Source organism: Avibacterium sp. 21-595, from assembly GCF_023611905.1.
Lineage (GTDB): Bacteria > Pseudomonadota > Gammaproteobacteria > Enterobacterales > Pasteurellaceae > Avibacterium.
In genome coordinates, this window is the sequence record NZ_CP091455.1 from 1,897,501 (window position 1) to 2,012,843 (window position 115,343).

Below are 115,343 nucleotides of genomic sequence, written 5' to 3' on the forward strand. Positions count from 1 at the left end.
ATATTTAATTTGCCTTGCCAATCTTGCTCCCCCAGTGTATTAGCCTGTAAGGTTGCGCCTAGCTTTAATTGAGCAGCACTACTTACTTGATTAAACAAATTTTTCCACTGCCCGATCAATTCATTGTAAATCACCTCTCTTGTTGCAAGATTGCTTTGCTCAATAAATGCATTGAGCATTTCCAGCGCCTGTTTAGGGTTATCTAATTGAATAGAAAGTGTTTCTGGCTGTCCTTTAAGTGCGGTGGAAAATTTGACTGTTTTTACTAATTGCTCGAGTAATTCTTCATCATTTTGTGCATTTCCTGTTTCTCGTTGTTTATAGTAGGAACTTTGCAACCAAAATTGACGGATATTGTCATAAGCAGAAACCTGACGTTTAAATTCATCATACACGTTGTTCACTAACAAGGCTTCTGGCTCATTCTTACCTTGAATAAACTGATACATTGATGCCAAAGCATAATAATTACCTAATTGATTTACGGTTGGTTGAGAGATTTTCGCTTCCGCCTTCCACTGTAATTTCTGTAAAAAACTTGTGCCATACCCAGCCAAAGCAAAAATAATCGTAAACAACATAATGATAAAAGATTTTTTTGCTGTATTTTTTGATTGCATCGTTTTCTCCTTATTGTTTTGCTAGACGGCGATGGCGGCGTTTTAGGCGTCTTATCCAGCGAGTAATACGCCACGCTCTGGCGATAGAAAAGACATAAATGAAAAACAGAAGAATAAAGCCGAGAAACATTATCCATTCATTGATGTAATAAATTTCACCTAAAATCCCAAAACCTGCACAGAGTGCCGCGATAAAGGTGATAAATAAAAAGGCTTGACGTGAACTTAGCCCCGCACGCACCATTAAATGGTGAATATGCAAGCGATCAGGGCGAAATGGGCTTTTACCTTTACGCAAACGACGGTAAATAATCGCGATCATATCAATCACGGGAATGGCAATGATCCATAATGCCGTGATTGGATTCATTGGGTGACCTTTACCCTGTGTACTAAGCAGTAAGATCCAAATAATCGTAAAGCCAATCAGTGTGCTGCCAGCATCGCCCATAAAAACTTTAAATCTCGTACCAAAAGGAATGCCAAGATTAAGCATTAAATAAGGTAAAATAGCAATAATTAAGGCAAAACTCCAATAGGCGAGATCCATTTGATTATCCATAACGAGTAAAATGCCTATCGCCCCAAAAGCCACACTAGATAAGCCACCAAGTAAACCGTCTATACCATCTATCATATTGAAGGCATTGATCACAGCAATCGTTGCGAACACGGTGATCATCAACCCAATTGAACCGAGTGTTAGTTGGAATGGGCCTAAAATTTGCCCGAGATGATCGAGATAAATATTGCCCATATCAATCATTAAAATAGCTAAAAAGGCTTGAATTCCCGCACGAATGAAAGGGCTGATGTCGAAGCGATCATCTAAAATACCGATGGCTAACAACACAAATATACTGAAAAGATATAACGCTGGCAGCCGCATTTGCTCCCACTCAAGAAAATAGAAGACACAGTTACCGATAAATAGCGAAATGCCCCCAATCAGAGGGATTGCGCCTTTGTGGCGTTTGCGATAATTTGGTTTATCCACTAAACCGATTTTTTGCGCAATCGGACGCATTGCAAATAAAGAAAGCAATGCACCGAGAAATGTGAGCAGAAAACTCAACAACATAATGAATAATTTCAGTAAAAAATAAGTGGCAAAAGCATACCATAAAGGCAAACGCGTACATAAATATTTTTATAAATTTACTCAGTTTTACAGTACAATATTTCAGTTTTATGCAATTTCTCTTAGACAAGATAAAGGACAAATAGTAATGAACCATTCAGAAAGCCTCTTTTCCCAAGCGCAAAAAGTCATCCCCGGTGGGGTTAATTCGCCTGTCCGTGCCTTTAATGGCGTTGGTGGTACGCCGGTATTTATTGACCGTGCAGAGGGTGCCTATATTTTTGATACAGACGGCAAGCAATATATTGATTATGTGGGATCTTGGGGGCCGATGATTTTAGGGCATAACCACCCCGCAATTTTAAGTGCGGTGCTAAAAACTGCCGAAAAAGGCTTGAGTTTTGGGGCGCCTACCCCATTAGAAATTGATTTAGCCACCTTAGTTTGCCAGCTTGTGCCTTCTATTGAAATGATCAGAATGGTAAGTTCTGGTACCGAAGCCACAATGTCCGCCATTCGCTTAGCGCGAGGTTATACCAAACGAGATAAAATTATTAAGTTTGAAGGTTGTTACCACGGGCATTCTGATAGCTTACTGGTAAAAGCTGGCTCAGGTGCATTAACCCTTGGGCAACCTAGCTCACCGGGCGTGCCAGCGGATTTTGCAAAACAGACGTTAACTTGTGAATACAATAATATTGATTCTGTTAAGCAAGCCTTTGAACAATATCCCGATGAAATTGCCTGTGTCATTATTGAACCAGTTGCAGGAAATATGAACTGCATTCCACCTAAAGCAGGCTTTTTACAACAATTACGTGAACTCTGTGATCAGTATGGCGCATTATTAATCATTGACGAAGTGATGACCGGTTTTCGTGTTGCCTTAGGCGGTGCGCAACAATACTATGGCGTAACCCCTGACTTAACCACCCTTGGCAAGGTCATTGGCGGCGGAATGCCCGTAGGTGCATTTGGCGGAAAAAAAGAAATTATGCAATATATCGCACCAACAGGTCCAGTGTATCAAGCTGGCACGCTCTCTGGCAATCCAATTGCAATGGCAGCGGGACTAGCCTGTTTAACAGAATTGAAAAAAGCAGGTAACGAACAACGCCTTGCCACTTTAACGGAAAAACTCGCCGTTGGCTTAAAAGCCCTCGCGGACAAACATCACATTCCATTTGTGGTGAATTATGTAGGGGGAATGTTTGGTATTTTCTTCACTGATCAGCCTGAAGTCAGCACTTATCAGCAGGTGATGAAATGCGATGCGGAAAAATTCAAACAATTCTTCCATAAAATGCTAGAACAAGGGATTTATCTCGCCCCTTCCGCTTATGAAGCAGGTTTTATGTCCTTGGCACATACTGATGAAGATATTGAACGCACCTTGCAAGCAGCCGATAATACCTTTGCCACAATCAAAAATGCTTAAGGAAAAGTAGGAAGAAATGATAGAAAACGCCAACAAACACTATCAGCTTGCATTGCTAAAAGTACATAGTACCGCAGTGTTATTTGGTTTAACGGGCGTGCTGGGCGTGCTGATTCAAAGCAGTGCTGGCGTGTTAGTGCTTGGGCGTGTATTTATCGCTCTTATGGCACTCTCCCTCTTCTTCCTCTATAAGAAAATGCCTCTCAACAAGCTTTCTGCACAAGGCATTTTATTACAATTTGTGCTAGGTAGTTTACTCACTGCCCATTGGGTCACCTTTTATATTGCCGTTAAAGTTGGCGGTGTCGCAGTGGGAACACTGGGCTTTGCCAGTTTTCCCGCCTTTGTTTGCTTATTTGAAATGCTCATATTCAAAGTGCGGTTAAAATTAGGTGAATTTTTCTTATTGCTCGCCATTACATTTGGATTAATCCTTGTGACCCCTGCCTTTGAATTTGGCAACCAATCCACACAAGGTCTATTATGGGGCATTTTTTCAGGGGCGATTTATGGCTTACTTGCGGTGCTAAATCGCAAAAATCGAGGCCTCCTTTCAGGTAGCCAAGCCAGCTGGTGGCAATATTTGGTGGGCGTTATTGTGCTTTTACCATTTTACGCCAATGAATTGCCAAGTGTTTCTTTACAAGATTGGTTTTGGATCGCCTGCATTGGCTTGCTTTGCACCAGCCTTGCCTACACGCTCTTTGTTTCTAGCCTTGATGTGCTAAGTGCGAGAACGGCGGCGATGATTATTTCCCTTGAACCAGTTTATGCCATTCTTATTGCTTGGCTATGGCTTAATGAAGCCCCTACGCTCACAATGTTACTTGGCGGTGCAATTATCATCACCGCTGTCGCCTTAGAAAATTTACGCAAGTAACAAGAAAAAATTCACCAAAAAACACCGCTCTTTAAAAAAGCCGTGTTCAATTATATTTGATTATATCGAGGCTAAAATTCGCTGCTCTAACGCCTCTCTTTCCTGTTGCGACAATGCCTTCCCTTCGCGATTGGTTAAAATAAAGAAATCCTCCGCTTTTTCACCAATCGTGGTAATTTTGGCGTTTTGGATATTTAACTGAAGTGCGGTGAAAATTTGGCTGATTTCTGCTAACAACCCTGCTTTATCAAGGGCAAACAGTTCCATTTCTGTGTGCGTACTTTTCGCTAAATGCAAAAAGCGTACTTCGGTTTTTACACGAAATGGTTTAAGCTGATGGTTTTTCATTGTGCTGATTTTGGCGATTTTGTTCGCACTCAGTGCCTTTTGCAAGGCTTGCTCTAGTTCGCGGCGGCGATCAAATTTCGCGAGTGTTCCATCTAATTCAGTAACAATAAAACTGTCAAACACCTTGCCGTCTTCAGCCGTGAGAATTTGTGCGTCGTGGATACTAAAACATTTTGCACCGATGGTGCTGACAACTTTATGGAATAAATTGTCTTGATCTTCACAATGAATAAAGATTTCCGTCCCCCCTGCGGAAAAGCGGTTACTGATTTTTACCACATTTTGCACCGCACTTTGTTTTCGACTTTCCGCAATGAGTGCGCTATGCCAGCAAATTTGCTTTGGATTATTGCGTAAGAAATAATCTTGTGGGAACGTTTGCCACAAGCACTGAATGGCTTCTTGCAGAAGTTCGGGCTTCTCTTGTTGTAATAATGCCAGTGCCTGATTTTTATGCTGTGCGATTTTGTTCTGATTATCCAACAGGTTTGCCATTCCTAGGCTAAATTGCTCGGTAGTAGATTGATAAAGCTTTGTTAATAAAGAACGTTTCCAACTATTCCAAAGGGTTTCGTTAGTCGCACAAATATCTGCCACCGTTAAGCAAGTGAGTAAATCAAGGCGTTGTTGAGTCGTAACTTCCTCAGCAAATGCAAGGACGATATTAGGATCATCAATATCTCGCCGTTGTGCCGTTACCGACATCAATAAATGCTGAGCGACTAACCATTGCATTAATTCACTGTCTTGAGCAGAAAAACCGTGTAACGCGGCAAAATCCGCGATGTCTTTTGCACCAAGCTCGGCGTGATCACCTCCGCGACCTTTGGCGATATCGTGGAATAGCCCTGCAAGATAAAGCAAAGCACGCTGTGATAATTGAGTAAAAATGCCATAGCAGATAGGGTGCGCAGATCGGCTTTCTGGCTGGGTAAAACGTTCTAATTTTAGCATCACGCGCAAGGTATGCTCATCAACGGTATAACTATGGAATAAATCAAATTGCATTAATCCTTCAATGGCTTGCCATTGTGGTAAATAGATGCGTAACACGCCATATTGATGCATTGGCAAAAATGCTCGTTGCACGCAATTTGGTTGTTGAAATAAGCGGAGAAATTTTTCTCTCGCTTGTGAATTTTCACTTAAATAGCCTTGAAATGTTTCAATCGTGCGGATTAATTGGCGTAGCGTGCTGGAATGAATTTCTGCTGTTGGGTATTGAGTGAGATAGAAAAACAAATCTAAAATACTGTCTGGCTGTTGTTGAAAACAGTCTTTTTGCGTTAAGCAAATGGCATTATTCGCAACGTGAAAATGGCGATCCAACGGAAAACAGGTTTGCTGACTTGGCTTGTCTATAAAATGTTCACGATAATGTTTCGTTAAGCTATGCGTCAGAGTCGCAATCGTTTGTAAAGATTGAAAAAATGCTTTCATCATTTTTTCTACGGCTTCATTACCTTCCCCTTGATAGCCAAGCAATTGGCTCACTTTTACTTGGCGATCAAATAATAGTCGGTTATCGTAACGCTTTAAAATGAGGTGCAAAGCAAAGCGCATTTTAAACAAAAAATGTTGCTTTTCTTGCAATAACGCATACTCTTCGGGGTAAATAAAGCCTGTTTGTAAAATATCCTGCAAGTTTTTTGCCCCAGTATGCCGTAGGGCGAGCCAATAGAGCAAATGTAAATCACGCAAACCGCCCGGGCTGTATTTGATATCCGGTTCAAGGTTATAACTGGTGTTGTTATAACGTTGATAACGCACATTTTTTTCTTCCATCTTGGCCTGATAAAAATCCGCCAAACGCCAGAAATCGGATTGTTTTAAAAGTGCGGTGAGTTTTTCAAATAATTTTTCATTTCCGCATAAGTAGCGACTTTCGAGCAAATTAGTGGCGATAGAAATATCTTCTCGGCCAGCTTGTTCACATTCCGCCAAAGTACGAACAGAATGCCCGACTTCAAACCCACAGTCCCATAAAAACTGAACAAATTGACGGAGCCGTCGCTGAATTTCTTCACTAGGTTGCGATTGTGCCAAAATCAAAAAATCCAAATCAGACAGAGGAAACATTTCCCCTCGTCCATAGCCACCTACTGCAATTAGGCTCAGATCTGGTTGTTGATCAAGCTGAAAATGTTGCCAAAGGTGTTGCAATATATCGTCATAAAATGTTGTGCGATTTTCTAGTAATTGATAGATAGAAGCTTGTTGAAATTCAGCGAGTTCAAGGTTTTTGAGTTGATCTTTTTGCGCTTTGACTGATTGTATTGTGAACGGCGTTGCGCGACTGTAAGTAAACATTTTGGATCAGATTCCTTTTCGGCTATCAGCTTCAGGCAGACACATAGGTCTGCCCCTACATTATATTGATGACTTAATAAATCGTAGGGGTGAGCCGATCTGTTCGCCCATTTCTATTTTTCTGCTTGCTGTTCAGAAAACCTTATGCGGACAGACACACAGGTCTGTCCCTACATTACATTGATGATTTAACAAATCGTAGGGGTGAACCGATCTGTTCGTCCATTTCTATTTTTCTGCTTGCTGTTCAGAAAACCTTATGCGGGCAGACACATAGGTCTGTCCCTACATTACATTGATGGATTTAATAAATCGTAGGGGCGAACCGATCTGTTCACCCATTTCTATTTTTCTGCTTGCTGTTCAGAAAACCTTATGCGGGCAGATACATAGGTCTGCCCCTACATTACATTGATGATTTAATAAATCGTAGGGGCAAGCCGATCTGTTCGCCCATTTCTATTTTTCTGCTTGCTGTTCAGAAAACCTTATGCGGGCAGACACATAGGTCTGCCCCTACATTACATTGGTGATTGAATAAATCGTAGGGGCGAACCGATCTGTTCGCCCATTTCTATTTTTCTGCTTGCTGTTCAGAAAACCTTACGCAGGCAGACACATAGGTCAGCCCCTACATTACATTGATGATTTAACAAATCGTAGGGGCAAACCGATGTGTTCGCCCATTTCTATTTTTCTGCTTGCTGTTCAGAAAACCTTATGCGGGCAGACACATAGGTCTGTCCCTACATTACATTGATGGATTTAATAAATCGTAGGGGCGAACCGATCTGTTCGCCCGTAGATTATACATTCACCATAAACCGCTGAATGCGTCCTACTTTTTCTTCTTCCTCGCGAATTGTCATTACTTCACAACCCTTTGCGGTAACCACGATTTGATGCTCAAATTGCGCAGAATGGCTGCGATCTTTGGTTTTTACCGTCCATCCATCGCCCATTAAACGCACTTCACGCTTGCCTGCGTTGATCATCGGCTCAATGGTGAAAACCATTCCCTCTTTCAAGATCACCCCGCCATCATCTCCGTCATAATGTAACACTTGGGGATCATTATGAAATTCGGTACCAATGCCGTGTCCACAATATTCACGCACAACACTAAAGCCTTGCGACTCTGCATATTTTTGGATTGCTTTGCCAATTTCTCTTAAACGAATCCCCGGTTTTACCGTACGCAAACCGATATATAATGCTTCTTGTGTTACGTCCACCAATTTTTTGCTACGGATATTTGTCTCGCCAACGATAAACATTTTGGAATTATCGCCATAGTAGCCATCTTTAATCACTGTTACATCAATATTCACAATATCGCCATTTTTTAGTTGTTTTCCTTCACTGGGAATACCGTGACACACCACTTCGTTAATGGAAATACAGGTTGCTTTAGGAAAACCGTGATAACCTAAGCAAGCAGGGATCACCTTTTGTTGTTCCACCATATACTCGTGGCACAGGCGATCTAACTCGCCAGTGGTAACACCCGCTTTTACATAAGGTTCGATCATCACTAACACATCAGAGGCTAATTTACAGGCCTCACGCAGTTTTTCAATTTCTTGTTCTGTTCTAATTGGAATTGCCATAACTTCTCCTTGACAAAAATTTGTGCGGCATTTTACCACCTTTCCGTTGAAAAATCCTTGATAAATTCTTGAATGGTTTACTTGGTTATTAGATAATAGCCAACTTAAAATTGACAAGGATACAAGCGAGATAAATTATGACAGAGATGGCAATTCCTTTAACCTTTACCGATGCGGCGGCCAATAAAGTAAAAGCCTTGATTACCGAAGAAGAAAATAGCGAGCTTAAATTACGCGTTTATATCACAGGCGGTGGTTGTAGCGGTTTCCAATATGGTTTTACCTTTGATGAAAAAGTGAATGAAGGTGATCTCACTATTGAGAATTCAGGCGTGCAGTTAGTCATTGATCCAATGAGCTTGCAATATTTAATTGGTGGCACGGTGGATTACACGGAAGGGCTAGAAGGCTCTCGTTTCGTGGTAAATAACCCTAATGCGACAACGACTTGTGGTTGCGGTTCATCGTTCAGTATCTAACCTAATCACTCAAAATGGATTATCAATTTTTTGCCCAAGGCGGACAAATTTCAGCCAAATGTTCAATGGGACACGAGGCTTTAGCCAATTGGTTAAATACCGAAGTGCGGTCAAATTCTCAGCTAATTTCCACCGCACTTTCTCTTATCAATCAAGCTCGCCAAGCGCCAACACAGGATTTCAAATTACTTGGCGCTGAATATAGCCTATTTGTCAGTGCTGATGAAGTGATGATTCGTGCGAATAATCTTGCTATTGATGAACAACAAGAACTTGAGCCAGATTTTCATTACTATGATGAGGAAAGCCTCGCTTTCTGTGGCTTGGAAGATTTTGAACAGTTTTTACAATCTTATTTATCCTTTAAGCGCTAAAATTCGTGCCAGATCACTAGGTATAATGTGTAATGTCAGAAAGCAATCCTACACCAGAAACAAAAGAAACAGCCTCCCCTTCGCGAAAAAAGCGTTTTCGTCATTTTTTGCTTAAAATCGCGTTTGTGCTGGCTTGTTACGTTACTTTTTACGGAATTTATTTAGATGGGCAAATCCGCGCCAAAATGGATGGGCAAATCTGGCAGTTACCCGCGGAAGTTTATAGCAAAATAGATACCATTAAATTATCTGATGGACTAAGCCTTAATGATGTCAAACAACGCTTATTAGAAAACGATTATCGCCAAACCACGATGGTTGCTGCCCCGGGCGATTTCAAAATTGAAGACAATACCCTCGTTTTGTTGCGTGGTGCCTTTCCATTCCCTATTCACCCTGAAGCCCAGCGTGTTTTCCGTTTACGCTTTAAAGACAACAAATTAGCGGTAATAGAAGATTTAGTTAATGTAAAAGCCATTGATGAATTTTCTCTCGCCCCCAAATTAATTGCAATGTTGCAATCAGAAAATGAAGAACGCTTAACCCTTTCTTTACAAAATTATCCTAGATTATTGATTGATACCTTACTTTTAACCGAAGATCGCCGATTTTATGAACACGACGGGATAAGCCCTTTAGGTATTGCAAGAGCCACTGTGGCAAACCTACAAGCAGGCCATCGCGTGCAAGGGGGAAGTACCTTAACGCAGCAATTGGTTAAAAATCTTTTCCTTTCTAACGAACGTACATTCACAAGAAAAATCAATGAAGCACTAATGGCACTCATTTTAGATTGGCGTTACGACAAAAACCGTATTTTGGAAACCTATCTTAATGAAATTTATCTTGGACAAAACGGCAATACGCAAATCCACGGTTTTGAATTAGCAAGCCATTTTTATTTTGGCCGTTCAATTCGTGAGATCAATTTAGATCAAATTGCCTTATTAGTAGGAATGGTAAAAGGCCCTTCGCTATATAATCCTTGGCGCAATCCTGAAAATGCGCTTGAGCGCCGTAATGTGGTGTTACGTTTATTACTTGAACACAAAGTAATTGGGCAAGAGTTGTATGAGATGTTGAGTAAACGTCCGCTTGGTGTGCAAAAACGGGGACAAATTAACCGTAAATATCCTGCTTTTATTCAAACCTTGCAAGCCGAACTTCGCCAGCAATTAGGCGAAAATCGTGCAAGTAGTTTATCTGGCACACGCATTTTCTCTACGTTAGATATTAAACAGCAACATTATGCTGAACAAGCAGTGATTAATGCCGTTTCTGAATTACAGTTGAAATATAAAAATCCTTATTTAGAGTCTGCAATGATCGTGGCAGATTATCATTCAGGTGAAATCAAAGCCATTGTGGGTGGTTTGCAAACCAACTATGCGGGTTTTAACCGTGCATTAAATGCGAGACGTCAAATTGGCTCACTCGTAAAACCTTCTATTTATTTAACCGCACTTACTGAACCTAGCGAATTTCGTTTAAATACGCCGATTAAAAATCAGCCGATTACCATTCATACTAAAGGTAGCCCGCCTTGGCAACCGCGAAATTATGATCGTCGTTATAGTGGCTCTGTGATGTTAATGGATGCACTTGCACGATCGTTAAATATTCCTACAGTAAATATTGGAATGAAAGTAGGACTAAGCAAAGTGATTGAAACCCAAAAAGCGATGGGCTGGGATAAAGTAAAAATTCCTAAAGTCCCAGCAATGTTGTTGGGATCTTACTCAATCTCCCCCTATGAAGTGACGAAATTATTCCAAACAATTGCCAATCAAGGGGCAACCATTCCCCTTGCAACAGTAAATAGCATTACAAATCAAAAAGGGGAATTAATTTATCAGCGAAATACGCAACCAAACCAAGTTGTTCCGGCACAAGCGGCTTATGAAACGCTTTTTGCTATGCAACAAACAGTAGAACGCGGCACTGCCCGCAGTTTGCAAAACCAATTCGCCCATTTACATTTAGCAGGAAAAACGGGCACCACAAACTCTGCGCGTGATACTTGGTTTGTGGGGATTGACGGCGAAAATGTCGCCACAGTTTGGCTTGGACGTGATGACAATGGCGAAACAAGATTAACAGGAGCAACGGGGGCATTGCAGGTATATAAAAACTATCTACAACGCACGCAGGCGAAAACCTTACATCCATCCACGCCAGCAGGCATTAAATGGGTTGGTATTAATAGTTATGGAGGTTGGGATTGTGGCAATGCACGGCAAATTCCTGTATGGACAGATGGTAACCAATCTTTCTGTTCAGCCCCTCGCGAAGTTGCACCAGAACCGAAACAGCCGAGCTTGTGGGATGTGTTAACCCCCTCCGCTTTAGGCTCTCAGCCAGCCCCCGTGGAAGAAGCTGCACCTGCCAATTAATTTTTATCGAGGGATAAGATGAAATTGATTTTTATTGATTATGAAAATATCCAACCGACAACATTAGAGCATTTATCTCCAAATGATCATTTTATTGTGCTTTGTATTGGTGAAAATCAAAAATCCCTGCCTGTTACATTGGTAACCGCTTTGATAAGATTCGGAAAAAATTGCCGTATTATTGAATGTCCGAAATCAGGAAAAAATGCATTAGATTTTATTATTGTTGATGAGATGGCGCGTATCACAACAGAATATCAATTTAATTCCCTTTATATTATTTCTAAAGATAAAGGGTTCGATTCGATCATTCATTATTACCTCATAAAAGATCGGATCAAACAGGCTAAGCGATTAGACAGCATAAATGACATTCTAAGTAATCCGAATCCAAGAGATAATAGCCAAACTAAAAATATGGTTGAATTTGCCTCAACAATACAAAAGCACATTGATAAAATAAATGCGATTTCTCCCAGAAGCTTACCGAAAAAACCGCAAAGTCAATATAATTGTATCAATGCGTTATTAAAATCAGAAAATCTTGCTGAAAAAGAGATTAAAGCCCTGATCAAAATGGTAGATTTTTCCCCTGCCCAATCAACAGAATTAAAAATCTATATTGATCGTGCTAAAGCAAAATTAAATAGCCTAGAAAAAAGGCATCACCCGAATAAACTCGAAACGCAAACGAACTGGCTCAAGAGCTTTTTTAACGGTGATGGTTTAAATGCCTCGCAAATTAGCAAAATTAGGGAAATGATTTTTACAACGTGATTTTCACTTTCCTCTGATGTTAATACTCCTGCTTTAAATCCTTGCTATAAATCACATTGGTTGGATTTTGCCGATCAATACCTTGCAAATTAGGGCTAAGATAAATGGGAGTGGTATACTGAAACACGGGTAAAACCACATTATCTTGTTGTAATAATTGAGTTACTTGCTGATAAAGTGCGGTGCGTTTTTGCGTAGAAATAGGCTGTAAACTCTGTTTTAGTAACGCGTCCACTTTTTCGTTGTGATACGCGGATTTATTGTCTGGATTTTTAGAATAAAAATTCATTAAAAATGCCGAAGGATCGTTGTAATCCGCACACCAGCCCGAACGAATAATTTGGAAATCACCTTTTGCTCGTTTAGTCAATAACGTTTCAAAAGATACGGGGTCAGCTTCAATATGAATAAGATCCGATTGAGACCACATTTGCACTAAACGCTGCCCAATGGTGTGATTAATCCCTTCTTGGTCAAAGGTTAAACGCAACGCCAGAGGCGATTTTTCGGTAATCCCGTTTTGCTGTAAAAGCTGTTCCACTAACACGGGCGACCACGCATTATCTGGCTCACCTTGCATTGAAATGGGAAGAAAATGATTACTAACAATTCGCTCTCCCTGACTATCACGCACTAAGTTACGGGCTGAAGCTAAAAAAACAAGAGATTTTCGTACCGCACTTTTAGCCAGCCTTGGATCATTAAAATTAAATTCATAATAATAAGTGCAAAGCTTCGGAAAATACGTTACTTGTACATTGCGATGTGTTGGATTGGCAACAATATCAATCCCTGTCAGTTCTTGATTTGACGTGAGTTTTTTATAATCAACCAAAGAGAATGCCACATTCTCACCTTGCCAATAATAAGGATTTTGTGCCAGATGAATTTCATCCCCTTGCTGATTTTTCACATAATAAGCCCCATTGCTCACAAAGCCTTGCTGTTCGGCAAAAGATTGCGGTAATAGCACAGGGTGCGCCAACATTGCGGGTAAATAGGGGATCGCTTTTTCTAAAGTGATTTGTAATTGCTGTGAAGACAGGGCTTGCACGCCTAATTGAGCAATATCCGCTTCCCCTTGTATCACAGCGGTCGCGTGCTGAATATTGATAAAAGCTAAGTATTTTTTCAGTGGATTATTTGAAGTCGCTAATTTTCGCCAGCTTTGTACAAAATCTTCGGCGGTAACAGGTAAGCCATTTGACCATTTTGCCGATTCACGCAAAGTAAATATCCAAGTTTTATTATCTTTGGTTTGCCAGCTTTCAGCAACGGCAGGAATCACATTGCCGTGCCGATCGTAAATTACCAAGCCTTCTAGAATATCACGCAAAAAAGTGGCTTGTTCATCATTTTGTAGTTTGTCTGGTGAAATCACTAAATCACCATAAACGCCACGCACTAAGCGAGGAATACGCACTTCAGGCTCAGTTGATGTTGTCGTAGTTTGTGCAGGATGAGGCGTGGTAACCTGCTGTGGCTTATCGCAACCGGTTAATCCGAAAATAGCGCAAAAAAACACCGCACTTGGTAAAATTGTTGAAACGTTCAATGATGGCATTGGCTTAAAAACTCAGGTAAAAGTAGGGGCATTATACAAAAATGCCCCTTTATTACCAATCATTCTTTCTTTAATAACGGGTTATTCTTTCAGCGTTTTAATCCAAAAGAAAAACACCCAATAGTGAATGATCAAACCGAGTAAAATGGCGATTTTACCAAAAATGGTAGGGGTAAAATAAAACCCAATTGCCAGCATTGTGGTGGATAAAATAAGAATCCGAATTTTGGTTTTTAACGTTAATGCACGCTGTTCACTGAAAGACTGCAAATGCTTTTTATAAAGTTCCGTGTGAATAATCCAATTATGTAAACGTTCAGAACCTTGTGCAAAGCAAAATACCGTGAGTAATAAAAAAGGTGTCGTCGGTAGTAAGGGCAAAAATGCGCCAATAATGCCGAGTGCTAACGAAATAAATCCTAAAATGATGTAAATAGCTTTCATTTTTCTTTCCAAATAAAAATAATTCTCAATTATCCATATTTTTTTAGATTTCTCAACCTTGATATTATAAAATCGCCCCTTATTTGTTATGTAATGCAAAACACTATAAAAAAGCAAGGAGCTGTTATGCCAAATCCGCTATTAAGCGAAACGACCTTACCGCAATTTTCGCACATCAAACCTGAACATATTCAACCTGCAATTAGCCAATTAATTCAAGAAAATCGAGATACCGTCGCGCAAGTTTTAAAACAACCGCACTTAACGTGGCAGAATTTTATTGAGCCACTTACTGAAAGTGGTGATCGCCTAAGTAAAGCGTGGTCACCAGTCAGCCACTTAAATGCCGTAAAAAATAGCCCTGAATTGCGTGAAGCCTATCAAGCCTGCTTGCCATTGCTTTCCGAATATAGCACTTGGTTAGGGCAACACGAAGGTTTATATCAAGCCTATTTACAACTCAAAAACAGCCCAGAATATGCAACTTATACCGTGGCACAGAAAAAAGCCATTGATAATGCCTTACGTGATTTCAAACTCTCGGGCATTTCCCTTCCAGCAGAAAAACAAAAACGCTATGGGGAAATCGTGGCGCGTTTATCTGAATTAAGCTCGCAATTTAGCAATAATGTGCTAGATGCCACAATGGGCTGGGATAAAGTGATCACAGATAAAAATGAATTAGCTGGTTTGCCAGAAAGTGCTTTACAAGCTGCAAAACAATCCGCAGAAAGCAAAGGGCGAGAAGGCTATCGCTTTACCCTTGAGTTTCCAAGCTATTTGCCAGTGATGACGTATTGTGAAAATCGCCAATTGCGTGAAGAAATGTACCGAGCGTTCGTTACGCGCGCTTCAGAACAAGGCCCAAATGCAGGCAAATGGGATAACTCTGCCATTATGCAAGAGATCTTAACCTTGCGTGTGGAATTAGCAAAATTGCTTGATTTTGAGCATTACACCGAACTTTCCCTTGCTACCAAAATGGCTGAAAGCCCGCAACAAGTATTGGATTTCCTTGAGAATTTAGCAAGCCGTTCAAAAGAGCAAGGACAGCAAGAATTAGCCGAATTAAACGCATTTTGTAAAACGCACTTTAATATCACCGCACTTGAACCTTGGGATATTGCGTTTTATAGCGAAAAACAAAAACAACATTTATATGCGATTAATGATGAAGCACTTCGCCCTTATTTTCCTGAAGATCGCGTACTGACTGGCTTATTTGAGCTGATTAAACGTTTATTTAATATTCGTGCCGTTGAGCGTTTTGATGTGGAAACTTGGCATAATGATGTACGTTTCTTTGATCTGATTGATAGCCAAGATCAACTGCGTGGCAGCTTTTATTTAGATCTCTACGCTCGTGAAAATAAACGTGGCGGGGCTTGGATGGATGATTGCGTCGGTCGTCGCCGTAAATCAGACGGCACTATTCAGCATCCTGTGGCTTATCTTACTTGTAACTTTAATGCGCCTGTGGGTGATAAACCTGCTCTCTTTACCCACGATGAAGTAACCACATTATTCCACGAATTTGGACACGGTATTCATCATATGCTAACACAAATTGATGTAGCCGATGTGGCAGGGATCAATGGTGTACCTTGGGATGCCGTGGAATTACCAAGTCAATTCTTAGAAAACTGGTGCTGGGAAGAAAATGCCCTTGCCTTTATTTCAGGACATTATGAAACCGGTGAGCCTCTACCAAAAGAAAAATTGCAACAGCTACTCAAAGCGAAAAACTTCCAAGCAGCAATGTTTGTGTTACGCCAACTTGAATTTGGCTTATTTGATTTCCGTTTACATCATTATTTTGATGCTAACCAAGAGAATCAAATTTTAGAGATATTACAGCAAGTGAAAAAAGAAGTTGCGGTACTGAAAGGTGTTGAGTGGGCAAGAAACCCACATAGCTTTAGCCATATTTTTGCTGGAGGCTATGCCGCTGGTTATTACAGTTATTTATGGGCCGAAGTGCTATCAGCCGATGCATTTTCTCGTTTTGAAGAAGAAGGTATCTTTAACCCACAAACGGGGCAATCTTTCTTAGATGAAATTCTTACCCGTGGTGGTTCGGAAGAGCCAATGGCATTATTTAAACGCTTTAGAGGGCGTGAGCCTAAACTCGATGCTTTATTAAGGCATAAAGGGATTGCAACCTCATAATATTCATTTCCCTTTTTGGTGCATAGCTCTTTCGCTATGCACCTTACTACGCCACATCTTTCTTATTCCTGAAATTTAGTAATTATCTCTCATCTCCTTTATATTGAAACATCAAACAAACCATTATTGAAAAAGCATTTCAGAAAATTTTCTTTATTTGAAAAATAGTTTTTGATAATAATTATTATTTATAATAATATTAATGAGAACTATTACCAATAAGGAGTTATTTTATGGAAATAAAGAAAACCGTTCTATGTACTCTCACCTCATTATTCTGCATAAGCTGTGCTTCTGGTGGTGGAGGCTTTGACGTGGAGAATGCTAACCCACCCAATGTTGTCAAAGATAATCAACCCTCTAAGCCTAATTATGTTACCGAAAATAATGGCAAAAAATTAGAATCTCCTGCCCCAGAAGACTTGAGTGAAATGGGCTGGGTAGCTACAACCCCTTGGGGACCGGGTCGCGATGGTAGTGTAATGAATAGTGATTTTGAAGATGTAAAAAGCCAAAAACGAGTAATTACCGATGCACGTACCAACCTTAATCCTAAAGACTATGATGTCCTATTATTTAAAGGTGATTATCCTCTAACCCACGATCATCAGGCTCGTTCCGAATCTATTCAAGTTATTGATGAAAATGGTAAGAAAGTATGGAAAAGAGCGGTAAAAGATATCTCACAAGTCTTCCCTATAGAAGATCAAGAAAAAGGGAAAACCTTAGTTTTTTATTCCACAGAAGATCGTGTCAATTATATTTACCTCAAAATCACAGAATATGGTGATGTCAAAGTCGGTTTTATTGAATTAATTGAACAAGACCCGAAAACAGTACTTCCTAGAAGCCAAAGCTATAACAATATTTTTTATGCCATTCGTGAAAAAACGATGGATATGCCAATGAAAGGAAAGGCAACTTATAGTGGTGTTTGGGAATATGCAACCTATACGCCACAAAAAGGTAGCGGTAGTGGTTCATACTACGAAACAGGCAAACAAGCTGGTGGAACATTAAAACAAAATAAAGCGGTTTTCACCGTTGATTTCTCAAATAAAACGGTAACGGGAACATTAGATGCGGTTGATAGAAATGATAAAAAAATTGTTTATGACATTAACGCAACGATTACAGAAAACGGTTTCCGTGGTAATGCCACAAAAAATGGTCAAACCACGCTTTTTGCTAATGATGCAAATAATAACCCTCCGCTACCTGAAAATGCAAAGGTATTAGGCTCTTTTGCGGGTGAAAAAGCAAAACAATTAGCTGGGCGGGTATGGTCAGAAGATAATCATTTTGCAGGTGTTTTTGCTGCTAAGCAAAATTCAGAAGAAGAAGCCGTTGAAACTGACGGTAAACACCTAAATGCTCAAACTTTACCTTTTACCAATAAAGGTGATAGTAACACCTTTTCTGAAAATAAACCGCAATCACAAAATTTCTCTGGTGATATTAATAAGCTTCAAATTGACGGCATTTTGGTTAATTTAGATACTACTAATACAGATAATATATGCTGTGGAGATTTTAATTTTTTACGTTTTGGTGTTGAAAATCACGAAATAAAACAGGCAGATAATAAAACCGAGAAGCGAGGCAATCTGTTTGTTCAAGGCTATGTTACACCTATTTCTGAAATCCCTGTAACGGGTGAAGTAAAGTATCACGGACATTGGTATGGCTTTGGTAAAGGTCAAGCGGCTAATGTATCTAGACGTTATCAAGATGCAGAATTTACGGCAAATTTTGCGACTCGCCAAGTCTCTGGTGAATTAAAAAATAATGGCGGAACTTCAGCAGTAAAATTTGAGAATTTGTCTATTACTGAAAATGGCTTTAATGGAAAAGCAAATCTAGCTGTACACGATGGCAATATTACCGGCTCCGGTGCCGTTATTACAGGTGAGGCAGATGTATCAGGTCATTTTTACGGTACAAACGCTAATGAAATTGGCGGAACGGTAATTAAAGAAGACAAAACTTTTGGTGCCGTTTTTGGTGGAAAACAAATTCAACAATAAAAGGAAAGAATGATGTCAGCAAAGAATACCATTTCTCTCATAAATAAAATGAATCTCGTTTTTTGTCTTTTTTGTACCGCACTTTATGTTCAAGCAGAAAATCAGCAAGAGGCGTTAGAAAAGTCCGAGATTACAACACTAGAAACAATTCATATTAAAGAGAAATTTGAAAAACAGAAGCAAAATGTTTCTGGCTTAGGGGAAGTACGTAAAAATCAGGCTCAAATACAAAATGAACAAATAGAAAATATTCGTGATATCACACGCTACGATCCCGGTATTTCAATCACCGAAGCGGGAGGACGAGGAACCACTAGAGGGTTTTCTATACGTGGAGTTGATCAAGATCGAGTCGCTATTGATCTAGATGGATTAGGTGCTTCATCAACATTGAAAAGACATGATGCAAGCGGTACATTTTCAATGTTATCCGGTTCAGCAAAAAATGATGTGGAATATGAAGATCTTCGACTACTTGATCTAAGAAAAGGCGCATCATCTGCTGAATCTGGTAGTGGGGCATTAGGTGGTGCTGTATCAATGGAAACGAAGAATGTTGATGATTTCTTACAGCCCGATCAATCCATAGGCGGTCGTTTTAAAACAGACTATACCTCCAAAGATAAGCGAAAATTATATAGCGGTGGTTTAGCTTTCCGAGCGGGGAAGTTCGATGGGTTTGTGCAATATTCTCATCGTAATGGACATGAAATTCAAGCGCATAAAGATCTTTATAAAGGCACGCTTTTCATTGCGAATCACGCTGATCCTGTCGATCCTATTATGAATAAAAAAGGGCGTTGGGTCAGTATGGAAGAAGTAAGTGGCGTACGTCGTCGTATTCCTAATCCACTCGATTATGAAAGTCATTCATTACTGAGTAAATTTGGTTGGCATTTTACCCCTCAACACTACTTGGGCATTGTACTAAATCGAACTAAGCAACAATATAAAATGCGGGAAATGCAACGTCCAAATTATTATAATGGTCAAGAAAAGCATCTGATTAATGGTGTACTCTACCCTGAATCCCCTTTCTATGATGAAATCTCAACAAAACGGATTCAATATACCCCTTCGCAATTTTATTTTGATACTCATCAAAACAATAGAATTGGATTAGAGTACCGTTTTGATGCAAAAGATGAAGCAGCTTGGGTAAACTCTGCGGTGGTTCGTTTTGATAAACGTGATCTGATTATGAAATCAGAAGTGAAGCGGTTAAATTGTGCCAAATGGCCTTCCGTAGATGCGAATTGCTGGGCAACTGAAGAAGGGCAAAAATCTTGGCATCATATTGTTAATAGCAAACAAACAGACTATCGCTTCGATCTCAATTTGAATAAACTCTGGGAATGGGGAGAAACAGGGCACGATACCCGCGTGGTTCTCGGCACGATATTGAGTAAGCATCATTTTTATGATTATGATCGTTTTAGTGACATCATTTATAAACGTGTCGGCTCAGGACCTCGTGAATTTGCTGGTAAACACCATATTGATTTTCACCCAATTAGTCCAATAAAAAGTCGCCATTATTTTATAGGTATAAGCGACTCTATCACGCTAGGACAAAAATGGTTTATCTCTAGTGCATTACGTTATGATCACTATCAATTTAAAGGTAACCCTACCCTTGAGGAACAGCAACGCTCTATTCAATTCAAACAAAGTAAATACCAAAACCTCTCTTGGGATCTGGGTATAAAATATCAAATTATCGAACCATTAGCCCTTACTTATCGTAATAGTAGTGGATTTAGAATCCCTTCTGTTTATGAACAGCTAGGTCCTGATCTCAATGCCTATGGACATTCAATCCAAGGAAAATTAGACAAAGAGTACTCACGCAATCAAGAAATTGGTGCAGAATTTGAATACAAAGCATTACGCCTAAAAAGCAGTTATTTCTGGGCGACCTATAAAAATATGATTGCTCTTGCCTCTTTAAAAAAACCTACAGGGCAAGGACGAGGTGATCTATTCTATTACAATACGCAAGATATCAAAGTACGTGGCTATGATATTAGTGCCAATTTAGATCTATATAGTTTATGGGAACGCTTTCCTGAAGGAATTAATCTCTTTGCTAAAATTAGTAAAACGCAGCAAATTGGCGGACCAGCCAAAATGCCTGAAGGATATGAAGGAAGAGCATATTCCCTTGATTCTATTCAACCATTACGCGTGGTCTATGGAATCTCTTACCTCTCACCAGAAGAAAAATGGGGGCTTAACTTCGTTACAACCTATTCCAAAGGCAAAGATAGTGGAGAATTGGTTGCCCAAGATAGTTCACCTTTAGGTGTGATAGAAGAAAGCCGTTCTCACATTAAAACCAAATCTTGGATCATTGCCGATCTCACTGGGCATTATCGATTTAATAAATATATGACATTCCGAGCAGGGATCTATAATTTATTTAATTACCGCTATGTGACTTGGGAATCCGCTCGACAAACAGTATGGAATGGCAGTTTAGAAACGAATTTAGACACGCCAAACTATTCTGTCGTGGCCGCCCCAGGACGTAACTTCTTCGCAGGACTAGAAATTAAATTCTAATAGGTTATTAAATGCAGTATGACATTCAGGCATACTGCATTTTCTTGAGTAATAAGTAAAATGAAAAAAACAACATTTTTAATTCTTCCCCTTATTCTATCGAGTAAAATCTGTGCTTTACCACAAAACATAGATATAAAAGAAGCGCCAGAATTAAATTATGAGCCAATCCATATTAATTCTTCCTCCTCTTGGCAGGAAACCCCAAAAACCTCTTCAATGCCTCTTAAGATTAAGGCAGAACAATTACGCCATACGCCAGAATTATTACAAAAAGTGATAAATCTTGCGATTGCGCAGGAACATATTCCACTACTCAAAAAAATTCTTCCTGTCTATGAAACGAGTACTCATCCAAATCCAATTATCATCGCTTATGCAAAAGGACTCGTAGCAAAATCAGCACAACAATATCCCCTAGCTATAACAGAGTTTACAAAAGTAGAAACACTTTACCCTAATTCGGAAAAAGCCATTTTTCACCATATTGATAGTCTTCTACTAAATCAACAAATTTGGCAAGCTACTGAACTTGTTCAACAGCATTTAACAACGACATCCTCCCCGCAATTTATTACTCAACTAGAAAAAATCGATCAATACCTCCAATCGCGCAAAGCCTGGAAACACTATATTGCAATTGAATTTCTCAATGATAAAAATATTAATAATGCGCCAGATAAACAAAAAATCGGTGCCTTTTCATTTGAAAAAAAACTTGCGGATAAAGGATTAGGCTATCAATTTGGAAATCGAAAAACTTTTTTTATGCCAAATGGTTTTTATACACAATGGCAAAGCGATTTTATCGGAAAAATATACCGCACTTACCACCAATATAATGATTTTTATGGGCGAATAACAATACCATTCGGCTATGCAAATTATCATCATCAATTTACACTAGAACCTTATTCAGGATTACGCATTTTTTCAGGAAAGCCCTATACAAATCATTTTGGTATAACAACCAGTTGGCAATATCAATGGACCAACTATTTTCGCAGTAAAATTGCATTTAATTATGCCACTGAAAGGTATCGGCAGAAACAATATAAACATCTCACAAACTACACGCAAAATTTAGCGTTGAGCAATTCTTGGAACATTAACTCAAGATGGTATGCCGGCATTTCCGTTGATATAGGTAAAAAATATGCTACCGCTTATCCACAAGATCGGTATATAAAATATCGGGCGAATCTCAATATAGGCTATCAAAACAAAAATATTGGTGTCCGTTTACGCCTTGCTCGTGAACAAAAATACTACAAAGCGCCATTTTATTGGGGGTTAAGTGGTAATGCCAAACGGCAAGATCGAGAAACACAATTCTCAACATCCATCTGGTCACCCCGTATTCAATTCATGGGAATAGTGCCAACATTAAGCTATAACTATCAACGGGTGAACAGCAATAGCTTAAATATTCCTTATCACAAACATAGCATCACATTGGAAATACAAAAAATATTTTAATATAAGTTCTCCTTTAGTACCTATCATTCTTAGCTTGACTGGCTAAGATGCTAAAAATAAAAAGGAGAGCGTTCGATCTAGAAATCGAGACTATAGCTCTCCTGAATCAGTAAAATTTAGATTATATAAAAGTGCGGTGATTTTTTTCTAAATTTTAGGCTAACCAATCCAACCGACTTGATATGAAATAAATAACACAGTAAACAAAGATAAATAAATAAGCCCAATAAATGACAACCATAATAACCCCCCTTCAACCTTATGTTCACCTTTTAAGACGAGAGAAAGATTAAGATAGGCAAAAATAGGCGTTGAAACAAAAGAGCAAATCATAGCAAAGCGCAACATTGTTGCAACATCACTCATAAAGAAACTAATGATAATTATGCCTGCTAATGCGGCAAAGGTCATCCATAAAGCCAATTGTTTTGGTGACTGCTCTTTATGATTTAATAATAAACGTAGAGCCTCAGCATTCGCTCGGGAATAACCATCGATCACCGTGATTGTTGTTCCAAACATACACATTAATGCAACAAAGGCAATTAATAAGCGAGACCAATCTCCAATAGCATAAGCATACATTTTAATTAATTGCGCAATATATTTCACACCAGCTTGTTCCACGGCTTCTCCAGAACCATACTGAATGAGCGCCCCTAATGCTAAAAATACCATTGCTAGAATAGCGGTACCAATAAAGCCTACATTAAAATCAAACAGTCCATCTTTATAATTTATATGGGTAAAACGTCTTTTGGCCACAACCCACATTGAGTTAATTGCAGAAATTTCAATAGGTGCTGGCATCCAGCCCATTAAGGCAACAATAAAACCAAGCGAAAGCATATTCCAAGGGGATGGCTCAATAAAGTCTGGCGCAATGACTTTTTCCTTGAAAACGGCAATAATTACTGCTGTTACAGTTGCCGTAGTCAATGCAATCATAATCCATTTCGATAAACGATCTAAAAAGCGGTATTTACCAAGCAATAAAATACACCAAGTTAGGACAATAATAACCGTACTCACCTGAGAAATACTTAATCCCCATTCTTTAGGTAAAATAAAACTTAAAATCGCTGCAGTTACAATGCCTACTCCAGCTGTATTAATCGCTGTCGCAAAAACATTAAGCAAGAAAAAAATTAATAAATAAAAATATCCTTTTTCTTTATAACCCTCTAGCAAGGTTTTCCCTGTACTTAAAGTGTACTGAGTACCAAAACGGAAAAAAGGGTATTTAAATAAATTTGCAAGAAGAATAATAATCGCTAATTGCCAGCCATAAATCGCCCCAGCTTGCGTTGACGCAATAAGATGCGATCCCCCAACCGCAGCGGAAGCCATTAAAATACCGGGACCTAAAGCCGAAAATTTAGAACGCCACGTAGAAGCATTGAAATTTGAAGTCGTTGTCATTTGTTATATTCCTTTTTATTACATCATCCACAACAATGATGGATGCACACAATAACACAGCAAGGACGAAAGTAAAAGCCTCATTTTTAGTATAAAAAACTGAGGAAAAGATTAAAAAAGACAAATAGAATAAATCTCAGATATTTAACACTATAAAAATGATAAAAAACAGAATAAAACTCCAATACAATTTAATAGTAAGATATTTAATTCTTAAGCTTACATCAGAAAAGTATAGGTAAATCTGTTTCTATTAAAAACTAAAAATGGAATAGAAAATGAATAATGATGGCTGGGGTACTAGGATTCGAACCTAGGGATGCCGAGATCAAAACCCGGTGCCTTACCGCTTGGCGATACCCCATTAGGAATTCTATAATTAGAATTTTTGATAAGAAATCGGATAGTATGGCTGGGGTACTAGGATTCGAACCTAGGAATGCCGAGATCAAAACCCGGTGCCTTACCGCTTGGCGATACCCCACCTACTAAAGAACTGCAAGCTAATGAATGGTGCGGGACGAGGGACTTGAACCCACACACCTCGCGGCGCCAGAACCTAAATCTGGTGCGTCTACCAATTTCGCCAGTCCCGCAAATATGGTGGCTATGACGGGATTCGAACCTGTGACCCCAACATTATGAGTGTTGTGCTCTAACCAACTGAGCTACATAGCCAAACATTTTGCATTCACCTCATCGGCTTTGCGGGGCTAATTATGCTGATCTGACTCCCCTTCGTCAACTCTTTTTTTACGCTTTTTTCTAAATTCTTTCTCATTCGCATAGAGATTATACAAATCGGCGTAAAAGCAACCGCACTTTACTCTGCTAATAGATGTTGGAGCAATCTACCATCGAATAAGGCTTGTTTAATCAACGCAAATGCGCCGATAACATCTTCATTTTGTAGTTCAGAAGCCACCAGTGGTGTATTTTTCACAAAAGCAGGCAATGCCAAATTATCCAAGGTGCGGCGAATAGCGGAAAACAGTACATCCTTAGCTTGCGTAATTTCTCCTGAAATCACGATTTTTTCAGGGTTAAACATATTTACGCTCATTGCAAGTACACGTCCAATTTGGATACCTACGTGTTCGATCAACTCTACTGCGACGGTATCTTGTTTATTCACCGCCTTACAAATCGCTTCAATATCATGACTTTCTAAAGAAATCCATTTGCTTTGATAACCATCTTCAAGTAAACGTTGCATTTTTTCTTCAATTGCCGCATTACTGACCACGGTTTCCAAACAACCTACATTGCCACACAAACAGCGTTTACCTAAAGGATCAACCTGAATATGCCCAATTTCCCCCACATTATTTTTATAACCAAGGAATACTTCGTGATTAATCACAATGCCAGCACCAACACCACGATGAATACGTAGTAATAAAGAATCATAGCAATCTTTTGTTACACCGAAATAATGTTCTGCTAAAGCAAGGCTACGCACATCATGCCCAATAAAGGTCATCAATTGAAATTCCTGTGTTATTTTTTGCGCTAATAACCAAGGTTCATCTAACTTAAGATAAGATAAATGTTCAATCGCGTTTGTTTTGCTATCAACAAAGCCTGATACAGTAACACCAATTGCAATAAATTCACTACGGCGATGCTGATTGGCTTCAATGAATTGCTTCAAGTGAGTACATAAAAATGCTTCGATTTCAGCGGCACTATTCATCTCTGGCAAATCAATCACGGTTTTCTTTAATAATTTTGTAGAAAGATCCATTATTGCAAAGGTAATATACTCTTGTCCCAACCGAATTAGAATGGCTCGAAATGCCTTATATTCCGCAATAATCGACGTTGCTCGGCGTCCCCCTGTTGATTCTTGTTGCTCAACTTCTTTAATCAAACCGCGCGCGAGTAAATTTCGCGTAATTTTTGTCACACTGGCTGGTGCAAGCTGGCTTAATTCTGAAATTTGAATACGAGAAATTGGTCCTTGTTGATCAATTAATTTATAAACCACCGCACTATTCATTTGTTTAACAAAATCAACATTTGCAATTTGATGATGATCCCACATTCTCTTTTCCTACATCATAAAACCGATAATGGGGGTATTTTAAAATGAATTGAACAAAATGCCTAGCTGAGAAAACAGGCTAAATAAAAAGGTAGCCTGTGCTACCTTTTTCTTATCAATAAAGTGCGGTGTTTTTTCTCTTAGTTTTCATACCATTGCCATTGCCCATTGACTGCACTGCCTAGCACTTTAAAATCATTATTGAATAACGTCAGGTTAGCAATTTTCCCTTCGGCAATATCTCCTAGATAAGCATCCACACCAATGGCTTTTGCCGGGTAGTAATTGCACATTCTTAGGGTTTCATCAAGTGGAATCCCCACTTGTTTTACCGCATTTTCTACCGATTCAATCATTGTGATCGCAGAGCCGCCGAGCGTACCATTTTCGTCATAGCATTTACCATTGCGCACATACACGGTTTTCCCCACAAAATCGAAAGATGTGATATTCGCACCAGCGGCAGCAGTGGCGTCTGTCACGATACACAATTTATCGCCTTTGACTTTTTTATCAATTTTGATATTGCCGAATTCAACGTGCAAACCATCCACGATAATACCTGTGTAAATATCGCTATCTAACACCGCACCGACAACCCCCATTTCACGCCCTGAACTAATCGGTGACATTGCATTATGCAAGTGTGTAGCGAAAGTTGCACCATTGGCAATCGCCTGTTTTGCCACATCATAAGTGGCGTTGGAATGCCCAATGGAAACCACAATGCCACTTTGTACAAAATCACCAATGTATTTCGCGGTTGGGTTTTCAGGCGCCAGTGTAATCTTGCTAATCACCGAGGAATTTTGGCATAGAAAATCTTTCATTTCAGAACTAATGGCACGAATATATTCCGCCTGATGCACGCCTTTCTTTTCTACGCTTAAATAAGGACCTTCCAAATGCAAACCAAGTGCTTGGTTTTTATGCTTTTTAAGGTACTCGCCCATCACTGAAACAGCCTGCTTAATGCCTTCATCATCTGCCGTGATAAACGTGGGCAAATAACTTGTCGTGCCTGAACGCAAATTAGTTTGTTGCATAATTTCAAGGGTTTTCACTGAAGTATCGCCATTAAACATAACGCCACCACAGCCATTTAATTGTAGATCAATAAACCCTGCGGTTAGATTATTCCCTTTTAAATCAATTTGTTGCAATCCTTCAGGCAAGTTTTCTTGTGGCATAATCGCCACAATTCTCTCCCCATCGACGATCACGGCTTGCCCATACTGCACGCTTTGCGAGGTATAAACGACCCCGTTTACTAATGCATAACTCATTTTTTACCTTCTCTATAAGACACTATGAATTGCTTTAGCTTCTAACTCAGTAAAATATTTAACAGTTTTTACTTTTAGCTCTTGTGTAGCAGGTTCATCACAAACAAAAATCGCGTGGCGATGTAGTTGTAACGCACTAATCGTCCAAAAATGATTCACGCTCCCCTCCACGCCAGCTTGCAACGCAAGGGCTTTGTTATGTCCCGTAACTAAAAGCATCACTTCTGCCGCATCTAATAAGGTTGCAACCCCAATCGTTAGGGCGTATTTCGGTACTTTATTAACATCATTATCAAAAAAGCGCGAGTTTGCAATTAAGGTATCTTCTGTCAATGTTTTAATTCGAGTACGAGACGCTAAAGATGAGGCAGGTTCATTAAAGGCAATATGTCCATCCACGCCTACTCCGCCCATAAATAAATTCACTTTGCCATAAGATTTCATTTTTTCTTCGTAACGGCGGCATTCTTCATCCAGATCAGAGGCATTGCCATCTAGTAAATTAATATTTTTTTCTTGAATATCAACGTGATCGAAGAAGTTTTTATACATAAAAGTGCGGTAACTTTCAGGATGATCTTTAGGCAATCCTACATATTCATCCATATTAAAGGTAACCACATTTTTGAAGCTTACTTCCCCAGCCTGATACAGTTTAATTAATTCTTTATAAGTTGCTAAAGGGGTGCCACCTGTTGGCAGTCCAAGCACAAAAGGCCGCGCTTCTGTTGGATTAAATTCATTAATACGATCAACAATATGACGAGCTGCCCATTTGCTGACTTGTTCGGGAGTTTGTAAAGGAATTAAACGCATAGCTCTCTCCTATTTGCTATTTTGAAGTATCATTTCATAATTTTGATTATAAAATAAAATTAACTTCAAAGGAAAATAGAATTTTATTGAAAAGAAAAAATCGTGATCTACATCACAAAGAAAAATTCGCAAAAATAATACCGCTCTATTCAAAAGCGGTATTATTCTGGAATTAGGAATAAATGGTAGAAAATTAAGCCTTACCCCAAACTTCCTCAACAATTTCACGGATAAAATCCAGTTTATTCCATTGTTGCTCTTCCGTCAGAATATTGCCTTCCTCCGTTGAAGCAAACCCACATTGTGGGCTTAAACAGAGTTGGTTGATATCCACATATTGTGCGGCTTCTTGAATGCGTTTAATGATTTCATTCTTATCTTCAAGGTTACCATCTTTTGACGTAATTAAGCCAAGTACCACTTGCTGATCTTTAATAAAGCGCAATGGTTTGAAATCACCCGAGCGATCACTATCGTACTCAAGAAAGAAACCATCTACATTGCAATTGCCAAATAAGATTTCAGCTACAGGCTCATAGCCCCCTGATGAGAACCACGTTGAACGGAAATTGCCACGACAAATATGCATCGTTATTGTCATATCTTCAGGTTTAACAGCAATAATACGATTGACCATATACACATAATCTTTCGCCAGCTGTTCGAGATCAAAGCCACGCGCTTGATAAGCTTGGCGTTTTTCTTCAGAACATAGTTCGCCCCAGCTTGTGTCATCTAATTGCAAGTTGCGACAGCCCAACGCATAGAATTTTTGCATTGCACGAATATAAGCCTCAGCAATATCATCAAGTAGCTGTTGATTATTGTTTTTATAACGCTCAATGGGTTGATACGCCGTTTCACGCACCGTACAAATTAAATGTAGCATTGACGGTGATGGAATGGTGAATTTCACAGGATAATCCCCTGCAATTTGCTGTAAAGAACGGTAATGTTCAAGGAATGGATGATGATCGGAAAAACCAATTTTATCGACAATTTTCAACGTCTTAGGACGAACATTATGATGCTTAAATTGAACAGAAAATTTTTCTGCTTCAACTTCTTCCACGCCTTCTAAAGCACTTAAAAAATCCAAATGCCAAAAAGTACGACGAAATTCGCCATCAGTTACCGCAGGCAAGCCTACTGCTTTTTGTTTTGCCACCAAATTGGCAATTTCTTTGTCTTCCACTTCGCTCAGATCTGCACAAGAAATATCACCACAGCTACATTGTTGGCGTGCTTGTTTTAAGCTTTCAGGACGTAAAAAACTTCCCACAATATCAAAACGATAAGGGGCATTATCTCGAAGTTGTGCATTAGGAAATAGTTTGCTCATAATCACTCTCTTTTAGTTATAGTTAGATAGGAAGCAACGATTTTAACAAAAAATTCACACATATCCTAAAAAATGCGAAAAAAACCACCGCACTTATAAAACGAAAAAATTCTTACGATCGGGATCGCAAAACCGCGGTTAATTTTCCACGATGGCAGAAAAATCGATTAATATCCGAACAAGTTTTTATATGGGAGAAAATGATGTCTTATATTATGCGTAGTTTGTTCACCTTATTCACACTCTGGTCACTTTTTGCTTATGCCAATCCACCTGATTTAATGTTGCTTGGTACTTACCATAATCAAAACGTGCAAGGTTGGGTGATGAGCGAAAAATTAGACGGCATCAGAGGATATTGGGATGGTAAGCAGCTTTTTACAAGGCAGAATAAAATCCTCACACCGCCTGCTTATTTTATTAAAGATTTTCCTCCTTTTGCCATTGATGGTGAACTGTTTAGTCAGCGTAATGAATTTGAGCAAATTTCCTCCATTGTGCGTTCACAAAAAGATAAGGGCTGGGAAAAATTAAAGCTCTATGTATTTGATGTCCCCAATGCCAAAGGCAATCTATTTGAACGCTTAGCAGTGTTAGAAAATTATCTGGCACAGCATCCTAGCCAACATATTGAAATTATTAAACAAATTCCCATTAAGGATTATTCTCAAGTACAAGATTTTCTGCACCAAGTAGAACAAAATCAAGGAGAAGGTTTGGTGTTGCGTAATCCTAATGCCCCTTATGAAAAGAAACGTAGCAACCAAATATTGAAATTAAAGACCGCACTTGATGAAGAATGTGAAGTGATTGCACATCATAAAGGTAAGGGGCAATTTGTCGATAAGCTCGGTGCCATTACCTGTAAAAATCAGCGCGGCGAATTCCGTATCGGGTCAGGTTTTAAATTGACAGATAGAGAAAATCCTCCCCCCATCGGTTCAATCATTACCTATAAATATCGTGGTTTAACGCAAAAAGGATTGCCGAGATTTGCCACTTATTGGCGGAAGAAAGAATAAAAAAATCCCCTTAAAATCAAGGGGATTAATAAAGTGCGGTGGAAATTAAGCCAAAATTTTATCTAATTCTGCGCTCACTTCTTCCACTTTTTGTGTACCGTCTAAGCGGAAATAGTTCGTATTCCCCGCTTTAGCTTCCGCTTGGTAGTAATCCACCAGTGGCTTGGTGGTATTGTGATACACTTTCAAGCGATCTAATACCGTTTCAGGCTTATCATCAGCACGAATAATTAACGCTTCGCCTGTCACATCGTCTTTTCCTTCCACTTTTGGTGGGTTATACACAATATGGTAAGTACGCCCAGATGCTTGGTGAACACGGCGACCACTCATACGTTCTACGATGACTTCATCTGGCACATCAAATTCCAGCACATAATCAATGCTAATACCCGCACTTTTTAAGGCATCAGCTTGTGGAATGGTGCGTGGGAAGCCGTCTAATAAAAAGCCTTTTGCACAATCATCTTGCGCAACACGCTCTTTGACTAAAGAAATAATTAAATCATCTGGCACAAGTTGCCCTGCATCCATTAAGGTTTTCGCTTGTTTACCTAATTCTGTCCCCGCTTTAATCGCCGCACGCAGCATATCACCGGTTGAAATTTGCGGAATACCAAATTTGTTCATAATGAATTGTGCTTGCGTCCCCTTACCAGCACCGGGCGCACCTAAAAGAATAATTTTCATAGTAACCTCATTTTTAGAAAAATTTGCCTTACCATACCGTTAATAACGTTAAAACTCAATACTCAACAAATGATGAACATTAAATTTGTACTATTTAATGAAAAATTAAGCAAAAAATGACCGCACTTTTACTTTAGTTCACTTCATCAATGTTGATTTGTTTAATTTGTTCTAAATGTTGTGGCGATTTACGGTATTTATCTAGCCATAATAAAAAATTAGCATAGACGGTTCCTGCCACAGAATGCCACACGCAAGCAACGGCACAAACCACCGCAGATTCTGGAATAGTTGGGAAGAATTTCATACTTAAGCCCGTGGCTAAACCTGCATTTTGCACGCCAACTTCCAAGGAAATGGTTTTCTTTTTGGCTAAGCTCATACCAAATAATTTCCCTGCGGAATAACCTAGCGCATAGCCAATCACATTATGTAGCACAATACAAAGTAAGATCATTAAACCTGACTGTAAAAAATAATTGCCATAAACGGCCACAACGCCTCCCACAATAAAGGCAAAATTTATCACCGCAACGCCGGGCATTAAGGCTTTAATATCTTGGAACCATTGTTTACGATGTAAAGTAATATTTAAAATTGACCCCACTGCCACAGGTAATACCGTAACCAAAAGCATAAATTTGAACATTGCCCAAGCATTCATTTCTACGCTTTGCCCAACAAGGTAGTTAAGTAACAAGGGGGTCATTACTGGGGCAAGCAAGGTTGAGACCGTGGTCATTCCCACTGAAAATGCTACATCGCCTTTACATAAAAAAGTCATAATGTTAGATGCCACGCCACCAGGGCAAGATCCCACAAGCACTAAACCAAGCGTCAAGGCAGGCGAAAGGTCAAAACTTTTTGCAATGGCAATGGCGACAAAAGGCATAACGGTATATTGCACAAAGGTGCCAATTAAAATATCCAAAGGGCGTTGCGCAAGCACCTGATAATCTTGCTTACCCAAGGTCATTCCCATTGAAAGCATAATAATACTGATGATGAAAACTTGTGTATCGCCTTTAACCCAAGTAAATAAACTCGGTTGATAAAAGGTAATCAGTGATAGCACAATAATAAAAAGTGCGGTGAATTTTGCTAATAAAAAACTGAGCTTCTTCAAAAATTGCATTACTTTCTCCTACATTTCTCTCTCAATAAACGCGCTAGCTCCCCTCATTCCAAGGGGCAACTTTGACTAAGCATAACATACCGGGGATTGCCAGCCAGAAACAAAGCCAGAAATAATCATAGTAGCCTAGCCAATCGATCAATGCCCCTGCTTGGGTATTGAGCGTAGCCCTTGGTAATGCGGCAAGGCTGGTGAATAAGGCAAGCTGGGTGGCGGTGTAAAGTGGGTTGGTTTCCCTTGCCATAAAGGCAACAAAGGCAGCGGTACCTAAGCCGATGCCGATATATTCCGCCGCCACAACAAGGGAAAGCGACCACAAGGCACGGCTATCTACAAGCTCAAAAGGCCCTTGTTTAGCTAGCCACGCAAAGCCAAGAATGGTGATAATTTGCACTAAACCAAATAACCATAAGGCACGGTTAATACCAACTTTCAGCATTAAAATCCCACCTAAAATGCTCGCGATGACCATTGGCCATAAAGAAGCGTTTTTCACGACCAAGCCAATCTGCGTTTTGCTAAATCCCATATCTAAATAAAAAGGTGAAATTAACGCCGTTGCCATACTGTCGCCCAATTTATACAGAAAAATAAACGCTAAGATCCCTAAGGCAGACCAGACGCCTTTGCGTTGAAAAAATTCACTAAAAGGGTCAATCACACTTTCTTTTAAAGTGCGGTGCTTTTTGAGTGTGATTTTAGGTTCTGTACTTAAAAATAGACACATTAAAATCCCCGGCAACATAAACATCGCGGTGATAATAAATACCGTTTGCCACGGAAAATGATCAGCCAAAATTAGTGAAAGCGAACCAGGAACAAGCCCAGCTATACGGTAAGCATTAACGTGGATAGAATTACCTAAACCTAATTCCTTATCAGTTAAAATTTCTCGTCGATACGCATCTAGCACAATGTCTTGCGTAGCAGAAAAAAACGCACAAAGCACGCCCAAGGCTGCAATCAAACTCAACCCAGCCTGCTTGCTTGGATCTAAAAAGCCAAATAATGCAAGACTGATTAATAATAAAATTTGTGAAATAAACATCCAGCCACGACGACGTCCTAAGAAAGGCGGCACAAAACGATCGAGCAACGGCGCCCAAATAAATTTCCACGAGAACGGAAGCATCATCAGGGTGAAATAGCCTAAGGTTTTAAGATCCACATTTTCTGCACGCAACCAAATAGGTAATAAAGACACAAGAACATAAAGAGGCAAGCCTGAGCTAAATCCGGTAAATAGACAGATCAGCATATTACGGCTGAAAATTTGTGAAAATAAGTGAGTTTGTGTAGTCATAGCCATCGAGTGCGGGGTATTTTTCAAACAAATTGTGCTGTAAGTTTCCTTACAGCACAATGATATTAAGGATTAATCACGGTACCCTTGAGGGTTCTTTTTCTGCCAATTCCACGTATCCTGCATCATTTCCGTTAAGCCACGTTCTGCTTTCCAGCCTAATTCTTTTGCGGCAAGCGATGGATCGGAATAACAAGTCGCAATATCCCCCGGACGACGCGCCACTAACTGATAAGGAATGTGAATATTATTGGCTTGTTCAAAGGCATTCACCATATCTAACACAGAATAACCTGTGCCTGTGCCAAGGTTATAGATGTGTAATCCAGCATCGTTTTGGTGACGATCTAAGGCTTTCAAATGCCCAATAGCAAGATCCACGACGTGAATATAATCACGTACCCCTGTGCCATCGTGCGTGTCGTAATCGCTACCAAATACAGAAAGTTGCGGTAATTTACCAATTGCCACTTGGCTAATATAAGGCAATAAATTATTTGGAATACCTGTTGGATCTTCACCAATTAGCCCGCTGTGGTGCGCCCCTACTGGGTTGAAATAACGCAAAATAGTAAAACTAAATTTGTCTTCTGCTTTAGCAACATCCGCTAAAATTTGTTCCACCATTAATTTGGACGTGCCGTAAGGATTGGTTGTGCCACCTACTTTGCACTGTTCGGTGATTGGCACAATTTCAGGATCGCCATAGACGGTTGCCGATGAACTAAAGACCAAATTCCACACACCTGCCTTACGCATTTCATCGACTAAGACTAACGAGCCAGTGACATTATTCATATAATATTCAATTGGTTTACGAACGCTTTCGCCTACTGCTTTCAAACCAGCAAAATGAATCACGGCGTCAATGTGATTCTCCGCAAAGATTTGCTGCAACATTGCCCGATCTAACACATCGCCTTGATAGAATTTCACCGCTTTGCCCGTGATTTCCTCAACACGCTGCAAGGATTTCGCCGAAGAATTGGATAAATTATCCAGTACCACCACGTCTTTTCCCACATTTAATAATTCTACAACAGTATGAGAGCCAATATAGCCCGCACCGCCAGTCACTAAAATCGCCATTTTTTCCTCACTTAGGTTATTTGTATTATTTGACGGCATTATAAACCATTTGTAAAACAAGCCCAAAAACTTCCGCAAAAATCACCGCACTTTCTATCAAGCAAACGTTTACTATTCTTTTCTTTTCTGTAAAATAGCGCCATTTTTATTTCAACAAGGCTTTTTATTTTAACTTCATTAACGAAAGGAAATTTATGTTCGCAGAAAAACTTTTTGAGATCACCAAACGTGGCTCAACGGTACGCCAAGAAATTATTGCGGGTCTCACCACCTTCTTGGCAATGGTGTATTCCGTGATTGTGGTACCAAATATGTTGAGTGCCGCCGGCTTCCCACCAGAAAGCGTATTTATCGCCACTTGCTTGGTATCAGGCTTAGGCTCAATTCTGATTGGCTTATGGGCAAACGCACCAATGGCAATTGGTTGCGCCATTTCATTAACCGCCTTTACGGCATTCAGCCTTGTACTAGGGCAAGGCGTGAGCGTTCCTGTTGCACTGGGTGCAGTATTTTTTATGGGGCTTGTTTTTACCTTAATCTCTGCAACAGGCATTCGTGCGTGGATTTTACGCAACTTGCCTGCAAGCATTGCGCAAGGTGCGGGTATTGGGATTGGTTTATTTTTATTATTAATCTCAGCCAATGGCGTGGGGATTGTGGTTGGCAACCAAGCTGGTTTGCCGGTAAAACTCGGTGATTTCACCACATTCCCTGTGCTAATCTCTCTTGCGGGGTTAGCGGCAATCATCGGCTTAGAAAAAATGCAAATCAAAGGTGGCATTTTGTGGGTAATTATTGCCATCACGCTTATCGGTTTAGTGATTGATCCAAATGTAAAATTTAGTGGTGAATTATTCAAAATCCCCACTTTTGGTGAACAATCCTTATTCCTTGAGCTGGATTTAATGGGCGCATTACAACCTGCGATCTTGCCTGTTGTTTTTGCCTTAGTGATGACCGCCGTTTTTGATGCCACTGGCACAATCCGTGCCGTAGCAGGGCAAGCAAACTTGTTAGATAAAGATGGGCAAATCATCAATGGCGGCAAAGCCCTCACTTCAGATTCAGTGAGTAGCTTATTTTCAGGTTTATTTGGAACAGCGCCAGCAGCGGTATATATTGAATCCGCCGCTGGTACCGCAGCGGGCGGTAAAACAGGGATCAGCGCGATTGTTGTGGGTCTCTTATTCCTTTTAATGCTCTTTTTCCAACCCCTTGCCAGCCTTGTGCCTAGCTACGCCACGGCACCTGCGTTAATGTATGTCGGCTTGCTAATGTTAAGCAACGTAAACAAATTAGATTTTTCTGATTTTATTGGTGCGATGAGCGGCTTAGTTTGTGCGGTATTTATTGTACTAACTGCAAATATCGTAACAGGCATTATGCTAGGTTTTGCCACACTGGTGATCGGACGAATTATCAGCGGTGAAGTGAAAAAACTGAATATCGGTACGGTATTAATCGCCGTGGCATTATTAGCCTTCTATTTAGGCGGCTGGAATATTTAATTTCTTACTAAAAAGAAGTGCGGTGGAAATTTTTTGATTTTTTCACCGCACTTAAATTTGCACATCTTACCCGTTTAATTGACTTCCACCGGCTTTACAATCTCACTTGGATAGCAGCCAAGTATTTTAAGATAATTACTATATTCTCTTAACTCCTCTAGCGCTTGTTGTACGGCAGGATTATGGATATTCGCATCAATTTCCAAATAAAACATTTCATCCCAAGGCTGGCCATAAATCGGACGAGATTCTAACTTCGTCATATTAATATTGTGCTTTTTAAATACCAATAACGCGTCCACCAATGACCCCGCTTGTCGTTTATTGGTTGTCATCAGCAATAAGGTTTTTGCCTGAATTTGAGACGATACCGCAACAGGTGCTTTCGCTAATACAATAAACCTTGTAATGTTATTTTCTTGGTTGGCAATGTTATTTTTGAGTACACGCAAGCCGTACAGATGACCGCCATCTTCATTACCTAACGCAGCAATATTTGGCTTGTTCAGGCTCGCTACAAGCTGCATTGCGTGAGAGCTACTTTCGCAATATTCAATATGCACACGGTCAAGGCGACGAATAAATTGACTACATTGTTGGATAACTTGCGGGTGGCTGTATAACGTGTCAATTTGGCTTAATTCCCCCTGCTCTGTGGCTAATACACAATGTTTTATCGGATACGCTAATTCTCCGATTAAAGAAAGATCCGTATGTTGCAATAAATCGTAAACTTCATTAATTGAGCCTGATGTGGTGTTCTCTAGCGGTAAAATACCGTAATCCGCCTCGCCATTTTGCACTTTTTCAAAGACTTGCTCAAAAGAACTACAACTTAGTTCAATAAATGGTTTTTGATAGCGTGTTGCGTAACTACGCGCCGCAAGGTGAGAATAAGAACCGCGTTTACCTAAGAATGCAATATGGCTATTTTGCTCACGCTGTTCATTGAGTTTCTTTTGTAGATAAGCTTGTTGAGTGAGTACAGAATCTTCAATAATTTTTTGGAAAATTTGCGTAATATATTGCGGATCAAGCTGATAATTTTGTGTTTCTGCAAACTGAATCAGCTCTTGTAATAATTGCTGTTCACGTTCTACATCACGCAACGCTTTTTGTGTGATTTCCTTACTACGCACAACATCATAAGCTAAACGATGACGTTCCGAAAGCAGTTTTAATAAACTGCGGTCAATTTGAGTGATCTGTTGTCTGATTTCTGCTAAATCCAATGCCATTTTATTCTCTCAGTTATGGGGAATGGCGCTAGGATAAACAAGATTGTCAAGGAGATCAAATGAATATCGTATTAATCATAAGGAAATAATGAAGCTTTTTAATGAATAAGGGTTAACACTAATGAATTAATATTAAAAGTCAGAAAAAAGAAGTGCGGTGCTTTTTACACAAAAAAACCTAAATCATTTTCACCGCACTTTATTTTACAATTAAATAGTTTGCGTTTTATCAAATGCAAGCATTATCTTACCAATATGCGTTCCTTTATCCATTTCTTGGTGTGCCTGTTTAACCTCTTTAAAATCAAACACTTGATGAATAATGGGTTTGCCAATTTGCTCGTTTTCTAATTGATGCCACACATTCTCTTGTAACGATTGTGCGATTTCAGCTTTTTCTTCCTTGGTGCGACTACGCATTGTTGAACCTGTAATATGGACACGCTTTAACGCGATTTGCAATAAATCCACGTTTGATGCCACTGCTCCGCCCATAAAGCCGATCAAAAATAATCTGCCATTTTGTTTTAAGCAATCTAAATTGCGTTGGAAATAACTGGCCCCAACCACATCTAAAATGGCATCAACACCGCCTGCCTGCTTGATGACTTCTGCAAAATCTTGCGTTTTATAATTAATCGCAACCGCCCCATATTGTTCAACAATAGTACATTTTTCTGTATTACCTACGGTTGCGTAGGTTTTGATACCAAGACTTTTTGCAATCGCTAAGGCAGTTAGCCCAATACCACTTGTCCCACCGTGAACCAATAAGTGTTCTCCAGCTTTAACCTGTTGTTGCATAAATAAATTTACCCATACAGTAAACAATGTTTCAGGCAAAGCAGCCGCCTCTACTAAAGAATAATTTTTCGGAATAGGCAAGGCTTGACTGGCTGGTACGAGACAATATTCGGCATAAGCGCCTCCATCAGTTAAAGCACAAATCTTATCACCTAGCTGAAATCCACTTACGCCTTCGCCAATAGCAACGACAGTACCTGAAAGCTCTAACCCCATAATGGGGGTTACCCCTTTCGGCATTGGGTACAATCCTTGACGCTGCATAATATCAGGGCGATTTACCCCAGCGTAAGCCACTTTCACTAACAATTCACCCGCTCGTGGTGTTGGAATGGTAGCTTGTTGAATAAATAAAACGTCGGGTGCTCCCGCTTCTCGCATCGCGATTTGTTGCATTGTCATCTTTTATTCCTTAATTTAGAACTCCTGTACAGTGGGGCGAACAGTAATTTCATTCACCGCCACATTATCTGGCTGTTCCACTGCATAAGCAATGGCTCGAGCAATAGAACTAGCAGGAATTTCGTGAGCAGCATAAAATTTTTGTACACGCTCACGAGACTCAGGGTCGCTACTGCTGAATTTTAGCTCACTTTCAATCGCACCGGGGTAAAGGGTGGTAACGCGAATATTATGCCCTGCCATTTCAGCACGCAAACCTTCGCTAATGGCTTTCACCGCAAATTTTGTTGCACTATATACTGTGCCGCCACCTGATGATACTTTCAAGCCCGCGACTGAGGATAAATTGATAATATGCCCCGCATTCTGGCTTAACATTGTCGGTAACACAGCGGCAATACCATAGAGTACGCCTTTAATATTGACATCAATCATTCGATCCCATTCATCCACTTTTAACGCACTCATTACCGCTCCCGGCATAATACCTGCGTTGTTGATTAGCACATCAATACGACCAAACTCCTGTAATGCGGTTTGTGCTAGTTTTTCTACCTCTTCACGTTTTGATACATCCATTTGCACCACAACAGCTTGTCCACCTTGTTGTTTAATGTGCGCTGCTAACTTTTGTAAGCGTTCTAAGCGTCTTGCACCTAAAACGACTTTAGCACCTAAGGCGGCTAGATGGCGAGCCGTTTCCTCACCTAAGCCACTTGATGCGCCTGTAATTAATACGACTTTATCTTGAATGTTGTTGTTCATTATCGTTCCTTTGTTTGACTTAATTTATTGATAAAACAGAAATAGAAAAAGAGCGGTGAAAATTTCCTCAATTTTTACACCGCTCTTTTAGAAATTATTTCACTGCTTTCAATAATTCATCAGCAGCTAAAATCCCTAAATTATTTGATGCCAATGGGCTATCACCAGTAAGCAATTTACGATCTTTATGAACTTGTCCTGTGATGCCTTCATTCATAATTTTCACACCTAATTTAGCTAAATTTTCACCCACTAACCATTGTAATTTACCCGGCATATAACCAATTGCTTGGTTTGCACCTTCATCTAATGCATCAGGGAAAACACAAAGTTCATAGCCTTTAAATGGAAAATCTTCTGCTTTTTCGCCGACACCTGCTGCTAGCAAAGAAGCTGGTCCGTGACATAAAGTAATCACGTGTTTATCTTTCGCTAATGCCCAATCTAATACTTTTTTCACTTCTTTACTGTGTGGTACACCAGCTAATACACCGTGACCTCCCGGAATAAATACGGCGATATAAGGTGAATTTTCAGCCAATACCTCAGGTAAAATCTCTTCTAATTTTTTTGGATTTACTAATTTTGGCAAATATTGATTATATAAATCCATAACGGCTTTATCTTCTTCTGGCATTGCCCAAATTTCTAATTTCACAGGGTTACCTGATAACGTTGCCACATCAATTTCAAAACCAGCGTGATGCATATGCAACATCGGTAATAACATTTCAACGGGGTGGTTACCTGTTGAGAATAATTTGCCGTTTTGCATTTCAATATAGCGCTCATCAGTACCAATCATTAATACTTTGTGTTTACCGCCCGTATATGGTTTATCGAATTTGAAGCCATCGAAATCCGTTTTTTTGCTGGTATATTGGGTTAAAGAATATTCTGATGGGAAGAATGCATTGTGTTCAGCGCGATCTGCTACTGGATTTTTACTTAAATCTGTCATTATTTACTCTCCAAAAGTGTTTATATTGTATAAAGTTCACAATGAAAAACCGTTTTAGCGTTTTTTCTGGCGTGCATTTTACCCCTAGATAATTGGGTTGAAAAGGAATAAAATTGGAATAGACTATTCGCAAAAAAGGAATAATATGAATAAACTTGATGCGCTTCGTTATTTTAGTGTCGCGAGTGAAACCTTAAATTTTCGTGAAACGGCACAAAGGCTTGCCGTATCGCCACAAGTGGTAACACGCATAATAGCCGAGCTAGAAAATCTGCTAGGCGAACCCTTATTTCAACGTAATACACGTAGCATTAAACTGACAGAATTTGGCGAACAATTTCTCCCTCAAGCACAACAATTATTAGCAGATAGCGAACGATTGTTTTCTTCACAAAAAATTAATGATAAAGCAATGCAAGGCATTGTGAGAATTACCCTGCCACCAATGCCTTATAACGATCAACTTTTGTATGAATTATTGCTTGCCCTTGAGCCTTATCCTGATTTGGTGATTGATTGGCGTGTATCCTTAGATAAGCTAAAAACGATTGATGATCAAATTGATATTGGGTTGCGCGTATGCCTTGAACCAGAACAAGATTGGATTGCTCATCACATCTTTACTATACAAGAAAAAATTGTCGCTTCACCGAAATTATTACAGCGTTTGGGAACACCTGAAAATCTGCAAGATCTTGCATTAAACTACCCACTCAGCGGTTTGATCAACCCCAAACTTAAACGTATTTGGCACTGGCAAATTAACTCTCAACAACATTTTATTCCAACCCATCCAAAATTTTTGGCTTCTGATATGTATAGTGAATTACAATCCGCCTTAGTTGGACGCACTTGCTCGCAGTTAATTGATATTTTATGCCAACCTTATATTGAGCAAGGAAAATTAGTAGAGCTTTTCCCTGAAGTGGAAAAACAAAAATGGCAGCTTTATTTATATCGCCCTTATCAAAGTGTGGTAAGTGAGCGAGTATTATTTGTTTTTGAAAAATTAAGCAGTATTTTAAAAAGTATTGTCCATCAGATAGAAATGGCAAAAAGCAAATAAAATAAAAAGTGCGGTAAAAAAATAAAGCCATATTTTTCAATATGGCTTTATTTTTTTTAATATTTAGATAAATACTTGATTTGGTGCGAGATAACCTTGTGGTACTTGCTGTTTATCTTCAAAGGTAACAAACTCCCACGCCTCTTGATCTTCAAGCAAGGCTCTTAATAATTTATTATTTAAACCGTGTCCTGATTTATAGGCTTTGAAATCGCCAATGATGTTATAACCACACATATATAAATCACCAATCGCATCTAACATTTTATGACGAACGAGTTCATCTTTAAAACGTAAACCATCTTCATTTAAAATGCGATAATCATCAAGCACGATCGCGTTATCTAGGCTACCACCGAGTGCTAAACCTTGTGATTGTAAATATTCGATGTCTTTCATAAAACCAAAGGTTCTTGCACGGCTAATCTGTTGCACGAATGCTTGAGCTGAAAAATCCATCACATAATTACGCACATCTTTGCTAATCGCTGGGTGATTAAAATCAATGGTAAAATCCAGACGGAAACCATTATAAGGTTTAAATTCTGCCCATTTATCACCATCTTCTACACGAATTGGCTTTTTCACGCGAATAAATTTTTTCGCGGCATTTTGTTCTTCAATACCAGCATCTAATAAAAGATAAATAAATGGGCTAGCACTACCGTCCATAATTGGAATCTCAGGGGCGTCCACCTCAATAATCACATTATCAATCCCTAATCCTGCTAATGCGGCATTTAAATGCTCAACCGTGGAAATTCTAATCCCTTCTTCATTTATCAAGCAGGTACAAAGCATCGTATCACGCACTGCATTGGCGTTGGCTGGGAAAGTCACTGGCGGATTTAAATCCGTACGGCAATAAATAACACCGGTATTTGCCATTGCTGGGCGTAAAGTTAGCGTGACTTTGTTTCCACTATGTAACCCAACACCCGTTACTTTAATACTTTGTTTTAAAGTTCTTTGTTTAATCATAATATTTCCTAAATCCATTGAATAACAATAAGATTTATTCCTTTATTTATCTTCCGGTTTACGCATAAAACTGTTCGCATTCACTAAGCCTTCTTCTCTTTTAAGTGAATTTAAACGATCAGTAATTGGCGTATCTAAAATATTTCTATGTGTTAAATCAGCAGGACGATTTGGCATTTGCCCCACTTGTGAATTATGCGTCTGATAGCCTGTTGCTTGCTGTTGTCCAAATGGTTCTTGATTAACTTTTTGCATTGGCTGACCTAATGGTACGGTACGTGGTGCAATTTTAATATCTGGTGCATCAATATCACCAATCCCCGTCGCGACAATGGTTACACGGATTTCATTCGACATATCTGGTACTAAGGTTGTTCCTACCACAACCGTTGCCTCTTCTGAGGCAAAGGCCTTAATCGTATCACCCACTATGGTAAATTCATCTAAGGTTAAATCAAATCCAGCAGTAACATTAACTAGCACGCCTCTTGCCCCAGATAAATCCACATCTTCCAATAATGGGCTAGCAACCGCTTCCTGTGCAGCTTTCTCTGCACGTCCATCACCCGCTTCACCTTCAACCACGCCAGATCCCATCATCGCGCGCCCCATTTCAGACATTACGGTACGAACGTCTGCAAAGTCCACGTTAATTAAGCCGGGAGAAGTAATCATATCGGAAATACCCGTTACTGCATTACGGAGAATATCATTTGCAGCAGCAAAGGCATTTACTAAACTGATGTTTTTACCTAATACTTTTAATAATTTTTCATTTGGAATGATAATCAAAGAATCAACGTGTTTAGAAAGCTCTTTAATTCCCATTTCGGCAAATTGCATACGCTTTGGACCTTCGAATGCGAAAGGCTTGGTTACTACAGCAACAGTCAGGATACCCAAGTCTTTTGCGATTTGCGCAACAATTGGAGCGGCACCTGTTCCTGTACCACCGCCCATACCTGCGGCAATAAATACCATATCCGCCCCTTCAAGCATTGCACGAATCGCCTCTTGATCATCTTCTGCGGCTTTACGACCAACATTTGGATTAGCACCTGCTCCCAGTCCTTTGGTTGTTGAACCACCAATTTGAACGGTTTGTTGTACTTTGCTTTTGCGCAAGGCTTGTGCATCAGTATTTACCGCATAGAAAATAATTCTATCGTGTTCGTCATTTGCAGTTGGGAAAGCTAATTCATCAGCCCCCACTAATGTGCCGCCAATATCGTTTTTTATCATATTAGCAACCATATGATCCACAGCGTTACCGCCACCACCGCCAACACCAACGACCTTAATCAGTGCGCCGTTCATATCACCAAGATCATAATCCACTGGTTCAAACATAGTTATTCTCCGTTAATGCCAGGGTTTTGCTGGCACAAAATTAAAACCTAAATTGCTCTTATTGTAGATGAAAAATGCAAATTCTCAAAATTCAGACCGCACTTTATTAATAAAAATTCCAAAAAAATAATAAAAGAAACCAAAAAATCGTAAATTTTTCACCGCACTCTATTTTAGGCAACAAAATGTTTTTCAGCAAAACTCAATACGAACTCAACCACTTCACGATCCATTTGTGCAAATGCCTCATTCAAAGGCTGATGATTTAGTACTGAGATCAAGTTATTATTATCTAATACCTTAAGCGTTGTAGCTAATTTTTCCACTTTGCTGATCGCAATTTCTGCATTTACACTACGTTTGCTTCCTTCAAAATCAAAAGGCTTCACTACCACTGCTGCCAATGGGATTTTAATCTCATTAAGGCTCTCTACAATCGCAGGAATCACCATTGAGGATGTGTTACCACCAGCAGCTGAAACTAAGATAACCAAATCACTATTACCAACCATTTGGCGTAATTTTTCTTCTACTTGTTGAGCAACTAATGTTTCTTGATTTAACTCATCACTTAGCAGCAAGCTATCTTGTGCCTTGCTCGTATTGAGTACATCTTTATCGTTATCTATAGCATAAAAAGCAAACTCATTGCTATGGGGGGAACTAATGAACGTATCGTCTTGAGCATTTTTTTGCATTTTATCCATAATCATCTGGAGTTTTTTTGTACCATAACTTCCAACACCCAGCACACTAATTAATAATTTATCACCCATTTTTCTTTCCTCTCAGCTTAAATAAAAATTGATTAAAATTCAGACCGCACTTTATTCATAATTTTTTTCACCCCAGCCCAAGCCGCGCCTAAAAAGCTTTCTCCTGAACCATATTGATCATTAATAGGGCTTTCATCTTCATCATTATGATTATACTGTAACAAACCAACAACGGTAGAATATTGGGGTTTATTTACATAATCCGTTAGCCCAGTTATATTTAATGGGCTACCGACACGTACTTGCATTCCAAATACCTTAGTGGCACATTGTTTTAAATCTTCAATTTGTGCGCCTCCACCGGTAATCACAACACCAGCAATTAATTCAAACTTCATTTGTTTGCTTTCAAGTTCATACTGCAATTGGTTTAATTCTTGGCGAACTAAGCCGAGTAATTCTTCATAACGTGCTGAGGTGGCAACAGATAATTGTTCTTTGGTTAGCACGCGTGGCGCTCGTCCGCCAATTCCCGCTACTTCAATCCGTTTTTCTGGGTGTGAAGAAGGGGGATTCCACGCACTGCTATAATTCACTTTGATCCGTTCAGCTTCTGTTCTTGATGTTTCACAAGCATAAGCAATATCATCGGTAACACGATTTCCTGCATAAGGAATGACTTTACTAAAACGTAATGCCCCATTTGTGTAAACGACAATATCCATTGTGCCTGCACCAAAATCAATTAAGCAAACACCAAGATCTTTCTCATCTTCGGTTAACACAGAGCAACCTGATGCAACGCCTGAATAAACGATTTTATCCACTTTTAATTTACAACGCTCTACGGCTTTTTTAAGGTTGTTTTGCCAATCTTGGTGACAAGCAATCAAATGCGCTTGCGCTTTTAAACGTACACCTTGTAAACCAAGGGGATCTTTAATATTTACCTGCTTATCTACCGCATATTCTTGTGGAATAATGTGTAATAAGGAAAGCCCTTCGCCCATTCTCACTGAGCTAGCGGTGTGCATTGCGGAATCAATTTCATCTTGCGTAACTTCTCCTTCGGCAATAGGAACAAAGCCACTTTCATTCAGACTTTGGATGTGATCGCCCGTAATCGCTAAAGTAACGCTCATAATCTGGCAATCTGCCACTGATTCGGCTGCCTCAATCGCACGTTGAATAGAGGTAACCACTGCATTGAGATCAGTAATGCTGCCTTTATCAATCCCTTTAGAAGGACAACTTCCTACACCTAAGATATTTACTACGCCGTCTGGCAACACTTCACCCACAACAGCGACGACTTTAGAAGTACCGACTTCCAATCCGACAATCGTTTTTGATTCCACAATCTTTGCCATTTTCTAACTTCTTATCAGGTAAAATTATTCATTTATATCAATCATTCCTATTGCTGCCCCCACTTTATAGCGTAGATCAACATAGGATAACTTTTTATTTTCAGGAACTTCAATTTGCGGATAAATAGTAGCAAAACGATCAAGTTTGCTTTTCCATTCTCCGCGTCCTAATTTTAATAATACGCCATTATCAAGTTCTAATTGCCAAGCTTCGCGATCATCAATTGCAACAGATTTTAACGTTAAGCCTTTTGTTTTAAGATCTTGATAAATCTTTTTCCACGCATCCAGTACGACTAAACTTTGATAATCAGGCCCTGCTAAATGCGGTAAGTTTTTATCTTGCAACTTATCCATTGGCAATTTAAACACCACGCCATCACTAGATAAAAATTCATTATCGTTCCAAACTGCGACAGGTGTATATTCACTCACTAAAATATTAAGGCGATCAGGCCAAATTTTTCTCACTACGGCTTGTTTGACCCAAGGCATTTTTTGAATTTGCTCACGAACTAAACTTACATCTTGTCCAAAAAAACCTTTAAGATCGCCCATTTTTATCAGCATATCACGCACATCTTCATCAGTGGTGAATGCAGGCGTTCCTACCAGATTAAAGGCACTAATTGGACGATCATCTAATTTTTCCAGCCAGTTTTGCCAATTTGAGTAAACATAAAACAGTAACCCTAGACATAATAGCACAATTAATGGCTTGACCTGCATAAAAAAGCGAGATCTTGGCTCCCCCGTGCGTATGCTTTGTATCGCTTTATGCCGCCATAACTTCATTAAACACTCAGCTCCAAAATTTTCTCTACTAACTGTTCAAAAGAATAACCAACGCTCGCCGCTGATTTCGGGAATAAACTATGGCTCGTCATTCCCGGGTTAGTGTTGACTTCCACTAAGCGGAATTGCCCTTCACCGTCCATCATCACATCAATGCGGCTCCACCCACGACAACCTACCGCATCATAAGCACGCTTGACTAATTGACGTAATTCCTGTTCACGCTCATCGGTTAAACCGGCTGGACAAAAATATTGCGTATTATCAGAAACATATTTTGCTTCATAATCATAAAATTCGCCTTCAGGAACAATTTTAATGGCAGGTAGCACTTCATTGTCTAAAACAGGCACAGTAAATTCATCGCCAGCAAGCCATTCTTCAATCAAAATCGTATCGTCAAAACCTAACGCAAATTCCACCGCACTTTGTAATTCATCAAGATGATTGACTTTCTTTAAACCTACACTTGACCCTTCCAACGAAGGTTTCACCATTAATGGCAGACCTAATTTTTCGACAACAGCGACAGGATTTAGTTCAGAGACTGTTGATTTCGTTACGATTTCCATATTCGCCACAGGTAAACCAAAGGCTTTCCACAGCATCTTAGTACGCATTTTATCCATTGTTAAAGCGGATGCCATTACCCCACAGCCAGTGTAAGGAAGACCTATTTGCTCAAGCAATCCTTGCATTGTGCCATCTTCACCACCACGTCCGTGTAAAATATTAAATACACGCTCAAACCCTTGTTGTTTTAATTCCGCCACGGGAAACGTTTTAGGATCAATTGGGTGAGCATCATAACCTAGATTTTTTAAGGCATTAAGCACCGCTTCACCGGAATTAAGCGATACTTCACGCTCTGCAGACGTTCCCCCAAGTAATACGGCAATTTTTTCTTGTTTTAATGTTTTCTTCATACTGCTTCCAATTAATTTTCTGCCCAATTTGTTGCTAATTGACGGGATAACTTACTCACATTACCCGCCCCTTGCGCCAAAATCAGATCTCCGTCTTGGATCACCTGATCTAAGATTTCCGCAAGGCTTTCCTGTTCAGCGACAAAAATCGGATCGACTTTACCTAAATTACGAATCGAACGACATAATGAACGACTATCTGCCCCTGCAATAGGTGCTTCACCTGCAGCATACACATCGAGCATTAATAGCACATCCACTTGCGATAATACTTGTACGAAATCATCAAACAGATCTCGAGTACGCGAATAACGATGAGGTTGGAAAATCATCACAATTCGCTTATTTTCCCAACCTTTTTTTGCCGCTTCAATGGTTACGCCCACTTCAGTCGGATGATGTCCATAATCGTCCACTAACATTACTTTTCCATTTGGACGAATAAATTGACCAAGCTGATCAAAACGACGTCCTGCCCCTTGGAAATCGGCTAAGGCGGCTAAAATAGCCTCATTGCTAATCCCTTCTTCTTTTGCCACGGCAAAGGCTGCCGTAGCATTTAACGCATTATGTTTACCCGGGACGTTAAGCAACACATTCACCCGTTCACCTTGCGGTGTAACAACCGTGTAATGGCCTTGAAAACCTGTTTGCTGATAATCTTCAATGCAATAATCGGCATTTTCATTAAAGCCATAAGTGATCACCTGACGCCCCACTTTTGGAATAAGTTCAAGTAACACAGGATCATCTGCACACATTACCGCTAAGCCATAAAACGGCAAATTATGTAAGAAATTGACATAGGTTTGTTTCATTTCTTCAAAATCACCGTGATAGGTTTCCATATGATCGGGTTCAATATTTGTTACCACAGAAACCATTGGCTGTAAGTGTAAAAAAGAGGCATCACTTTCATCTGCTTCAGCGATTAAATAACGGCTTGCCCCTAAATGTGCATTTGTCCCTGCTGATTTCACTAATCCGCCATTTACAAAGGTAGGATCAAGCCCTGCTTGTGCATAAATCATTGAAATCATTGCTGTTGTTGTGGTTTTTCCGTGTGTTCCTGCAATAGCAATGCCGTGACGGAATCGCATAATCTCCGCTAACATTTGCGCACGTTGGATAACGGGAATGCGGTTATTGTGCGCTTCCACGACCTCAACATTATCTTCTTTAATCGCACTGGATACCACCACCACACTGGCGCCATCTACATTAGCGGGTTGGTGAGAAAAATAAATTTTTGCCCCCAATGCACTTAGGCGTTGGGTTACCGCATTTTCCGCAATATCCGATCCCGTGACTTGATAGCCTTCATTTAATAATACTTCCGCGATACCGCCCATTCCCGCACCACCAATACCGACAAAATGAATTTGTTTCACGCGACGCATTTCTGGCACGGTTTGTCTTACTCGTTTTTGAAATTCTTTCATTGCTCTGCCTCTTGCTTTTATTCTTATTTTGCCACCGCCATAATTACCTCGGCCACTTGCTGAGCAGATTGAGGTGTGGCCATTGCTTTGGCTTTTTCTGCCATTGTTAATAATTGGCTACGATCAAATTGGTTCAACATCTCAATAAGTGCTTCTGCGCTGAGATCTTTTTGTTCAATAATTTTGGCTGCGCCCACATCAGCTAAATATTTTGCATTCAAATATTGCTGTCTATCTTTATGTTGGAATGGCACAAAAATCGCAGGTGTCCCGACAGCCGCAAGTTCACACACGGTTAAAGCACCGGAACGGCAAATAACAATATCCGCCCAGCCATAGGCCTCCGCCATATCATCAATAAAATCTGTTACTTGTACATCAGCCCCTGGCGGATAAAGTGCGGTGATTTTTTCTGACATATTTGCCCCAACTTGGTGGCGAACGGTCAATTTATCCCCTAATGCCTCCACCACTTTTGGTAAAGTGAGATTTAACACGCGTGCGCCTTGACTTCCCCCCACCACAAGCACATTTAATTTTCCTGAACGCGCGACAAAACGCTCAGCAGGGCTTGGCATTGCGAATAAAGATTGACGAACAGGGTTGCCCACGACTTCAGTATTCGGGAAAGCGTTAGGAAAGGCTTGCAATATGCACGTTGCAATTTTAGCCAGCCAAGAATTGGTCAATCCCGCCACCGCGTTTTGTTCGTGTAACACAATGGGAACTGCACACAATTTTGCTGCCACCCCACCCGGGCCAGAAACATACCCTCCCATACCAAGCACGGCATTAGGCTGATAATCTTGAATAATTTTTTTCGCTTGGAAAATTGCCCGCACAATTTTAAATGGCGCGGCAAGTAAGGCTTTTATTCCTTTACCTCGCAAACCAGAAATTTGAATAAATTTAATCGGGATACCGTGCTTCGGCACTAATTGCGCTTCCATACGATCTTGCGTACCAAGCCAACAGATCTGCCAACCTTGTTGCTGTAAATATTGTGCAACCGCAATAGCTGGGAAAACGTGTCCCCCAGTTCCTCCCGCCATCACCAATAAACGTTTTTTTTGTTGTGCCACAATTTATCCTTTTGTCTTAATCATCACGCAAGCGTGCGTGTCCACCTCGCATCAGTCGATTTTCGTGATCAATGCGCAATAAAATGCCGATACACACCGACATAATAATCAAACTTGATCCCCCATAACTTACCAAGGGGAAGGTTAATCCTTTGGTCGGTAATAAACCTAATGCCATTCCTAGATTCACAAAGCCTTGGAAGAAAATCCAAAAACTGATACCGAAGGCGAAAAAACCTTTGAAACGTTGCTCTAGTTGTAATGATTCTCGCCCAATTTTCATTGCCCTAAACACCAATAATGCTAACAATGCAATGACAAATAAAATGCCGATTAAACCAAACTCTTCTCCAACTACCGCCATCACAAAGTCAGTATGGGCTTCGGGTAAATATTCTAATTTTTGAATGGAATTTCCCAATCCTTCACCTGTAATTTCGCCTCGACCAAATGCCATTAATGAGTTTGAAAGCTGAAATCCCGTACCATAAGGGTCTTTGAAGGGATCGGAAAACCCCGTTAAACGTTTAAAGCGGTAAGCTGATGAAATCGCTAGCCATAATACAAGCAATACGCCGGAACAACCCAACGCTAAGAATTGCCAGAGATTTGCTCCGACAATCCAAAGCAAGCCAAAAGTAATCACAAATAATACAACGGTACTTCCTAAATCGGGTTGCAACAATAATAAAGCGCCCAATACTCCCATTACAATGAATGGTTTGAGGGCACTAAGTTTGCGGCTGCGCACTTCATCGTAACGACGGGTAAAATAGCTCGCTAAAAAACAAGTGAGTGCCAACTTCGCAAATTCAGCGGGTTGGAAATTAAAGAAAATCATTGGAATCCAGCGTCTCGCACCGTTAATTCTTGAGCCAATCCCCGGAATAAGCACCATTACGAGCAAAATGATTGCGATCCAAAAAATATAGCCATAATATTTTTCCCAAAATGTCGTTGGGATATTTAAGACGGTGTAGCAGGCAAAAATAGACAACACCACATAAATCGCATCACGTTTTGCAAAATAAAAAGAATCATTGAATAATCTCGCCCCCACAGGAATAGATGCCGAGGATACTGCGATCAATCCAATCACGAGCAAACTCAAAAACAACCATAATAATGCTCTATCGTAGAGCAAATTATTTGGTGTGATTCTTAACTGGGCTTTTAACTTTTCAATAAACTGCATTGATGATTCTCTAACTTAGTTTCGCTAAACGAGTAAATTCCTCACCGCGTTTTTCAAACGAGGCAAATTGATCAAGACTCGCGCAAGCAGGGGAAAGTAACACCATATCGCCTTCTTTTAGTTTTGCACGAAAATCCTCTATCGCCTGCTCCATTGTGTCAAATAAATGACTTTGCGTAGAAAGTTGTGCCAGTTTTGCACCATCTTGCCCAAAGCAATAACATTCAATATGCGGTTGATTAATCAGCGCAGCGAGTTCAGAAAAATCAGCCCCTTTGCCGTCTCCACCGAGCAATAAATAAAGTTTACCTGCCACTTGCAAGCCAGTGAGTGCGGCAACGGTGCTACCGACATTAGTGGCTTTGGAATCGTTAATCCAACGTACCCCCTGCGCCAAATGAGCTAATTGAAAGCGGTGATCTAAACCGGTAAACTCACGCAGTGCGGTGCAAATTCCTTGCAAATTTATCCCCGCACTTTGTGCAAGGGCAATGGCAGCAAGCGCATTCATATAATTATGGCGACCTGTCAATCTGATTTCATCACAAGGTAATATCACCTCATCGTATGCCATTAAATATTGTTTACCGTTTTCTGTTTTTAACCAATAATCCGCATTATGTTCGGCGAAACTGACTTGTTTTTTCGCTCGCAAGCTGCCTTCTTGTTGAGTGAGTGGATCTTCGGCGTTAATTACTGCAGTTTGGCAATGATGATAAATTTTTAACTTCGCTTGACGATAATCTTCTAAATCCACATAGCGATTCATATGATCTTCACTCACATTCAGCACAGTGGCAGCAACGGCTTTTAAGCTATAAGTGGTTTCTAGTTGAAAGCTTGATAGCTCCAATACATAAATATCGTGATGTTGTTCAAGTAAAGAAAGCGCTGGAATACCAATATTACCGCCCATTCCCACTTTCAAGCCCGCTGCTTTCGCCATTTCAGCTACCAGTGTGGTAACGGTACTTTTTCCATTTGAACCAGTAATCGCAATAATCGGTTTATCTGCGGCACGGCAGAACAATTCAATATCGCCCACCACTTCAACGCCAGCTTGAAGTGCGGTGTAAATTTCTGGTGTTTTTACCGCAAGCCCGGGGCTTATCACAATCATATCGCTTTCCAGCAACCATTGTGAGTTCAGGCTCCCTGTATGCACGAGGACATTTTTCCCCAACTGCTCTACACCTGCAGGTGATTGGCGGGTATCCATCACACGAACCTTTGCTTGTTGAGCAAGTAAATATTCCACACAAGATAGACCAGTTTTCCCCAAGCCAACCACACAGATATTTTTATCTTGATATTGATTCATTGTTTGCTTTCACCCTTTTCTAACGTAATTTCAACGTAACCAAGCCAAGTAATACAAGCATTAAGGAAATAATCCAAAAGCGGATAATCACACGCGGCTCAGGCCAGCCTTTTAATTCAAAATGGTGATGAATGGGTGCCATACGAAAAATACGTTGTTTACGCAGTTTGTAAGAACCCACTTGCAAAATCACTGACAGCGTTTCCATCACAAAAACCCCGCCCATAATCACTAATAGAAACTCTTGTCGCACAAGCACTGCAACCACGCCTAATGCGCCACCTAGCGCAAGTGATCCCACATCGCCCATAAAAACTTGTGCTGGGTAAGTATTAAACCAAAGGAAACCTAATCCCGCCCCAACAATCGCAGTACAAAACACAACCAATTCAGAAGTATATTTTATATGCGGAATATACAAATAATTCGCCCATTCTATGTTACCCGTTGCCCACGCAATCAAGGCAAATGCACCAGCAACAAATACCGTTGGCATAATGGCAAGTCCATCTAAGCCATCGGTTAAATTTACCGCATTACTTGTGCCAACAATAACAAAATAGGCTAACACAACATAGAATAAGCCAAGCTGTGGCATCACTTCTTTAAAAAATGGCACAACAAGGCGTGTTGCATCGGTATCTTTGCCGACTGCATACATACCAAACACCGCCACTAAAGCAATCGCAGAAAGCCAAAAATATTTCCAGCGTGCAATTAAGCCATCTGTATTTTTGCGGGTGATTTTGCGGTAATCGTCCACAAAACCCACCACGCCATAACCGAGCAAAACAAGTAAGCTAAACCAGATATAAGGATTGGCTAAATTCGCCCAAAGTAATGTACTGACGGTAATGGCGAATAAAATCATAATCCCCCCCATCGTTGGGGTACCTTTTTTGCTTAAATGGCTTTCTGGCCCGTCATTACGCACTTCTTGCCCAAATTTTAGAATTTGTAAGCGGCGGATCACCTTTGGTCCAATCCATAAAGAAATTAACAATGCCGTTAATAATGCCAAGATCGCACGTACGGTAATATAAGAAATAACATTAAAACCACTCTGGTATTGTTGCAGATATTCTGCGAGCCAAACTAACATTGAAAGCTATCCTTTAATAATTCAATCACATTTTCTAATTGCATTCGGCGAGAGCCTTTGGCTAACACCACGACAGATTGATTTTGTGCTAATTTTTCTTTAACTAATTCAATAACAAAATCAGCTAATTGATTTTGTTGAGAAAAATGCGTCCCGCCACATTGGGCTGAAATTACGGCACTTTCCTTACCATAACTTGCGACAAAATCTAATTGTGCGGCTTTTGCAGCCTCCGCCACTTGCTGATGACAAAACTGACTATTTTCGCCTAATTCTGCCATATCGCCAACAATTAAAATGCGAAAAGCGGGATATTTTTGTAACACTTGAATCGCCGATTGCAAAGAATCCACATTGGCGTTGTATGTATCATCAAGTAACAATAAATTTTTGCAAGGCTGAATGGGGAATAAACGCCCTTTCACTTTTGTCCCTGTTACCAAACCTCGTTGCACATCAGAAAGCGTTGCCCCCACATTCATTGCCAAAGCAGCAGCGGCTAAGGCATTACTGATATTATGTTCACCTAAATAAGGTAACTGAATTGCAATATCCCCTTGCGGACTGTGTAAGACAAATTGCGATCCTTGCTCGTTGAGCTGAATTTCTGTGGCATAAAAATCAGCTTGTGAATTTGTTAAAGAAAACGACCGCACTTGGTGATCGGCGATATTCTTTTGCCAATCAGATAAATAATTGCAATCTAAATTAATTAACGCAATGCCTTGCGGTGCTAAGCCTTGATAAATTTCCCCTTTGGCTTGTGCTACCCCAGCAAGGCTACCAAAACCTTCTAAATGTGCGGCGGCAACATTATTGACCATTGCTACGTTAGGACGCACTAATTCGGTGGTGTAAGCAATTTCACCAAGATGATTCGCGCCTAATTCGATCACCGCAAATTTATGTTGTGGCGTAAGACGTAATAGGGTTAATGGCACGCCAATATCGTTATTAAAATTACCCTTGGTAAATAAAACCTGAGAAAAATCCCCCGCACTTTGTTGCAAAATGGCAGCCGTCATTTCTTTTACCGTGGTCTTACCTGATGATCCTGTTATTGCCACAGTTAGAGGGTTAATTTCTGCTTTTAACCATTTGCCCAATTGTCCTAAAGCAAGGCGAGTATCAGCCACAATGATCTGTGGTACATTAATTTCACATAGGTGATCCACAATCACCGCCAATGCCCCTTGTTCTACGGCATTGGCTAAATATTGATGGCCATCAAATCGCTCGCCTTTCAAGGCAAAGAATACGCCTTGTGGATTGGCTTGACGGGTATCCGTGCTGATATTTTCAATCATCACTCCACCTTCACCAGAAAGTGTGCCATTGAGAATATTCGCCAATTGTTGTGTCGTTAATTTAATCATTTTGTTTCACTAAAATATTGTTTTACCGTGGCTTGATCGGAAAATGGCAATTTGCTTGTGCCAATAATTTGATAATCTTCGTGGCCTTTACCCGCAATCAGCACCACATCTTGTGGTTGCGCCATTGTAAGTGCTTCTCTAATTGCTTGATCACGCTGATGAATAATCTTCACCTTGGTTAAATCAACAAATCCAGCTTGAATGTCTTGCATAATTTTCGTTGCATCTTCAGTGCGTGGGTTGTCATCAGTAACAATCACGAAATCAGCAAACTGTTCTGCAATGCGTGCCATTTGTGGACGTTTGCCCTTATCTCGATCGCCACCGCAACCAAAAACACAATAAAGCACGCCATCACAATGTAAGCGCGCGGCTTGCAACGCTTTTTCTAACGCATCTGGCGTGTGGGCATAATCCACGATAGCGGTTGCTTGGTTTGGGGCATTCAAACGCTCCATTCGACCACAAACGCCCTGTAATTTTGCCGCACTTTGGCAAAGTTCGGTTAAGGAATAACCTAAAGCAAGGAGGCTTGCAAAAGCGAATAATAAATTGCTGACATTAAATGCACCGATCAATGGGCTATGTAATTCCCCCTTGCCCCAACTGGACGCAAAATGAATTACCGCACCTTGATGATGAAATTGGATTTGCTCTGCTTTTAACCATTGTTGATGCGTTGGTTGATAATCCGCTTTTACACTTACTGCAATGGCATTCGGCAATGCCTGCAACCATTGCGCGCCAACGGGATCATCAGCATTAATCACTTTATGCTGAGTCGCTAATTCGCTGAATAAACGATATTTCGCCGCCGCATAATTTTCCATTGTATGATGATAATCAAGATGATCACGGCTCAGATTGGTAAAAATCGCCACAGCAAATTGCAAGGCTTCAACACGATGTTGTACTAAGCCGTGTGAAGATACTTCAATCGCTGCAAAATCTGCCCCAGCTTGCACAAAATGATCCAACGTAGATTGAATTTCAATGGCTGAGCCGGTGGTGTTTGTCGCTTCCTTTATTTGCCCAAGCACCCCATTCCCAATTGTCCCCATTACCGCGCTGCGATGCCCAAGCAAGTTCGCCCACTGCGCCAAAAGCTGAGCTACCGTGGTTTTACCATTCGTGCCTGTTACACCGACTAATGTTAAATGATGAGAAGGATCATCATAAAATTGCCCTGCAAGATGAGATAAATGTGATGCTAACTCATAATAGGCGATAAGCGGAATACCTTGTTCCATTTTGACGGCTAAATGTTGTTGCGGAAAATCTGCCTCAAAAAGCACCGCACTTGCCCCATTGGCAATGGCTTGTGGAATATAATTTCTGCCGTCTGTTTGATGCCCTTTTATCGCAACGAAAAGACAGCCAGTCTTTACAGAGCGGCTGTCTAAGGTCATTTCGGTCAGCTCAATCTCTTGAGGCAAATGGTTTATCCCCAAAAGTGCGGTGAGTTTTTTCATTCTTTTTTCCTCTACCAAAAGCTAGTTGGTTTTTTCATCTTTTTTCTGATCACTTAAACGAACAGTGCGTTTTGCAACTTTTTGTTGCGCGATGCCATCCGGCGTAACATTATTCATTCGTAGTGCATATCCCATAATATTTGAGAATAATGGGGCAGAAACCGCACCACCATAATATTGTCCTGCTTTTGGTTCATTAATCAGTACAATCAAGGCATAACGGGGATCAGAAATTGGAGCAATACCTGCGGTATAAGCAATATATTTATCCACATAGCGACCTTTCTCCAGTTTTTTTGCCGTCCCTGTTTTAATCCCGACACGATAACCTTCTACCATTGCGCGTTTATTTTTAATTGCCACTTTTTCCATCATATTGACCACTTCACGGGTAATTTTTTCGGAAAACACACGCTGACCAATCACTGGCGGATCAACCTTAGTAATGGAAAGTGGACGATAAATCCCAAAGCTTCCTAACGTTACGTAAGCACGGGCAATTTGTAGTGGTGTCGCATTTATCCCGTAACCATAAGCCACGTTAGCGCGTTCAATATCTGCCCAGCGTTTGCGATTTGCATTTAAAATGCCTGATTGTTCACCAATCAACCCTAACTCTGTTGGCTTCCCTAAGCCCGCATTTTGGTAGGTTTCCATTAATGCACTCGGTGGCATACGCAAAGCTAAGCGACTTACCCCACGGTTACTGGAGTTCTCAAGAATTTCATCAAGGGTTTGGCGATCTCTAGGGGCAACGTCTTTCACTTCGTGTCCATTTAACACCAAAGGCCCTGTATTAATCACTTCGTTACGCCCTACCACACCGTTTTGAAGTGCGGTCAAAACAACGAAAGGTTTTACTGTCGAACCGGGTTCAAAGGTGTCTGTAATCGCTCGGTTTCGCATTAAATCCGCTTTCACACCAACACGATTATTTGGATTATAGGAAGGGGAGTTGACCATCGCTAACACTTCACCGGTGCGAATATCCACTAACACTGCGGTACCTGATTCTGCTTTATTCTCTGCCACCGCTTTTTTGATTTCACGGTAAACCATTGATTGCAGTTTTTCATCAATACTCAAGGTAACGTCGTGGGCATCATATTTTTTTACATCTGCAATGTCTTCTACAACGTGTCCAAATTTATCCTTGCGGTAAGTACGAGAACCCGATTTTCCCACCAATAACGCGTTAAAACTTTTCTCAATCCCTTCAATGCCTTCACCATCAATATTGGTATAACCAATTAAATGAGCCGTCTCCTCGACTCTAGGATAAAAACGGCGAGCCTCTGTTTTCAGTACAACGCCTTTAATTTTTAGTTGCTTAACATAATCCGCGACGGTTGGTGAAACCTGACGAGATAAATACACGAAACGCGAAGAAGGATCTTTTTCCACGCGTTTAATTAAATGGCTATAAGAAACACCAAGGGCTTTGGCTAAGGCTTGCCAACGATCTTTATCCTGTAACGAATTCTCTTCAAACACAAATTTTGCGTCAGCTACCACGGAATACATTGGCACGCTCACAGAAAGTAATTGTCCATTACGATCTAAAATTGAACCTCGAACTGAAAGCACCTGTTGTGTTCGCACTGAACGCTTATCTGCCTCATCAGCAAGGGGATCCGCATTTACCACTTGCACATAAGCCGCTCGGGCAATCAATGCAGTTAACAAAACCATAGTGGCACAAACAGCAACACGAAAACGTATCAGCAAAAAACTACTATCGTAAGAAATTTTAGGTTTATTGCGTTTAATCGCACTGCCTGTGCTAGTGCTACGCTTTGCTTTATTATTTTTCTTAATCATCCTTGCCCCTCAAATTATTCTAATAATAAAATTTCTTGTTCTGGCGAGATATGTTGCATTTGTAATTTCCCAGTTGCAATCGCCTCAACACGAGTATTATCACTTTGGGTTGCTTCTTCTAACTTTAAGTTTAAAAATTCATTTTCTAAGGCTTGGTGTTGTAGGACTAATTCGCCTTTTTCTGCAATCAGCCCACGCGTTTGGTGAGTAATCCAAATTGTGCTTAGCGCACTCACAATCACTAATGCCATTAACGCCATCAAGAGTTTGTTTGAGGCAAAAAGATCCTCGACAATAATGCTACGCAATGGATAGCGTTCTGAATTTTCAATCATTTTTATACCCTCTCCGCAATGCGCAGCACTGCACTCCTAGAGCGTGCATTTTGTGCAATTTCTTGTTCTGTTGGCATAATTGCTTTACCAATGGTTTTTAAGGTTTGGCTACGCTGAATTTGATCTTCGCGTAATGGAAGGCCTTTTGGTAAACTTTCCCCCTTGCTTTGCTTACGCATAAAATGCTTCACCATACGATCTTCAAGGGAATGGAAACTGATGATTGACAAACGCCCTTGTGGCGCTAACACTTGTAAAGCCCCGGCTAAAACACGCTCTAGCTCTTCCAATTCGGCATTAATAAAAATACGAATGGCCTGAAAACTGCGTGTTGCAGGATGTTTATGTTTATCCTTAAAAGGTACTGATTGAGCGATTAATTCAGCTAATTGCAAGGTACGATGCAGTGGCTCTGTGCCATTTTGACGTGCGTTTTTATTATAATTAACAATAGCTTGCGCAATACGCTTAGCGAACCGCTCTTCACCAAAGGTTTTCAGTACCCAAGCAAGATCCTGCTCTGAAACCTGTTGTAACCACTGAGTCGCCGATAAACCTTGCGTAGTATCCATTCGCATATCAAGTGGCCCATCTTTCATAAAGCTAAAACCGCGTTCTGCTTCATCTAATTGCGGTGAAGAAACGCCAAGGTCGAGCAAAATCCCATCAATTTTCCCGACTAAACCGAGTTTCTCGCAGATCTCAGGGATCGCTGAAAAACTCTGATGCTCAATCTGAAAACGTGGATCTTGAATTTGCTGTGCTACTGCAATGGCACGAGGATCGCGATCAATAGCTATTAATCTGCCATCTTGTGATAAGCGAGATAAGATCAGACGAGAATGACCACCACGCCCAAAGGTACCATCAATATAGATGCCTTTTTCTTTCAATGCCAAGCCGTCCACCGCTTCATTCAATAAAACGGTAAAATGTTCAGGTGAAGAAAAAAGGTTCTGCGCGTTCATAACTCGTTGTAAAATAATAAAAAATTAAATATTAAAATGAGATAATGCGGTGTACTCAAGTACACCGCTTATCTCTGCTAGTGCCGCTGCGCTTGCTGGAAGTTCATCTTCTCTTATAACGACAGCGTAATTAATTCAGGGGATTGAGCAAGCTGCCCACTTGCACCGAGGGCCATATCTTGTTGAATTTGAGCTTGCCATTCTACATCGCTCCAAATTTCAAATTTATTTAACTGACCCACTAACATTGTGCTTTTTTCCAGTTTTGCGTGCTGGCGTAATGGCGCGCTAATCAAAATTCGCCCTACGCTGTCAAGCTCACACTCTGTGGCATAACCGAGCATCACACGCTGTAAACTGCGTTGCACAGGATCAAAATTCGACAAACTTAATAACTTTTGCTCAACAATTTCCCATTCATCTAGGGGATAAAGTAACAAGCAAGGTTGGCGAATATCTACTGTGCAAACCATTTGACCATTATTTTTTTCTAGGATCTCTGCGCGATAACGGGTAGGAATGGCAAGCCGTCCCTTTGAATCCAAATTTACCGATGATGCGCCACGAAACATTGTTTGAGATCTCTTGGTTAAAAATAAGTGCGGTTGTTTTTTACGGATTTTTTGCAGTTTTTACCACAAAACACCACTTTTTACCACTTATGCGTAAGTTTAGTATTAGTTTGACTAAGTTGCAAGCAATTTGATCCTACCTTATGTAAAGATTTGTCTATTTCAGACAAAAAGAAAGCCATTTGAGAAAGCCCCAAATGGCATTGTAAAAAATGCAAGATCGCGATCGGATCTTAAGAATTGGTTTTCTGATCCTTTTCTACTTTTTTCGGTGGTTCATCATCAAATTTCACCACCGGCACACAACTACGGCAAGCCCCTTGATCAACCCCCAATTCTTTGCAAAATTCGCTATATTTATCCCATAATCTGCGTAACACGCCTTTTGGCTGATTATCCATTTTTCCTCCTATATCGCTATTGTTCCTTGATGTGATTTATCTCTTATCATAAAAGAATTTTTTGCTTTTGCAATAACCGTTTTATTTCTTCCCGACAACCTTGCAACCATTTTTTTTTACCGCTTAAAGGCAACATTTTCATTTCACAATAATGCGCTAATAATGGCATATTTTGTGGGCTAACTTGTGCAAGTAAACGCTGAATAGCTGGTACTGTGCTGGCAAGATTTCGCTGGTAATAAGCAAAATAATATAATGCTTTCTTATCTGCTTCTGTTAATTTCTTATCCTGTTCTACACTTATAAATTGCGCTGCTAAAGGGTGAAAAGATAGCCCAATATTACGCTGAAATGCCAGCACCAATTCGTTACAAAACTGTTTTCCTACCACACTCTTTCCTTTTAGTGCTATTGCGGTATAACAACCACTACTCGCCTCTTTATGCTCGCCTAAATAAACTAGCTCAAAACCACATTTTTGCCAAAAATAAGCTAATTCTGCTGAATAACCAAAACTTACAGAAAGAAAATCGCTCTCACTATGCGCTATCACTTGTGCAATTAATCTCGTACCGATCCCTTGATGTTGCCATTTTGGTTGTACCGCAATACGAGAAATGCGGGTAGAAGTCAGTTTACAGGCGGCTTCATTCAAACTAGCTTGACACAATATTTGCGCCACTAAATTCCCTTTTGGACGACGAACACCTTGCATTATCCCTTCAAGCACAGCCCTATCTTGCATTCCACCTTCCTGCAATAACCAAACCGCCCCCAACAAATCGTCCTTTGCTTTCGCCAATAAAAATTGCTGATCTTTACCATCAAGTAAACGGCGTAAATCAGTGGGAGAGGTTTTGTAATGCGCAAGAGTAAGCAAGCCATAGAGCGCTTGATATTGTGTTTGTTGGAAAAGGCTTGAACTGTGATGCCAATAAAACTGTAACGCTGAATTTGGTTGGAAATTTGGCTGTACTAAGTTGTTTTCTGCTTCTAATAAAAGAAGATCAGCAATAAAAGGCTCAATAAGATCATCTTCACGCCAGCGTAACGGCGTGTTTAGCTCAAAATGTTGCAAAGTGCGGTGATTTTTTTGCATAAATTTAAGCAAAAAACCACGTCCCGTTCCTTCATAGCTTTGGATTGTCGTCGTGCATAAAATCGCGTGAAAATGAGAGGCTAGCTGCATTAATAACGGCAGAGGGATCATTGCGGCTTCATCAATGATCAGCCAATATTGGGTAAATTTATCCGGATTTTGTTGCACTTGCTGAGCGAGATCATCTGGGGCAATAAAAGGCAAATCTTTCTGGGCAAAATCTTGTAAAATTTGCACCGCACTTTTATTCGGTGCGGTGAGAATAACTTTGTCTAAATGAGTAGCAAATAATCCCGCCAATGCCGATTTTCCTCGTCCACGTTTGGCGGTGATGACATTGATCTCTTTTGGTTGATCCAATAACCGCTGCAAAATATGTTGTTGATCTTGGGTGGCTGAATAAACAGGTTCTAGCACTTCGCTCACTGGCTTATAGGGTTCTGGTAAAAATAACGCGTTATTGTGCTGCTGGTAAACAGGAAAGCCATACTCTCGCACTTTTTGTTGCATAAATTGCACAAAATTTGGCGTGGGAATGCCTTGTGGAACCCCGCTCCAACGTTGGCTATCTAAATCAATTTGGGAGGCTAAATGTTGCCAATGATGACACAATATATAAAGCCGTCCTCCTGCTTGTAGAGTGCCAGCGGCAATCGCAAGCGTATCCAAATTTAGGCTTTGTCTAGCATCATAAATAATCAGCGAATGTTCACGTCCAAGCTGATTTTTCGCTTTACTAAAAGGAATTAACTTAATCTTTTCAATGGCGAAAAGTGCGCTAGAATTTTCATCGAAAAAAAGCACCGCACTTTGCGTTTCAAAGCATTCTAAATAAGAGAATAAAGGAGAAAGTTGTGCCTGTAACCACTCATTTTCTCCAACCAAGAAACAAAGCTGACGGGGTTGCAAGGCTAGTCTTTGTCCATTAAATAAGGATCGGAAAAGCCCAATTCTTGCATTATTTCCGTTTCAAGGCTTTCCATTTCTTCTGCCTCATCATCTTCAATATGATCATAACCAAGTAAATGCAAACAACCGTGAACCACCATATGCGCCCAGTGAGCCATTAAAGGTTTGTCCTGTTCTTTGGCTTCACGTTCCACCACTTGACGGCAAATCACTAAATCGCCGAGCAATGGCAATTCCACTTCTTCAGGACATTCAAAAGGAAAAGAAAGCACGTTAGTGGGATAATCTTTGCCACGATAAGTAGCGTTTAACGTTTGGCTTTCGGCTTCGTCCACCACACGAATGGTGATCTCTGGTTGTAGGTTTTCTGCTTGTACTGCCGCCGTCGCCCATTGTTGAAATTGCTGTTCTGTCGGCAAATTTTCTAGCTCTTGTGAGGCAATTTGTAAATCAACGATCACATCTTTCATTCTGTTTCTTCTCGTTCTAAAGCTTGTTGTTTGGATTGTTCTTGCTGACGCTGTAAGGTGCGTTCTTGGCGGCGAATTTCTTCTTGTTCGTCCCATTTATCATACGCCTGTACCACTTTAGCGACCACTGGATGACGCACAATGTCTTTACTATCAAAATAATTAAAGCTCAATTCTGGCACATTTTCTAGCACTTCAATGGCGTGGCGTAAGCCTGATTTTTGGCTACGCGGCAAATCAATTTGTGTAATATCGCCCGTAATCACCGCTTTAGAATTAAACCCAATACGGGTTAAAAACATTTTCATTTGCTCTGTTGTGGTGTTTTGGCTTTCGTCTAAAATAATAAAACTATCATTTAACGTACGTCCACGCATATAGGCAAGCGGTGCAATTTCAATGACATTGCGCTCCATTAACTTTTGTACTTTTTCAAAGCCTAACATCTCAAACAAGGCATCATAGAGCGGTCGTAAATATGGCTCAATTTTTTGCCCTAAATCGCCGGGTAAAAACCCCAGCTTTTCCCCTGCTTCCACCGCAGGACGAGTGAGCAAAATACGGCGAACTTCTTGTCGTTCTAAGGCTTCTACCGCCGCTGCGACAGCTAAGAATGTTTTTCCGGTTCCAGCAGGCCCAATCCCAAAGCTAATGTCGTAACGTAAAATATTATGCAAATACTGAATTTGATTTGCGCCACGCGGTTTAATCAAACCACGTTTTGTTTTAATGGTGGTTTGATACACTTTTGGCACCGCATTCTGCTCTGCTAGCTCCGTATCTTCTTGTAATAATATTCGATTTTCCTGAATAGCTAAATGCACATCAGACAAATCAATTTCTTTCACTACGCCACGTACTGGAGCAGTTTCCAAATACAAGGCTTGGATCAATGTCGCTACTTTATCTAATAATTTAGCGTGGTGAGATTTAGGGTGAGAATCTTTCGATTTTAGCGTAAAAGTAAAATTACGCCGTGCAATATCTAAGAAAAATTCTTTTTCAATTAATTGGATATTTTCATCAAATGTCCCACACAGTGCCTGTAAACGGGCATTATCTTGCGGTTCAAGGGTAAAAGTTTCACTTATTTCGTTTATTGGATTGGACAAATTGTGTTCCTTTCTATTTTTGTTTTTCAGGTTACAGCCAACATCATTTGATTGTTAGTTGGCATATTATCACGTTTTAAATACAGGCTCTAATGCTCTTTGAGAAATTCTCGCTTTATAGAAATGCGAGAGATCTCTCATTTTTAATCAAAAATAAAGACGATTCTGTGAAGAGCGTCACGAAGTAAAATGATCTTGATTTACTTCATTGTGGAGTGAAAATATCATCTGGTTTGAGCTATTTTCTCTTCCACTCAAAATAAGGATGCCCTATGAAAAAAACAACATTGGCAGCTTTAATCTCTTCGTGCTTTATCAGCCAATATGCCATGGCGAGTAGCGAAGGAATCTTAGATTTCAAATCCAATACTGAACTCTTCAAACCGCTTAATATCACGGAAACCTTTGCTAAAAATGACGTATTCAATTTAGAAAATGGTTCATTAACTTTTGGTTTTAAAACTAATGGTGGTGATAATGTTTATTCTCTCTTAGGCGCCTCAACATTAGGCGGGCCTGCAAACCACTACATTAATTTCTATATGTTAAGGAAACAGGGTACGGATACCTTTGGCTTGGAGTTAAGAAATAATAACCACTATCTAATTCAAAATGCTTTACTTGCTGCCAATGTCAATAATCAAAATAAAGATTATCAAACGATTACTTACACTTTTGATAAAACAAATAATCAAATTAAAATTTATGTCAATGGTGAATTAAAGCAAACACACAATAATTCTAAATTTTTCAAAGATATTGAAAATTTAAATATTGCTTATTTAGGGAAAACCCCAAGAAGTACTGGTAATGAAATGCAGTTTAGTGGAAACATTTATTCTGCTGGAGTGACCGAACACGTCTTGTCAGAAGAAAAAATTAAAGCGTTACACCAAGAATTAGCAGATACTTATCACCGAAACGAAATTGAAAATGTGGATAAATATCGTGCTTCAGGCGCAATACTAACGGAAAAAAACGCCCTCTTTCAACCCAATCAAGATGACGCAAGAAACTATCGTATTCCCTCTTTACTCACCACACAAAATGGCGTTGTGATTGCAGCAATTGATAAACGTTGGCAACATTCTGCGGACTGGGGAAATATTGATACCGCAATCCGCCGCAGTTTTGATGGTGGTTTAACTTGGCAAAAAAGCCAAACCGTGATTGATCTTGCTAGTCAATCTTATGGTGATCAAAATTCCGCATTCTTAATCGATCCTCTTATGGTGCAAGATAAACGCAATGGACGTGTCTTTATGATTGTAGATATGTTTCCTGAAACACGCGGTTTCTTTGGGATCAAAAATCAAAATGCAGAAGGCTCAGGTTATAAAAATATTAATGGGAAATATTATCAATTATTAACTGATGAATATAATAATCGTTATACCATTCGTGAAAACGGTATTGTTTATAATGATAAAAATAAACCAACTGATTATCGTGTAGTAATTAATGGCAATCCTGAACTTGCATTTAAAGATCTTGGTGATTTATATCAAGGTAATACACGCTTAGGCAATATTTATTTACAAACTAAAAATCCAGATAATGACAGCGCACCACTTAAATCAACCATCACGAGCAATTTATGGCTAACTTATAGTGATAATGATGGTGAAACTTGGTCTAATCCTGTCAATATTAATGCTCAAGTAAAAGCGGATTGGATGCGTTTTATGGGAACAGGTCCGGGAACAGGAATTCAACTGAAAGATGGTTCTTTAGTAATGCCTGTTTACTATACGAATAATAACAATAAACAAGCGGCTGCTGTCATCATCAGTAAAGACGGCGGAAAAACTTGGGAACGTGGCGAATCACCAATTGATAGCCGATTTGCAGCACAAGGCGGATCCCGCCTTCTTGACGGTACTTACGGTTATGAAATTACCGAATCCCAAGTGATTGAGTTAGACAACGGACAATTAAAACTCTTTTCCCGTGTCACACCACATAATCGTGTTCATATTTCCACTAGCTATGATGGTGGTTATACTTGGGAAAAAGAGGTTATTTTAGACGATGTGCTATTAGAACCTTATTGTCAACTTTCAGTGATTAAATATTCCAAACGAATTAATGGCAAAGAACATATCCTTTTTGCCAACCCACACTCAAACAAACGCACCAATGGTAAAGTTTGGCTCGGTGAAGTGCAAGAAGATGGCTCTATCGAATGGAAATATACCACCACGATTACACCAAACAATTATGCTTATAGCAGCTTAACAGAATTACCAAACGGAGATATTGGATTACTCTATGAAGGTGCAGAAGGTAAAATCGAATTTGTGCGTTTAAATATTCAAGAACTTGTATGGCAAAATAATATCCTACACCGAGATAAACGAAATACGCCATTTGAATATGATCGTAATAGCACGGTGGCGGAAACGTTCTATAAAATTGGTGATGGAGAAATAATTAAAATTGGTGAAGGAATTAATCCGGCTAAAATCATTGTTAATGAAGGCACCTTAGGTTTAAAACAGCAGGAAAAAGATGGTAAAGTTCAAGCCTATTCTGAAATCATTGTAAATCCTGAAGGTACAGTCAAATTATATGGAGAAAACCAAATTAAATCCGAAAGCCTCAGCTTGAATAAAGGCACATTTGACTTAAATGGAAATAATTTCACCATCACAAATGGCGATGATAACGGGCTGCAAGCTAGAACAATTAACGGTAATATTATAAACAGCAATACAAGCAAAACCAGCACACTCAACTATTTACAATCAGGAATAAGAAAAATTAAGGGTGAAATACTCGGTGATGAGCAGGGTAAATTAAATTTTTCTTATAAACCGACCGCACTTAATAATAACCAGCTGACCTTAGAAACGAATTCGACATTAGATGAACTTAACATCAATCAAGGTAAAATAATTTATGCCTCAAACACGTCACATTTAACGCATAATGCAAATTTAGCAAATAATGCAACATTAAGCATAAAAGATAATGTGATTGCTCGTTTTAATACAATTACACTTGATGACACAAGCCAAATTAATGCCGACATTAACACCAACCAAACAAGCCATTTATTTGCTGATACACAAGGCACAGGTGCACTCAGCAAAAATGGAGATGGAACATTATATTTAATTGGACAACTCAATCACACAGGAAAAACTTTGTTAAATCAAGGGGTAACTATTTTAGAGGGAGAATTAAATCATTCTCCATTATATATCCAAGAAAATGCGAGTTTAATGGGAAATGGCGTAATTCATTCACATACGTATTGGAAAACCAATGCCCACATTATGCCAAATAATACCCCACAATTAAATCACACGACAAACGGAGATAAATCCACCAATACTGATTTCCAACCTAAAACACTCTCCTTTGCAGATGTAAACAATGAAGGCGCGGTTATTACGTTAAATGTAGATAACGTTTCCGAAGATATGACAAAATGGCGCTCTGATCAGGTTCTGATTAATGGTGATTTAACTACCACACAAGCAATTCCAGTGAACATTAACTTACGTAATAGCCATATTGGTCGGTCAGATACCAATGAAAATAATCGTTATGATGCGAATGAGGGGATCTCGCTAATTCAAGTAAAAGGAGAAACCAGTCGTATTGATGCCTTCAACTTGGCTAAAGTGGTTCACAATGATGAAAGCCATATTCATCGCTATGCCTTAGTCAGCATTGAAAAAGGCGCGACTACGGCAAGTGAAAATCACTTTGGTACAAATAATAATGATTTCTACGATTATCGATTGCAAACCTTATTAGTTAATGAAAAAGGCGAAACACTATCACCAATCATAAAAGCATCTCAAAACCCACCAAAAGGGGAAATAACTAAACCTGATAACACCACAACACCTACTTTGCCAACGACAAGTACTAATACGGCAGTAACACCGTCTGCAAATCAAAATGAGGAATTAACAGGAAGAACAGCAACCTATCGCGCTGCACTAAATAGTCAAGTCCCTGCCTATTTGATAACTAATTTAGCTTTGCTAGAGCATAGTTATATGCAGACTCAAACCTTTACACAGAACATTACGCAAGACACAAAAAACTTCTATGTTTTACAGCAACATCGTAAAGCTTCTTATGATAGCAATCTTGGCTTTACTGATTATGGATATGGATACAAATCCACTACGAACAGCACGTTATTTGGGGGAAAACTTGATCTCAATGATAAACACCCTCTTCACTTAGGGCTTGCGTTGAGTAAATTCTCAATCGAACCAAAAACCACAAAAATTGAAGGAAGCAGCTCTGCAAAATACAAGTCTGTCGGCTTATTGTTCACATTAGAAAATAAACTTACTGAGCAAAGCTATATTAATCTCAGTGGAAACTATCAATATGTAAGAGGTAAAATTTCGACTTCACAACATAAAGATTTAGCTAAAGTGAGAGGTCATTCCTGGGGGATTGGAACAGAAATGGGTTATCATTTCTTATTAAATGAAATCCGTTTAACGCCAATTATGGCTTTACAATACCAACGTAGTAAAGCCAAGATTGAAGATCATACTTTCAGTTGGAATATTAATAATGATCGACAAGCTATTTTCACTCAACAAATCGGTGGTGAAATTGCGTGGAAATTATTAAAGTTCCGTGCGATGTATGAACACAATGCAGGAAATACCCCAACTTTAACCCTCAATGATGGAACAACCCAGCAATATAAAACGGGTAAATTAGGTAACGCATTATTATTCTCTGCCAGTGCAGGTTATGATATTACGCAAAATCTAAATATCAGCGCACAAATTAGCCATAGAACATCGCTTTCTGATTATGGGCTAAAACAAACTTATTTTGCGGGTAAATTAACCTATCGTTTCTAATAGACTAACCTCTGAAGTGAGAGAAAAGCTATCATTTCTCTCACTTTTTTTATTTATCCATCCATTTCCCTAATACTCGTTCTACCTCAGCTAAATCTGTTATTCCTTCTTTTACTTTCTCCAATCCACTTTCTCGTAAGGATATATAATCCGTTTGATAGGAACGTTCCCCATTATGAAAGTGCGGTTGTAAAAATTGGTAAATGCCACTACGCCCTTTATAGCCTTGATAGCAATCGCAATCTTTAGTCAAATGATGACATTTCTTTCGTACCAATCGCTGTGCAATAACGAGCAATAGACTATTGTCAATTTCGTGCTGTTGAATACCAAGTTGCAACAAACGAGAGATCGCTGAATGTGCATCATTCGTATGCAATGTAGAAAGCACTAAATGCCCTGTTTGTGCGGCACGCAAGGCAATTGAAGCACTTTCTGCATCACGAATTTCACCAAGCATAATGATATCGGGGTCTTGCCTTAAAAAAGTGCGTAATAGGCGATTAAAGTCAAGCCCAATTTGGGGATTAATTTGTGTTTGGATAATGCCCGGTAGCTCGATTTCAATGGGATCTTCTGCGGTGAGAATATGTTTTTCTGACTGATTTAACCACTCAAGTGCGGTATAAAGAGTGATACTTTTTCCGCTCCCTGTTGGGCCTGTAACCAAAATCAAACCTTGGGGTTGAGAAAGTGCTTGCTGCAAGGTGCTTTGCTGTGTTGTATTCATTCCGAGTTGTGAAAAGGCAAGGCTGACGGGGTTATTTTTTTGTAAACGCAGCACGGCTTTTTCCCCATACTGCGTTGGTAAGGTAGAAAGGCGAAAATCGAGTATATCGGAAAACGTCGTTTTAAAATGAAAACGCCCGTCTTGTGGCAACCTTGTTTCGCTAATATCAAGCCGAGCAAGCAACTTTAAACGCGAAATCAAACGATGGCTAATTTGTGTGGATAATGGCGTTTGACATTGCAATACGCCGTCAATACGAAAGCGAATTTGCAACTGTTCACGTTGTGGCTCTAAATGAATATCTGAGGCATTCAGCTGCAAAGCATTTTCAAAAATCCGATCTAAGAGCTGAATAACGGGTTCATCGGTTTTTTCTTGCGAATCTTCCGCTTTAATCTGCTCCATAGGGCGATAAAAATCAGGTACTGCAGGCTCTTCCGCCACATTTGGTGCAAGGCTTTGTAAAAGTGATTTTAAATCTTGGGCTTGTAATAATACCGGTTCAACCACTTTTCCTGTTAAAAAAGAAAAGGTTTCACAAGCAGAAAGATTATTCAAATCATCAATGCCTAACCAAAGGGTTTGTGCATTTTCCTGCAATGGTACAGCAAAATAACGAATTAATAAGGCTTTTTGATGTTGATTTTGCTGCCATAAGTGCGGTGCAATTTCAAAATATTTTCCATCTACCGCACACACCGTTATTTGTGGCTGTAACGCATATTCCGCCATTATTTAGCCCCATCAGTTACAAAATCCTGCGGGAAAAAGTTCCGCCGATTTGGCACATTTCACCGCCCAAGTTATTCCTTTGGCTGCATCACCGCTCGCGGTTAAAGAATAGCTTATCCCAGCTAAGTTTTCTCTGCCTGTAACGGTGATTTTACCTTTCTGTACATCAATCGACGCGACTTTGCCTTTATTCGTTAATTTTTTCTGAATCCCATTCGTTCCAGCATTACATTTGGTGGTTGATCCTGTGTTATACACACAAAGTTCCACTTCAGAACGGTAAGGACTTGCAGCTTGAATCAGTTCTGAAATTGCCGCTTTTTTCGTGTAATTTTGGTAGGCTGGCACGGCGATTGTTGCCAAAATTGCCACAATGGCGATCACAATCATTAATTCAATTAACGTAAACCCTTCTTGCCGCTTCAAACGCGTAGAAAATCTGTTCATAAGTTGTCCTTGTTGATTTCTCTTAAGATTAATTTTCGATAAAATACGAGCAATCAATAACCCGCGTGAATAAGTGTGGCTCAAATTAAAAATAAAGCCAAAAAGCACCGCACTTTTTCTCGATCACGATCGCAAAAAATCTATGAAATCAACATATTCCATTAATCAATCAGGCTGGTTGGCCAACCAAAAACATTGTCCCTCTCCCCATTATGATTTACGTCCCGATCCACAAGATATTTCCTTGCTCGTCATTCATTACATCAGCTTGCCCCCCGAGCAGTTTGGTGGAAATTACATTGATGCGTTTTTCCAAGGGCGTTTAGAGCCTGCTATTCATCCCTATTTTGACGAAATTAAAGATCTTCGCGTTTCAGCACATTGCTTAATTAATCGTGAGGGGAAAATAACGCAATATGTCAGCTTCAATGATCGCGCTTGGCACGCAGGTGTCTCTTGCTTTCAAGGACGTGAAAAATGTAACGATTTCGCCATTGGCATTGAATTAGAAGGGAGTAACAATCAGCCATTCAGCGAACAGCAATATGCCACGCTGACAAAACTCACACAAAGCATAATGCAACACTATCCCAAAATAGGAAAAGATCGCATTGTGGGACATAGCGATATTTCCCCCGGAAGAAAAATCGATCCGGGTCAATATTTTGATTGGGAAAAATATTTAACTTGCCTATAACATAAGTGCGGTGGAAATTTTTCGATTTTTCCACCGCACTGTATTCCACTTTAACAATATATTGCCTAATGAGAATGCCCTAAATACCGTCCGACCATTACCGCTTTTATTATCCCCCCACCACTGCGTAAAATGAACACACTTAAAATGGCACTGGCAACAATATCTAACCACTGAATTTGCCATAACCACGCGCTCACCCCTGTAATAATAGCGATGACAGAGCCAAATAAATCTGCCAAGACGTGTAAATAAGCCGCACGAATATTTAAGTTTTCTTGATCGCTTTTCAGCATTAACCACGCCACAATGATATTCACCAACAATCCCATAACTGCCACACCTAGCATTGGTAACGCATTTATAAATAAGGGATTTTTCCAGCGTTCAATAGCTTCAAGTAAAATCCAAATCGCCACCACCATTAAAGAAATTCCATTAAATAGGGCGAAATATTTTTGTGTTTTATGGGGGAAAAATAATGCGATAAAAGCCAGTAATAAGGAAAGGCTATCATTTGCCATATGGCCTGCATCCGCCATTAACGTTAGGCTATTAAAATAATAGCCGCCCAAAAATTCAATCACCATATAAGCGGTGATAATAACAAAGCTAAAGGCTAAAATGCGCTGGTTTTGCCAGCCCTGCTCGTGATTGTGGTGCATAAATGTTCCTAGAGAAAATTTGCCATAGTATAAAGTTTAACGGGTGGTTAAGGTCAAGTCTTATGAAAAAAACGAGAGAAAAGCACCTCACTTTTGTCTTTGATTAATTAATAACCACTCTTTTTATCCGCTGTAATTCACAATATAACAACGCTTCTTTTTTATCTATCTTTTTGATTTTAAATAATTTTATTATTCTAAACCAATACAGACACACCAAGTTTACTATTTAATTCCCACCTATTCTGCATAAAACCACAATTTTATCCACAAAAATACTGAATAACTCACAGCTTGAGAGAAGAAATGGGGTTAAAATCCTGATAAAAATACAGTGTGATTTTTTTATAGGCGAGAATTGTAACAAAATAATGCGATCTCGGATCTCAACTTTAGATCTTAATAAGATGCAATGATCTTCTTTAACTTATTTTGAAATAAGGATTTTGTTATCTTTATACACAAATAATTTGATATTACTCCCGCACTGTTCACAAGGTTATGCACAGCCTTGTGGTTTTTATTCAATTTATTAACAGATGATAACGATTTCATATTTGTAAAATTCTCATAGAAAAGCGGCTTAATGCTTGTTTTCGGTTGTTAAAACCTTAAGTTTGTGAAACAATTCACCAATTCAGAATTTAAAATAGTTAAAATGAAGGTAAACGATAGTGATCGATTTCGATGGCTACCGTCCGAATGTGGGAATTGTCATTTGCAATCGTAAAGGTCAGGTTTTGTGGGCGAAACGCTATGGGCAAAACTCGTGGCAGTTTCCACAAGGCGGTATAAATGATAATGAAACGCCTGAACAAGCAATGTATCGTGAGCTTTTTGAAGAAGTGGGTTTAACTCGTAAAGATGTTAAATTACTTTATGTATCAAAACAATGGCTTCGCTATAAACTTCCTAAACGCTTATTACGCTACGACAGCAAGCCAATGTGCATTGGGCAAAAACAGCGTTGGTTCTTATTACAATTAGTCTCGGACGAAAAAGATATTAATATGCAAACCACCAAATCGCCAGAATTTGATGGTTGGCGTTGGGTGAATTTTTGGTATCCTGTGCGTCAGGTTGTTCCTTTTAAAAAAGAAGTGTACCGCAAAGCGATGAAAGAATTTGCGGGGGTATTGTTTAATCCGAAAAATCAGCCAAATGCGGCGCCTCAAGAGCAGAAAACTTCGCTCACACATTCTGCAACTAATACACCGAACAAACATTCTGGCAAAAAATATTCATCAGGCAAATATTATAAGCGTTCATTTCATCGAACAAGGGGAGCATAATGCTGAGTTTTTTTCTTATTTGTTTAATTGTCGGCTGTGTGGTCGGCTTTTTAGCAGGCTTATTTGGCATTGGAGGCGGACTGATTATTGTCCCGGTATTAGTTTATTTATTGCCAATGGTTGATGTGCCTAGTGAACTTTTGATGTCCACAGCATTAGGCACTTCTTTCGCCACGATTGTGGTAACTGGATTTTCTTCCGCACAACGCCATCAAAAACTCGGCAATATTGTATGGAATGCGGTAAAAGTGCTAGCCCCTGTGATTATGGTAACCACCTTCATTTCAGGACTTTTTGTAGGGAATTTAGATAAAAGCATTTCGAGCAAATTATTCGCCTGTTTGGTGGTGTATCTTGCATTGAAAATGCTGCTTTCCATTAAGCCAAAAGAAGCAAAAAAAACATTAACCACAACTTCTTCTGTCATTGGCGGTATCTTGATTGGCATTGCCTCTAGCATTGCAGGCATTGGCGGTGGTGGCTTTATTGTGCCGTTCCTTAATGCACGTGGGATCGAGATGAAAAAAGCCATTGGTTCATCTGCATTCTGTGGAATGTTACTAGGTCTCTCTGGAATGCTAAGTTTTATCGTGGGTGGCTGGGGACAACCGAATATGCCAAGCTATTCATTAGGTTATGTGTATTTACCCGCTGTCGTAGCAATTACTGCAACGTCATTTTTTACCTCTAAATTAGGGGCAAGCACCACGGATAAATTGCCTGTAAAAACCCTAAAACGTTATTTTGCTGTTTTATTGATCGTGATAGCTATCAATATGATTATGAAATAAAAGGAAATATATGAATTCTAGCTTTATCCCTTTTCCTCACTTTGATCCTGTGATTTTTCAGTTAGGTCCTGTTGCCTTACGTTGGTACGGATTAATGTATTTAATCGGTTTTGTCTTCGCACGTTGGCTTGCCGTTCGCCGAGCCAATCGCCCAAATAGTGGCTGGACAACAGAACAAGTGGACAACCTCTTATTTAACGGCTTTCTTGGTGTATTCCTAGGTGGGCGTATCGGTTATGTGCTGTTCTATCAATTTGATTATTTCTTACAAGATCCGATGTATTTAATTCGTGTCTGGGAAGGGGGAATGTCTTTCCACGGCGGATTAATTGGTGTGATTTTAGCTATGTTCATCACTGCCAAATTACAACACCGTGGCTTTTGGGCAACAGCAGATTTTGTTGCCCCGCTTATTCCTTTTGGTTTAGGAATGGGGCGAATTGGTAACTTTATCAATGATGAACTTTGGGGACGTGTAACAGACGTACCTTGGGCAGTGCTATTCCCCTCTGGCGGTTATTTACCTCGCCACCCTTCGCAACTTTATGAAGCCGTGTTAGAGGGTCTCGTGCTATTTGTCATTCTTAATCTGTTTATCAAAAAACCACGCCCTACGGGATCTGTGGCAGGATTATTTTTAGTCGGTTATGGCACATTCCGTTTCATTATTGAATATTTTCGTGAACCTGATGCACAGCTTGGCTTATTCTTCCAACAGCACATTTCGATGGGGCAAATTCTCTCATTGCCAATGATTTTGCTGGGGGCATTGATTATGCTGATCGCTTATAAAAGTGCGGTGAAAAAATAGGGGAAATTTATAATGCGTCAATATTTAGATTTATGCCAAAACATTATTGATAACGGCACTTGGGTAGAAAATGAACGGACAGGAAAACGTTGTTTAACCCTGATTAATGCAGATCTCACTTATAATGTCGCGGACAATGAATTTCCTTTAATCACTACCCGAAAAAGTTACTGGAAAGCCGCAATTGCAGAATTTTTAGGCTACATTCGTGGCTATGACAACGCCGCTGATTTCCGTAAGCTTGGCACTAAAACGTGGGATGCCAATGCAAATGAAAATCAAGCGTGGTTGAATAACCCACACCGTAAAGGCACTGATGATATGGGGCGCGTTTATGGTGTACAAGGACGTGCTTGGCGTAAACCGAATGGTGAAACCCTCGACCAATTGCGTAAAGTGGTGAATGATTTAACCAAAGGGCTAGACGATCGTGGCGAAATCATCACCTTTTACAATCCCGGAGAAATTGAGCTAGGCTGTTTGCGTCCTTGTATGCACACCCACACCTTTTCTTTACTTGGCGATACCCTTTATTTAACCAGTTATCAACGTTCTTGCGATGTGCCATTAGGGTTAAATTTCAACCAAATTCAAGTGTTTACTTTCTTAGCATTAATGGCTCAAATTACTGGGAAAAAAGCAGGAATGGCGTATCATAAAATCGTCAATGCACATATTTATGAAGATCAGCTTGAGCTAATGCAAAATGTACAACTCAAACGAGAGCCATTGCCTCTACCAAAATTAGAAATTAATCCTGACATCAAAACCCTTGAAGATCTCGAAACCTGGGTAACAATGGAGGATTTCAAGGTTATTGGCTATGAATCTCACCCTGCGATTAAATATCCTTTCTCGGTGTAAGCATAAAAAATAACAAAATGAAAAACTTCCACAAAAAGCACCGCACTTTATGTTACCAATCAGCCAATTTGTGGCTGATTTTTCACACGAATTAAACATTGAGGGAATAAAAGTGCGGTCAGATTTTGATGAAAAAATGATGCGTTACGCCCTAAGCCTTGCTGATAAAGCAGAAGCCTTAGGGGAAATTCCTGTAGGTGCGGTGTTAGTTGATGATGAAGGAAATATTGTGGCAGAAGGCTGGAATCTATCTATTCTTCAACACGATCCCACCGCTCACGCAGAAATTGTCGCGCTCCGCCAAGCAGGACTAGTGCAACAAAACTACCGCTTACTCAATACCACCCTGTACGTTACCCTGGAGCCTTGCACAATGTGTGCAGGCGCAATTTTACATAGCCGAATTAAGCGTTTAGTATTCGGCGCTTATGATCTAAAAACAGGGGCGGTAGGTTCGCGTTTTCACTTTTTTGATGATTATAAAATGAATCATAATCTTGAAATTACTGGCGGTGTACTGCAAGAAGAATGTAGCCAAAAACTTAGCGAATTTTTCCGCAAAAGGCGCGAACAGAAAAAGCAGCAAAAGCTGACGCAAAAAATTCCCCTCAAATTTAGAGCAAAAAAATAGGCGATACACTCGCCTATTTTTATGAGACTTATTGCATTTGATTGATTACGCAGCCACCATCACCATTGCTGGGCGAATCACTCTACCATTCAGCAAATAGCCTTTTTGCAATACAGTGGTAATTTGATTGCTTTCAAAACCGTCTGCCGGCTGCATTGAAATGGCTTGGTGTAAATCGGGATTAAAGGTTTCTCCCACCGTCCCAACCGCTTCTACGCCAAAACGTGCTACTGTTGCCAACAATCCTTTTAAGGTTAATTCCACACCATCTAACACGCCTTTTAAACTCTCGTCTTCCGTGCTAACTGGGGTTGCCAAGGCTCGCTCAAGATTATCAATGGTTTCAAGCAAATCTTTGGCAAATTTTTCTAAAGCAAATTTGTGTGCTTTTTCCACATCTTGTTCGGCACGACGGCGAATATTATCAATTTCTGCACGGCTGCGTAATAAAATATCTTGTTCTTTCTTCGCCGTTTCAACAAGTTGCTCTTCAAGTTCTTGAACACGGGCTATGGCTTCTTCTAACGCATCGCCTTCAAGGTTTTCAGCATTTTCTTGCTGTTGTGCTGTTTCTTGCACATTCTCTGCCTGTTCTACTTGTTCTTGTTTTACTTCTGTTTTTTCCACTTGTTGTTCTTGTTCTGACATCGTTTTCTCCATCTGTTCAAAAATTTGCGTTATTGTAACAAAAAACGTAAAAATTGACAGTTGCTAAACTTGGCTAGCCACTGACATAGTTTATGTGTAATATAGCCATAAATTTCTTGAATTCAAGTGCGGTCTGTTTTCCGCATAAAAATAAATATGATGTCCACAACCCATTTAATCGACAACAAAAGTTTGCATAATTCCTTCCATACCATCGGATTGGTGGGGCGTCCGCGCAATGATGTAAATTTGCAAATGCACAAAAATTTATTTCAATGGCTTTTAGAAAAAGGCTATCAGGTACTTGTGGAAAAAAGTGTGGGCGAGCGTTTAGGCTTACCTATTCAACATCTTGCAGAATTAGATGAGATTGGTACACAGGCGCAATTAGCCATTGTTATCGGTGGTGATGGCAATATGCTTGGGCGAGCAAGAATCTTAGCTAAATATGATATTGCTTTAATTGGTATTAACCGAGGTAATTTAGGCTTTCTGACGGATATTGATCCGAAAAATGCCTATGCCCAACTTGAGGCTTGCTTAGATCGTGGTGAATTTTTTGTGGAAGAACGCTTTTTATTAGAAACAGCCATTGAACGAGAAGGACAAATTATTGCCACCAGCAATGCAGTAAATGAAGCGGTGATTCACCCTGCCAAAATTGCTCATATGATCGATTTCCACGTTTATATTGATGATAAATTGGCCTTTTCACAGCGTTCTGATGGCTTAATTATTTCTACACCGACAGGCTCAACGGCCTATTCGCTTTCCGCTGGTGGCCCGATTCTTACCCCGCAACTTAATGCAATCGCGCTAGTACCAATGTTTCCACACACCCTTTCTTCTCGCCCTTTGGTCATTGATGGCGAAAGCAAAATCTCTATTCGTTTTGCAGACTACAACACCCCGCAATTAGAAGCGGGTTGCGATAGTCAAGTCGCGCTGCCGTTCACCCCTGATGACGTGGTACATATTTATAAAAGCAAACATAAACTGCGTTTACTTCACTTAAAAAGTTATAATTATTACAATGTGTTAAGCACAAAATTGGGCTGGTTGAGAAATTCCGCGTAAAAAATTTGCATAAACCCCTTTACTGTATATAAAATCAGTTATAAACTGATATATATACAGTTAAACAGGAGTGTATTATGCTTACTCAACTTACGATTAATAATTTTGCGATTGTTCATCACCTTGATATTGAATTTGCGCAGGGAATGTCTGCCATTACTGGTGAAACGGGTGCGGGTAAATCTATTGCCATTGACGCCCTTGGCGTATGCTTAGGACAACGTACAGAAAGCGCGATGTTACGTGAAGGGCAAAACCGTGCAGATATTTGTGCCACATTCCAGATTGAACCAAACAGCCCCGCTGATGAATGGCTTAAAGTTCAAGAATTGCAAGATGAAGATAATCCAGAAAACTGTATTTTACGTCGAGTAATCAACGCTGATGGACGTTCCAAAGGCTTTATTAATAGCATTCCTGTCTCTGCTAGCCAACTCAAAGAACTAGGGCAATATTTAATTCAAGTCAATGGGCAACATTCCTCACAACGTTTGCTAAAAAATGACTATCAGCTCACCTTATTAGATGACTATTGCGCGCATACTGATCTGCTTGCCAAGGTACAAAAGCAATATCGTCAATGGAAAGCGTTGCAACAACAAGTCGCGAATTTCCAACAAAAATGTGCCGAAAATGAGGCGAAAAAACAACTGCTACAATATCAAGTTGAAGAGCTTGATGAATTTAATTTACAAGAAAATGAATTTAGTGAGCTAGAGGAAGAATATAACCGACTTGCTAACAGCGAAGAACTCACCGCACTTTCTCAATCTGTCTTAAATTTATTAAGTGAGAATGATGAACTGAACGTAGATAGCTTGCTCTATCGTGCGGTGCAAAATTTAGAAGAACTACACAGCCTTGATCCGCACTACAATGATGCACTCACAATGTTACAAGAAGCGTTGATCCAAGTACAGGAAGCAAGCTCTGAGATCCAACATTTATCCTGCAACATTGACCCCGATCCGTATCGTTTACAGGAAGTGGAAAGCCGAATGAGCCAAGCACTACAACTTGCACGTAAACACAATGTAAAAGCGGAAGAATTGGTTGCATTGCATCAATCTTTAAGACAAGAACTCCATCAGCTTGTAGATTTTGCTGACAGCGAAGATGCACTGATTGAACAAGAAAAAGTGGCTTATGCACAGTTGTTAGAAAATGCACAGGCTTTAAGTGCAAGTCGCCAAAAAGGGGCAGAAAAACTCTCAGCACAAGTGACTAAAGGCATTAAACAACTGGCAATGGAAAATGCCGAATTCTCTATTAGTGTGGTACAGGCGGAAAGTAAACTGACTGCCCAAGGTATGGATCAGGTGCAATTTATTCTACAAGCAAACCTCGGACAATCCGCTCAACCATTGGCAAAAGTGGCATCGGGTGGTGAGCTTTCACGTATCGCCTTGGTGTTACAAGTGCTGACCTCTGATAAATCCGCGATTTCAACCCTCATTTTTGATGAAATTGATGTGGGCATCAGTGGTGCAACCGCAAGCGTAGTGGGAAAATTATTACGCAAATTAGGCAAAAAATGCCAAGTGATTTGCGTTACCCACTTACCACAAGTCGCCTGTTGTGGGCATCAACATTTTTCTGTCGAAAAACAAACCATTGATGGAAAAACGGAAACAAAAATGACCGCGCTTTCCCAGCAACAACGTGTGAAAGCCTTAGCTAAATTGCTTGGCTCAACCAAAGTCACTGAAAGTGCCTTGGCAAACGCAGAAGAAATGCTCCGTTTGATTGCCTAAATTTCTCTAAAACCTTTCGCGTTCCGCGAAAGGTTATTGCAAGCTATTTTTGAAATGATGACGTAAAAAATCTGCTTCTTTTACTTTTTCTAGGCACTGTTTATGAGGTTTCTGGCTCTATCTAAGTAATCGGGTTACTCGAGCTAGGCAAATAAGAAAAAATTGCTGACAACGCTCACCTAGATGATTTTTAGTAGATAGGGTTATCATTTAAAACATAAAAAGAACCTTCGCGATTTAGCTAAGGTTCTTTAGCTCACTTGAAAATACTTAATCAAAACATTAGTCAATTTCTTCGTTTTTTTCCACCGCACTTTTAATTGTAAGTCTGACTTCGGCAGAAATCATCTGCGCAAGAATTTCACTGAGTTCATCAAGCAAGGAGGCATTCACTTGATTGTTGTCATCAAAATAACCATATTGTTTTAGATTTCCAACAAACGCAGAAAACACGGCTTTATCAAAAAACTCTGGAGCATTAATACCGTGCAGCACAGATAAACGTTGTGCCACAGATTGACTTTCTTTTTCTAATGTGGCTCGAGAAATCGTTGGATCATTTTGTAGAATGCTTACCGTGATGTAATAACGCTGCAAAATTTCTCTCACGCCCGATGACCAAAGCTGTAACATTCTGACTTGAGGTTTGTGGATCGCGAGCAAATTCTCATTGCATTGAATAATATTTTGCCGTTGCAATTCCTGAATAATATTTTCTACATAATCTTTTAATTCACCATCGCTGAAATGTAAAAATAATTCACCACGCAAGAACGGATAAATTTTTTCAACCGCCTCAAGGACAAGATCTTTTTGCATTGCACCATAGTGCAACACAATGCTCGCCACCAGAGAAGGTAAGGCGAATAAATGCTGAATATTATTGCGATAATAAGTCATCAACACCGCTGAATTACGCTCTAAACGAATGATCTCGCCAAAATTATCTTTTTCAACCAAGACGCCCACACGATCTAAATTTAAAACGTGATCGAGCATTTCTTCTGGTGTTTCGCTTGGTACAATGACATCATCAGAATAAGGCACATTCTGTAAAAATTGTTGATAACTTGCTAACTGCTCTAATAACTGTTTTCGCGTTAATGCACGCTGACGAGATGATAGCAATGCAGTTCCTGTTAAATTCATCGCATTGACTGCGGCGGCATTATTAATATTCACCATAACTTGGTTTGACACCGCATCAACGGCTTTATTAAACCATTGAGAACGTTCATCGTCTAAATGCAATTCTTTCCATTCTGGAAAATGTTGGTTCAAATAACTGCTTAATACGATTGGCTCACCAAAATTCACATAGCCTTTACCTAAATTACGCAATTTTTTAATGACGCGTAACACAAGCCCTGCATTTTCTTTCTCTTTTGCCGCACCACGCAATTCTTTGGCATACGTATCCACTTCCAAAACGTGTTCGTAGCCTACATAAACAGGCACGACAGAAATAGGACGTGTTTGGCGTTGTTGTAATGCTTGCAAGGTCATCGACATCATCCCCGTTTTAGGGGCAAGTAAACGTCCGGTGCGCGAACGTCCCCCTTCAATAAAATATTCAACCGAATAACCACGATGGAATAATTCTGCTAAATACTCACGGAAAATCGTTGAATAGAGGCGATTGCCCTTGAAGGTTCGGCGAATAAAAAATGCCCCTCCTCGGCGGAACATTGCGCCCACCGGCCAGAAATTTAAGTTAATTCCCGCTGCAATATGTGGTGTAACCAAGCCCTGATGATATAACACATAAGAAAGCAACAAATAGTCAATATGGCTACGGTGGCAAGGTACATAAACAATTTCGTGGCCTTCAAGTGCCAGCTTGCGTACCCGATCCGCGTGTTGCACATCAATCCCTTGGTAAAGTTTATTCCATAGCCAACGTAAGAAACGATCTGCTACACGTAACCCTTCATAGCTCACATTTGCAGCAATTTCATCTAAAATTTTATACGCCTCTTTTTGTGCTTTTTCAATGGGCATTTTCTTACTTTTTGCTTCATCTTCAATAGCTTTGAGAATCGCCGGAGATTGTAGCAATTTATTAAACATCGCTTGGCGATTTGGCAAACGAGGGCCCGTAGCAGAAATACGTTGTTTAGAAAAATGAATTTTAGCAACGCGCGCTAATTTCGCCGCAATTTTTTCATCTGAACCGTGTTCATTCACCATATAACGTAGCGAAACCGCTTGTGAAAAACGCACAAACGTATCACGCCCAAACCAAATTGCCGCTGCAAATTTTTGAAGACCATTTAATAAACGTAAATTTGGCAACCCTGATTTATTTTCGTGTCCCGGTGAACGTCCCCATAATACCGAAACAGGAATAAGCTGCACATCAAGATCCAAAAAAGTGCGGTGTAATTCTAGGTATTTATTAAAAATTGTGATGGTTTCCTTTTTTGCCCCTTTAGATTTAAAAATGCGACGCCCTTCATCTAAAAATACAAAACGAGGTAATGAAATACCGCCAATTTCATTTTTCTCGAAAGGATCAGGCAAGCCAACATTTAAGCAATTTTTGCGGAAAATCACTAAATCCGTTTGCGAGGTGTAAGGCAACACATACACAATAGGTTGCTGCACATTTAAAGCTAATTCTTCAATAGGATGATGAGGAATCGGATTATTTTTAACTAATACAGAAAGGGGGAATTCTAATAATTTTCTATATAAATTAAGCATACTTGCCATATAAATTCCGTAATTTATTTATCCAGATAAAAAGTTACGCCATCTTACCACAAATTTTTGGCATTTTTTTTCAATTTAGCCTGATATAAATTAATTAAAGCGAAAATTTCGCACAAATCTAACAAAAATCAAACAAATATCACAGAGAAAACAAAAGAAGATTGCAACAATTCTCTTTCTGTATATAATACCAGTAAATATGGATATAAAAACAGGGGAGATATATGACAATGATGAAAGCCCTCACAGCCCGTCAGCAAGAAGTTTATGACCTATTAAAACGGCATTTGGAAACCACCGGAATGCCGCCCACCCGTGCGGAAATTTCTCGTGAATTGGGGTTTCGCTCACCGAATGCGGCGGAAGAGCATCTAAAAGCCCTTGCAAGAAAAGGAGTAATTGAAATTATTCCCGGTGCGTCACGCGGTATTCGGTTACTGCTTGAAGAAAATGCGGAAGAAGAGCCTGAAGGCTTACCACTCATCGGACGCGTAGCCGCAGGCGAACCGATTTTAGCCGAACAACATATTGAAGGCACTTATAAAGTTGATGCCAATATGTTCAAACCGCAAGCAGATTTCTTACTAAAAGTGTATGGTCAATCAATGAAAGATATCGGTATTTTAGACGGCGATCTCCTCGCGGTACATAGCACCAAAGATGTGCGAAATGGGCAAGTGATCGTCGCAAGAATTGAAGATGAAGTTACTGTAAAACGCCTTGAACGCAAAGGTTCAATGGTTTATCTTCACGCCGAAAATGAAGAATTTGACCCGATTGTTGTCGATCTCACACAAACCGAAAGTTTTGAGATTGAAGGTATTGCCGTGGGGATTATTCGTAATAATGCGTGGATGTAACTTATTTACATTCTAGCCATTAAACATTAAAAAAATTACACCGCACTTTGATTTACCCATCTCGGTTCACGATAGCGTTCACTGCATAAGTTATCTTGAAGCTTTACGGTTAATCTCTGTTACGCTTTTAAAAAGTGCGGTTATTTTTTTCTAAATTTGTTTGGGATAATTCACCATTTTCATCCACATTAAAAAATTTACCGTTTGCGCCTAATATTTCCTCATAAAATAACCTCATTTTCCCTTGTGCTTTTTCATTAATCCTGTATAATCGCACGCCTTACAGCTACATCATCATTTTCGTTCCTTGCTTCCGCAAGATTGGTAGCTGGTCTTACAGTCGGAGGCTGATTAACCCGTAAGGAGCAGTAATGCGTCACTACGAAATCGTGTTTATGGTTCATCCGGACCAAAGCGAACAAGTACCAGCGATGATTGAGCGCTATACCAATTCTATTAAAGAAGCGGGCGGTCAAATCCATCGTTTAGAAGATTGGGGTCGCCGTCAATTAGCTTACCCAATTAACAAATTACACAAAGCACATTATGTGCTAATGAATGTAGAAGCGCCTCAAGAAGTCATCGACGAGCTAGAAACAACATTCCGTTACAATGATGCAGTTCTTCGTAACGCAATTATTCGTACTAAGCACGCCGTAACAGAAGCGTCCCCAATGGTTAAAGCACGCGAAGAGCGTAAACCTTTAGCTGAAGTTGAAAACAACGATTTTGAGGATGCTGAAGAGTAATTCAAAAATTGATAATCGCTTCTCATTAATAGGGCAAGTCAGCGACTTTCCTAAGCGAAGCAAAAGCCCTAACGGAATTGAACATTGTCGTTTTTATTTGGAACACCGTTCCGAACAGCAAGAGGCAGGATTACCTCGCCAAGCTTGGTGCAAAATCGCCGTTCAAGTTAGTGGCCATCAGTTAATTGCAAAAACTCAAAGCATTACGGTCGGCAGTAACTTATTGATAGTGGGGTTTATTACTTCACATAAATCAGCAAATGGTTTAAGTCAATTAGTATTACACGCCGAGCAAATCGAATTTATAGATTAGGAGACTAGCCAAATGGCACGTTATTTCCGTCGTCGTAAGTTCTGCCGCTTTACAGCGGAAAACGTTCAAGAAATCGATTACAAAGATATCGCAACGTTAAAGAACTATATTTCAGAGAGCGGCAAAATTGTTCCAAGCCGTATTACCGGTACTCGTGCGAAGTATCAACGTCAATTAGCTCGTGCAATTAAACGCGCGCGTTTCTTAGCGTTACTTCCGTACACTGATAATCAGTAATTAAGGAGAATACGGTAATGCAAGTAATTCTTTTAGATAAAGTTGTTCACCTTGGTAATGTTGGTGATCAAGTTAATGTTAAATCTGGTTATGCTCGTAACTTCTTAATCCCACAAGGGAAAGCGGTTATGGCAACCAAAGCTAACGTTGAATATTTTGAAGCACGTCGTGCAGAATTAGAAGAAAAAGCAGCAAAAGCACTTGTGGCAGCAATGGATCGCGCAGAGCGTCTTGAAGCCCTTGAGTCTGTAACTATCGCAAGTAAAGCGGGTGATGAAGGTCGTTTATTCGGTTCTATCGGTACTCGTGATATTGCTGATGCTATCACAGCTCGTGGTGTTGAAGTTGCGAAAAGTGAAGTTCGTTTACCAAACGGATTAATCCGTACTACAGGTGAACACGAAGTACGCTTCCAACTTCACGGTGAAGTATTCGCAAACTTACGTCTTATCGTAGTTGCTGAATAATCACCGCTTTTTATAAGATAAAAAACCCAGCTAATGCTGGGTTTTGTTTTTAAAAGTCAGTTATCGCGTTATTCGCTTATAGATACAAATAATAAAAATCGCTTTGCCTAAAATATCTCCAATTCTTTCCTTGCTTTCCCTTTCCTGCAATGTCAAACTTACAGCAATCTATGCCACATAAGGAAATCATTATGGCTAAAAAAATAACAAAAAAAACCACCGCACTTTCCGATCCGAATTATCAACAAGAATTAAAAAAATACAGTAATCCTATACCAAGTCGTGAATTTATTCTCAACATCATTCGTGAACATAATGCGCCAATGTCAAAAGAGGAATTATTTTCCGTTTTATCTATTCGCGATGAAGAACGCCAAGAGGCAATGCGTCGCCGTTTACGAGCAATGGAAAACGAAGGGCAACTTGTTTTTACTAAGCGTAAGCGCTATGCCTTGCCAGAAAAATTAGACTTAATCAAAGGAATGGTGATTGGGCATAAAGAAGGTTATGGTTTTTTACAAGTGGAAGGAGTAAAGCAAGATTTATTCATTCCAAATGGACAGATGAAACAGGTAATGCACGGCGATTATGTTCTTGCCCAGCCAAGCGGTTTTGATCGTAAAGGACGTCAAGAAGTGCGTATTGTGCGTTTATTGGAAGGGCGTAAAAAACATATTGTCGGACGCTTCTTTTTAGAAGAAGGCATTGGCTATGTTGTCCCCGATGATAGCCGTATTAATTATGATATTTTAGTCCCTAATGAATATCGCCACGGTGCGCGAATGGGGCAAGTTGTAGTGGTTGAACTCAAACCACGTACTGCAATGTTCACCCGTCCAGTGGGGATGATTATCGAAGTACTAGGCGAAAATATGGCAAAAGGAATGGAAACCGAAATTGCTATTCGCAATCACGATATTCCCCACGTTTTCCCAAGTGCGGTGCAAAAACAAGTCAAAAAATTCACTGAAGAAGTGCCAGAAGCCGCCAAAAAAGGACGGGTTGATTTACGCCAACTTCCTTTGGTTACGATTGATGGGGAGGATGCGCGAGATTTTGATGATGCCGTGTATTGCCAACGCAACGTAAAAGGCGGTTGGAAACTTTGGGTTGCGATTGCGGATGTGAGCTACTATGTTCGCCTGCGTACTGCATTAGATAATGAAGCCTATAATCGAGGCAATTCCGTGTATTTCCCAAATCGTGTTGTGCCAATGTTGCCAGAAGTCCTATCTAATGGCTTATGTTCGCTCAATCCACAAGTTGATCGTCTATGTATGGTGTGTGAACTGTCTATTTCTGCTAAAGGAAAAATGACCGATTATCGTTTTTACGAAGCGGTGATGAATTCTCACGCTCGTTTAACCTACACTAAAGTTGCGCGTATTTTAGACGGTGATGAAGAATTACAACAGCGTTATGAACCTCTTGTTCCTCATTTGCAAGAATTGCATCATTTGTATCAAGCCTTAGTAAAAGCCCGTCAGCAACGCGGTGCGATTGATTTTGACACGATAGAAAGTAAATTTATTTTCAATGAAATGGGACGCATTGAGCGCATTGAACCCGTAGTACGTAATGATGCCCATAAAATCATCGAAGAATGTATGATTTTAGCTAATATCGCCGCGGCAAATTTTATGGAAACGCATAATGAACCCGCATTATATCGTATTCATTCTGGTCCGAGTGAAGAAAAGCTGAGCGCTTTCCGTGCTTATTTAGCCGAACAAGGATTAAGTTTGGGCGGTGGAGCAAAACCGACAACAGAAGATTATGCCAAATTGCTCGTGCAAGTGAAAGAACGCCCCGACCACGAACTTATCCAAACTATGTTACTACGATCCTTGAGCCAAGCCATTTATTCCCCTGATAATATTGGGCATTTTGGCTTAGCCTTGGCGCAATATGCGCATTTCACCTCGCCAATTCGCCGCTATCCGGATTTAACCTTACATCGTGGAATTAAATATTTACTGGCTAAATTACAAGGTTCAAAACGTAAAACCACGGATTCTGGTGGTTATCATTATGCACTTGATGAAATGGATAACCTAGGTGAACATTGTTCAATGACTGAACGCCGTGCCGATGATGCAACCAGAGAAGTGGCAGATTGGCTCAAATGTGAATATATGCAAGATCACGTTGGAGAGGCATTTAGTGGCGTGATTTCTGCGGTAACCGGCTTTGGCTTATTTGTGCGTTTAGATGAGTTATTCATTGATGGGCTTGTGCATATTTCAACCTTAGATAATGATTATTACCAATTTGATGTAAATCGCCAGCAATTAATCGGCGAAAACAGTGGGCGAATTTACCGCCTAGGCGATAAGGTTAATATTCGTGTAGAAGCGGTTAGCCTTGAGCAACGACAAGTGGATTTCTCACTCATTAGCACTGAACGTAAACCTCGACGAGAAGGAAAAACAGCCAAAGATAAAGCGAAAAAAGGCTTTCGTTATGCAGAAAGTGTGAAAAAGCAAAAAGAGAAATCGGCGAAAAAATCGAAAAATCAAAGTGCGGTGAAAAAATCAGCCATTTCTGCCAAGAAAAATAAACGTAAATCGCCCCGCACTCAGTAAAAATGAGTTTGCGAAAAACTGGCGGAAGGAAGACAAACAAGCGTATAATTCCGCCTTATTTTATCTATCAATGTAAAGGATAACAATGTCTGAAAATATTTATGGAATCCACGCTGTTAATGCTTTTTTGGCAAATGCCCCTGAACGACTTATTGAAGTTTATGTGCTAAAAGGGCGTGAAAATAAACGCTTGCAGACTGTTCTCAATGCGCTTTATGAGCTTGGTATTTCTGTTCAATTTCTTAACCGTGAAACCCTTGATAAAAAAGCGAATGGTGAAGTACATCAAGGGATCATCGCCCGTGTACAACCTACAAAAGAATTAAATGAAAATGATCTCGATCGCATTTTACGTGATCAACCAACACCGCTTGTCTTGGTGTTAGATGGGGTTACTGATCCGCATAATCTCGGCGCTTGCTTGCGAACAGCTGATGCGGCTGGTGTATGTGCCGTGATCGTACCAAAAGATAAATCTGCCCAGCTTAATGCCACGGCACGCAAAGTGGCTTGCGGTGCTGCGGAAGTTGTTCCCCTTATTCGTGTGACCAATCTCGCTCGTACACTAAGAGAATTACAACAAAATTATAATATGTGGGTGATTGGCACGGCAGGTGAGGCAACAGAAACCTTGTATCAAACAAAACTGACGGGGTCACTGGCTTTGGTGATGGGCGCAGAGGGGGATGGAATGCGTCGCCTAACCCGTGAAACCTGCGATCAATTAGTGAGTATTCCAATGGCGGGATCGGTTTCTTCCTTGAATGTTTCCGTTGCGACGGGCGTTTGTTTATTTGAAATTGCGCGACAACGTTTAGTAGGCTAACAATGAAAAAATCAGTCTTCACCCTTTTTATCAGCTTGATGACGGCTTGCACTTGGCATACCGCCACAACGCCTATTCCAGCCCAATTTGCTGGGGCAGATTATGTATTATCGGATAAAGATGCACAACGCTGGGTTGCCGCAAGTCACCAAGCAGAACAATGTATTTACCCGAATTTAACTCGCATTCAACAAACCCATTTTAGTAAAGAAGATGCTTATATCCACGCGCAATATGTGTTCTTCTATCCGTTAGAAAATATCATCGGTGAAGATTATCTTAAAATCATTCAAGATGATGAAAAAGCAATGGGTTATGCGCAATATCAGTTCAAAAAATTCAAACAAACTGAGTTTGAACCTTTAACTCAAGCTGAATGCAATGTGTTACGTCTTAAAGCACACGATGATTTAGCGGTTGTGAAAGGGCAATATAAAAGCGGTATGGCAGAAGTCAACAAAGAAGAAGATAGCAAAGCAAGCAACGGCGTTGCCACTAATGATAATAAATTCTTCTTTGATATTATTAAGTGGGGCGCGACGCTACTGCTATAAAAATGCGTAAAATTTACACCGCACTTTATTTTGGGTAATACGCTAAACACAAAGAAAAAAGGTGAGAAATGCTAGCCAAAATCATTGATGACTAAAAAGAGCGGAGATTTTCCGCTCTTTTTTCTTGAATAGAAAATTTATGATAAAAACTTCGCTTTCAATGCTTTTGCCACAGCAATTTGTTGTTCAGTGGCTTTGGCTGTCATTGGTTCGCGACAATAACCTGCATCCACGCCTTCCAATTTAAGTAATTCTTTAATGGTGAGGTATAAGCCATTTGCTAAAATACCTTCAATCAGATCATTGGTAACCTGTTGAATTTCACGCGCTTCGGCAAGTTTGCCAGCTTGAGTTAATTCAAAAATTTGTCTTGCTCGGATACCATTTACATTAAATGTACTACCAATTGCGCCATCCACGCCAAGAGCAGCGGCAGGTAACATCATTTCATCAAATCCTGCCCAGATAAGATGATCGGGATAGGCTTTTTTCAAGCGTTCTAAGAGATAGAAATCACCTGCGGTGAATTTCACCCCTAACACTTTTGGATTTTTGTAAAGTTCTCCAAATTGTTCCACGCCAATGTTTACCCCCGTCAAGAATGGAATGGAATAAACGATCATATTATTGCCCGTTTCCGCAATAATGGTATCGTAATAATGTTTGATTTCCGCAAAACTAAATTTGTAATAGAACGGGGTTACCGCAGATAAACAGTCATAACCAAGTTCGGTGGCATATTTACCTAATTCTACGGCTTCGTGTAAATTCACGCTGCCTACTTGAGCAATCAATGCCACTTGGTCTTTTGCCTCATCTTTGGCAATGCGGAAAATTTCCTTTTTCTCAGCGGTGGAAATCATAAAGTTTTCCCCTGTGCTACCGCCCACATACAAGCCATCGACTTTCATTTTATCAATGTTATGGCGAATAATTTCACGCAACCCTTTTTCATTGATTGAGCCGTCTTCGTTATAAGACACAAGCAACGCGCTAAAAATGCCTTTTAAATTTTTCATTGGTTTCTCCTAAACTGATTTATTTGATCCGCTGTTCTAAAATCACATTCACGGTTTTTTGCTTCATTTCTGTTGCATTTTCTTCTTCGGCTTGCACGATCAAGGCATAAATTAAATCTAACACAAAGAGTTGTGCAATTTTTGTTCCGATAGAATCTCCTTGTAGCTGCCCCTGTCTATGCCCGTTAATGAGGACATAATCGGCAACTTGCGTAATCGGTGAGCGTAAATTGTGGGTTAATGCGACGGTGGTTGCCCCATTTTTTTTCGCAATACTCAATGATTGTGTGGTTTCTTTGGAATAACCTGAATGGCTAATGCCAATGACTACATCCTCTTTATTCATTAAAGCCGCTTGCATATACATAAAATGATTATTACTAATGGCATCAACCTGTAAACCAATACGCATTAACTTATGTTTTGTATCTTCCGCAGTAAGTCCTGAAGAGCCAACACCAAATAGAAACACGCGTTTTGCTTGTCGCATTGCCAACACTACTTGTTCTAGTTGCTTAACATCAAGTAAATTAATGGTTTCTTTAATCACATTATTAATAGAATTATGCAATTTTTCGGCGATGCTTTGCGTATCATCATTTTTGCTAATATCGCTTTCTAACAACGAATTTGGCTGTTTTTCTTTAGTTGCCAATTCAATAGAAAGCTGTAATTTGAAGTCTGTAAACCCTTTGAAGCCGAGAGTTCGACAAAAACGAATAAAGGTCGCCTCGCCCACATCAAACTGTTGTGAAATTTCTGCTAATGAAAATTGGCTTAACAAATGTGGAGAAGATAAGATCGTAGTCGCAATTTTCTTCTCCGTTTTTGTCAGGCTGTTATACAACGCCCCAATGGTATCCAGAATATTCCCACTTGTTGCAACCATAAAACTTCTCCCTGTGTTTGTTTAACTCACTAACGCCACTGGTACTTTTACCACTAATTTTTTAATAAATTGCGCATTCTCCCCTGCAATACACCCGGGTTTATGAGGTTCATAAGGGAAAAATACGGCAAACATTTTTGGCAATAAATGCACCGCACTTTTATTTGGAATATCAGGCGTGAGTTGATAATCATCTGCCTCGTTATACTCATTATAAGTACTCAGATCAGGCTCATTGACGCCATATTCAATCACTTCATTACCGCTGATTAGCAGTTGAATATCAATGTATTTATGATGAAGTTCTGCTTGTTTACTGTCGCTTGGTGTGGTGTCAAATTCCATCACATTCATATAAATTTGATCGGTGAGATCGTGGCGTCCAATCGTTAATTTTGCCAGATCCATTCGTCTTAATTGATGACAAATTTCTGCCAGCACCATTGGTAAACCTCTGGCAAAGTCATCACGGGTTAAATCACCTAAAATCATTGTATTCTCCTCATTTTATTCTTTATATTGTTGAGTAAGCCAATAAGCCGCCCCTAATAAACCAGCATCAGCTCCCGATCTCGCGGGTTCGACAGGGCATTGATAAAAAGCGGGCATTGCCTGTAAATATTGTTGAACTAAGGGTAAATAGCCTTCCGCCAAGCCGACACTCCCCCCCAACACCACTTTTTGAATGTCTAGGCTAATCACCATATCGGCAATTAAATTGGCAATCGCTTGTGCGGAACGCTGCACAAGTGCGGTGGCTTTTTCGTCATTTTTTCTAAAGCGTTCAAACACTTCTTTGGGAGAACAAGGTTCCGTCCATTGAGAGGCAACTGCTTCAATGGCTCGTCCAGAAGCAATGGCCTCCACGCAGCCTTGACGCCCACAACCGCACATTGGCCCATTAGGATCAGCAAGGCTATGCCCAATATGCCCTGCAATGCCATTCACACCAGTGGTTAATTCGCCATTTAGAATAATTCCACCGCCGACACCAGTGGAGACGGTAATAAATAAGAAATTTTGCACCGCACTTTTATTTTGAGCCTGATCTTGTAATTGGTATTCAGCACATACCGCCGCTTGTACATCGTTCAGTAATCCGATCGGCTTGTCAGTATAACGCGCAATGCAATCTTTCAATGGAAAATTCGCTAATCCCCCTAAATTTTTCGGGTTAAGTGCGGTCAGTACACCACGATTAATAATCCCTGTGGATGCCACTGCCACCACATCAAACTGCCCAGCATACTGGGTAACTAATGTTTTTAACGCCTGTGTCATTCCTTGTGCAGACTGATCTTGCGGGGTGCTAATTTGCTGGCGCTGGGAAATGACGCCATTTTCCACCAATGCGGCCGCAATTTTTGTGCCACCAATGTCTAATGCCAAACAACGCATATACCGTCCTTGTTCTGGTTAGGGTTTTGCTGATTTCACCGCACTGGCAAACCAACTCACAATATGTTCTAAACGCGTGAGCGCCGATCCTACGGTTACCACATCCGCCCCTATTTCAATGGCTTTTTTCGCCAATTCGGGGCTGTTATAACGCCCTTCTGCCATCACATAACAACCTGCTGCCTTGAGATCTTTCACCAGTTGATAATCTGGCTCATCAGGGACTTCGCCACCGGTATAACCCGACATTGTGCTGCCCACAATATCAAAGCCTAATCGCTGGCAATATAATCCTTCTTCCAAGTTCGAGCAATCCGCCATCGCCAAACAGCCTAATTCTTTAATTTTTTTCACCGCACTTTCAAGCGCTACGGGACGAGAACGCAATGTGCCATCCACCGCAATAATGTCAGCGCCCGCCAGAGCCAGATCTTCAATATCTTGCAAAAACGGGGTGATTCGCACAGGGCTATCAGGCAAATCGCGTTTTACAATCCCGATAATGGGCTTATCCACCACGGGACGAGTTGCTTTTAGATTTTCGATTCCTTCAATTCGCAATCCCGCTGCACCGCCTTGTACAGAAGCTTGTGCCATTGCAGCCACAATTTCAGGCTTATCCATAGGACCATCATCAACGGGTTGACAAGAGGCAATAAGCCCGTAGCGAATCTGATCTAGCACATCTTGATGTGATAATTTTGACATAGAAACTCCAAGATATTTTTAAGAAAGGAAGTTAATTTTCGCTGGGTGCTAGGATAGACCTCTGAAAATAAAATACAAGAAAAATAGTTCAAAAGTGAGATCTAGATCTCAAACTGGAGTAAAATTTCATAAAACAATTTGAAAAAAAGCCATTAGCCTTGTATTTTAAAAGGGAAAGACAGTTTTTGCTAAAAATGATGTTGTTCTCATCTTAAACAAAAATCAGGATTATCTTGAAATATTACTTCATTAAAACTTGAGAACGAAAGCATTACAAAGCAAATCCGTTTCACATTTCATTATAGACAAATATCACAATGTTTAGTTGGACATCTTTGGAGTTCCTATGAAATATTTCAATAAATTAGAAGAATGGGTGGGGGGTGTTTTATTCCTCACCATTTTTATCATTCTTCTTGCCCAAATCATCGCCCGCCAAGTGTTTGATTCTCCATTTATTTGGAGTGAGGAACTGGCGCGTTTACTCTTTGTTTATGTTGCTATGTTTGGCATTAGTATGGCAACGCGTGCGCAACAGCACGTTTATATCGACTTTCTCACCAATTTAATGCCAGAGAAAGCACGAAAAGCAATAAACTCATTTGTTCAACTAATTATTTTTGCTTGTATTTTCTTATTTATCTATTTAGGTTTTAAAGTCTTTTTAGATGCCAGTTTTGAAATTGTTTCCTTGCAGATTTCGGAAAAATGGCTTTATGCGCCCTTGCCATTCATTTCAATGTTAGTGTTTATCCGCTTTCTGCAAGCGCAAAGCGAGAATTACAAAAATCAACTTAGCTATTTGCCTGCCACTTTGTATATTATTCTTGCTTTGATCCTGTTTGTCATTCTAATGACCCACCCAGAATGGTTTAAAGCCTTACGCATTAGTAACTATATCAAGCTAGGCAGCAATGCCGTGTATGTCTGCTTGATTGTGTGGCTTGTCATTATGTTTCTTGGTACACCTGTGGGTTGGTCGTTGTTTATTGTTACCATTTTATATTTTGCAATGACGCGCTGGAATGTCGTTAATTCTGCCTCCTCAAAATTAGTCGATAGCCTAAACAGCTTCCCACTGCTTTCTGTCCCCTTCTTTATCCTAACGGGAATTTTGATGAATACAGGGGGAATTACCGAGCGAATTTTTAACTTTGCGAAAGCCTTGCTAGGGCATTATTCTGGCGGTATGGGACACGTAAATATCGGCGCAAGTTTAATTTTCTCTGGAATGTCAGGTTCAGCACTTGCCGATGCTGGGGGATTAGGTCAGCTTGAAATTAAAGCAATGCGTGATGCAGGTTATGACGATGATATTTGTGGTGGGATCACCGCAGCATCTTGTATTATTGGGCCTCTCGTGCCACCAAGTATTGCGATGATTATTTATGGCGTCATCGCCAATGAATCTATTGCTAAACTCTTTGTAGCAGGCTTCGTACCCGGTGTGTTACTAACCATTGCATTAATGGCGATGAACTATGCCATTGCGAAAAAACGCCATTATCCGAGAACGCCAAAAGCCTCATTGCAACAACGTTGTGAAGCATTCAAAAAAGCGATTTGGGCGATCTTAACCCCCATTCTCATTATTGGCGGTATTTTCTCTGGCTTATTCACACCAACAGAAGCTGCGGTGATCGCCGCTGCCTACTCCATTATTATTGGAATGTTTGTTTACCGTGAACTCACATTAAAAATGGTGTTCAAAAGTTGCGTTGAAGCAATGGCAATCACAGGGGTGACTGCCTTAATGGTAATGACGGTAACTTTCTTTGGCGATATGATCGCCCGTGAACAAGTGGCAATGCGTATTGCCGATCTCTTTATGGCAGTGGCAGACACACCAACAATGGTGCTAATTATGATCAACTTGCTACTATTATTCTTGGGAATGTTTATTGATGCCCTTGCACTGCAATTCTTAGTGCTACCAATGCTCATTCCAATTGCCGTACATTTTGGTATTGATCTCGTGTTCTTTGGGGTAATGACCACATTAAATATGATGGTGGGGATTTTAACGCCGCCAATGGGAATGGCATTATTCGTGGTCGCTCGTGTGGGTAATATGCCAGTGAGTACGGTAACCAAAGGGGTATTACCATTCTTAATCCCCGTGTTTACCACCTTGGTGCTTATCACCATCTTCCCACAAATTATCACCTTTATTCCAAATCTGTTAATGCCATAACAGAAAGGAAAAAGCAAAGTGCGGGTGAAAATTCACCCGCTTTTTTATCACAAAAAATGTCTTAAAAAACCACCGCACATTAATTTCTAAAAAATCTTTTTGCAAAAAAATGGAGTATCATTTCATACCCCAACATATTCCAACACATTTAAACTTAAGTGAATTCAAGATAAAAGCGGTTAAAAAGTTTTTTTAATCTTTTTTCAATTTTGTGATATAGCTCTCAGTAATGAAATATTACTTCATTTATTATATAGCCATTAGGTCGTTCCCTCCGTTATTTGGTCTCGTCGTATCCCCAAAGAGAATACGCCCTAACCATTTAGATTGAAATGTTCTACTCTGCAAATCAATGAAAGGAGAATTGCAATGAAATTAAATAAACTTGCTCTTGCTACATTATGTTTAGGTCTATCTACTTCGGTGTTTGCCGCAGACTATAACCTAAAATTTGGTATGGTTGCTGGTACAAGCTCCAATGAATACAAAGCGGTTGAGTTCTTTGCGAAAGAAGTAAAAGACAAATCTCAAGGTAAAATTGAAGTAGCAATTTTCCCAAGCGCTCAACTTGGTGATGACCGTGTGATGCTTAAGCAACTTAAAGATGGCGCATTAGACTTCACGCTCGCAGAATCTGCACGTTTCCAAATTTTCTACCCAGAAGCAGAGGTATTCGCACTGCCTTATATGTTGAAAAACTTTGATGTGGCGAAAAAAGCGGTGTTAGAAACCAACTTTGGTAAAAACTTATTCGCTAAAATTAATAAAGAATTAGGCGTAAGTGTACTTTCTATCGGTTATAACGGTACGCGCCAAACCACGTCAAACCGCCCAATTAATAGCATTGCAGATATGAAAGGCTTAAAACTGCGCGTGCCAAATGCCGCAACAAACCTTGCTTTCGCTAAATATGTCGGTGCAACGCCAACACCAATGGCGTTCTCTGAGGTGTATCTTGCGTTACAAACTAATGCAGTAGATGGGCAAGAAAACCCATTACCAACCATTCAAGCGCAAAAATTCTATGAAGTGCAAAAATACTTAGCATTAACTAACCACATTTTAAACGATCAACTTTACGTTATCAGTAATGAAACCCTTGATGAATTACCTGATGATTTAAAAGCGGTAGTAAAAGAAGCCGCACTTAAAGCAGCCGATTATCACACTAAATTATTTGTGGACGGTGAAAATGAATTAATTGCTTTCTTCAAAGAAAAAGGCGTAACGGTCACACAACCCGATCTTGCCCCTTTCAAAGCGGCATTACAACCATACTATGATGAATATTTGAAAAAGAATGGTGAAGTTGGAAAACAAGCTGTAAAAGAAATCTCTGAGTTAGCTAAATAAGCGGTTTGCTTGCTCACTTTAAGCAATAACCTTAACGACAAGAGGTCAATATGAAAAAAACAGCATTACACAGTGCATTATTTGCAGCAATTGCAATGACAGCTTTTGCTACACAAGCAAGCCAATATCCTGATTTGCCAGTCGGGATTAAAAGTGGAACAGGGGCATTAATTGGCGATACCGTTTATGTTGGTTTAGGAACAGGAGGAGATAAATTTTATTCTCTTAACCTAAAAGAGAAAGATGCTAAATGGCAAGAATTACCGGCTTTCCCCGGTGGAAAACGTAATCAACCCGTTTCTGCGGGCGTAGAGGGCAAGCTCTATGTATTTGGCGGTTTTCAAGATACGGATGTAGCAAAAAATCAAGTGATTAATGATGCTTATCGCTATGATCCAGAAACAAACTCGTGGACAAAATTGCAAACCCGTTCCCCACGCTCAGCAGTAGGGGCAAGTGTTGCTGAAACTAACGGTAAAATTTATTTTGTCGGCGGCATTAACCAAGAAATTTGGAATGGGCTTTTCCAAGATATTGCTGCCGCAGGTGGCGATAAAGACAAAGAAAAAGCCATTTTTGATCCTTATTTCAATTTACGCGTACAAGATTTCTTCTTCTCACCAGAAATTGTCAGCTATGAGCCAGCTACTAACACGTGGCGTAATGAAGGCATTTTCCCCTACTCAGGACGAGCAGGAGCTGCGGTGGCAATTAAGGATAACAAACTTCTTGTTGTAAACGGAGAAGTAAAAGCAGGATTGCGAACCCAAACCACGGAGCTTGGTACGATCGGTAAAAATGGAGTGACTTGGAAAAAATTGGGTGATTTACCAACACCGAAAGGGCAAAAACAACAAGAAGGGATTGCGGGCGCAATGGGGGGCTACAGTTACGGTAACTATATTGTAACAGGTGGGGCAAACTTCCCGGGCGCACGTGCAAATTATCAAAATGGTATCAACGATGCACACCGCACTGGTGGGTTGAAAAAAACGTGGCATAGTGATGTTTATGCACTCAATGCCAAAAAAGGGACTTGGAAAATCATTGGTAACTTGCCAGAACCAATTGGTTATGGCGTGAGTGTAAGCTATGACAACAAAGTGCTATTAATCGGTGGTGAAGGTCAAGGAGGAAAAGCCCTCACCTCAGTTCAAACAATGAGTTATGATGGAAAAAAACTGGTTGTTGAATAACACAGACCGATAAATGTAAGACAAGGCCCCACTTGCGGGGCTTTTTTCATAAAATTTGAAAAAATTACACCGCACTTAATCCTATGCATTTCTACAAATTTTACGCATTTCAAGGTAAACTATGGCTATTTTTACTTAACGAGAAAAATTATGCGTTTATTAATTTTTATTTTGGCGGGGTTTGCCTTACTTTTTCAATACGATTTTTGGTTTGGAAAAAACGGCTATGTAGATTATAAAAATACAGAAAAAGAAATTACCTTGCGCCAACAAGAAAATGAAAAACTATCCCAACGTAACCAAGCGATTGCGGCCGAAATTAAAGATCTCAAAGAAGGCGTGGATGCCATTGAAGAGCGTGCCAGATTACAACACGAAATGGTAAAACATAATGAAACCTTTTATCGTATAGTAAAAGAGCATAAATGATGAAATCATTACCACGTGAAATTATCGCTGTTGTCCCTGCTGCAGGGATCGGCAGCCGTATGCAGGCAGATAAACCAAAGCAATATTTAACCATTCAGGGAAAAACGATTCTCGAGCATACGCTTGATGTATTAATTCACTACCCTGCAATTAACCACATTATCGTTGCGGTAACCCCAAGTGATCCGTATTTAGCGGAAATTGATTTACTCAATCATTCAAAAATTCAGCTTGTTGAGGGAGGAAAAACACGCGCAGAGTCGGTACTAAATGGTTTGCAACACATTGAAAGCAAAGCAAACACTTGGGTTATGGTACACGATGCGGCACGTCCTTGTCTTACCCATCAAGATCTGGATAAATTATTACAAATCAATGATAACAATGGGGCAATTTTAGCGATTCCTGCCGTGGATACGATCAAACGCACAAATTCAACCTTACAAATTCAACAAACGGAAGATCGCTCACAACTTTGGCTTGCGCAAACGCCTCAATTTTTTCCAGCTCAAACCCTTAAACACGCCTTGCAACAAGCTTTAGCCAATCATCTCTCTATTACTGATGAAGCCTCTGCGATGGAATTAATGGGCTTTCAGCCTCATCTTGTAGCAGGCAGAAGTGATAATCTCAAAATCACTCGCCCAGAAGATTTAGCACTGGCGGAATTTTATTTAAGCAGAAGAAAACCCATTTCTTAAATTATCGCCAAAAATAAAGGGCAACGTTTGCTTTGCCCTTTTACTAAAAATCCCGATTATTTCAACCGCGCTTTTGCCTCTGCAATGGCTTCGGCAACACGCAATGGGGATACCCCACCTTTAGCACAACGTTTATCAAGGCAAGATTGTAACGAGAGGATGTCATACACATCATCGCTGATCACATCACTGAATTGACGGAATTCTGCCAAGCTCAGATCTTCTAAACCTTTGTGAGCACTAATTGCATAAACCACGGTTTCTCCAACAATATGGTGAGAATCACGGAATGGTACGCCTTTAGCAACCAGATAATCCGCTAATTCTGTGGCATTAGAATAGCCTTTCAATGCCGCCTCACGTGTACGTTCAACATTGACTTTAATGTCATCTAATACAAAGGTCGCCATATCTAAGCAATCTTGCCAAGTATCTAACGCATCAAAAATGCCTTCTTTGTCTTCTTGCATATCTTTGTTATAGGCAAGCGGCAAGCCTTTTAGGGTCATTAACATTCCTGTTAAAGATCCCATCACGCGCCCTGCTTTTCCACGGATTAATTCACAGGCGTCGGGGTTTTTCTTTTGCGGCATTAATGAAGAACCTGAAGTAACGCGATCAGAAAGTTCAACAAAATCTGCTTCACCGCTATTGAAGATAATCATATCTTCGGCAAAACGAGAAAGATGAGCCATACTTAACGAAGCAGTCGAAAGTAATTCGATAATATGATCACGATCAGACACACTGTCTAGGCTATTACGAGTAGCACTTGCAAAGCCAAGATCCTGTGCTAATTTTTCACGATCTATGGCATAGGCTGTTCCCGCCAATGCGCCACTACCAAGTGGGCAAGTATTCATTCGTTGGTAAGCATCAGATAAGCGAGAATAATCACGTTCTAACATTTCCACATAAGCCATACACCAATGTGCAAAGGTAATCGGTTGAGCGCGTTGTAAATGGGTATAACCCGGCATTACTGCGTGTTGATTGTTTTCTGCGGTATCCACTAATTTAGTTTGCAAGGCACGAATAGAATATTGCAGCTCCGTAACACGTTGCTTACACCACATTTTTATATCTAATGCCACTTGATCATTACGGCTACGCCCAGTGTGTAATTTTTTACCTAAATTCCCAACTTTATTGATCAGCTTACTTTCTACCCAACTGTGGATATCTTCCGCATCATCTTGCAAAATACCCTGTAAATTTGACCGCACTTCAATTAAAAGCGCATTTAATGCTTGTTCTAATTGTTGTTGCTCTTGCTGGCTTAATACGCCAACACTGACCAAGGCTTTTGACCAACCAATTGAACCTTCAATATCTTGTTCGGCAAGGCGATAGTCAAAACGTAATGAATCATTAAAATCTTTAAAACGTTTATCCGCGGCTTGTGTAAAACGTCCACCCCAAAGTGCCATAGTTTATCCTTATCTTTTTGATTTTTATCATTAAAAATGTAGAGGCGAACGTAAATGTTCGCCCATACCAAATTGCTTTACGCTTAAGGTAAAATTCTGGTGCCGATTATCTCACCTGCAAAAAGTGCGGTCAATTTTTCTGGATATTTCCAGTTGGCAATATCCACTCCCGTGTTAAGGATTTTTGCTGCCTCCAATGCGGCATTGACCTTAACGATCATTCCGTCTGTAATCACACCTTGCTGAATAAGCTGTTGAATTTGCTCGCTATTAAGCTGTGGTAGGCGTTGTTTATTGGCATCTAAAACCCCATCCACATCAGAAAGCATCACCAGATCGCCCCCCATTAATGCCGCAATCGCCGTTGCTGCTTGATCCGCATTCACGTTCATTAAACGCCCTTGCACATCTACCGCAATAGAACTAATAATAGGCAAAAATGCCTCGCTTAATAATGTATGTAATAATTGCGGATTATTGGGAAATACGTTCGCAACGTGTCCTAATTCAACATCAATTTGTTTCGCGCTTGTTAATTGCCCATCCGCTAAACAAAGCCCAACAGGATTAAGATTAAATTTCGTCGCTTGCGCCAACAATGTTTTATTTGCAATCCCCGCCAGTGCGCCCACAATAATTTCAATTTGCTCAGAAGGGGTAACCCTTAACCCATTTTTCTTCTTGACTGGCAATCCAAGACGTTGCATTAATTCATCAACGATACAACCACCACCGTGTACAATAAGCAAAGGACGAGCAAAATTTTGCTGATAATTTGCTAATGCGGTGAATAAATTTTCCATTGCTTGTGGCGTATCTAACAGCACACCACCTAATTTAATCACTAAAGGTTTCATTCTTTTTTCCACTAAATCAAGCCTAAGGTTTCTGTTAAACCATAACGAATATTAGCACATTGTACCGCTTGTGCTGCTGCACCTTTGAGTAAGTTATCTTCTGCGCCAACAATGATGATATAACCGTTTTGAGTGGCAAATCCAATATCACAATAAGGCGTAAATTCTACGGACTTAATACTTGGCAATCCTTGTTTATAAACACGCACCAGTGGTCGACTCGCATAATATTGCTGATAAGCGTCGTGAATTTGAGCGTCTGTTACATTTGCGTTTAATTTTGCGGTGATTGTCGCCAAAATACCGCGTTTAAAATTGCCGAGATGTGGCGTAAAAATGACATTTGTGCCTAAATGCGTGGCAATTTCAGGCTGATGCCGATGGTTAAATACGCCATAAGCATTTAAGCTCACCTCACAAAAACTGTTCGTCAGTGAAGCTTTACGCCCCGCTCCGCTTACCCCACTCACCGCATTGATAATCGGCAATTGATTGAGATCTAATAAATTATTTTCAATCAACGGTTTTAAGCTCAGTTGTGAAACCGTTGGATAACAACCTGCCACCGCCACTAAATCGGTTTGTGCAATGGCGCGATCATTCCATTCTGCTAACCCATAAACCGCTTTTTCTAATAATTCAGGATGGCGATGTGCAAAGCCATAATATTGTGGATAAAATTCTGCGTTGTTTACGCGAAACGCGCCGGATAAATCAAAGACTTTACATTGATTTTGCAAGAAAACTGGCGCAAGATCGTGGCTCACTTCGTGTGCGGTGGCTAAAAATACCAAATCATTTTCTTGGGCAAGTGCGGTTAAATTTTCCCCCAAAGGTTGTAACGGTAAATCCACAATCTGCTTAAGCTGTGGATAAATATCGGAAATGGCTTTATGTGCATCTTGGCTTTGAGCAGAAACATATAATCCATTAAGTTGAAATGCGGGGTGCAACGTTAAAATACGAGCCAGTTCAGCCCCAGTGTAGCCACTTGCACCAATAATGATGGCTTTTTGCATAGAACACATAGAAAATTTGCCTCATAGAAAAAGATAATTCTTGATTAATTATGCTATTGTTATGCATAATTAATCAAAAATCAATCTTTAATTTAATACAGGATAAACTTAATGAAAAAATTGCCTACTTTTCTTGAAATGTATTCTCAGCTTATTGCCTTGCCTACCATCAGTAGCGTAGAAGCAGAATTTGACCAATCAAATAAAACGTTAATTGAACTTCTTGCCACTTGGCTCAATGAGTTAGGTTTTAAAACGAACATTATCCCCGTGCAGGGCAGCCGAGAAAAATTCAATTTACTAGCCACTTATGGCGAAGGAGAAGGGGGACTGCTACTTGCAGGACATACAGATACCGTACCTTTCGATGAAGGACGCTGGCATTTTGATCCTTTCAAACTCACCGAAAAAAACGGTAAATTTTACGGCTTAGGCACAGCTGATATGAAAGGATTCTTCGCGTTCGTGTTAGAAACCTTACGCCATATTGATCTCTCTAAACTAAACAAACCATTACGCATTCTCGCCACCGCCGATGAAGAAACTACCCTACTTGGGGCAAGAACGTTCAGCCAACACAGCCATATCCGCCCAGATTGTGCGATTATTGGCGAACCAACATCATTAAAACCCGTTCGAGCGCACAAAGGACATATTGGGCAAGCAGTAAGAATTACAGGTAAAACAGGGCATTCGAGCGATCCAGATAAGGGCATTAACGCCATTGAATTAATGCACGAAGCAACAGGCTATTTAATGGAGATGCGTAACGAGTTAAAGGAAAAATATCATCATTCCGCCTTTGCCATTCCTTATCCGACAATGAATTTTGGTGCAATCCACGGAGGAGATGCAGTAAATCGTATTTGTGCATGCTGCGAATTGCATTTTGACATCCGCCCCTTACCACAAATGCGTCTAGAAGATCTCAATGAAATGTTACAAGAAAAACTTCGCCCAATGTTTGAAAAATGGGGCGATCTGATTTCACTCCGCGCCTTGCATGAACCCACCCCGGGTTATGAATGTGAACACAGCGCCCAAATTGTCCAAGTGGTGGAAAAATTACTTGGTGAAAAATGCGAAGCGGTGAACTACTGCACCGAAGCCCCTTTTATTCAACAACTCTGCCCAACCTTGGTGCTTGGACCGGGTTCAATCGAACAAGCCCACCAGCCAGATGAATACCTATGTGCAGAATTTATTAAACCAACGAATGAATTATTGAGTAAGTTGATTAAGCATTTTTGCTAAAACAGTGATTTCCCTAAAATAAAAAGTGCGGTGATTTTTCACCGTATTTTTTACATCATTATATTAAAATTCCTCCTTTTCTGTTTAAGGATTTTTATGGGGTTATCATCAACATTATTCAAAGTAATCTTCAATTTCATTAATAGCTAGAGAAAGACCGCCCATCATACCTTTGACCGCTCTAACAACATCAATACCTCATAATGCGCAGTATGAGGAAACATATCAAAAAGTTGAATTTTTTGAGCTTGATAGCGAGATAATTCATGTAAATCTTTGCCCATTGAAACGGCATTGCAACTGGAATACAAAATAAAGTGCGGTTGTAATTTGTTGAGAAATTGCGCTAGTTCTTTGCCGATGCCACGGCGTGGCGGATTGACGATCAGCAAATCTGGTCTTTCATTTTGTACTAAGGCGAAATTTGCCGCGTCTAAGGATTGAAACTTCACTTGGGTTAAGCCCAATTTTTCCGCTGATGAGCTGGCGCTTGCAATGGCTGATGGAGAGATTTCAATGCCCGTTAATTGCACATTTCGCCCCTTTTCTTGCAAGATCGCCGCACAATGTAAGCCAAAGCCACCTACACCGCAAAACAGATCCCAGATGTTGCTAATGGGAAGATTTTTAATCCATTGCTGTGCCGTGCCGTATAAGCCTTCTGCTACCTTAGGATTGGTTTGGAAAAAGCCTTGTGGACGAATAAATAAAGGAATTTGGTTAAAATTTTCTTCTAATTGTTTTTGTTCTGTGAGAAAAATTTCTTCCTCACCTTCTAAAATTGCCGCGTGTTTGGGTTGAATATTTAAACTCACCACTTTTATTTGCGGTAAATTTGCTAATAACTGTGGTAATTCTCGTTGAATTAACGCAAGTTTTGCCGTTGAACGTAACACAAAACGCAACATTAATGTGCCGTTAATTTGGCTTTCAGTGAGTAAGATGTATTTCAGCTCCCCTTTGCGTTTCGTAATGTGATAAGGCACTAAACCGGCTCGTCCGATAAAGATTTTTAATTGATGAAAAATATGCGCAAAATGAGAAGGATAGAGTAAACAGTCTGATAAATCTACCGCACTTTGTGGATCATTAGGATTGCTAAGAATGCCTAAAATCGGGCGTTCTACTGAGCCACTTACCACCATTTTGGCTTTATTACGAAAGCCTTGCTGTGCAGAGGGATAAGTTGGTAGCCATTCAAGCTGTGAAAGATCAAGCCCAACAAGTTGTTGAACTAAATGGGCTTTTTTTTCATCAAGCTGCTGTGAATAGGGCATTTCAAGCCATTGGCAAGAACGGCATTGCCCCGCGATAAAGTGCGGACAAACAGGCATTACTGACATTTAAGCTCTCGCTAACCAATCTTGTTGAAGTGCGGTCAATTTTTGCTGATTTTCTTTCCAACGCGTTGAATTTTCAAGGGTTTTCCAATCTAATTGACTATGTTTAAATAAACTTTGTAAACGTTGTTGGCGAAGTGCATATTGTTCGGTGGTTTCTTGCAGTTGGAAATGATCAAGAACTTGGATTACACCTTCACGTTCATTACATAGTAGTAATAAATCACAACCCGCATTCAATGACTGCTGACAACGTGCAACAAAATCCCCCATAAAACCTGCGCCTTTCATACCTAAATCATCAGAAAAAATCGCACCGTTAAAGCCAAGCTGATGACGTAAAATTGTTTGCAACCAATAAGCTGAACCACTTGCAGGCTGACTATCGCATTGGCTATAAATCACGTGTGCTGGCATTACGGCATCAAGCAAATTTTGTGCAATAAGCTGTTTAAAGGGTTGAATATCTTGCGCAAAAATTTGCGCTTGTGGACGTTCATCATAAGGGGTTTCTAAATGGCTATCAGCGATCACGTGTCCATGACCGGGGAAATGTTTGCCTGTGCTTGCCATACCCGCTTGTTTCATACCTTGAATAAACGCTGTGGCTAGGCGAAGTGTTGGATCGATTTCAGCGTGAAAACTACGATCACCAATAGCACGGCATTGATGACCTAAATCCAGCACCGGGGCAAAACTTAAGTCAATATCCAGTGCGGTCATTTCTGCTGCCATTTGCCAACCCGCTTGGTGCGCGAATTCTTGTTGTTGTGCGGTATGGCTGATAAGTTCGGCAAACGCTTGCATTGCGGGAAGTTGGGTAAAGCCTTCACGAAATCGTTGTACCCGTCCGCCTTCTTGATCTACCGTAATCAATAAGGGTTTCTTCACTTTTTGCCGTAAGGTGGCGACAAGATGTTGAATTTGTTCACGATCATAAAAATTACGCGTAAACAAAATCACGCCAGCAACCAATGGATGTGCAAGTAATTCTAATTCTTCTTGGCTAACTTCTTGTCCAGTAAGATCGATAAGTAAAGCTGACATTGAAATCCTTATTGCAATTTATTCAAACGAAGGTATAAGCGGTAATTAACGCTTTGTTTTGTTGGTGGAACAGGGGTTAAATTGGTTTGTTGGCTTGGTTGTAGAAGCAAGCTAGAAGGCGAATGTAAATTCGGTTCTTCCCCTTGGGTTACGCCATTTTTGTCATACCAAAAGAAATAATAAGCGACATCAAGCTGATGTGGGCTAGTATTCTTTAGCCAAACATTATTATCGCGCAACTTTGTCTCAATCAACGGCGCTAAATTTGCTTCTACATTTAAAATAGGCTCATTCTCGCTTACAATATTTTGCGAGGGTGTTGAGCCACAAGCCGCAAGCAGTAGGCTTAATCCGCATAGAACAAATAGTTTTTTCATTATTTTGCCAACATTTTTCCTAAAGATTCACCACCAAGTAAGTGCATATGTAAATGATACACTTCTTGTCCACCGTGTTTGTTACAATTGACGATAAGGCGATACCCATCTTCCGCAATGCCTTCTTGCTGCGCCAATTTAGCTGCCACGGTAAATAAACGCCCTAATATCAGCTCATCTTGCTCAGTTACTTCGTTCACTGTTGGAATTAATTTATTTGGAATAATCAAAATATGCGTAGGCGCTTGGGGGGAAATATCACGAAATGCCGTTACTCGCTCATCTTGATAGAGGATATTTGCTGGAATTTCTTTACGAATAATTTTGCTGAAAATGGTTTCTTCTGCCATAGCAATTCCTTATATTTTAAAGGGATATTGAGAGATAAATACAATCCTTATTGTACGCTTTTTATCCGCATATTGATTGATATTTTGCGGTATATAAAGTGCGGTTATTTTTATCAGAAAAGTTCTAAAATAGCAATTTGCAATCCATTTGTTAAATTTATGTTAATGCCAAACTTGTTTTTTATTTCAATATGTTACACAAATGTAAATAAATTTGATCTTGAACAAATTTTATAAAAAATAAACTTTTTTTTAGTTTTAAGTTACAGGTTTATACCTTAGAATAGGGACAGTTAATTTTTGTAGGGTGTGTGATGAAAACAGAAAACTCCGTCAGCTTTATGGCAACGCCAACAGAAATGGCGCAATTAGCCGAAAATATCGCGACCTATAAAGCGACTAAAAATCAATTCTATTCTTTTCTTTCCGCAATTTCTGCAGGCGCATTTATTGCTCTTGCTTTTGTTTTTTATACAACAACACAAACTGGTCTCTCCAACGTGTCTTGGGGCTTAGCCAAGCTCGTAGGTGGTTTAGTTTTCTCTGTTGGGGTGATTATGGTGGTTGTCTGTGGCTCGGAATTGTTTACTTCATCAACGATGACGCTGGTTGCACGTGCAGGGCAACGCATTAATACGATTCAAATGTTACGCAACTGGATTGCCGTTTATGCCGGTAATTTTTTAGGTGCTATCGTCATCGCTGGACTCATTTGGTTTGCTGGGCAAACAATGGCTGTGAATGGACAATGGGGGTTAACCATTCTAAAAACCGCACAGCATAAGATTCATCATAGTTGGTTTGAAGCCTTTAGTTTAGGTATTTTATGTAACATTATGGTATGTATTGCAGTTTGGATGAGCTATGCCGGAAAGACCTTGACTGATAAAGCATTTATTATGATTTTGCCAATTGGTTTATTTGTTTCTTCTGGTTTTGAACATAGTGTAGCAAATATGTTTATGATTCCACTTGGTATCATTACAGCGCATTGCAGTTCTGCGGAATTTTGGCAAGCTATCGGGTTGAATGCCGAGCAATTTGCTGATTTAGATGTATATCATTTTGTCGTAAAAAATCTTATCCCTGTTACGCTTGGTAATATTGTTGGTGGCGGGGTATGTATTGCATTAATGCAGTGGTTTACTAATAAACCACATTCACATTAGTTTGGCGTAAGAGCGGTTGTTTTTTTCATCGTTTTTACATAATTAAATTTTATTTACGTTAAAGGAAAATAGTAATGACTCAATTAACTGAAGCGCAACAAAAAGCGTGGGAAGGATTTACCCCAGGCGATTGGCAAACAGAAGTCAATGTACGTGACTTTATCCAAAAAAACTATACCCCTTATGAAGGTGATGAATCATTCCTTGCTGGTGCAACTGAAGCAACAACCAAATTATGGAATGAAGTAATGGAAAAAATTAAGGTTGAGAACAAAACTCACGAACCTTATGACATTGATACAGATACTCCATCAACAATTACTTCACATAAACCGGGTTATATCGATCAAAATTTAGAAAAAATTGTGGGTTTACAAACAGATGCCCCATTAAAACGTGCCATTATGCCTTATGGCGGAATTAAAATGGTAAAAGGCTCTTGCCAAGTTTACCGTCGCGAATTAAAACCTGAAATTGAACATATCTTTACGGAATATCGTAAAACCCATAACCAAGGGGTATTTGATGTTTATACACCAGATATTTTACGTTGCCGTAAATCAGGTGTTATCACTGGATTACCAGATGCTTATGGTCGTGGTCGTATTATCGGGGATTATCGTCGTTTAGCCCTTTATGGTGCTGATTTCTTGATGAAAGATAAATTTAAACAATTTAATTCATTACAAGAAAAATTAGAACGTGGTGAAGATATTCAAGCTACTATTCAATTACGTGAAGAAATTGCAGAACAACACCGTGCATTAGGTAAAATTAAAGAAATGGCGGCGTCTTACGGTTTTGATGTATCTAACCCAGCAACGAATGCACAAGAAGCCGTACAATGGACCTATTTTGCCTACCTTGCTGCAGTAAAATCACAAAATGGTGCTGCGATGTCTTTTGGTCGTGTATCAAGCTTCTTAGATATTTATATTGAACGTGATCTAAAAGCAGGAAAAATTACTGAACAAGAAGCACAAGAATTAATTGATCATCTTGTTATGAAATTACGTATGGTGCGTTTCTTACGTACACCTGAATACGATCAATTATTCTCTGGCGACCCAATGTGGGCAACCGAAACATTGGCTGGTATGGGCTTAGATGGTCGTACATTAGTAACCAAAAACAGCTTCCGTATCTTGCACACACTTTACACAATGGGACCTTCACCAGAACCAAACTTAACTATTCTTTGGTCTGAACAATTACCAGAAGCATTCAAACGCTATTGTGCTAAAGTGTCTATTGATACTTCTTCTGTCCAATACGAAAATGATGATCTGATGCGTCCAGACTTCAATAGTGATGATTATGCGATTGCTTGTTGTGTAAGCCCAATGGTCGTTGGTAAACAAATGCAATTCTTTGGTGCGCGTGCAAATCTTGCAAAAACTTTATTATACGCAATCAATGGAGGTATTGACGAAAAATCAGGTATGCAAGTTGGTCCTAAAACAGCACCAATTACAGATGAAGTGTTAGATTTCGATACCGTAATGGCGCGTATGGACAGCTTTATGGATTGGTTAGCAACGCAATACGTTACCGCATTGAACATTATTCACTTTATGCACGATAAATATGCTTATGAAGCAGCCTTAATGGCGTTCCACGATCGTGATGTATTCCGTACAATGGCTTGTGGTATTGCAGGGCTTTCTGTTGCTGCAGACTCTTTAGCCGCAATTAAATATGCTAAAGTGAAACCTGTGCGTGGGGATATTAAAGATAAAGACGGTAATGTGGTTGCCTCTAATGTGGCGATTGATTTTGAAATTGAAGGCGAATATCCACAATTCGGTAACAACGATAGTCGCGTTGATGACTTAGCGGTTGATCTTGTTGAGCGCTTTATGAAAAAAATTCAAACGCATCATACTTACCGCAATGCAACTCCAACACAATCCGTGCTTACCATTACGTCTAACGTGGTTTATGGTAAGAAAACAGGTAATACACCTGATGGTCGTCGTGCAGGTGCGCCATTTGGACCGGGTGCAAACCCAATGCACGGACGCGATCAAAAAGGTGCGGTAGCATCATTAACTTCTGTGGCGAAACTTCCATTTGCTTATGCGAAAGATGGTATTTCTTACACCTTCTCAATCGTACCAAATGCATTAGGTAAAGATTACGAAGCACAAAAACGTAATCTTGCAGGCTTAATGGATGGTTACTTCCACCACGAAGCCACTGTTGAAGGGGGGCAACATTTAAATGTGAACGTAATGAACCGTGAAATGTTGTTAGACGCAATGGAAAATCCAGAAAAATATCCGCAATTAACCATTCGTGTTTCTGGTTATGCTGTGCGTTTTAACTCTTTAACTAAAGAACAACAACAAGATGTAATTACACGTACATTTACACAATCAATGTAATTTAAATCTTTCTAGGGTAAATGGTCGGTATCAATATATACCGACCATTTTTATGTTTTATTTCATCAAAAACTATGCGTCAATACTTATATTCTTTATATAACGATTTATGCATTGCAATAAAAGAACTGCCAAGAGAACTAAATTGGCTCACTATTAAATATCAATATTATCTCAGAATAGCTATTTTATTTGGCATATTCATTTTTCTAATAACCGCCAAACCTAAAAAGCCTATTGATCTTAGTTTATTACTGCTAGCAATTGTGATCTGTCTATCTTATTGCTATTTAGACAATAAGCAATTCGTTGATAAATGTAAAACAACGTTTAATAATAAACCGCTTGTTTTTATTATTTCAACGCCTTACCTCATTTATATTAACTGTGTCGTCTCAGAAGAGGTTTGTGTTAGAACTGGCTTCACAATTAGCTTCTTTCACACCTCTACTCAGGTGTTATTTATCCTGATCAGTGGCATTATCTTATTTTTATTTATTGTATCGGCATTAATGGGGATACTTGCGGTGTACTATCAAATTTCTTTATGGCGAAATCTGATTTGGCTAGATAAAAGTGCGCAGAAAAAACAAAAATTATGCTACCAGTTACTAATGAGTTTGATTGCAATAAAATTTATTTTTGCCGTATCTTGCAACTATAAACCCATTATCGGTCAATTTTATTATTTAACCTTTGAGCAAGCGTTGGTAAAAACCAGTTTTAACGCAATACTTAATAAACATTGCTTAAATAATGCAGACTTATACCATAAATATGGTAACAACATTCGGTTTGCTATTATTGATAGCCATATTATTTCTGTTGCAATCCCCAATAACAACGGACGATATGAATTTAAAACAGATTTTTGTGAAAGAGTGAAATCTTATAACTAATGAGGCTAAATGGCTAAAAATAGTTGTGAGATAAAATTTATTTGCGATAATAAGTGCGGTAGTTTTTTGGCAAAAATTTATCCCTCACTCATTAGGAGATCTTATGAAAACAATGAAATTGACACTCTCTATGCTTACGCTTTCATCCATACTTGCGCTCACAGCTTGTTCTTCATCGCAACAAAATGCAGAACAACAACTACAAGAGCAAGCCGTATTAGGCTTGAATTGGGTGCAACAATCAGGTGAATATCAAGCACTGACTCATCAAGCTTTCAATATGGCGAAACTTGCCTTTGATCAAGCTAAGGCTGCAAAAGGTAAGAAAAAAGCGGTTGTCGTTGATCTTGATGAAACAATGATGGATAACAGTGCCTACGCAGGCTGGCAGGTACAAACAGGTACAGGCTTCAATGGTGATGATTGGACTCGTTGGGTAAATGCACGAGAAACCGCTGCTGTACCGGGAGCGGTAGAATTTAATAACTATGTTAATAGCCACAACGGTAAAGTATTCTACGTTTCTAACCGCAAAGATGCTACAGAAAAAGCGGCAACATTAGATGACCTTAAAACGCTTGGCTTCATCGGTGCGAGTGAAGAGGTTCTCTATTTGAAAAAAGATAAATCTAGCAAATCAGCACGCTTTGCTGAAATTGAAAAATTAGGTTATGACATCGTACTTTATGTTGGTGATAATTTAAATGATTTTGGTGATGCCACTTATCACAAATCTAATGCAGAACGCCGTGCATTTGTACAACAACATAGCAAACAATTTGGTAAAAAATTTATTATGCTACCAAATCCAAACTATGGTGATTGGGAAGGCGGTTTAGCCAAAGATTATTACAAAGGTGATAATCAAAGCCGTGTAAAAATTCGCCACGATGCGATAAAAGCTTGGAGCGGAAAATAACTTTTTTCCTTAATATTACGCTATAATACCCAATCTGCCTCATCGTGAGGCAGATTAATTTCTATTTAATCCTTTTCTCAAAGCCTTAAATAGAAATTAACGATTTTACATTCTCTAACAAAGGAACATTATGTCAGTTTTAGCTCGCTATCATTCTTATGAATCTTGCGGAACCGTTGATGGCCCGGGGATTCGTTTCATCCTGTTTTTGCAAGGGTGCTTAATGCGTTGCAAATATTGCCACAACCGTGACACTTGGGATCTACACGGTGGTAAAGAAATTTCCGTAGAAGAACTGATGAAAGAAGTGGTCACTTATCGCCATTTTATGAATGCTTCTGGTGGTGGTGTTACTGCCTCAGGAGGAGAAGCTGTATTGCAAGCGGAATTTGTACGGGATTGGTTTCGCGCCTGTAAAAAAGAAGGTATTCACACTTGTTTAGACACCAACGGGTTTGTTCGTCATTATGATCATATTATTGATGAATTACTTGATGTGACGGATTTAGTGTTGTTAGATCTCAAAGAACTCAATGATCGCATTCACCAAAATCTTATCGGTGTTCCCAATAAACGTACCCTTGAGTTTGCGAAATATTTGCAAAAACGCAATCAAAAAGTTTGGATACGCTACGTGGTTGTCCCCGGTTGGACGGATAGCGATGAAGATGTCCATCTACTCGGCAACTTTATCAAAGATATGGATAATATTGAAAAAGTGGAACTTCTGCCTTACCACCGATTAGGAGCGCATAAATGGGAAGCAATGGGGGAAAAATACGAACTGGAAGAGGTAAAACCACCAACAAAAGAATCGCTTGAACACATCAAGCAAATCTTAGAAGGTTATGGGCATAAAGTGAATTATTAATAGGGAAGATTATCCTTCCTCCTCCCCTTGTATTTCTTGCCTATGCGGGCGGAATGTATTTTGTTCCTCCCGCTGGATTATTCTCTTTCCCGCCTCTCTTTCTTCTCCCCATAAGGATATTGGCAAGCCTTATTGCCATTTGTAGCCTTTGGCAATTTCATCAAGCTAAAACAACCATAAGCATACTAGCAACAGAGAAAACCTCCCGTCTTATCACAAAAGGCATTTATGCGTACAGCCCTAACCCAATGCACCTTAGCTTATGGCTGGTCTTGCTAAGCTAGTTTTTGTGGCTAGGAAAAGAATTAGCAATTTTAGAACCGATTTGCTTTATTATGATTATAAATCAGTTCCAAATTAAGCAAGAAGAACAAACATTATTACCACTTTTTGGCAAGCCATATCAACAATATTGCCAACGAGTTAGGCTCTCGATATAACTAAAGAAAGTGCGGTGTTTTTTTACTATTTTTTTCTACGCAAAAATTGTTTCAGCTTTTCTTTCGGCAAGCGGTAGAACATTAACGCCAGAAAAATTAACCCACAACCTAATGCCTTATGTGATGTAAGCGGTTCGTGAAAAATCATCATACTTAAAAAAAGTGTCCACACAGGCTCAAGCAACATAATTAATGCCGCATTTCCTACACTGGAATACTTCTGACCAAGGGTTTGCAATAAAAAACGAAAATTGGTTGCGATCAGCACACTGGCTGCCAGCCAGCCCCAAGTTTCATTCGGAATATCCTCTGGCCAAGTTTCCATAAAAATCGAATACAAACCACATAAAATACCAACCATTGCTAGCTGAATGGTGGTGAGAGGCAGCACAGGAATATGGCGAACATAATGATGATTAAGCACAAAATAAGTCGCAGCTAACAGTGAAGTGAGTAAATACAAGCTATTCTCTGAAGAAAGATTAAACCCATTATCACCTAAAGCAAGAAAATACAAGCCTGAAATCGCAATGGGCAAGCTGAGCCAAAAACGCCATTGCGGTTTTTGTTTGAACAGCAGCCAAGCGAGCAACGGCGCAATTAACATTGATAAACTGGTGAGAAACGCCCCTTCACCAAAATTGGTATTATTGGTGATTGCCAAAATCCAAACACCAAGAAAAACCGCAAAAACGCCCCCAATTAGCAAGGCATTAAGCACCTGACGATGATTCAAACGGCGTAAATGAGGATAAGCAAAAGGCAAGAAAACCAACGCAGCAAGAAAAAATCGCAAGCCGATAAATCCCACCGAGGGCAAGGCATCAATAGCATATTTTGAAAAGAACCAGCCAATGGCAGCAGAAATGGTCACAAATAAAAGGATAATTTCCCCACGATAACGTTCTAGCATTGTTGTTCCTTATAAATAGCACGCCATTACCACAGCATTTTCTCGTCTGCCGTCTAACGTCGGATAATAATTTTTGCGAATATCCACTTCGTTAAAGCCGCATTGCCGATAAAGCCTTTGCGCGATTTCATTGGATTGACGTACTTCCAACCATAATGTCAAAATGCCCTGCTCGCGCAATTCATCGATTAAAGAATGCAATAATTGCTTTCCTAAGCCTTGCCCTTGATAAGCTGGATCAATGGCAAGGTTGAACAAGGTAGCTTCATCAAGCACTTTCTGACAAATGGCAAAACCGATAATATGCTGCTCTTTCTCTAATTTTAAATTGAAATAGCGTTCACCTTGATTATTTTTTAATGTCCCTAAAGACCAAGGCACAAGATGCGCTTGCTGTTCGATCGAAAATAATCGATCAAAATCTTGTGATTGAATCGGTGAGATCTTTATCATTATGGATTAATTCCTTGAATTTGCTGCCATAATTGACGCTTTTCTTGCGGGCTTGCCATCAAGGTTTCCCAATCTGGTGATAACCATTGGCTCAAGGCTTTTTGACAATACGGCAAAGTGCGGTGGATTTTTTCTGAATTTTCGCTTAATAACCAATAATGCACTTC

The 115,343-nt window shown here is 39.9% G+C and carries 101 protein-coding genes, 4 tRNA genes and 1 pseudogene (2 of these 106 only partly in view); 42 read left to right on the forward strand and 64 right to left on the reverse strand.

Annotated elements, in window-relative coordinates; all coding sequences use genetic code 11:
- Together L4F92_RS08795 and wecA are read right to left on the reverse strand one after the other, a co-directional pair.
- Window positions 1-620 carry the 5' portion of a Wzz/FepE/Etk N-terminal domain-containing protein gene (locus tag L4F92_RS08795; protein WP_250363446.1) on the reverse strand. Its footprint begins 193 nt before the window's first position, so the window shows 620 of its 813 coding nt (coding positions 1-620); it begins with the start codon at window positions 618-620; its stop codon lies off the left edge, out of view.
- A gap of 10 nt (window positions 621-630) precedes the next feature.
- Window positions 631-1,701 (reverse strand): UDP-N-acetylglucosamine--undecaprenyl-phosphate N-acetylglucosaminephosphotransferase, encoded by a 1,071-nt coding sequence (wecA, locus tag L4F92_RS08800; RefSeq protein ID WP_250363447.1) that lies wholly within the window; start codon window positions 1,699-1,701, stop codon window positions 631-633.
- 148 nt (window positions 1,702-1,849) lie between these two features.
- Here wecA and hemL point away from each other — a divergent pair, with 148 nt between their 5' ends.
- Window positions 1,850-3,139 carry a glutamate-1-semialdehyde 2,1-aminomutase gene (gene hemL, locus L4F92_RS08805; RefSeq protein ID WP_250363448.1) on the forward strand — a complete coding sequence of 430 codons (1,290 nt, stop codon included), beginning with the start codon at window positions 1,850-1,852 and terminating at the stop codon, window positions 3,137-3,139.
- A gap of 16 nt (window positions 3,140-3,155) precedes the next feature.
- A complete protein-coding gene (locus L4F92_RS08810; RefSeq protein WP_250363449.1) occupies window positions 3,156-4,019 on the forward strand; it encodes a DMT family transporter in 864 nt (287 codons plus the stop codon).
- A gap of 60 nt (window positions 4,020-4,079) precedes the next feature.
- Here L4F92_RS08810 and glnD read toward each other — a convergent pair whose 3' ends face one another.
- Entirely contained in the window at window positions 4,080-6,677 is a 2,598-nt protein-coding gene (gene glnD, locus L4F92_RS08815; RefSeq protein ID WP_250363450.1) for a bifunctional uridylyltransferase/uridylyl-removing protein GlnD, read from the reverse strand.
- A gap of 806 nt (window positions 6,678-7,483) precedes the next feature.
- A complete protein-coding gene (gene map / locus L4F92_RS08820) occupies window positions 7,484-8,287 on the reverse strand; it encodes a type I methionyl aminopeptidase (RefSeq protein ID WP_250363451.1) in 804 nt (267 codons plus the stop codon).
- 137 nt (window positions 8,288-8,424) lie between these two features.
- On the opposite strand from map, the gene erpA reads away from it, so the two are divergent.
- Genes erpA through L4F92_RS08840 form a run of 4 tightly spaced genes read left to right on the forward strand, consistent with a single transcriptional unit; the run spans window position 8,425 to window position 12,310 of the window.
- Window positions 8,425-8,766: an iron-sulfur cluster insertion protein ErpA gene (erpA, locus tag L4F92_RS08825; protein WP_268738983.1), complete on the forward strand. Its 342-nt coding sequence runs from the start codon at window positions 8,425-8,427 to the stop codon at window positions 8,764-8,766.
- A gap of 14 nt (window positions 8,767-8,780) precedes the next feature.
- Window positions 8,781-9,140, forward strand: a complete 360-nt coding sequence (locus L4F92_RS08830) for a YacL family protein (protein ID WP_250349666.1) — start codon at window positions 8,781-8,783, stop codon at window positions 9,138-9,140.
- A 32-nt stretch (window positions 9,141-9,172) separates the two neighbouring features.
- On the forward strand, window positions 9,173-11,533 hold the full coding sequence (gene mrcB / locus L4F92_RS08835) for a penicillin-binding protein 1B (RefSeq protein ID WP_250363452.1): 2,361 nt from the start codon (window positions 9,173-9,175) through the stop codon (window positions 11,531-11,533).
- A gap of 18 nt (window positions 11,534-11,551) precedes the next feature.
- Window positions 11,552-12,310: a PIN domain-containing protein gene (locus L4F92_RS08840; RefSeq protein WP_250363453.1), complete on the forward strand. Its 759-nt coding sequence runs from the start codon at window positions 11,552-11,554 to the stop codon at window positions 12,308-12,310.
- Between the two features lie 19 nt (window positions 12,311-12,329).
- Here the strand turns inward: L4F92_RS08840 and L4F92_RS08845 are convergent, their stop codons facing one another.
- Together L4F92_RS08845 and L4F92_RS08850 are read right to left on the reverse strand one after the other, a co-directional pair.
- Complete coding sequence (locus tag L4F92_RS08845) at window positions 12,330-13,874, reverse strand: peptide ABC transporter substrate-binding protein (protein ID WP_250363454.1); 1,545 nt, start codon at window positions 13,872-13,874, stop codon at window positions 12,330-12,332.
- An 81-nt stretch (window positions 13,875-13,955) separates the two neighbouring features.
- Complete coding sequence (locus L4F92_RS08850) at window positions 13,956-14,318, reverse strand: YbaN family protein (RefSeq protein ID WP_250363455.1); 363 nt, start codon at window positions 14,316-14,318, stop codon at window positions 13,956-13,958.
- Between the two features lie 126 nt (window positions 14,319-14,444).
- Between L4F92_RS08850 and prlC the strand changes: the two genes are divergently transcribed.
- From prlC to L4F92_RS08870, 4 genes are all read left to right on the forward strand, one after another.
- On the forward strand, window positions 14,445-16,487 hold the full coding sequence (prlC, locus tag L4F92_RS08855) for an oligopeptidase A (protein ID WP_250363456.1): 2,043 nt from the start codon (window positions 14,445-14,447) through the stop codon (window positions 16,485-16,487).
- A gap of 233 nt (window positions 16,488-16,720) precedes the next feature.
- Entirely contained in the window at window positions 16,721-18,514 is a 1,794-nt protein-coding gene (locus L4F92_RS08860; protein WP_250363457.1) for a transferrin-binding protein-like solute binding protein, read from the forward strand.
- A 9-nt stretch (window positions 18,515-18,523) separates the two neighbouring features.
- The gene (locus L4F92_RS08865) at window positions 18,524-21,079 is read left to right on the forward strand and encodes a TonB-dependent hemoglobin/transferrin/lactoferrin family receptor (RefSeq protein WP_250363458.1); all 2,556 of its coding nucleotides are present in this window, start codon (window positions 18,524-18,526) and stop codon (window positions 21,077-21,079) included.
- A gap of 60 nt (window positions 21,080-21,139) precedes the next feature.
- The gene (locus L4F92_RS08870) at window positions 21,140-22,558 is read left to right on the forward strand and encodes a surface lipoprotein assembly modifier (RefSeq protein WP_250363459.1); all 1,419 of its coding nucleotides are present in this window, start codon (window positions 21,140-21,142) and stop codon (window positions 22,556-22,558) included.
- A 159-nt stretch (window positions 22,559-22,717) separates the two neighbouring features.
- On the opposite strand, the gene L4F92_RS08875 is transcribed toward L4F92_RS08870, so the two are convergent.
- The 9 genes from L4F92_RS08875 to L4F92_RS08915 form a co-directional block, all read right to left on the reverse strand.
- On the reverse strand, window positions 22,718-23,980 hold the full coding sequence (locus L4F92_RS08875) for an NRAMP family divalent metal transporter (protein WP_250363460.1): 1,263 nt from the start codon (window positions 23,978-23,980) through the stop codon (window positions 22,718-22,720).
- Window positions 23,981-24,269: 289 nt separating this feature from the next.
- Window positions 24,270-24,344, reverse strand: a tRNA-Gln gene (locus L4F92_RS08880).
- 45 nt (window positions 24,345-24,389) lie between these two features.
- Window positions 24,390-24,464: transfer RNA gene (locus L4F92_RS08885), tRNA-Gln, on the reverse strand.
- Window positions 24,465-24,491: 27 nt separating this feature from the next.
- Window positions 24,492-24,576, reverse strand: a tRNA-Leu gene (locus L4F92_RS08890).
- A 5-nt stretch (window positions 24,577-24,581) separates the two neighbouring features.
- Window positions 24,582-24,658, reverse strand: a tRNA-Met gene (locus L4F92_RS08895).
- A 145-nt stretch (window positions 24,659-24,803) separates the two neighbouring features.
- Complete coding sequence (locus tag L4F92_RS08900) at window positions 24,804-26,027, reverse strand: ROK family transcriptional regulator (protein WP_250349656.1); 1,224 nt, start codon at window positions 26,025-26,027, stop codon at window positions 24,804-24,806.
- Between the two features lie 140 nt (window positions 26,028-26,167).
- Window positions 26,168-27,313 carry an N-acetylglucosamine-6-phosphate deacetylase gene (gene nagA / locus L4F92_RS08905; protein WP_250363461.1) on the reverse strand — a complete coding sequence of 382 codons (1,146 nt, stop codon included), beginning with the start codon at window positions 27,311-27,313 and terminating at the stop codon, window positions 26,168-26,170.
- Window positions 27,314-27,325: 12 nt separating this feature from the next.
- Entirely contained in the window at window positions 27,326-28,129 is an 804-nt protein-coding gene (gene nagB / locus L4F92_RS08910; protein ID WP_250363462.1) for a glucosamine-6-phosphate deaminase, read from the reverse strand.
- Between the two features lie 193 nt (window positions 28,130-28,322).
- Window positions 28,323-29,471: a 5-methyltetrahydropteroyltriglutamate--homocysteine S-methyltransferase gene (locus L4F92_RS08915; RefSeq protein ID WP_250363463.1), complete on the reverse strand. Its 1,149-nt coding sequence runs from the start codon at window positions 29,469-29,471 to the stop codon at window positions 28,323-28,325.
- Window positions 29,472-29,686: 215 nt separating this feature from the next.
- On the opposite strand from L4F92_RS08915, the gene L4F92_RS08920 reads away from it, so the two are divergent.
- The gene (locus L4F92_RS08920) at window positions 29,687-30,493 is read left to right on the forward strand and encodes a DNA ligase (protein WP_250364587.1); all 807 of its coding nucleotides are present in this window, start codon (window positions 29,687-29,689) and stop codon (window positions 30,491-30,493) included.
- A gap of 45 nt (window positions 30,494-30,538) precedes the next feature.
- On the opposite strand, the gene adk is transcribed toward L4F92_RS08920, so the two are convergent.
- From adk to galE, 4 genes are all read right to left on the reverse strand, one after another.
- Entirely contained in the window at window positions 30,539-31,183 is a 645-nt protein-coding gene (gene adk, locus L4F92_RS08925) for an adenylate kinase (RefSeq protein ID WP_250363464.1), read from the reverse strand.
- A 133-nt stretch (window positions 31,184-31,316) separates the two neighbouring features.
- Complete coding sequence (locus tag L4F92_RS08930) at window positions 31,317-32,318, reverse strand: bile acid:sodium symporter family protein (protein WP_250349651.1); 1,002 nt, start codon at window positions 32,316-32,318, stop codon at window positions 31,317-31,319.
- A gap of 34 nt (window positions 32,319-32,352) precedes the next feature.
- Entirely contained in the window at window positions 32,353-33,621 is a 1,269-nt protein-coding gene (locus L4F92_RS08935) for an AmpG family muropeptide MFS transporter (protein WP_250363465.1), read from the reverse strand.
- Window positions 33,622-33,693: 72 nt separating this feature from the next.
- A complete protein-coding gene (gene galE, locus L4F92_RS08940; RefSeq protein ID WP_250363466.1) occupies window positions 33,694-34,710 on the reverse strand; it encodes a UDP-glucose 4-epimerase GalE in 1,017 nt (338 codons plus the stop codon).
- Between the two features lie 194 nt (window positions 34,711-34,904).
- Between galE and L4F92_RS08945 the strand changes: the two genes are divergently transcribed.
- Window positions 34,905-36,218 (forward strand): NCS2 family permease, encoded by a 1,314-nt coding sequence (locus L4F92_RS08945; RefSeq protein ID WP_250363467.1) that lies wholly within the window; start codon window positions 34,905-34,907, stop codon window positions 36,216-36,218.
- 74 nt (window positions 36,219-36,292) lie between these two features.
- On the opposite strand, the gene pheA is transcribed toward L4F92_RS08945, so the two are convergent.
- From pheA to hchA, 4 genes are all read right to left on the reverse strand, one after another.
- The gene (gene pheA / locus L4F92_RS08950) at window positions 36,293-37,456 is read right to left on the reverse strand and encodes a prephenate dehydratase (protein WP_250363468.1); all 1,164 of its coding nucleotides are present in this window, start codon (window positions 37,454-37,456) and stop codon (window positions 36,293-36,295) included.
- Between the two features lie 210 nt (window positions 37,457-37,666).
- Complete coding sequence (locus L4F92_RS08955; RefSeq protein ID WP_250363469.1) at window positions 37,667-38,662, reverse strand: NAD(P)H-quinone oxidoreductase; 996 nt, start codon at window positions 38,660-38,662, stop codon at window positions 37,667-37,669.
- 15 nt (window positions 38,663-38,677) lie between these two features.
- The gene (locus L4F92_RS08960; protein WP_250363470.1) at window positions 38,678-39,427 is read right to left on the reverse strand and encodes an SDR family oxidoreductase; all 750 of its coding nucleotides are present in this window, start codon (window positions 39,425-39,427) and stop codon (window positions 38,678-38,680) included.
- 94 nt (window positions 39,428-39,521) lie between these two features.
- Window positions 39,522-40,388 carry a glyoxalase III HchA gene (gene hchA / locus L4F92_RS08965; RefSeq protein WP_250349644.1) on the reverse strand — a complete coding sequence of 289 codons (867 nt, stop codon included), beginning with the start codon at window positions 40,386-40,388 and terminating at the stop codon, window positions 39,522-39,524.
- Between the two features lie 145 nt (window positions 40,389-40,533).
- On the opposite strand from hchA, the gene L4F92_RS08970 reads away from it, so the two are divergent.
- Window positions 40,534-41,454: a LysR family transcriptional regulator gene (locus L4F92_RS08970; RefSeq protein WP_250363471.1), complete on the forward strand. Its 921-nt coding sequence runs from the start codon at window positions 40,534-40,536 to the stop codon at window positions 41,452-41,454.
- A gap of 63 nt (window positions 41,455-41,517) precedes the next feature.
- Here the strand turns inward: L4F92_RS08970 and lpxC are convergent, their stop codons facing one another.
- The 21 genes from lpxC to L4F92_RS09075 form a co-directional block, all read right to left on the reverse strand.
- Window positions 41,518-42,435, reverse strand: coding sequence for a UDP-3-O-acyl-N-acetylglucosamine deacetylase (lpxC, locus tag L4F92_RS08975; RefSeq protein ID WP_250349642.1), 918 nt, complete (start codon window positions 42,433-42,435; stop codon window positions 41,518-41,520).
- A 42-nt stretch (window positions 42,436-42,477) separates the two neighbouring features.
- Window positions 42,478-43,785 (reverse strand): cell division protein FtsZ, encoded by a 1,308-nt coding sequence (gene ftsZ, locus L4F92_RS08980; protein WP_250349641.1) that lies wholly within the window; start codon window positions 43,783-43,785, stop codon window positions 42,478-42,480.
- A gap of 173 nt (window positions 43,786-43,958) precedes the next feature.
- Window positions 43,959-44,561, reverse strand: coding sequence for a hypothetical protein (locus L4F92_RS08985; protein WP_250363472.1), 603 nt, complete (start codon window positions 44,559-44,561; stop codon window positions 43,959-43,961).
- A gap of 32 nt (window positions 44,562-44,593) precedes the next feature.
- Window positions 44,594-45,871 (reverse strand): cell division protein FtsA, encoded by a 1,278-nt coding sequence (ftsA, locus tag L4F92_RS08990; protein WP_250349639.1) that lies wholly within the window; start codon window positions 45,869-45,871, stop codon window positions 44,594-44,596.
- Window positions 45,872-45,895: 24 nt separating this feature from the next.
- On the reverse strand, window positions 45,896-46,666 hold the full coding sequence (locus tag L4F92_RS08995; RefSeq protein ID WP_395895920.1) for a cell division protein FtsQ/DivIB: 771 nt from the start codon (window positions 46,664-46,666) through the stop codon (window positions 45,896-45,898).
- Entirely contained in the window at window positions 46,666-47,592 is a 927-nt protein-coding gene (locus L4F92_RS09000; protein ID WP_250363473.1) for a D-alanine--D-alanine ligase, read from the reverse strand. Before L4F92_RS09000 ends, L4F92_RS08995 begins: the two co-directional genes overlap by 1 nt.
- Window positions 47,593-47,603: 11 nt before the next feature.
- Window positions 47,604-49,034 (reverse strand): UDP-N-acetylmuramate--L-alanine ligase, encoded by a 1,431-nt coding sequence (gene murC / locus L4F92_RS09005; RefSeq protein WP_250363474.1) that lies wholly within the window; start codon window positions 49,032-49,034, stop codon window positions 47,604-47,606.
- A 23-nt stretch (window positions 49,035-49,057) separates the two neighbouring features.
- A complete protein-coding gene (gene murG / locus L4F92_RS09010; protein WP_250363475.1) occupies window positions 49,058-50,116 on the reverse strand; it encodes an undecaprenyldiphospho-muramoylpentapeptide beta-N-acetylglucosaminyltransferase in 1,059 nt (352 codons plus the stop codon).
- 16 nt (window positions 50,117-50,132) lie between these two features.
- On the reverse strand, window positions 50,133-51,311 hold the full coding sequence (gene ftsW / locus L4F92_RS09015; RefSeq protein WP_250363476.1) for a putative lipid II flippase FtsW: 1,179 nt from the start codon (window positions 51,309-51,311) through the stop codon (window positions 50,133-50,135).
- A 10-nt stretch (window positions 51,312-51,321) separates the two neighbouring features.
- Window positions 51,322-52,632: a UDP-N-acetylmuramoyl-L-alanine--D-glutamate ligase gene (gene murD, locus L4F92_RS09020; RefSeq protein ID WP_250363477.1), complete on the reverse strand. Its 1,311-nt coding sequence runs from the start codon at window positions 52,630-52,632 to the stop codon at window positions 51,322-51,324.
- Window positions 52,633-52,651: 19 nt separating this feature from the next.
- A complete protein-coding gene (gene mraY, locus L4F92_RS09025; protein WP_250349633.1) occupies window positions 52,652-53,734 on the reverse strand; it encodes a phospho-N-acetylmuramoyl-pentapeptide-transferase in 1,083 nt (360 codons plus the stop codon).
- A complete protein-coding gene (gene murF / locus L4F92_RS09030; protein WP_250363478.1) occupies window positions 53,728-55,110 on the reverse strand; it encodes a UDP-N-acetylmuramoyl-tripeptide--D-alanyl-D-alanine ligase in 1,383 nt (460 codons plus the stop codon). Before murF ends, mraY begins: the two co-directional genes overlap by 7 nt.
- On the reverse strand, window positions 55,107-56,582 hold the full coding sequence (gene murE, locus L4F92_RS09035) for a UDP-N-acetylmuramoyl-L-alanyl-D-glutamate--2,6-diaminopimelate ligase (protein WP_250363479.1): 1,476 nt from the start codon (window positions 56,580-56,582) through the stop codon (window positions 55,107-55,109). The genes murF and murE overlap by 4 nt, the downstream gene beginning before the upstream one ends.
- Before the next feature lie 21 nt (window positions 56,583-56,603).
- Window positions 56,604-58,403, reverse strand: coding sequence for a peptidoglycan glycosyltransferase FtsI (ftsI, locus tag L4F92_RS09040; RefSeq protein WP_250363480.1), 1,800 nt, complete (start codon window positions 58,401-58,403; stop codon window positions 56,604-56,606).
- 14 nt (window positions 58,404-58,417) lie between these two features.
- Window positions 58,418-58,738 (reverse strand): cell division protein FtsL, encoded by a 321-nt coding sequence (ftsL, locus tag L4F92_RS09045; RefSeq protein WP_250349629.1) that lies wholly within the window; start codon window positions 58,736-58,738, stop codon window positions 58,418-58,420.
- A gap of 2 nt (window positions 58,739-58,740) precedes the next feature.
- Window positions 58,741-59,706 carry a 16S rRNA (cytosine(1402)-N(4))-methyltransferase RsmH gene (rsmH, locus tag L4F92_RS09050; protein ID WP_250363481.1) on the reverse strand — a complete coding sequence of 322 codons (966 nt, stop codon included), beginning with the start codon at window positions 59,704-59,706 and terminating at the stop codon, window positions 58,741-58,743.
- 113 nt (window positions 59,707-59,819) lie between these two features.
- Entirely contained in the window at window positions 59,820-60,278 is a 459-nt protein-coding gene (gene mraZ / locus L4F92_RS09055; protein WP_115250036.1) for a division/cell wall cluster transcriptional repressor MraZ, read from the reverse strand.
- Window positions 60,279-60,511: 233 nt separating this feature from the next.
- Complete coding sequence (locus tag L4F92_RS09060) at window positions 60,512-60,679, reverse strand: DUF5363 domain-containing protein (protein WP_250349627.1); 168 nt, start codon at window positions 60,677-60,679, stop codon at window positions 60,512-60,514.
- A gap of 46 nt (window positions 60,680-60,725) precedes the next feature.
- Entirely contained in the window at window positions 60,726-62,687 is a 1,962-nt protein-coding gene (locus L4F92_RS09065; RefSeq protein WP_250363482.1) for a GNAT family N-acetyltransferase, read from the reverse strand.
- 2 nt (window positions 62,688-62,689) lie between these two features.
- A complete protein-coding gene (ybeY, locus tag L4F92_RS09070) occupies window positions 62,690-63,157 on the reverse strand; it encodes an rRNA maturation RNase YbeY (protein ID WP_250363483.1) in 468 nt (155 codons plus the stop codon).
- Complete coding sequence (locus L4F92_RS09075; RefSeq protein ID WP_250351653.1) at window positions 63,154-64,257, reverse strand: PhoH family protein; 1,104 nt, start codon at window positions 64,255-64,257, stop codon at window positions 63,154-63,156. The genes ybeY and L4F92_RS09075 overlap by 4 nt, the downstream gene beginning before the upstream one ends.
- A 284-nt stretch (window positions 64,258-64,541) precedes the next feature.
- Here L4F92_RS09075 and L4F92_RS09080 point away from each other — a divergent pair, with 284 nt between their 5' ends.
- A complete protein-coding gene (locus L4F92_RS09080) occupies window positions 64,542-69,119 on the forward strand; it encodes an exo-alpha-sialidase (RefSeq protein WP_250363484.1) in 4,578 nt (1,525 codons plus the stop codon).
- 49 nt (window positions 69,120-69,168) lie between these two features.
- Here L4F92_RS09080 and L4F92_RS09085 read toward each other — a convergent pair whose 3' ends face one another.
- Window positions 69,169-70,581, reverse strand: a complete 1,413-nt coding sequence (locus L4F92_RS09085; protein WP_250363485.1) for a GspE/PulE family protein — start codon at window positions 70,579-70,581, stop codon at window positions 69,169-69,171.
- A 12-nt stretch (window positions 70,582-70,593) separates the two neighbouring features.
- Window positions 70,594-71,028, reverse strand: a complete 435-nt coding sequence (ppdD, locus tag L4F92_RS09090; protein ID WP_326938215.1) for a prepilin peptidase-dependent pilin — start codon at window positions 71,026-71,028, stop codon at window positions 70,594-70,596.
- A gap of 142 nt (window positions 71,029-71,170) precedes the next feature.
- Here ppdD and ampD point away from each other — a divergent pair, with 142 nt between their 5' ends.
- Window positions 71,171-71,725 (forward strand): 1,6-anhydro-N-acetylmuramyl-L-alanine amidase AmpD, encoded by a 555-nt coding sequence (gene ampD / locus L4F92_RS09095; protein ID WP_250363486.1) that lies wholly within the window; start codon window positions 71,171-71,173, stop codon window positions 71,723-71,725.
- Between the two features lie 65 nt (window positions 71,726-71,790).
- Here the strand turns inward: ampD and L4F92_RS09100 are convergent, their stop codons facing one another.
- On the reverse strand, window positions 71,791-72,390 hold the full coding sequence (locus L4F92_RS09100; RefSeq protein WP_250349620.1) for a cation diffusion facilitator family transporter: 600 nt from the start codon (window positions 72,388-72,390) through the stop codon (window positions 71,791-71,793).
- 674 nt (window positions 72,391-73,064) lie between these two features.
- On the opposite strand from L4F92_RS09100, the pseudogene rppH reads away from it, so the two are divergent.
- The 5 genes and pseudogenes from rppH to tadA form a co-directional block, all read left to right on the forward strand.
- A pseudogene (rppH, locus tag L4F92_RS09105) lies at window positions 73,065-73,536 on the forward strand (RNA pyrophosphohydrolase); the annotation flags it as partial.
- Window positions 73,537-73,681: 145 nt separating this feature from the next.
- On the forward strand, window positions 73,682-74,473 hold the full coding sequence (locus tag L4F92_RS09110; protein WP_250363487.1) for a sulfite exporter TauE/SafE family protein: 792 nt from the start codon (window positions 73,682-73,684) through the stop codon (window positions 74,471-74,473).
- Between the two features lie 10 nt (window positions 74,474-74,483).
- Window positions 74,484-75,284 carry a prolipoprotein diacylglyceryl transferase gene (gene lgt / locus L4F92_RS09115; RefSeq protein ID WP_250349617.1) on the forward strand — a complete coding sequence of 267 codons (801 nt, stop codon included), beginning with the start codon at window positions 74,484-74,486 and terminating at the stop codon, window positions 75,282-75,284.
- Between the two features lie 12 nt (window positions 75,285-75,296).
- Entirely contained in the window at window positions 75,297-76,148 is an 852-nt protein-coding gene (locus tag L4F92_RS09120; RefSeq protein WP_250349616.1) for a thymidylate synthase, read from the forward strand.
- A 97-nt stretch (window positions 76,149-76,245) separates the two neighbouring features.
- Entirely contained in the window at window positions 76,246-76,779 is a 534-nt protein-coding gene (tadA, locus tag L4F92_RS09125) for a tRNA adenosine(34) deaminase TadA (RefSeq protein WP_250364589.1), read from the forward strand.
- 45 nt (window positions 76,780-76,824) lie between these two features.
- Here tadA and grpE read toward each other — a convergent pair whose 3' ends face one another.
- Window positions 76,825-77,427: a nucleotide exchange factor GrpE gene (grpE, locus tag L4F92_RS09130; protein ID WP_250363488.1), complete on the reverse strand. Its 603-nt coding sequence runs from the start codon at window positions 77,425-77,427 to the stop codon at window positions 76,825-76,827.
- 159 nt (window positions 77,428-77,586) lie between these two features.
- On the opposite strand from grpE, the gene L4F92_RS09135 reads away from it, so the two are divergent.
- Both L4F92_RS09135 and recN read left to right on the forward strand, forming a co-directional pair.
- Window positions 77,587-78,504 carry an NAD(+) kinase gene (locus L4F92_RS09135; RefSeq protein ID WP_250364590.1) on the forward strand — a complete coding sequence of 306 codons (918 nt, stop codon included), beginning with the start codon at window positions 77,587-77,589 and terminating at the stop codon, window positions 78,502-78,504.
- 77 nt (window positions 78,505-78,581) lie between these two features.
- Window positions 78,582-80,258, forward strand: a complete 1,677-nt coding sequence (gene recN / locus L4F92_RS09140; RefSeq protein ID WP_250363489.1) for a DNA repair protein RecN — start codon at window positions 78,582-78,584, stop codon at window positions 80,256-80,258.
- 282 nt (window positions 80,259-80,540) lie between these two features.
- Here recN and plsB read toward each other — a convergent pair whose 3' ends face one another.
- On the reverse strand, window positions 80,541-82,973 hold the full coding sequence (plsB, locus tag L4F92_RS09145; RefSeq protein ID WP_250349613.1) for a glycerol-3-phosphate 1-O-acyltransferase PlsB: 2,433 nt from the start codon (window positions 82,971-82,973) through the stop codon (window positions 80,541-80,543).
- Between the two features lie 224 nt (window positions 82,974-83,197).
- Here plsB and lexA point away from each other — a divergent pair, with 224 nt between their 5' ends.
- From lexA to L4F92_RS09185, 8 genes are all read left to right on the forward strand, one after another.
- Entirely contained in the window at window positions 83,198-83,833 is a 636-nt protein-coding gene (gene lexA / locus L4F92_RS09150) for a transcriptional repressor LexA (protein WP_250363490.1), read from the forward strand.
- A gap of 371 nt (window positions 83,834-84,204) precedes the next feature.
- Window positions 84,205-84,582 carry a 30S ribosomal protein S6 gene (gene rpsF / locus L4F92_RS09155; RefSeq protein WP_103854031.1) on the forward strand — a complete coding sequence of 126 codons (378 nt, stop codon included), beginning with the start codon at window positions 84,205-84,207 and terminating at the stop codon, window positions 84,580-84,582.
- Entirely contained in the window at window positions 84,569-84,895 is a 327-nt protein-coding gene (priB, locus tag L4F92_RS09160) for a primosomal replication protein N (RefSeq protein ID WP_250349611.1), read from the forward strand. Before rpsF ends, priB begins: the two co-directional genes overlap by 14 nt.
- 12 nt (window positions 84,896-84,907) lie before the next feature.
- Window positions 84,908-85,132, forward strand: coding sequence for a 30S ribosomal protein S18 (gene rpsR, locus L4F92_RS09165; RefSeq protein ID WP_035687245.1), 225 nt, complete (start codon window positions 84,908-84,910; stop codon window positions 85,130-85,132).
- 17 nt (window positions 85,133-85,149) lie between these two features.
- Window positions 85,150-85,599, forward strand: coding sequence for a 50S ribosomal protein L9 (gene rplI / locus L4F92_RS09170; RefSeq protein WP_126371816.1), 450 nt, complete (start codon window positions 85,150-85,152; stop codon window positions 85,597-85,599).
- A gap of 191 nt (window positions 85,600-85,790) precedes the next feature.
- A complete protein-coding gene (gene rnr, locus L4F92_RS09175; RefSeq protein WP_250363491.1) occupies window positions 85,791-88,184 on the forward strand; it encodes a ribonuclease R in 2,394 nt (797 codons plus the stop codon).
- Window positions 88,185-88,269: 85 nt separating this feature from the next.
- Entirely contained in the window at window positions 88,270-89,010 is a 741-nt protein-coding gene (rlmB, locus tag L4F92_RS09180; RefSeq protein WP_250363492.1) for a 23S rRNA (guanosine(2251)-2'-O)-methyltransferase RlmB, read from the forward strand.
- Window positions 89,011-89,048: 38 nt separating this feature from the next.
- Window positions 89,049-89,564, forward strand: coding sequence for a DUF5358 domain-containing protein (locus tag L4F92_RS09185; protein ID WP_250364591.1), 516 nt, complete (start codon window positions 89,049-89,051; stop codon window positions 89,562-89,564).
- A gap of 137 nt (window positions 89,565-89,701) precedes the next feature.
- Here L4F92_RS09185 and nanA read toward each other — a convergent pair whose 3' ends face one another.
- The 5 genes from nanA to L4F92_RS09210 are packed head-to-tail and all read right to left on the reverse strand — an operon-like array spanning window position 89,702 to window position 93,578.
- Window positions 89,702-90,583, reverse strand: a complete 882-nt coding sequence (nanA, locus tag L4F92_RS09190; protein WP_250363493.1) for an N-acetylneuraminate lyase — start codon at window positions 90,581-90,583, stop codon at window positions 89,702-89,704.
- 19 nt (window positions 90,584-90,602) lie between these two features.
- Window positions 90,603-91,472, reverse strand: coding sequence for a MurR/RpiR family transcriptional regulator (locus L4F92_RS09195; protein ID WP_250349607.1), 870 nt, complete (start codon window positions 91,470-91,472; stop codon window positions 90,603-90,605).
- Between the two features lie 21 nt (window positions 91,473-91,493).
- Window positions 91,494-91,964: an N-acetylneuraminate anomerase gene (gene nanQ, locus L4F92_RS09200; protein ID WP_250363494.1), complete on the reverse strand. Its 471-nt coding sequence runs from the start codon at window positions 91,962-91,964 to the stop codon at window positions 91,494-91,496.
- 15 nt (window positions 91,965-91,979) lie between these two features.
- Window positions 91,980-92,870: an N-acetylmannosamine kinase gene (locus L4F92_RS09205; RefSeq protein WP_250363495.1), complete on the reverse strand. Its 891-nt coding sequence runs from the start codon at window positions 92,868-92,870 to the stop codon at window positions 91,980-91,982.
- An 18-nt stretch (window positions 92,871-92,888) separates the two neighbouring features.
- On the reverse strand, window positions 92,889-93,578 hold the full coding sequence (locus L4F92_RS09210; protein ID WP_250363496.1) for an N-acetylmannosamine-6-phosphate 2-epimerase: 690 nt from the start codon (window positions 93,576-93,578) through the stop codon (window positions 92,889-92,891).
- Between the two features lie 346 nt (window positions 93,579-93,924).
- Here L4F92_RS09210 and L4F92_RS09215 point away from each other — a divergent pair, with 346 nt between their 5' ends.
- From L4F92_RS09215 to ispD, 5 genes are all read left to right on the forward strand, one after another.
- Entirely contained in the window at window positions 93,925-95,772 is a 1,848-nt protein-coding gene (locus L4F92_RS09215) for a TRAP transporter large permease subunit (protein WP_250363497.1), read from the forward strand.
- A gap of 369 nt (window positions 95,773-96,141) precedes the next feature.
- Complete coding sequence (locus L4F92_RS09220; protein ID WP_250363498.1) at window positions 96,142-97,125, forward strand: sialic acid TRAP transporter substrate-binding protein SiaP; 984 nt, start codon at window positions 96,142-96,144, stop codon at window positions 97,123-97,125.
- 50 nt (window positions 97,126-97,175) lie between these two features.
- Window positions 97,176-98,321 (forward strand): N-acetylneuraminate epimerase, encoded by a 1,146-nt coding sequence (locus tag L4F92_RS09225; RefSeq protein WP_250363499.1) that lies wholly within the window; start codon window positions 97,176-97,178, stop codon window positions 98,319-98,321.
- Window positions 98,322-98,471: 150 nt separating this feature from the next.
- Entirely contained in the window at window positions 98,472-98,750 is a 279-nt protein-coding gene (gene ftsB, locus L4F92_RS09230) for a cell division protein FtsB (RefSeq protein ID WP_250363500.1), read from the forward strand.
- A complete protein-coding gene (gene ispD / locus L4F92_RS09235) occupies window positions 98,750-99,451 on the forward strand; it encodes a 2-C-methyl-D-erythritol 4-phosphate cytidylyltransferase (protein WP_442778773.1) in 702 nt (233 codons plus the stop codon). Before ftsB ends, ispD begins: the two co-directional genes overlap by 1 nt.
- 56 nt (window positions 99,452-99,507) lie before the next feature.
- Here the strand turns inward: ispD and argH are convergent, their stop codons facing one another.
- From argH to argC, 3 genes are all read right to left on the reverse strand, one after another.
- Window positions 99,508-100,881: an argininosuccinate lyase gene (argH, locus tag L4F92_RS09240; RefSeq protein ID WP_250363502.1), complete on the reverse strand. Its 1,374-nt coding sequence runs from the start codon at window positions 100,879-100,881 to the stop codon at window positions 99,508-99,510.
- Between the two features lie 83 nt (window positions 100,882-100,964).
- Window positions 100,965-101,738: an acetylglutamate kinase gene (gene argB, locus L4F92_RS09245; RefSeq protein WP_250363503.1), complete on the reverse strand. Its 774-nt coding sequence runs from the start codon at window positions 101,736-101,738 to the stop codon at window positions 100,965-100,967.
- A gap of 11 nt (window positions 101,739-101,749) precedes the next feature.
- Window positions 101,750-102,757 (reverse strand): N-acetyl-gamma-glutamyl-phosphate reductase, encoded by a 1,008-nt coding sequence (argC, locus tag L4F92_RS09250; protein WP_250364592.1) that lies wholly within the window; start codon window positions 102,755-102,757, stop codon window positions 101,750-101,752.
- A gap of 111 nt (window positions 102,758-102,868) precedes the next feature.
- Between argC and argE the strand changes: the two genes are divergently transcribed.
- Window positions 102,869-104,011, forward strand: coding sequence for an acetylornithine deacetylase (gene argE / locus L4F92_RS09255; RefSeq protein ID WP_250363504.1), 1,143 nt, complete (start codon window positions 102,869-102,871; stop codon window positions 104,009-104,011).
- Window positions 104,012-104,175: 164 nt separating this feature from the next.
- On the opposite strand, the gene rlmC is transcribed toward argE, so the two are convergent.
- Genes rlmC through hinT form a run of 4 tightly spaced genes read right to left on the reverse strand, consistent with a single transcriptional unit; the run spans window position 104,176 to window position 107,125 of the window.
- Window positions 104,176-105,345 carry a 23S rRNA (uracil(747)-C(5))-methyltransferase RlmC gene (gene rlmC / locus L4F92_RS09260; RefSeq protein WP_250364593.1) on the reverse strand — a complete coding sequence of 390 codons (1,170 nt, stop codon included), beginning with the start codon at window positions 105,343-105,345 and terminating at the stop codon, window positions 104,176-104,178.
- Between the two features lie 9 nt (window positions 105,346-105,354).
- Entirely contained in the window at window positions 105,355-106,398 is a 1,044-nt protein-coding gene (nagZ, locus tag L4F92_RS09265; RefSeq protein ID WP_250363505.1) for a beta-N-acetylhexosaminidase, read from the reverse strand.
- An 8-nt stretch (window positions 106,399-106,406) separates the two neighbouring features.
- Window positions 106,407-106,775, reverse strand: coding sequence for a YcfL family protein (locus L4F92_RS09270; protein ID WP_250363506.1), 369 nt, complete (start codon window positions 106,773-106,775; stop codon window positions 106,407-106,409).
- Entirely contained in the window at window positions 106,775-107,125 is a 351-nt protein-coding gene (gene hinT / locus L4F92_RS09275) for a purine nucleoside phosphoramidase (RefSeq protein WP_250363507.1), read from the reverse strand. The genes L4F92_RS09270 and hinT overlap by 1 nt, the downstream gene beginning before the upstream one ends.
- A gap of 314 nt (window positions 107,126-107,439) precedes the next feature.
- Here hinT and focA point away from each other — a divergent pair, with 314 nt between their 5' ends.
- The 6 genes from focA to L4F92_RS09305 all read left to right on the forward strand — a co-directional run bounded on the left by focA (window position 107,440) and on the right by L4F92_RS09305 (window position 113,654).
- Window positions 107,440-108,294 carry a formate transporter FocA gene (focA, locus tag L4F92_RS09280; protein ID WP_250363508.1) on the forward strand — a complete coding sequence of 285 codons (855 nt, stop codon included), beginning with the start codon at window positions 107,440-107,442 and terminating at the stop codon, window positions 108,292-108,294.
- A 74-nt stretch (window positions 108,295-108,368) separates the two neighbouring features.
- Window positions 108,369-110,681 (forward strand): formate C-acetyltransferase, encoded by a 2,313-nt coding sequence (gene pflB, locus L4F92_RS09285; protein ID WP_250349589.1) that lies wholly within the window; start codon window positions 108,369-108,371, stop codon window positions 110,679-110,681.
- A gap of 527 nt (window positions 110,682-111,208) precedes the next feature.
- The gene (locus tag L4F92_RS09290; RefSeq protein ID WP_250363509.1) at window positions 111,209-111,580 is read left to right on the forward strand and encodes a hypothetical protein; all 372 of its coding nucleotides are present in this window, start codon (window positions 111,209-111,211) and stop codon (window positions 111,578-111,580) included.
- A 103-nt stretch (window positions 111,581-111,683) separates the two neighbouring features.
- A complete protein-coding gene (locus L4F92_RS09295; RefSeq protein WP_326938216.1) occupies window positions 111,684-112,499 on the forward strand; it encodes a 5'-nucleotidase, lipoprotein e(P4) family in 816 nt (271 codons plus the stop codon).
- Window positions 112,500-112,629: 130 nt separating this feature from the next.
- Entirely contained in the window at window positions 112,630-113,370 is a 741-nt protein-coding gene (pflA, locus tag L4F92_RS09300; protein WP_250363510.1) for a pyruvate formate lyase 1-activating protein, read from the forward strand.
- Window positions 113,371-113,423: 53 nt separating this feature from the next.
- Window positions 113,424-113,654, forward strand: coding sequence for a methyltransferase (locus L4F92_RS09305; protein ID WP_250363511.1), 231 nt, complete (start codon window positions 113,424-113,426; stop codon window positions 113,652-113,654).
- Window positions 113,655-113,835: 181 nt separating this feature from the next.
- Here the strand turns inward: L4F92_RS09305 and L4F92_RS09310 are convergent, their stop codons facing one another.
- The 3 genes in view from L4F92_RS09310 to L4F92_RS09320 are tightly spaced (at most 9 nt apart) and all read right to left on the reverse strand, a layout consistent with a single transcriptional unit that may run on beyond the window.
- Window positions 113,836-114,723: a DMT family transporter gene (locus L4F92_RS09310; RefSeq protein ID WP_250363512.1), complete on the reverse strand. Its 888-nt coding sequence runs from the start codon at window positions 114,721-114,723 to the stop codon at window positions 113,836-113,838.
- 9 nt (window positions 114,724-114,732) lie between these two features.
- Window positions 114,733-115,176, reverse strand: a complete 444-nt coding sequence (rimI, locus tag L4F92_RS09315; RefSeq protein ID WP_250363513.1) for a ribosomal protein S18-alanine N-acetyltransferase — start codon at window positions 115,174-115,176, stop codon at window positions 114,733-114,735.
- A protein-coding gene (locus tag L4F92_RS09320; protein WP_250363514.1) for a DNA polymerase III subunit psi crosses the window boundary here: on the reverse strand, window positions 115,176-115,343 show its final stretch. The gene runs 243 nt beyond the window's last position; the window shows 168 of its 411 coding nt (coding positions 244-411); its start codon lies beyond the right edge, outside the window; the stop codon is at window positions 115,176-115,178. Before L4F92_RS09320 ends, rimI begins: the two co-directional genes overlap by 1 nt.

Coding starts and splice junctions, on each gene's coding strand:
- wecA (WP_250363447.1), bottom strand. CDS start 1,701: ATGTTGTTGAGTTTTCTGCTCACATTTCTCGGTGCATTGCTTTCTTTA.
- hemL (WP_250363448.1), top strand. CDS start 1,850: ATGAACCATTCAGAAAGCCTCTTTTCCCAAGCGCAAAAAGTCATCCCC.
- L4F92_RS08810 (WP_250363449.1), top strand. CDS start 3,156: ATGATAGAAAACGCCAACAAACACTATCAGCTTGCATTGCTAAAAGTA.
- glnD (WP_250363450.1), bottom strand. CDS start 6,677: ATGTTTACTTACAGTCGCGCAACGCCGTTCACAATACAATCAGTCAAA.
- map (WP_250363451.1), bottom strand. CDS start 8,287: ATGGCAATTCCAATTAGAACAGAACAAGAAATTGAAAAACTGCGTGAG.
- erpA (WP_268738983.1), top strand. CDS start 8,425: ATGACAGAGATGGCAATTCCTTTAACCTTTACCGATGCGGCGGCCAAT.
- L4F92_RS08830 (WP_250349666.1), top strand. CDS start 8,781: ATGGATTATCAATTTTTTGCCCAAGGCGGACAAATTTCAGCCAAATGT.
- mrcB (WP_250363452.1), top strand. CDS start 9,173: ATGTCAGAAAGCAATCCTACACCAGAAACAAAAGAAACAGCCTCCCCT.
- L4F92_RS08840 (WP_250363453.1), top strand. CDS start 11,552: ATGAAATTGATTTTTATTGATTATGAAAATATCCAACCGACAACATTA.
- L4F92_RS08845 (WP_250363454.1), bottom strand. CDS start 13,874: ATGCCATCATTGAACGTTTCAACAATTTTACCAAGTGCGGTGTTTTTT.
- L4F92_RS08850 (WP_250363455.1), bottom strand. CDS start 14,318: ATGAAAGCTATTTACATCATTTTAGGATTTATTTCGTTAGCACTCGGC.
- prlC (WP_250363456.1), top strand. CDS start 14,445: ATGCCAAATCCGCTATTAAGCGAAACGACCTTACCGCAATTTTCGCAC.
- L4F92_RS08860 (WP_250363457.1), top strand. CDS start 16,721: ATGGAAATAAAGAAAACCGTTCTATGTACTCTCACCTCATTATTCTGC.
- L4F92_RS08865 (WP_250363458.1), top strand. CDS start 18,524: ATGATGTCAGCAAAGAATACCATTTCTCTCATAAATAAAATGAATCTC.
- L4F92_RS08870 (WP_250363459.1), top strand. CDS start 21,140: ATGAAAAAAACAACATTTTTAATTCTTCCCCTTATTCTATCGAGTAAA.
- L4F92_RS08875 (WP_250363460.1), bottom strand. CDS start 23,980: ATGACAACGACTTCAAATTTCAATGCTTCTACGTGGCGTTCTAAATTT.
- L4F92_RS08900 (WP_250349656.1), bottom strand. CDS start 26,027: ATGTGGGATCATCATCAAATTGCAAATGTTGATTTTGTTAAACAAATG.
- nagA (WP_250363461.1), bottom strand. CDS start 27,313: ATGAGTTATGCATTAGTAAACGGGGTCGTTTATACCTCGCAAAGCGTG.
- nagB (WP_250363462.1), bottom strand. CDS start 28,129: ATGCGTTTAATTCCTTTACAAACTCCCGAACAAGTCAGCAAATGGGCA.
- L4F92_RS08915 (WP_250363463.1), bottom strand. CDS start 29,471: ATGAGCAAACTATTTCCTAATGCACAACTTCGAGATAATGCCCCTTAT.
- L4F92_RS08920 (WP_250364587.1), top strand. CDS start 29,687: ATGCGTAGTTTGTTCACCTTATTCACACTCTGGTCACTTTTTGCTTAT.
- adk (WP_250363464.1), bottom strand. CDS start 31,183: ATGAAAATTATTCTTTTAGGTGCGCCCGGTGCTGGTAAGGGGACGCAA.
- L4F92_RS08930 (WP_250349651.1), bottom strand. CDS start 32,318: ATGCAATTTTTGAAGAAGCTCAGTTTTTTATTAGCAAAATTCACCGCA.
- L4F92_RS08935 (WP_250363465.1), bottom strand. CDS start 33,621: ATGACTACACAAACTCACTTATTTTCACAAATTTTCAGCCGTAATATG.
- galE (WP_250363466.1), bottom strand. CDS start 34,710: ATGGCGATTTTAGTGACTGGCGGTGCGGGCTATATTGGCTCTCATACT.
- L4F92_RS08945 (WP_250363467.1), top strand. CDS start 34,905: ATGTTCGCAGAAAAACTTTTTGAGATCACCAAACGTGGCTCAACGGTA.
- pheA (WP_250363468.1), bottom strand. CDS start 37,456: ATGGCATTGGATTTAGCAGAAATCAGACAACAGATCACTCAAATTGAC.
- L4F92_RS08955 (WP_250363469.1), bottom strand. CDS start 38,662: ATGACAATGCAACAAATCGCGATGCGAGAAGCGGGAGCACCCGACGTT.
- L4F92_RS08960 (WP_250363470.1), bottom strand. CDS start 39,427: ATGAACAACAACATTCAAGATAAAGTCGTATTAATTACAGGCGCATCA.
- hchA (WP_250349644.1), bottom strand. CDS start 40,388: ATGACAGATTTAAGTAAAAATCCAGTAGCAGATCGCGCTGAACACAAT.
- L4F92_RS08970 (WP_250363471.1), top strand. CDS start 40,534: ATGAATAAACTTGATGCGCTTCGTTATTTTAGTGTCGCGAGTGAAACC.
- lpxC (WP_250349642.1), bottom strand. CDS start 42,435: ATGATTAAACAAAGAACTTTAAAACAAAGTATTAAAGTAACGGGTGTT.
- ftsZ (WP_250349641.1), bottom strand. CDS start 43,785: ATGTTTGAACCAGTGGATTATGATCTTGGTGATATGAACGGCGCACTG.
- L4F92_RS08985 (WP_250363472.1), bottom strand. CDS start 44,561: ATGGGTGATAAATTATTAATTAGTGTGCTGGGTGTTGGAAGTTATGGT.
- ftsA (WP_250349639.1), bottom strand. CDS start 45,871: ATGGCAAAGATTGTGGAATCAAAAACGATTGTCGGATTGGAAGTCGGT.
- L4F92_RS08995 (WP_395895920.1), bottom strand. CDS start 46,666: ATGAAGTTATGGCGGCATAAAGCGATACAAAGCATACGCACGGGGGAG.
- L4F92_RS09000 (WP_250363473.1), bottom strand. CDS start 47,592: ATGAAGAAAACATTAAAACAAGAAAAAATTGCCGTATTACTTGGGGGA.
- murC (WP_250363474.1), bottom strand. CDS start 49,034: ATGAAAGAATTTCAAAAACGAGTAAGACAAACCGTGCCAGAAATGCGT.
- ftsW (WP_250363476.1), bottom strand. CDS start 51,311: ATGCAGTTTATTGAAAAGTTAAAAGCCCAGTTAAGAATCACACCAAAT.
- murD (WP_250363477.1), bottom strand. CDS start 52,632: ATGAATCAATATCAAGATAAAAATATCTGTGTGGTTGGCTTGGGGAAA.
- mraY (WP_250349633.1), bottom strand. CDS start 53,734: ATGTTAGTTTGGCTCGCAGAATATCTGCAACAATACCAGAGTGGTTTT.
- murF (WP_250363478.1), bottom strand. CDS start 55,110: ATGATTAAATTAACGACACAACAATTGGCGAATATTCTCAATGGCACA.
- murE (WP_250363479.1), bottom strand. CDS start 56,582: ATGAAAAAACTCACCGCACTTTTGGGGATAAACCATTTGCCTCAAGAG.
- ftsI (WP_250363480.1), bottom strand. CDS start 58,403: ATGATTAAGAAAAATAATAAAGCAAAGCGTAGCACTAGCACAGGCAGT.
- ftsL (WP_250349629.1), bottom strand. CDS start 58,738: ATGATTGAAAATTCAGAACGCTATCCATTGCGTAGCATTATTGTCGAG.
- rsmH (WP_250363481.1), bottom strand. CDS start 59,706: ATGAACGCGCAGAACCTTTTTTCTTCACCTGAACATTTTACCGTTTTA.
- mraZ (WP_115250036.1), bottom strand. CDS start 60,278: ATGTTTCGTGGCGCATCATCGGTAAATTTGGATTCAAAGGGACGGCTT.
- L4F92_RS09060 (WP_250349627.1), bottom strand. CDS start 60,679: ATGGATAATCAGCCAAAAGGCGTGTTACGCAGATTATGGGATAAATAT.
- ybeY (WP_250363483.1), bottom strand. CDS start 63,157: ATGAAAGATGTGATCGTTGATTTACAAATTGCCTCACAAGAGCTAGAA.
- L4F92_RS09080 (WP_250363484.1), top strand. CDS start 64,542: ATGAAAAAAACAACATTGGCAGCTTTAATCTCTTCGTGCTTTATCAGC.
- L4F92_RS09085 (WP_250363485.1), bottom strand. CDS start 70,581: ATGGCGGAATATGCGTTACAGCCACAAATAACGGTGTGTGCGGTAGAT.
- ppdD (WP_326938215.1), bottom strand. CDS start 71,028: ATGAACAGATTTTCTACGCGTTTGAAGCGGCAAGAAGGGTTTACGTTA.
- ampD (WP_250363486.1), top strand. CDS start 71,171: ATGAAATCAACATATTCCATTAATCAATCAGGCTGGTTGGCCAACCAA.
- L4F92_RS09100 (WP_250349620.1), bottom strand. CDS start 72,390: ATGCACCACAATCACGAGCAGGGCTGGCAAAACCAGCGCATTTTAGCC.
- L4F92_RS09110 (WP_250363487.1), top strand. CDS start 73,682: ATGCTGAGTTTTTTTCTTATTTGTTTAATTGTCGGCTGTGTGGTCGGC.
- lgt (WP_250349617.1), top strand. CDS start 74,484: ATGAATTCTAGCTTTATCCCTTTTCCTCACTTTGATCCTGTGATTTTT.
- L4F92_RS09120 (WP_250349616.1), top strand. CDS start 75,297: ATGCGTCAATATTTAGATTTATGCCAAAACATTATTGATAACGGCACT.
- grpE (WP_250363488.1), bottom strand. CDS start 77,427: ATGTCAGAACAAGAACAACAAGTGGAAAAAACAGAAGTAAAACAAGAA.
- L4F92_RS09135 (WP_250364590.1), top strand. CDS start 77,587: ATGTCCACAACCCATTTAATCGACAACAAAAGTTTGCATAATTCCTTC.
- recN (WP_250363489.1), top strand. CDS start 78,582: ATGCTTACTCAACTTACGATTAATAATTTTGCGATTGTTCATCACCTT.
- plsB (WP_250349613.1), bottom strand. CDS start 82,973: ATGGCAAGTATGCTTAATTTATATAGAAAATTATTAGAATTCCCCCTT.
- lexA (WP_250363490.1), top strand. CDS start 83,198: ATGACAATGATGAAAGCCCTCACAGCCCGTCAGCAAGAAGTTTATGAC.
- rpsF (WP_103854031.1), top strand. CDS start 84,205: ATGCGTCACTACGAAATCGTGTTTATGGTTCATCCGGACCAAAGCGAA.
- priB (WP_250349611.1), top strand. CDS start 84,569: ATGCTGAAGAGTAATTCAAAAATTGATAATCGCTTCTCATTAATAGGG.
- rpsR (WP_035687245.1), top strand. CDS start 84,908: ATGGCACGTTATTTCCGTCGTCGTAAGTTCTGCCGCTTTACAGCGGAA.
- rplI (WP_126371816.1), top strand. CDS start 85,150: ATGCAAGTAATTCTTTTAGATAAAGTTGTTCACCTTGGTAATGTTGGT.
- rnr (WP_250363491.1), top strand. CDS start 85,791: ATGGCTAAAAAAATAACAAAAAAAACCACCGCACTTTCCGATCCGAAT.
- rlmB (WP_250363492.1), top strand. CDS start 88,270: ATGTCTGAAAATATTTATGGAATCCACGCTGTTAATGCTTTTTTGGCA.
- L4F92_RS09185 (WP_250364591.1), top strand. CDS start 89,049: ATGACGGCTTGCACTTGGCATACCGCCACAACGCCTATTCCAGCCCAA.
- nanA (WP_250363493.1), bottom strand. CDS start 90,583: ATGAAAAATTTAAAAGGCATTTTTAGCGCGTTGCTTGTGTCTTATAAC.
- L4F92_RS09195 (WP_250349607.1), bottom strand. CDS start 91,472: ATGGTTGCAACAAGTGGGAATATTCTGGATACCATTGGGGCGTTGTAT.
- nanQ (WP_250363494.1), bottom strand. CDS start 91,964: ATGATTTTAGGTGATTTAACCCGTGATGACTTTGCCAGAGGTTTACCA.
- L4F92_RS09205 (WP_250363495.1), bottom strand. CDS start 92,870: ATGCGTTGTTTGGCATTAGACATTGGTGGCACAAAAATTGCGGCCGCA.
- L4F92_RS09210 (WP_250363496.1), bottom strand. CDS start 93,578: ATGTCAAAATTATCACATCAAGATGTGCTAGATCAGATTCGCTACGGG.
- L4F92_RS09215 (WP_250363497.1), top strand. CDS start 93,925: ATGAAATATTTCAATAAATTAGAAGAATGGGTGGGGGGTGTTTTATTC.
- L4F92_RS09220 (WP_250363498.1), top strand. CDS start 96,142: ATGAAATTAAATAAACTTGCTCTTGCTACATTATGTTTAGGTCTATCT.
- L4F92_RS09225 (WP_250363499.1), top strand. CDS start 97,176: ATGAAAAAAACAGCATTACACAGTGCATTATTTGCAGCAATTGCAATG.
- ftsB (WP_250363500.1), top strand. CDS start 98,472: ATGCGTTTATTAATTTTTATTTTGGCGGGGTTTGCCTTACTTTTTCAA.
- ispD (WP_442778773.1), top strand. CDS start 98,750: ATGAAATCATTACCACGTGAAATTATCGCTGTTGTCCCTGCTGCAGGG.
- argH (WP_250363502.1), bottom strand. CDS start 100,881: ATGGCACTTTGGGGTGGACGTTTTACACAAGCCGCGGATAAACGTTTT.
- argB (WP_250363503.1), bottom strand. CDS start 101,738: ATGAAACCTTTAGTGATTAAATTAGGTGGTGTGCTGTTAGATACGCCA.
- argC (WP_250364592.1), bottom strand. CDS start 102,757: ATGCAAAAAGCCATCATTATTGGTGCAAGTGGCTACACTGGGGCTGAA.
- argE (WP_250363504.1), top strand. CDS start 102,869: ATGAAAAAATTGCCTACTTTTCTTGAAATGTATTCTCAGCTTATTGCC.
- rlmC (WP_250364593.1), bottom strand. CDS start 105,345: ATGCCTGTTTGTCCGCACTTTATCGCGGGGCAATGCCGTTCTTGCCAA.
- nagZ (WP_250363505.1), bottom strand. CDS start 106,398: ATGTCAGCTTTACTTATCGATCTTACTGGACAAGAAGTTAGCCAAGAA.
- L4F92_RS09270 (WP_250363506.1), bottom strand. CDS start 106,775: ATGAAAAAACTATTTGTTCTATGCGGATTAAGCCTACTGCTTGCGGCT.
- hinT (WP_250363507.1), bottom strand. CDS start 107,125: ATGGCAGAAGAAACCATTTTCAGCAAAATTATTCGTAAAGAAATTCCA.
- focA (WP_250363508.1), top strand. CDS start 107,440: ATGAAAACAGAAAACTCCGTCAGCTTTATGGCAACGCCAACAGAAATG.
- pflB (WP_250349589.1), top strand. CDS start 108,369: ATGACTCAATTAACTGAAGCGCAACAAAAAGCGTGGGAAGGATTTACC.
- L4F92_RS09295 (WP_326938216.1), top strand. CDS start 111,684: ATGAAAACAATGAAATTGACACTCTCTATGCTTACGCTTTCATCCATA.
- pflA (WP_250363510.1), top strand. CDS start 112,630: ATGTCAGTTTTAGCTCGCTATCATTCTTATGAATCTTGCGGAACCGTT.
- L4F92_RS09305 (WP_250363511.1), top strand. CDS start 113,424: ATGTATTTTGTTCCTCCCGCTGGATTATTCTCTTTCCCGCCTCTCTTT.
- L4F92_RS09310 (WP_250363512.1), bottom strand. CDS start 114,723: ATGCTAGAACGTTATCGTGGGGAAATTATCCTTTTATTTGTGACCATT.
- rimI (WP_250363513.1), bottom strand. CDS start 115,176: ATGATAAAGATCTCACCGATTCAATCACAAGATTTTGATCGATTATTT.